This is a genomic window from Hymenobacter lucidus (genome assembly GCF_020447265.1).
GTDB lineage: Bacteria > Bacteroidota > Bacteroidia > Cytophagales > Hymenobacteraceae > Hymenobacter > Hymenobacter lucidus.
Genome location: NZ_JAJADR010000010.1, coordinates 1 through 106,088, shown reverse-complemented (window position 1 = coordinate 106,088; position 106,088 = coordinate 1). Strand labels below are relative to the sequence as shown.

The 106,088-nt window shown below is 58.1% G+C and carries 92 protein-coding genes and 2 pseudogenes; 48 read left to right on the top strand and 46 right to left on the bottom strand.

Annotation, left to right across the window (positions count from 1 at the left end; genetic code table 11):
• Window positions 1-889: 889 nt before the first annotated feature.
• Together LGH74_RS22390 and LGH74_RS22385 are read left to right on the top strand one after the other, a co-directional pair.
• Complete coding sequence (locus LGH74_RS22390) at window positions 890-1,870, top strand: tyrosine-type recombinase/integrase (protein ID WP_226179965.1); 981 nt, start codon at window positions 890-892, stop codon at window positions 1,868-1,870.
• A 139-nt stretch (window positions 1,871-2,009) separates the two neighbouring features.
• On the top strand, window positions 2,010-4,040 hold the full coding sequence (locus tag LGH74_RS22385) for a site-specific integrase (protein WP_226179963.1): 2,031 nt from the start codon (window positions 2,010-2,012) through the stop codon (window positions 4,038-4,040).
• 293 nt (window positions 4,041-4,333) lie between these two features.
• Here the strand turns inward: LGH74_RS22385 and LGH74_RS22380 are convergent, their stop codons facing one another.
• The gene (locus tag LGH74_RS22380; protein WP_226179962.1) at window positions 4,334-4,570 is read right to left on the bottom strand and encodes a helix-turn-helix domain-containing protein; all 237 of its coding nucleotides are present in this window, start codon (window positions 4,568-4,570) and stop codon (window positions 4,334-4,336) included.
• Window positions 4,571-4,713: 143 nt separating this feature from the next.
• Here LGH74_RS22380 and LGH74_RS22375 point away from each other — a divergent pair, with 143 nt between their 5' ends.
• From LGH74_RS22375 to LGH74_RS22345, 7 genes are all read left to right on the top strand, one after another.
• Window positions 4,714-5,154: a hypothetical protein gene (locus LGH74_RS22375; RefSeq protein ID WP_226179960.1), complete on the top strand. Its 441-nt coding sequence runs from the start codon at window positions 4,714-4,716 to the stop codon at window positions 5,152-5,154.
• 980 nt (window positions 5,155-6,134) lie between these two features.
• Window positions 6,135-8,999: a T9SS type A sorting domain-containing protein gene (locus LGH74_RS22370; RefSeq protein WP_226179958.1), complete on the top strand. Its 2,865-nt coding sequence runs from the start codon at window positions 6,135-6,137 to the stop codon at window positions 8,997-8,999.
• 168 nt (window positions 9,000-9,167) lie between these two features.
• Entirely contained in the window at window positions 9,168-10,091 is a 924-nt protein-coding gene (locus LGH74_RS22365) for a hypothetical protein (RefSeq protein ID WP_226179956.1), read from the top strand.
• A 109-nt stretch (window positions 10,092-10,200) separates the two neighbouring features.
• On the top strand, window positions 10,201-11,004 hold the full coding sequence (locus LGH74_RS22360; protein ID WP_226179954.1) for an ion transporter: 804 nt from the start codon (window positions 10,201-10,203) through the stop codon (window positions 11,002-11,004).
• 505 nt (window positions 11,005-11,509) lie between these two features.
• The gene (locus LGH74_RS22355; RefSeq protein ID WP_226179952.1) at window positions 11,510-13,321 is read left to right on the top strand and encodes a ThiF family adenylyltransferase; all 1,812 of its coding nucleotides are present in this window, start codon (window positions 11,510-11,512) and stop codon (window positions 13,319-13,321) included.
• Window positions 13,290-13,805 (top strand): Mov34/MPN/PAD-1 family protein, encoded by a 516-nt coding sequence (locus LGH74_RS25240; RefSeq protein ID WP_226179950.1) that lies wholly within the window; start codon window positions 13,290-13,292, stop codon window positions 13,803-13,805. Before LGH74_RS22355 ends, LGH74_RS25240 begins: the two co-directional genes overlap by 32 nt.
• 416 nt (window positions 13,806-14,221) lie before the next feature.
• Window positions 14,222-15,460 carry a Fic family protein gene (locus tag LGH74_RS22345; RefSeq protein WP_226179948.1) on the top strand — a complete coding sequence of 413 codons (1,239 nt, stop codon included), beginning with the start codon at window positions 14,222-14,224 and terminating at the stop codon, window positions 15,458-15,460.
• Window positions 15,461-15,719: 259 nt separating this feature from the next.
• On the opposite strand, the gene LGH74_RS22340 is transcribed toward LGH74_RS22345, so the two are convergent.
• Complete coding sequence (locus LGH74_RS22340) at window positions 15,720-16,727, bottom strand: DUF4417 domain-containing protein (RefSeq protein WP_226179946.1); 1,008 nt, start codon at window positions 16,725-16,727, stop codon at window positions 15,720-15,722.
• Between the two features lie 233 nt (window positions 16,728-16,960).
• On the bottom strand, window positions 16,961-17,323 hold the full coding sequence (locus tag LGH74_RS22335) for a hypothetical protein (RefSeq protein WP_226179944.1): 363 nt from the start codon (window positions 17,321-17,323) through the stop codon (window positions 16,961-16,963).
• A 289-nt stretch (window positions 17,324-17,612) separates the two neighbouring features.
• Here LGH74_RS22335 and LGH74_RS22330 point away from each other — a divergent pair, with 289 nt between their 5' ends.
• Window positions 17,613-17,837: a hypothetical protein gene (locus LGH74_RS22330; RefSeq protein WP_226179942.1), complete on the top strand. Its 225-nt coding sequence runs from the start codon at window positions 17,613-17,615 to the stop codon at window positions 17,835-17,837.
• Between the two features lie 49 nt (window positions 17,838-17,886).
• Here LGH74_RS22330 and LGH74_RS22325 read toward each other — a convergent pair whose 3' ends face one another.
• The 6 genes and pseudogenes from LGH74_RS22325 to LGH74_RS22300 all read right to left on the bottom strand — a co-directional run bounded on the left by LGH74_RS22325 (window position 17,887) and on the right by LGH74_RS22300 (window position 23,189).
• Window positions 17,887-18,573, bottom strand: a complete 687-nt coding sequence (locus LGH74_RS22325) for a recombinase family protein (RefSeq protein ID WP_226179940.1) — start codon at window positions 18,571-18,573, stop codon at window positions 17,887-17,889.
• Between the two features lie 272 nt (window positions 18,574-18,845).
• Window positions 18,846-18,933: pseudogene (locus LGH74_RS22320) on the bottom strand (IS5/IS1182 family transposase); the annotation flags it as partial.
• A 682-nt stretch (window positions 18,934-19,615) separates the two neighbouring features.
• A complete protein-coding gene (locus LGH74_RS22315; protein WP_226179938.1) occupies window positions 19,616-19,876 on the bottom strand; it encodes a hypothetical protein in 261 nt (86 codons plus the stop codon).
• Window positions 19,877-19,954: 78 nt separating this feature from the next.
• Window positions 19,955-21,484, bottom strand: coding sequence for an E2 ligase fold family C protein (locus LGH74_RS22310; RefSeq protein ID WP_226179936.1), 1,530 nt, complete (start codon window positions 21,482-21,484; stop codon window positions 19,955-19,957).
• Window positions 21,475-22,026: a Mov34/MPN/PAD-1 family protein gene (locus LGH74_RS22305; protein ID WP_226179934.1), complete on the bottom strand. Its 552-nt coding sequence runs from the start codon at window positions 22,024-22,026 to the stop codon at window positions 21,475-21,477. The genes LGH74_RS22310 and LGH74_RS22305 overlap by 10 nt, the downstream gene beginning before the upstream one ends.
• Window positions 22,023-23,189: a DUF7665 family protein gene (locus LGH74_RS22300; protein ID WP_226179932.1), complete on the bottom strand. Its 1,167-nt coding sequence runs from the start codon at window positions 23,187-23,189 to the stop codon at window positions 22,023-22,025. Before LGH74_RS22300 ends, LGH74_RS22305 begins: the two co-directional genes overlap by 4 nt.
• 391 nt (window positions 23,190-23,580) lie before the next feature.
• Between LGH74_RS22300 and LGH74_RS22295 the strand changes: the two genes are divergently transcribed.
• The 3 genes from LGH74_RS22295 to LGH74_RS22285 all read left to right on the top strand — a co-directional run bounded on the left by LGH74_RS22295 (window position 23,581) and on the right by LGH74_RS22285 (window position 27,174).
• On the top strand, window positions 23,581-24,633 hold the full coding sequence (locus LGH74_RS22295; protein ID WP_226179930.1) for a helix-turn-helix domain-containing protein: 1,053 nt from the start codon (window positions 23,581-23,583) through the stop codon (window positions 24,631-24,633).
• A gap of 11 nt (window positions 24,634-24,644) precedes the next feature.
• Complete coding sequence (locus tag LGH74_RS22290) at window positions 24,645-25,166, top strand: PIN domain-containing protein (RefSeq protein WP_226179928.1); 522 nt, start codon at window positions 24,645-24,647, stop codon at window positions 25,164-25,166.
• A 235-nt stretch (window positions 25,167-25,401) separates the two neighbouring features.
• Window positions 25,402-27,174: a hypothetical protein gene (locus tag LGH74_RS22285; protein ID WP_226179926.1), complete on the top strand. Its 1,773-nt coding sequence runs from the start codon at window positions 25,402-25,404 to the stop codon at window positions 27,172-27,174.
• Between the two features lie 182 nt (window positions 27,175-27,356).
• On the opposite strand, the gene LGH74_RS22280 is transcribed toward LGH74_RS22285, so the two are convergent.
• Together LGH74_RS22280 and LGH74_RS22275 are read right to left on the bottom strand one after the other, a co-directional pair.
• Window positions 27,357-27,602: a site-specific integrase gene (locus tag LGH74_RS22280; RefSeq protein ID WP_226179924.1), complete on the bottom strand. Its 246-nt coding sequence runs from the start codon at window positions 27,600-27,602 to the stop codon at window positions 27,357-27,359.
• Window positions 27,603-28,244: 642 nt separating this feature from the next.
• Window positions 28,245-29,822: a hypothetical protein gene (locus tag LGH74_RS22275; protein ID WP_226179922.1), complete on the bottom strand. Its 1,578-nt coding sequence runs from the start codon at window positions 29,820-29,822 to the stop codon at window positions 28,245-28,247.
• A 707-nt stretch (window positions 29,823-30,529) separates the two neighbouring features.
• Here LGH74_RS22275 and LGH74_RS25160 point away from each other — a divergent pair.
• The 3 genes from LGH74_RS25160 to LGH74_RS22260 are packed head-to-tail and all read left to right on the top strand — an operon-like array spanning window position 30,530 to window position 35,510.
• Window positions 30,530-32,053 (top strand): tellurite resistance TerB C-terminal domain-containing protein, encoded by a 1,524-nt coding sequence (locus LGH74_RS25160; RefSeq protein ID WP_226179920.1) that lies wholly within the window; start codon window positions 30,530-30,532, stop codon window positions 32,051-32,053.
• The gene (locus LGH74_RS22265; protein WP_226179918.1) at window positions 32,047-33,372 is read left to right on the top strand and encodes an ATP-binding protein; all 1,326 of its coding nucleotides are present in this window, start codon (window positions 32,047-32,049) and stop codon (window positions 33,370-33,372) included. The genes LGH74_RS25160 and LGH74_RS22265 overlap by 7 nt, the downstream gene beginning before the upstream one ends.
• Before the next feature lie 5 nt (window positions 33,373-33,377).
• Entirely contained in the window at window positions 33,378-35,510 is a 2,133-nt protein-coding gene (locus tag LGH74_RS22260) for a DEAD/DEAH box helicase (protein ID WP_226179916.1), read from the top strand.
• A gap of 13 nt (window positions 35,511-35,523) precedes the next feature.
• Here the strand turns inward: LGH74_RS22260 and LGH74_RS22255 are convergent, their stop codons facing one another.
• The 3 genes from LGH74_RS22255 to LGH74_RS22245 form a co-directional block, all read right to left on the bottom strand.
• Window positions 35,524-36,678 carry a DUF637 domain-containing protein gene (locus LGH74_RS22255; RefSeq protein WP_226179914.1) on the bottom strand — a complete coding sequence of 385 codons (1,155 nt, stop codon included), beginning with the start codon at window positions 36,676-36,678 and terminating at the stop codon, window positions 35,524-35,526.
• A gap of 65 nt (window positions 36,679-36,743) precedes the next feature.
• The gene (locus LGH74_RS22250) at window positions 36,744-37,394 is read right to left on the bottom strand and encodes a BRCT domain-containing protein (protein ID WP_226179912.1); all 651 of its coding nucleotides are present in this window, start codon (window positions 37,392-37,394) and stop codon (window positions 36,744-36,746) included.
• A gap of 108 nt (window positions 37,395-37,502) precedes the next feature.
• On the bottom strand, window positions 37,503-38,312 hold the full coding sequence (locus LGH74_RS22245) for a 3'-5' exonuclease (protein ID WP_226179910.1): 810 nt from the start codon (window positions 38,310-38,312) through the stop codon (window positions 37,503-37,505).
• Window positions 38,313-38,786: 474 nt separating this feature from the next.
• On the opposite strand from LGH74_RS22245, the gene LGH74_RS22240 reads away from it, so the two are divergent.
• From LGH74_RS22240 to LGH74_RS22220, 5 genes are all read left to right on the top strand, one after another.
• Window positions 38,787-39,359 carry a BLUF domain-containing protein gene (locus tag LGH74_RS22240; RefSeq protein ID WP_226179908.1) on the top strand — a complete coding sequence of 191 codons (573 nt, stop codon included), beginning with the start codon at window positions 38,787-38,789 and terminating at the stop codon, window positions 39,357-39,359.
• 389 nt (window positions 39,360-39,748) lie between these two features.
• A complete protein-coding gene (locus LGH74_RS22235; protein WP_226179906.1) occupies window positions 39,749-40,864 on the top strand; it encodes a sensor histidine kinase in 1,116 nt (371 codons plus the stop codon).
• Window positions 40,861-41,667 carry a LytR/AlgR family response regulator transcription factor gene (locus LGH74_RS22230; RefSeq protein ID WP_226179904.1) on the top strand — a complete coding sequence of 269 codons (807 nt, stop codon included), beginning with the start codon at window positions 40,861-40,863 and terminating at the stop codon, window positions 41,665-41,667. Before LGH74_RS22235 ends, LGH74_RS22230 begins: the two co-directional genes overlap by 4 nt.
• 126 nt (window positions 41,668-41,793) lie before the next feature.
• Entirely contained in the window at window positions 41,794-42,255 is a 462-nt protein-coding gene (gene copM, locus LGH74_RS22225; RefSeq protein ID WP_226179902.1) for a CopM family metallochaperone, read from the top strand.
• A gap of 12 nt (window positions 42,256-42,267) precedes the next feature.
• Window positions 42,268-43,674, top strand: coding sequence for a YncE family protein (locus LGH74_RS22220; protein WP_226179900.1), 1,407 nt, complete (start codon window positions 42,268-42,270; stop codon window positions 43,672-43,674).
• Between the two features lie 189 nt (window positions 43,675-43,863).
• Here the strand turns inward: LGH74_RS22220 and LGH74_RS22215 are convergent, their stop codons facing one another.
• Entirely contained in the window at window positions 43,864-44,094 is a 231-nt protein-coding gene (locus LGH74_RS22215; RefSeq protein ID WP_226179898.1) for a hypothetical protein, read from the bottom strand.
• Window positions 44,095-45,630: 1,536 nt separating this feature from the next.
• Here LGH74_RS22215 and lgt point away from each other — a divergent pair.
• The 8 genes from lgt to LGH74_RS22180 all read left to right on the top strand — a co-directional run bounded on the left by lgt (window position 45,631) and on the right by LGH74_RS22180 (window position 55,531).
• Window positions 45,631-46,479: a prolipoprotein diacylglyceryl transferase gene (gene lgt, locus LGH74_RS22210; protein WP_226179896.1), complete on the top strand. Its 849-nt coding sequence runs from the start codon at window positions 45,631-45,633 to the stop codon at window positions 46,477-46,479.
• Entirely contained in the window at window positions 46,476-47,153 is a 678-nt protein-coding gene (locus tag LGH74_RS22205) for a response regulator (RefSeq protein ID WP_226179894.1), read from the top strand. Before lgt ends, LGH74_RS22205 begins: the two co-directional genes overlap by 4 nt.
• A gap of 5 nt (window positions 47,154-47,158) precedes the next feature.
• A complete protein-coding gene (locus LGH74_RS22200) occupies window positions 47,159-48,526 on the top strand; it encodes a HAMP domain-containing sensor histidine kinase (protein ID WP_226179892.1) in 1,368 nt (455 codons plus the stop codon).
• A gap of 181 nt (window positions 48,527-48,707) precedes the next feature.
• Window positions 48,708-48,863 (top strand): hypothetical protein, encoded by a 156-nt coding sequence (locus LGH74_RS22195; RefSeq protein ID WP_226179890.1) that lies wholly within the window; start codon window positions 48,708-48,710, stop codon window positions 48,861-48,863.
• Window positions 48,864-49,184: 321 nt separating this feature from the next.
• Window positions 49,185-49,538, top strand: a complete 354-nt coding sequence (locus tag LGH74_RS25275) for a four-helix bundle copper-binding protein (RefSeq protein WP_489146039.1) — start codon at window positions 49,185-49,187, stop codon at window positions 49,536-49,538.
• Window positions 49,539-49,729: 191 nt separating this feature from the next.
• Window positions 49,730-50,830, top strand: a complete 1,101-nt coding sequence (locus tag LGH74_RS22190) for an efflux RND transporter periplasmic adaptor subunit (protein WP_226179888.1) — start codon at window positions 49,730-49,732, stop codon at window positions 50,828-50,830.
• A gap of 21 nt (window positions 50,831-50,851) precedes the next feature.
• Entirely contained in the window at window positions 50,852-54,046 is a 3,195-nt protein-coding gene (locus tag LGH74_RS22185; RefSeq protein WP_226179886.1) for an efflux RND transporter permease subunit, read from the top strand.
• Window positions 54,047-54,094: 48 nt separating this feature from the next.
• Window positions 54,095-55,531, top strand: coding sequence for an efflux transporter outer membrane subunit (locus tag LGH74_RS22180; RefSeq protein ID WP_226179884.1), 1,437 nt, complete (start codon window positions 54,095-54,097; stop codon window positions 55,529-55,531).
• Between the two features lie 9 nt (window positions 55,532-55,540).
• Here LGH74_RS22180 and LGH74_RS22175 read toward each other — a convergent pair whose 3' ends face one another.
• Window positions 55,541-56,806 (bottom strand): cation:proton antiporter, encoded by a 1,266-nt coding sequence (locus LGH74_RS22175; RefSeq protein ID WP_226179882.1) that lies wholly within the window; start codon window positions 56,804-56,806, stop codon window positions 55,541-55,543.
• 99 nt (window positions 56,807-56,905) lie between these two features.
• On the opposite strand from LGH74_RS22175, the gene LGH74_RS22170 reads away from it, so the two are divergent.
• The 6 genes from LGH74_RS22170 (at window position 56,906) to LGH74_RS22145 (ending at window position 61,160) form a co-directional block, all read left to right on the top strand.
• Window positions 56,906-57,184 (top strand): DUF202 domain-containing protein, encoded by a 279-nt coding sequence (locus tag LGH74_RS22170; protein ID WP_226179880.1) that lies wholly within the window; start codon window positions 56,906-56,908, stop codon window positions 57,182-57,184.
• 855 nt (window positions 57,185-58,039) lie between these two features.
• Window positions 58,040-58,474, top strand: coding sequence for a PepSY-like domain-containing protein (locus LGH74_RS22165; RefSeq protein ID WP_226179878.1), 435 nt, complete (start codon window positions 58,040-58,042; stop codon window positions 58,472-58,474).
• A gap of 155 nt (window positions 58,475-58,629) precedes the next feature.
• The gene (locus LGH74_RS22160) at window positions 58,630-59,169 is read left to right on the top strand and encodes a carboxypeptidase regulatory-like domain-containing protein (protein ID WP_226179876.1); all 540 of its coding nucleotides are present in this window, start codon (window positions 58,630-58,632) and stop codon (window positions 59,167-59,169) included.
• Complete coding sequence (locus LGH74_RS22155; protein ID WP_226179874.1) at window positions 59,153-59,422, top strand: hypothetical protein; 270 nt, start codon at window positions 59,153-59,155, stop codon at window positions 59,420-59,422. The genes LGH74_RS22160 and LGH74_RS22155 overlap by 17 nt, the downstream gene beginning before the upstream one ends.
• A 21-nt stretch (window positions 59,423-59,443) precedes the next feature.
• On the top strand, window positions 59,444-60,199 hold the full coding sequence (locus tag LGH74_RS22150; protein ID WP_226179872.1) for an outer membrane beta-barrel protein: 756 nt from the start codon (window positions 59,444-59,446) through the stop codon (window positions 60,197-60,199).
• A 376-nt stretch (window positions 60,200-60,575) separates the two neighbouring features.
• Window positions 60,576-61,160 (top strand): phosphatase PAP2 family protein, encoded by a 585-nt coding sequence (locus tag LGH74_RS22145; protein ID WP_226179870.1) that lies wholly within the window; start codon window positions 60,576-60,578, stop codon window positions 61,158-61,160.
• 83 nt (window positions 61,161-61,243) lie between these two features.
• Here the strand turns inward: LGH74_RS22145 and LGH74_RS22140 are convergent, their stop codons facing one another.
• Window positions 61,244-62,170 carry a phosphatase PAP2 family protein gene (locus LGH74_RS22140; RefSeq protein ID WP_226179868.1) on the bottom strand — a complete coding sequence of 309 codons (927 nt, stop codon included), beginning with the start codon at window positions 62,168-62,170 and terminating at the stop codon, window positions 61,244-61,246.
• 440 nt (window positions 62,171-62,610) lie between these two features.
• Between LGH74_RS22140 and LGH74_RS22135 the strand changes: the two genes are divergently transcribed.
• From LGH74_RS22135 to LGH74_RS22120, 4 genes are all read left to right on the top strand, one after another.
• Window positions 62,611-63,429: a phosphatase PAP2 family protein gene (locus LGH74_RS22135; RefSeq protein ID WP_226179866.1), complete on the top strand. Its 819-nt coding sequence runs from the start codon at window positions 62,611-62,613 to the stop codon at window positions 63,427-63,429.
• 12 nt (window positions 63,430-63,441) lie between these two features.
• Window positions 63,442-64,224 (top strand): COG4705 family protein, encoded by a 783-nt coding sequence (locus LGH74_RS22130; RefSeq protein ID WP_226179864.1) that lies wholly within the window; start codon window positions 63,442-63,444, stop codon window positions 64,222-64,224.
• Window positions 64,225-64,285: 61 nt separating this feature from the next.
• Entirely contained in the window at window positions 64,286-65,050 is a 765-nt protein-coding gene (locus LGH74_RS22125) for a phosphatase PAP2 family protein (RefSeq protein WP_226179862.1), read from the top strand.
• Window positions 65,051-65,103: 53 nt separating this feature from the next.
• Entirely contained in the window at window positions 65,104-65,328 is a 225-nt protein-coding gene (locus tag LGH74_RS22120) for a hypothetical protein (protein ID WP_226179860.1), read from the top strand.
• A gap of 92 nt (window positions 65,329-65,420) precedes the next feature.
• Here LGH74_RS22120 and LGH74_RS22115 read toward each other — a convergent pair whose 3' ends face one another.
• From LGH74_RS22115 to LGH74_RS22105, 3 genes are read right to left on the bottom strand one after another with little or no spacing between them, the layout of a single operon-like run.
• Window positions 65,421-68,510: an efflux RND transporter permease subunit gene (locus LGH74_RS22115; protein WP_226179858.1), complete on the bottom strand. Its 3,090-nt coding sequence runs from the start codon at window positions 68,508-68,510 to the stop codon at window positions 65,421-65,423.
• A 15-nt stretch (window positions 68,511-68,525) separates the two neighbouring features.
• Window positions 68,526-69,467 carry an efflux RND transporter periplasmic adaptor subunit gene (locus LGH74_RS22110; protein ID WP_226179856.1) on the bottom strand — a complete coding sequence of 314 codons (942 nt, stop codon included), beginning with the start codon at window positions 69,465-69,467 and terminating at the stop codon, window positions 68,526-68,528.
• Between the two features lie 7 nt (window positions 69,468-69,474).
• Window positions 69,475-70,833, bottom strand: coding sequence for a TolC family protein (locus tag LGH74_RS22105; protein WP_226179854.1), 1,359 nt, complete (start codon window positions 70,831-70,833; stop codon window positions 69,475-69,477).
• 156 nt (window positions 70,834-70,989) lie between these two features.
• On the opposite strand from LGH74_RS22105, the gene LGH74_RS22100 reads away from it, so the two are divergent.
• The 5 genes from LGH74_RS22100 (at window position 70,990) to LGH74_RS22080 (ending at window position 77,302) form a co-directional block, all read left to right on the top strand.
• Window positions 70,990-73,242, top strand: a complete 2,253-nt coding sequence (locus LGH74_RS22100; protein ID WP_348533004.1) for a TonB-dependent receptor — start codon at window positions 70,990-70,992, stop codon at window positions 73,240-73,242.
• A gap of 22 nt (window positions 73,243-73,264) precedes the next feature.
• A complete protein-coding gene (locus LGH74_RS22095) occupies window positions 73,265-73,948 on the top strand; it encodes a response regulator transcription factor (protein WP_226179850.1) in 684 nt (227 codons plus the stop codon).
• Window positions 73,945-75,192 carry a sensor histidine kinase gene (locus LGH74_RS22090; RefSeq protein WP_226179848.1) on the top strand — a complete coding sequence of 416 codons (1,248 nt, stop codon included), beginning with the start codon at window positions 73,945-73,947 and terminating at the stop codon, window positions 75,190-75,192. The genes LGH74_RS22095 and LGH74_RS22090 overlap by 4 nt, the downstream gene beginning before the upstream one ends.
• Before the next feature lie 132 nt (window positions 75,193-75,324).
• Complete coding sequence (locus LGH74_RS22085; RefSeq protein WP_226179846.1) at window positions 75,325-76,002, top strand: response regulator transcription factor; 678 nt, start codon at window positions 75,325-75,327, stop codon at window positions 76,000-76,002.
• Between the two features lie 25 nt (window positions 76,003-76,027).
• Entirely contained in the window at window positions 76,028-77,302 is a 1,275-nt protein-coding gene (locus LGH74_RS22080; RefSeq protein WP_226179844.1) for a sensor histidine kinase, read from the top strand.
• Between the two features lie 2,121 nt (window positions 77,303-79,423).
• Here the strand turns inward: LGH74_RS22080 and LGH74_RS24965 are convergent.
• Both LGH74_RS24965 and LGH74_RS22075 read right to left on the bottom strand, forming a co-directional pair.
• Window positions 79,424-79,558: a hypothetical protein gene (locus LGH74_RS24965; protein WP_262904741.1), complete on the bottom strand. Its 135-nt coding sequence runs from the start codon at window positions 79,556-79,558 to the stop codon at window positions 79,424-79,426.
• Between the two features lie 7 nt (window positions 79,559-79,565).
• Window positions 79,566-79,727: a hypothetical protein gene (locus LGH74_RS22075; protein ID WP_226179842.1), complete on the bottom strand. Its 162-nt coding sequence runs from the start codon at window positions 79,725-79,727 to the stop codon at window positions 79,566-79,568.
• Between LGH74_RS22075 and LGH74_RS22070 the strand changes: the two genes are divergently transcribed.
• A complete protein-coding gene (locus tag LGH74_RS22070) occupies window positions 79,728-80,003 on the top strand; it encodes a GNAT family N-acetyltransferase (RefSeq protein ID WP_226179839.1) in 276 nt (91 codons plus the stop codon). It abuts the gene before it with no gap.
• Between the two features lie 69 nt (window positions 80,004-80,072).
• Here LGH74_RS22070 and LGH74_RS22065 read toward each other — a convergent pair whose 3' ends face one another.
• Entirely contained in the window at window positions 80,073-80,321 is a 249-nt protein-coding gene (locus LGH74_RS22065) for a hypothetical protein (protein ID WP_226179837.1), read from the bottom strand.
• Between the two features lie 241 nt (window positions 80,322-80,562).
• Between LGH74_RS22065 and LGH74_RS22060 the strand changes: the two genes are divergently transcribed.
• Window positions 80,563-81,240 (top strand): AAA family ATPase, encoded by a 678-nt coding sequence (locus tag LGH74_RS22060; protein ID WP_226179835.1) that lies wholly within the window; start codon window positions 80,563-80,565, stop codon window positions 81,238-81,240.
• A gap of 51 nt (window positions 81,241-81,291) precedes the next feature.
• The gene (locus LGH74_RS22055; protein ID WP_226179833.1) at window positions 81,292-81,597 is read left to right on the top strand and encodes a hypothetical protein; all 306 of its coding nucleotides are present in this window, start codon (window positions 81,292-81,294) and stop codon (window positions 81,595-81,597) included.
• Between the two features lie 163 nt (window positions 81,598-81,760).
• Here the strand turns inward: LGH74_RS22055 and LGH74_RS22050 are convergent, their stop codons facing one another.
• From LGH74_RS22050 to LGH74_RS25230, 20 genes and pseudogenes are all read right to left on the bottom strand, one after another.
• Window positions 81,761-83,020 carry an MFS transporter gene (locus LGH74_RS22050; RefSeq protein ID WP_226179831.1) on the bottom strand — a complete coding sequence of 420 codons (1,260 nt, stop codon included), beginning with the start codon at window positions 83,018-83,020 and terminating at the stop codon, window positions 81,761-81,763.
• Window positions 83,021-83,033: 13 nt separating this feature from the next.
• Entirely contained in the window at window positions 83,034-84,140 is a 1,107-nt protein-coding gene (locus LGH74_RS22045; protein WP_226179829.1) for an MBL fold metallo-hydrolase, read from the bottom strand.
• Window positions 84,141-84,152: 12 nt separating this feature from the next.
• Entirely contained in the window at window positions 84,153-84,815 is a 663-nt protein-coding gene (locus LGH74_RS22040; RefSeq protein WP_226179827.1) for an ArsR/SmtB family transcription factor, read from the bottom strand.
• 129 nt (window positions 84,816-84,944) lie between these two features.
• Window positions 84,945-86,387: an OprD family porin gene (locus LGH74_RS22035; protein ID WP_226179825.1), complete on the bottom strand. Its 1,443-nt coding sequence runs from the start codon at window positions 86,385-86,387 to the stop codon at window positions 84,945-84,947.
• A 36-nt stretch (window positions 86,388-86,423) separates the two neighbouring features.
• Window positions 86,424-86,834 (bottom strand): DUF6691 family protein, encoded by a 411-nt coding sequence (locus tag LGH74_RS22030; protein WP_226179823.1) that lies wholly within the window; start codon window positions 86,832-86,834, stop codon window positions 86,424-86,426.
• Between the two features lie 12 nt (window positions 86,835-86,846).
• The gene (locus LGH74_RS22025; protein WP_226179821.1) at window positions 86,847-87,407 is read right to left on the bottom strand and encodes a YeeE/YedE family protein; all 561 of its coding nucleotides are present in this window, start codon (window positions 87,405-87,407) and stop codon (window positions 86,847-86,849) included.
• Window positions 87,408-87,450: 43 nt separating this feature from the next.
• Window positions 87,451-87,825: a rhodanese-like domain-containing protein gene (locus LGH74_RS22020; protein ID WP_226179819.1), complete on the bottom strand. Its 375-nt coding sequence runs from the start codon at window positions 87,823-87,825 to the stop codon at window positions 87,451-87,453.
• Between the two features lie 69 nt (window positions 87,826-87,894).
• A complete protein-coding gene (locus LGH74_RS22015; RefSeq protein WP_226179817.1) occupies window positions 87,895-89,250 on the bottom strand; it encodes an MBL fold metallo-hydrolase in 1,356 nt (451 codons plus the stop codon).
• Between the two features lie 69 nt (window positions 89,251-89,319).
• Window positions 89,320-90,135, bottom strand: coding sequence for a sulfite exporter TauE/SafE family protein (locus LGH74_RS22010; protein WP_226179815.1), 816 nt, complete (start codon window positions 90,133-90,135; stop codon window positions 89,320-89,322).
• A gap of 70 nt (window positions 90,136-90,205) precedes the next feature.
• Complete coding sequence (locus tag LGH74_RS22005) at window positions 90,206-90,526, bottom strand: ArsR/SmtB family transcription factor (RefSeq protein ID WP_226179813.1); 321 nt, start codon at window positions 90,524-90,526, stop codon at window positions 90,206-90,208.
• A gap of 278 nt (window positions 90,527-90,804) precedes the next feature.
• The gene (locus LGH74_RS22000; protein ID WP_226179811.1) at window positions 90,805-91,275 is read right to left on the bottom strand and encodes a ZIP family metal transporter; all 471 of its coding nucleotides are present in this window, start codon (window positions 91,273-91,275) and stop codon (window positions 90,805-90,807) included.
• 29 nt (window positions 91,276-91,304) lie between these two features.
• Window positions 91,305-93,494: a heavy metal translocating P-type ATPase gene (locus tag LGH74_RS21995; RefSeq protein WP_226179809.1), complete on the bottom strand. Its 2,190-nt coding sequence runs from the start codon at window positions 93,492-93,494 to the stop codon at window positions 91,305-91,307.
• A gap of 48 nt (window positions 93,495-93,542) precedes the next feature.
• Complete coding sequence (locus LGH74_RS21990; RefSeq protein WP_226179806.1) at window positions 93,543-94,157, bottom strand: hypothetical protein; 615 nt, start codon at window positions 94,155-94,157, stop codon at window positions 93,543-93,545.
• 30 nt (window positions 94,158-94,187) lie between these two features.
• Window positions 94,188-95,468, bottom strand: a complete 1,281-nt coding sequence (locus tag LGH74_RS21985) for an MFS transporter (RefSeq protein WP_226179804.1) — start codon at window positions 95,466-95,468, stop codon at window positions 94,188-94,190.
• 31 nt (window positions 95,469-95,499) lie between these two features.
• Window positions 95,500-95,832 (bottom strand): YnfA family protein, encoded by a 333-nt coding sequence (locus tag LGH74_RS21980; RefSeq protein WP_226179802.1) that lies wholly within the window; start codon window positions 95,830-95,832, stop codon window positions 95,500-95,502.
• Window positions 95,833-95,861: 29 nt separating this feature from the next.
• Window positions 95,862-97,046 (bottom strand): efflux RND transporter periplasmic adaptor subunit, encoded by a 1,185-nt coding sequence (locus tag LGH74_RS21975; RefSeq protein WP_226179800.1) that lies wholly within the window; start codon window positions 97,044-97,046, stop codon window positions 95,862-95,864.
• Window positions 97,047-97,070: 24 nt separating this feature from the next.
• Window positions 97,071-101,507 (bottom strand): CusA/CzcA family heavy metal efflux RND transporter, encoded by a 4,437-nt coding sequence (locus LGH74_RS21970; protein ID WP_226179969.1) that lies wholly within the window; start codon window positions 101,505-101,507, stop codon window positions 97,071-97,073.
• Window positions 101,508-101,570: 63 nt separating this feature from the next.
• Complete coding sequence (locus LGH74_RS25235; protein ID WP_226179967.1) at window positions 101,571-101,657, bottom strand: hypothetical protein; 87 nt, start codon at window positions 101,655-101,657, stop codon at window positions 101,571-101,573.
• A 42-nt stretch (window positions 101,658-101,699) separates the two neighbouring features.
• Complete coding sequence (locus LGH74_RS21960) at window positions 101,700-101,837, bottom strand: hypothetical protein (RefSeq protein WP_226179798.1); 138 nt, start codon at window positions 101,835-101,837, stop codon at window positions 101,700-101,702.
• A 9-nt stretch (window positions 101,838-101,846) separates the two neighbouring features.
• Window positions 101,847-102,029 (bottom strand): annotated as a pseudogene (locus LGH74_RS25230) (DUF6660 family protein); the annotation flags it as partial.
• Window positions 102,030-102,248: 219 nt separating this feature from the next.
• Between LGH74_RS25230 and LGH74_RS21955 the strand changes: the two are divergent.
• Complete coding sequence (locus LGH74_RS21955) at window positions 102,249-102,512, top strand: transposase (protein WP_226179796.1); 264 nt, start codon at window positions 102,249-102,251, stop codon at window positions 102,510-102,512.
• Window positions 102,513-103,553: 1,041 nt separating this feature from the next.
• Here the strand turns inward: LGH74_RS21955 and LGH74_RS21950 are convergent.
• From LGH74_RS21950 to LGH74_RS21940, 3 genes are read right to left on the bottom strand one after another with little or no spacing between them, the layout of a single operon-like run.
• The gene (locus tag LGH74_RS21950) at window positions 103,554-104,318 is read right to left on the bottom strand and encodes a Fic family protein (RefSeq protein WP_226179794.1); all 765 of its coding nucleotides are present in this window, start codon (window positions 104,316-104,318) and stop codon (window positions 103,554-103,556) included.
• The gene (locus LGH74_RS21945; protein ID WP_226179792.1) at window positions 104,315-104,575 is read right to left on the bottom strand and encodes a hypothetical protein; all 261 of its coding nucleotides are present in this window, start codon (window positions 104,573-104,575) and stop codon (window positions 104,315-104,317) included. Before LGH74_RS21945 ends, LGH74_RS21950 begins: the two co-directional genes overlap by 4 nt.
• 47 nt (window positions 104,576-104,622) lie before the next feature.
• Window positions 104,623-105,561, bottom strand: a complete 939-nt coding sequence (locus tag LGH74_RS21940) for a replication initiation protein (protein WP_226179790.1) — start codon at window positions 105,559-105,561, stop codon at window positions 104,623-104,625.
• Between the last annotated feature and the right edge of the window lie 527 nt (window positions 105,562-106,088).

Sequence of the window (106,088 nt, the reverse complement as noted above, 5' to 3'; positions counted from 1 at the left end):
TTTACTAGGATGGATTTGCAGCCTTCTAAAGAATTTGGAGTTTGGACTTTGGATGATTACGACGACCTTTTATCAGTCAACTAGGAAAGCCCTTACTCCAGCCACTGGGAGCACAATCAGGAGTGTGGAAGTCTTGCCTCACTGATAAAAGGTCGTTTTTCGTTGCCAACTAACAACAAAAGACTATTCTGACAGCTCATAAGTTGTGTGTATTCCAATAGTTAATACATAAGGCAGTTATGCGGATAGATGATAGCATCGACTAAAAGCAAAGAGCAGTTGCATTGGCCAGCTACAAGATGTTGATGAAGTTACTCTCTGTATGCAGGCTCTTACGGCATACAGAGAGTTTACTATATATAGACATCAGCAGCTGATTCATCCTGACACTACAAAATAAGATCCTCTGGAGTTGAAAGTAAAGCATGCTGAGTGGCATTTAGCAGCTAATACATGAAAACTTAAAGATGAAATATGTACAAAACGTCAGAAAAACTAGATACGAATGTATAGAGCAAATGCAGGGACTAGCATGGGGTTAGGGTTTATCAGTAGATATGCAACGAATATTTTAGATGAATTAGTTAAGTACAAATGGTGCGCAAATATAGCATAACTAAGCGCAAAATAAATAATGATTACTATCTTAAATTACAACTGTCTAGTAATAAGATATAATCATAAAAGGCTAGTTTATAGATGTTTAATATTCCACATAATATATAATAGAATGGAATATAAATGTGCAAAGGCTTCATACTGCTATTAAAATTAATAGCAGTATGAAATGTGATAATACCAATGTGAAATGAACTTTTATGTGAAAACGTCGCGATTAACTTTAATAGCAGTTTTTTAATTATGAATATAATCTCTACTTTTAATAATCATGTCACATTTAAATATAATCCAAATGGAATTTGCAAAAATTATCTCTCTCTTAGGAGATTACCCATCAGCTTCGAATTGGTTGATGACAAAATCAGCTTGTGGCTGTGCTGATAACACAGTAATGTCCTACACATATGTGCTGTTAGATTATTTTAAATATTGTGTTCAACACCAGATTGACCACCACTTAGCAACCTCAGAGGAGATATTAAATTACTTTGTTAGTCTTAAAGAACGATCATTACTTGACGCTAGTCGCAAGCACCGTTTGGCAGTACTACGGCTGTATTATAGCTTCCTAAAAGAGGAGAACATATGTGCCACTACTCCGATCAAGGCTAGTTTATCTTTTAGAGGTAAACTAACAAGAGCTTGGGTTCCCGACGCTGAGCAGTGGGATAAGGTCATCGATGTGCTATACGAAGAACCGTTACGAAACCGGTTAATGCTCTCGCTAGCTTATGATTGTGCCCTACGCAGAGGCGAATTGTGCGCACTACTAATCAGTGATGTCGGTATAGGCAGTGCTGGAGATATTGTTTCTATCCGCCACGAAACTACAAAGACTAGGAGAGCTCGACGGGTACGCTTCTCCGAGGGGACAAAAAGATTACTCATTCAGTATTTAGCCGCACGCTCAACACGACCAGTTAGACCGGATACTGCGCTTTTTGTATCAGAATCGAAGCGCAATCGGGGGCAACATATTTCTATCTGGACATGGACAAGTGTTATGAAGGACATTGCCAGTAGAACCAAACTGCCTAGACTTACGACCCACACAATTAGGCATTTAAGTATCACTAATAAAGCAGAAGATGGTTGGGCGCTACATGAAATTTCTCATTTCGCTGGTCATGCAAACCTTAGTAGCACGCTACGCTATATCCATCCACGCCGCGATGATGTGCGTGATAGTATAGGAAAAGCGTTAATCCGAATTGCCGCCGCCGATCATAGTTCACATGAAGGAGCCTGAGTGGGTAGAGATATACGGTGAGTTGAACCATGGGGTATGTCTAACACCCTTGGAGCAGTACTCGCTAGCTCATTGGATTCACCACCGACCTGTTGCCACTAGGCGGTTTCAACAAGACAGGGAACATGAATTAAAGCCTATGCAGCGGCTTATCGATCCCATTGAAGCTGTTTTTGCCTACTGCTGTTCTCCAGACGAAGGAGCCAAGATTTCCTATTCATGCTGTGTGCTGTTGCTCCGAGAGATACACGAAAGACAGTCAACTTTATGGGCATGGGACGAAGGCATATGGTTAGAAATTGTAGGCAAAAGCCAACAAGATTTTATTAATCGACATAAAGCTTTTCAGGAAGAACGTTTTTTGTCCCGTATAAACTTGCGGCACTATATCATCAGCTGTGCCTACTTATTAGGTAATATTGATATTCATCCTCTCATTACAGATTGTGTTGTTGCATCATCCGCGCGTAGTATTCTTGGGTATAGTGAAGTAGTAGAGGGCCTGCAAACAGTGCAAGCAGCTCTAGCACGAGTAGGTAAAGTAAAGTACTGGAATATAGTTGGCTTGTCGACCTGTGTAAGTCTAGCGTTGCTGCTTAATCGCAGCCCTTTTCTAGAAGACCTCACCATGACGGTGATAGAACAAACTTATGAACAAGCATCACTCTCAAAAGGTCTAAAACAAGGCTGTATTGCGCTTGCGCAAGCACTCTACAGTCTCAGTATACTGCCAGAGCCCTTTGAGCCTGAACTCCCTAAACCACCCCGGATCCCCCGTGCTATTGTCTGTAGCAACAAACCAAAAGATACATTGCCGACAGCATGGGTAGAATCGATTAGTCGTTGGAGTGCCCTTACGTGGGCAGGAAAACGGACTATAGCCGCGCAGCGCTCACGGATTGCTAAAGCAGGTCGTTGGGCCGCAGCCAAGTACCCTACAGCAGCCCATCCTGCACAATGGACGGCAGGTATGGCTAAAGAGTTCGTCGAAACCATCAGTGAAGCGGCAGTTGGTGATTGGAACCGTCAAAAGCGCAAACGGGCTGCTTGCCCAGGCGAAAAAATGCGTCCAGCAGTGCGCGCGCAAATCATTAACGCGGTACGGTGCTTCTTCACTGATTGCCAAGCAGCTGATGTGCTCCCTGTTGCCTTTAGTCCAGCTGTATATTTAAAAACTCCAGCAAAGCTTATCAAAGCGTGTGGTCCGAACCCACGACCGATTGAGTGGCAGGTATGGAAGAAATTGGAACACGCGTGCTTGTCTCTTACACATACAGATCTTCCCTCGGCAACGGATTCTTGGAAAGCCGATCAGAGGGAAGCTGCTTATCCGTTAGAGATGGTACGAGCGCTGGCTGCTGTGTGGATATTTGCCGGATTGCGCGGTGACGAGATCCGGCGCCTGATTGTTGGATGCACACATGGTTTATCACTACGTCGAAGGCCATTGTCCAACCAGCGAAGCATGGATGGGGGAATAATCGATTTGCATGTACCTAAGAATAAGTCTGGCGACGCATTTGAAAAGACTGTTGACGCTCGATTAAGGAAGCCTATAGAGGCCTGGGAAAAGCGCCGGCCTACCACTCCCAAGCAACGAGATGAAACGACCGGAGAACTGGTAAACCTCTTATTTACTTGGGACGGCTTTAGTATTAACAGAAGTTATATAAACCGAGTATTAATCCCTCTGCTGTGCCGTAAGGCTGGCATCAGTGAGTGCGATACGCTGGGCCAGATAACATGCCACCGTGGACGGGCTACCCTTGCTACGCAGTTGCATTGCGCAGACGTACCTACCGAACATATACAAGACTGGTTAGGACACTACACTACCCGCTCTACAGGATTTTATATTGCGGCTAATGGAGAAGCTGTTGCTGATTCCATTCGCTCTGCAATCCAAATAATCAAGTCTGAGCCTCCCGCGCTAGATCACATAGCGCTGCCAGATGACATACCAGATTCTATTGAGATAAAAGACACTAGTAAACCAATTGACTCGTTGGACCATTTGCGCATAAAACCGAGAAAGACCGATCAAGACTTAGCTTTGGCTGCACGACACAGCTTATCACAAGTGCAACAAAAATTGTTGCTATCAAGAGATCAGAGAGAGGTTTTTGCTTTTGCTATGTCTTTGTTAACAACAATTGCCGTTCACCCTTAGCAGAGCTGTATTGGCTTCGAATTGCATGTCTTCAATAATTCTGAGGGCCTTTGAGAAAAGCAATTAGAAAGAAAATAGGTTTCTCCAATAAACGGCTAATGGCACCTGATGCTCAGAGTTGAACTTTATTGCTGTGGTTCTAAGTACACATAGATGCCTTGCAGCAACGAAGCCTGTTAAATCAACAAGTCTTAACAGGATATTCTACGTTCAGACTGCACGATTCTGCTAGCACCAAATCATCGGTTTTGGCAAGGTGAAGAGGCACAAGTGAACGCAAGCGTCAGCTTTCTTCAAGGGAGGATAGAAAAATCGAACAACTCCCGCACATCAATCTCCAGGGTACGGGCCAGCACGAAAACGGTGCTTAGGCTGGTGTTGATAACACCGCGTTCGATACGACCGATTTGACTAAACTCCAACTCAGCGGCCGCCGCTAAGCTTTCTTGCGTGAAACCCTTGGCTTTCCGTAGCTGGCGCAGCCGAAGTCCAAACTGATAGAGACTCTCTTGGTCCCGAAGGTATTTCACCTCACAAAGGAGGATGGTAACAACAGGAATTGTTAGGGCAAATTTGCCCTATTTAAACAATGTGGTATCTTTCGTCAGAGTTTCTGATCCCCTCATCCGTACTCTCGCTTACTCACTGCATACACCTCGTTGCTTACATCTTCATGGCCTCTTCTCGAAAAATTAAAGTTGTCATTGAAGTAGAGCTGGTCGATGATGATAATGCTCCTGCCAACTACACCATCGTGAGCGACCTCTCAGCTGCTGAACTAGAAGTGAGTAAACAGCATGAGCAGGCCATGCTCGCAGCGCTTCGAGCGGACCCAGCCAGTTACGCTGAGTTCGTTAAAAACATTGTAATTGGCAGTATTGAAGCGTCTGGGGTGAACCGTGAGATCAGCGAGTTAGCCCGGGTAAGAGATTACTATACCGCCAGCGTAGCGGTACTGCAGAACCTAATCCCGAAACTGCCGGCAGAGGCTCAGCAGTATTATCAGCAAGCAACCCGAGAAGGCTGGCTAGCGGATGGAACAGATCTGGTTTTTGACACGATCAAAGCCACACCCTTGACATTGACGGTAGAATATCCTGTAGAGCAAGGATAAGATTCTGCCTCGTGAGAGAACTAAAGGCTATAGCCCTGCTTTCTGCTGGCCTTTACGCATTGGGCCGCTTCGTATATACAGGCTTGTATCAACAGCGTGTATGGACCACTGCAAATCAATTGCTGGCAATGACGTGAGGACATTCCTATAGCCCTTTATTACACTTGGTTTTACTCAACGTGGCAATTGCGCAAGGCTACTGGTCAAGCGCTGGTAAAAGAGTGTAAGATCCGGTAGAAAGTCAGTGTCATCCAGCACACGCTCCAACGCGCTTTCCTGTACCAGGCCTTCGCCCGTTGCCGCAGCTACTTGGCAGTGGTATAAGCGATAGCGATAGTGGCCGGTTCGTTCTACACGGGCTACAAAAATGAACGTGAGCGCAACACTTGGGTGGTGGCCTGGTATACCGCCCACTTTTACCCAGGTCGAGTCAGTTCCCCAGGTTTCCGGTAGATCAGTGGCCTGTTGCAAGGGAAAATGCTGCCCAAACCATTGTTCCAAGTGCATTCCCATCGCGTGCGCCGAATAGGTGCCCTTGGTCGTCTCGGGCAGTTTATTCGTGCCCGTGAACTCAACGGCTCCCGTGCGAACGTTTGACGGCCACGCACCAGAACCTGACTGGGCTCGGGCAGGCACCGTCAGAAGCAGCACCGCTAGTGCTGGAACCACTAGCCAAGCAGATTGCGCTCGACCTCGTGTCTGCAGGTTTGGTACAAAGCGCCTATTCCTCATCGGAATCACCGGATAGTAGTACAAGTGAATACGAAAGCTACAGAGGTTTCAAGAAATACATGCCTGGTATTGATGGTTATTTTACGGCTCTGCGCTTCCTGTTCTCCGGGCACTACAGGAAAGTAGAGTATCTTTCCAGACCTTCTGGCACGAGTATCCTATTGCAAAAAAGCGACTGTCTATCAAGTAGTTCGCCTTGCATGAAGGATGCCAATACCGTTGCACTGACTACTCTTTTCCTTTCTCCTATGCACCTATTTACCCGCTTCGTGAGCCATGGGCTCACCTTGGGCGCACTGCTGCTCTCAACCGGGGCACTCCACGCCCAAACGCCCACGCTACTGGACGATTTCAACCGGACCGATAGTCCCGCCGTGGGCAACGGCTGGAGTGAAACCGAAACGACCTCCACTACCGGGGCCACGATCACCGCGGGCCAGCTGCGCTTGAGTAGCGGCGTACTGGGCAAGGACTTCGTCAGCCGCGACATGAGCACCCGCTACAACCCGGTGCTCAGCGGCAACACGGGCCAGCTGACCTGGGCCTGGAACATGCAGCAGTCCCGGCTCAACCCCTCGGGCTTCCTTAACAACAACTACGGGGTGGCCTTTGTGCTGGCCGGCAGCTCGGCCGACCTGCTGACGGGCAACGGCTACGCCGTGGTCTACGGCAATACGGGGGCCAGCGACAGCCTGCGCCTAGTGCGCTACACCGGTGGCCTGATTGGCAACACAAACCTCAAGTCCCTGGTTTCGGTCGTCGTGGCACCGAATGCCACGACCGGTCCGGCCTCGACGGTGCGCGTGACCTATTCAGCGGAGGAGAATACCTGGACCCTGGAGCAGACGGCCAATACGACCAGCTTTGACGACCCGGCCACGGCCGTGTTCACGCGCGTAGGCAGCCGCTCGGACGACACCTACACGGGGGTAGCCTTGCCTTACCTGGGTTGCTTCTGGAACCACGCTACCACGGCCACGGAAACGGCCCTGTTCGATAATATCTACGCCACCGCGCCCTGTACCCAGGGGCCCGAGCCTACGCTGGCTCCGACCGCGGCCACGGCCAGCGCACTCACCAGCACTACCGCCACGCTGGGGTGGCAGCCCGGCAACGGCTCCGCCAGCTTAGTCGTCGTGCGTGCGCCCGGCGCCAGCACGGCCCTGCCAGTGGATGGGGTAACGTACCCGGCCGGGAGCTTTGGGAATGGGGCTACCCTGGGTAATGGCGCCTATGTCGTGTATGCGGGCCCCGCTGCCAGTGTGCCGGTGACGGGCCTGCAGCCCAACACCACCTATACCTACCAGGTCTATAGCTATACCGGTACGGGCTGCGAAACGAACTACCTGCAAACGGCGGCCGCCACGGGCTCGTTTACCACCCAGCCGTGTGTGTTGGCCACCGTCCCGACCAGCTCTACTACCGCGGCCACGGCCACGCTGACGGGTACGCGTTCGGCAACCTTCTCGTGGCAACCCGGCTCGGGCACGGGCCGCCTGGTGGTGCTGCGGGCCGGCCAAGCCCCGACGAGCTTGCCCACTGCGGGCACTACCTACACGGCCAATGCTTCCTTTGGCGCCGGTACGGCCCTGGCAGCAGGCGAATATGTCGTCTATAGTGGCAACGGCACGTCCGTGACCGTGAATGGTCTACCTACTGGCCAGACCCTGTATGCGGCCGTGTATGAGCTAGCGGGCACGGGTTGCGCCACGGTGTTCAAGACGACCGCTCCGGCGACCACGCAACTGGTAGTACCCGTACCGCCGGTGGGCACACCGAACTTCTACTTCGGCAACCTGCACGCGCATTCGGCCTATTCCGACGGTAATCAGGATGCAGGCGCCTCCGGAGCCAGCACGCCCCTACAGGACTTCCAGTTTGCCGATGCCTCCCTGCATTCGGACTTCCTGGGCATCTCCGACCACAACCACGCGCAAGCCGGCATGCAGTTGCCCAACTACGCCCGGGGTCTGCAGCAGGCGGATCAGGCGACCAACAATCAGTTCGTAGCTCTTTACGGCATGGAGTGGGGTGTGATCTCCGGCGGCGGCCACGTGCTCGTCTACGGCGTGGACCAGTTGCTAGGCTGGGAGACCGGCAACTACGACGTATATGTGGCGCGCAACGATTACGACGGGCTGTTCCGCCAGATCAACAAGCGGCCCAACGCGTTTGCCACGCTGGCTCACCCGCAGAGTGGGGACTACAACAACCTGGCCACCGGCAGCTTCCGGGCCACCGCCGACTCGGCCGTGGTAGGTACCGTGCTGCGTTCCGGCCCGGCCACCTCGACCAACACGACATACACGAACCCCTCCGGCAGTAGTTACGAAAGCACCTTCACGACCCTGTTGGCCAAAGGCTACCACGTGGGCATCAGCCTGGACCACGACAATCACAACACGACCTTTAACCGCACCACGCAAGGCCGCCTGGTCGTGGTTGCGCCCAGCCTGACGAAGGAAGCGCTGCTGACCGCACTGCGCCAGCGTGGCTTCTATGCCTCCGATGACTGGAACGCGGAAGTCACCTATACCCTGGGCGGACAGCCCATGGGTAGTATCTTCACCGCCCCGGCGGCCCCAGCAGTAGCGCTCTCGGTGAATGACGTGGACGGAGAAGCGATCCGCACCATCACCCTGATGAAGGGCACGCCCGGCACTGGGCAGCCGGCCCAGGCCGTTACCTCGGTTTCCGCCACCACGGCGCTGACTTTCACGGATGCGAGCTTGACCACCGGCAGTACGGCCTATTACTACGCCATCATCCTCGAGCAGGATGGGGACCGAATCGTCACGTCGCCAATTTGGTACACACGCAACGTGGTAACGGGCACATCGACGGCCCAGCCGCCGCTGGCGCTGCAGCTCTTCCCGAACCCAACGACGGGCAACAGCACGCTTTCCTACTATCTGAGTGCGGCCGAGCCCGTGACCATCGACGTGCTGGATGCGCTGGGCCGTACGGTTACCATCCTGCGTAACCAAGCCGATGAAGCCAGTGGCTCGCATACGCTTACGCTCCCTTCCCAGCAGTGGCAGAACGGGGTGTATCTCGTCCGCGTGCTGCAAGGTTCTCAGGTCACGTATCAGCGGTTGCTGGTGGCTCACTAAGGGTATCCACCGGGAATCAAGTTTCGATAAAGCCCCAACGCCTCGTGCGTTGGGGCTTTTTTACAACTACGTTGGTCGAGAGCGCACCCAATGCTGACTTCCTGCTTGGCAACGAACAGCCACTGGCTGCACTACTTTTTCTATCTTGGAGGTTCACATCTCTACTATATGAAAAAACAGCTACTGCTTTGCCTGCTCTGTCTTTTGCCGTACTTGGCCGCTGCCCAATTTCCGATCGGCAGTGCCGCTATTTTGCTGGTAAATGGGGCCCATGCCGGCTCGAAGGCCCTGAAAAATCGGGCCAACAAGCCCGGCGAATTTGTCACCTATTTCCGGGTCGGGCAGGATTCGGTGGCCAGCAAGCGTACACCGGAGAACAAGTTGCGCGGCGCCGCGGCTGCCGATATTCGGGCGCTGGAGCAGACCTTAGCTGCGGCGCACCTGCAGTACCGCCAAGCGGGTAAAGAGTTTAGCTTCGACAACGTTACATCCTCGCTCTACATCCAGCGCATTCACACGCAGCAACCCAAGTGGGAGGTAACCCCTTACGAGCAGGAGGCCCAGTTCTACAGTCAGGAAAGCCGTTCTCGCTCTACTGCTGCCCGTGAACGAGAACAACAGGCCCGACAGCTGGCCCAACAGAAGGCAGCGGCCCGGCAGGATAGCCTCGTGCAGATGGCTCGCCGGCGCCAGGCAACGGCCGATAGCCTGCGGGCTGTTATTCTCGCACGGGTTCACTATGTGCAGGATAGCTTGTCTGCGTTGGCCCAGCAACAGCTGGCCAACGAGGAAGCGGTCGTTGCCGTGGAAACGACCACGAGTAAACCTAAAGCGGCGGCCAACTCTTCCTCCGCTGCTAAACACTCTACGACCAGTACCAGCAGCACCAAGGGGAAGGTAAAGGCCAAGGTGGCCTCACGCCCCGCTGTATCCAGTGGTCCCAAAGTATATATCTGTGGCAATGGCCGCACCGAAGTCTACCATGCCAGTGAGGGCTGCTCGGCCATGAACCGGTGTACCTATCAAACCCTAATCATGCGGACTAAGGAAGCACAGGCGTCGGGGTTACGCGAATGTATGAAGTGCTTCTAAGAAGCCATTACAGGTAGGATGGCAAGCAGCAGATGCTATTATGCCGACAGGGTAGTCGTGTCTGCTGGGCTATATTTTTTTGAGTGTACTATTCAGGATTAAGAGTCTAATGCATAAAAGTCGGGCCTATATTCATCAACTCTTTGATCCACACGATGGAGGGCAAGGACTTGAGCGTGTGTTCGATGGCATCCTCTTGGGGCTGGTCCTGTTGAATGGGGCGGCTGTCGTGCTTGGTTCTGTGAAAAGCGTGTATGGCTCGTACAAACCCTACTTTGTTGCCATCGAGGTTGTTTCGGTTTATGTATTTACCCTCGAATATGCCCTACGGGTGTGGTCGTGTGTAGAAGACCGCCGGTTTCAACGCTCTATCAGAGGTCGGCTACGCTTTATGCGCACGCCCATGGCGATAGTTGATCTCTTGGCAATACTGCCCTTCTATCTATCCATTGCAGGCATTGATCTGCGCATTCTTCGGCTGCTACGCCTATTTCGGCTGTTGAAGGTGGCGCGTTACGTGCGGGCCCTGGAGGTAATTGGCCAGGTCGTTCGGCGTAAGCGCCCGGAATTGCTAGTGACTACCGGTGTAATTGGGCTGATGCTCGTGCTGGTCTCCAGCCTGATGTACGTGGTGGAAAGTGAAGCTCAGCCCGAGAAGTTTGGTAGCATACCCGAAACGATGTGGTGGGGAGTCGCCACGCTGACGACTGTGGGGTATGGCGATGTTTATCCAATTACAGTGGCCGGCAAACTCTTAAGCAGCGTGATTGCTGTACTTGGGCTGGGACTTTTTGCCTTACCCACCGGCATCCTCGCGGCTGGTTTCTCTGAGCAGCTTGCCCACCAGCGCGACACCAGGGAAGAGCATGCCTACTGCCCACATTGTGGGCATAAGCTCGGTGGCAGCAAATAGCAGGTGCTTGACATTACTTGATGGTGAGGTCTATCTTCTACCCGAAATTTTGGTCATTTCAACAGACAGAAGAAGCGAAACAGTCGTATTAAAATAGTTCTATAATAATGATATAGTATTATAGCGGTTATAAAAAGGTTAATTGCACTGTAAGAAGCTGATAGGACCCTAAATAGGCAGTAGTAGAGGCCAGCCGAAGGGCACCAAGCAAGCAGTGTTAAGTAAAGGGTGGAATTTTAGCAAAGTCCTAAACCTTTTATCAAAGCTCTGCCGTAAGATGATGCAACTTCACGTAATGGAGCCTACTTAATTCTTTATCTAATGGCACAGCCTGACAACCCCGGGAAAGGCCCCGGAACCCCCGGCCATCCCAATCCTCCCGGTAATCCGACTCCTCCTGGTAATCCGACCGGTCCGGGTAAACCTCCAGAAAAACCAGAGCCAGGCCCGCACAACCCGCCTAAGCCCCCCAAAGATCGCCCCGTAGGCTTACTATAAGAACCATATGCCGACGCCCCCATGGTTTGAAGCCGAACCAGATCGGCTTGAAAGGGAGCTTCAAGCCCTGACTGCGCATGACGTTACTCCCCTTGTGGATGAGTCAGCACGCAGTCAGGGTATTTTGAAGGTGTCTTTCACAATTGACCGTTCGAATACTGCGTTTGGTTTGACTGGGCTCAACGATTCCATTCAGTTGGAAGCTACGTATCCAGATAGCTACCCGTATTTTCGGCCGGAAGTGTTTGCCCTGAATGTAACGTTACCCAGGCACCAGAACCCTATTGGCAAAAACTTGTGCTTGCTCCCTCGATCAGCGGATCACTGGGAGCCCCGCTGGAAACTTGCCACCTACTTAGCTTCGCAACTGCCAAAGGTTTTGCATAAAGGGAGCATTCAAGACCCTGAGCTGCTGGCCGCAGACCGAGATGAGCAAGCTGAACCGTCCAGCGAGTACTTTACGAACTCCCATGCCCCAGTTCTCTTTGATGATACTGGGTTTGACTTACCCAGTCCACTGGATGCACCCATTATGGTGTTGGGCCGCATGCACGTGGGGCTACCCAAAAAGGCGGGGTTGTTAACACGTATGGCTGTTCTGGAAACGATCGACGAACAAGGCCAGGAGCACCACTTACCCGCAGTGCTAAAAGAGGTCTTTCCTAATTCTTTCTCCGGCCACTTGGTTCGCTTGAACCAAGCGCCCCCTTTCACCAACGCTGAAGATGGGTTACGCTGGTTACTTGAACTAGCAAAGACACATGGAATAGCCTCTACTTTTCAGAGTAGGCCTTTAGTATTGTCACAAGGTGCCGTACTTAAACGCGTTATTGGCCTACAGTTCCCCGAGGAAGTTGCTCCGGGACAAATAGGAATGGGATGGCTGTTTCTTGTTGAAGGTACTATCAAAGAGAAAGTGCCTGACCATAGAGGAAAACTCGTTGAGGTACCGCAACTGCATTACTTCTATGGGAAAGTTTCCAGGGTCAACCCAAAGGACTTTTTGCTGCGGGTTCCAGCAATACACGCACTCCATCAGCGCTCGGTTGCGGTGGTTGGCTTAGGTGCACTAGGCGCCCCCATGACACTGGAGTTGGCACGCAATCAAGTAGGCGAACTCAGAATATTGGATTACGATCGCGTTGAGCCTGGCCCAACTGTGCGCTGGCCTTTAGGAATTACGACTGCAGGTCAACTCAAAACAGAAGCGTTACAGGAGTTTATTGCTGCGCATTATCCAGCGACGCATGTCGTACCTATTTATCATAAAGTAGGGGGCCTGCGAGGTGAGGGCATGGCTTCTGAGCAAGAAGTAATGAATACATTGCTCAATAACGTATCCTTGCTGGTGGATGCCTCCGCAGACAAGGGCATCAGCCATTTCTTATCGGAAATGGCGAAGGCACGAGGCATCCCTTTTATATCCATATACGCCACGCCAGGTGCATGGGGAGGAATGATCATGCGGGTAGTGCCCGGCCAAACGTCAGGCTGTTGGATGTGCCTACAGTATCACATGGATGCAGGAAGTGTGATTCCTGTGCCCCTTGGTGACGAGACTTCTGGAAGCGTGCAAGCTCCAGGTTGTGGAGATATGACTTTTACCGGGGCCAGCTTTGACTTACAAAATGTGGTGTTGGCTGCTGTGCGCCTGGCAGTGTCTACCTTAAGCGGAGGTGCTGCCGGGGGATATGCCACTACTCCCTGGGATGTAGGGGTGGTTCAACTGATGGATAAAGACGGTAACTTGACTGCACCAGTGTGGCAAACTTTCCCACTTGACGTTCATGAATCGTGCCCATACTGTCACCGTGAATAAGACTGATCCATCTGTAACAATATGGCTACCGCAACTAGCCTACATTGCAATTCTGGAGGAAGCCATTACAAAGATGCCCTGTGAAACGGGTGGTATTCTGATCGGGTATTGGGGTTCTTCAACCGAGGTAGTCGTCACAGCCGTCGTAGGTCCCGGCCCCAAGGCTATTCATAAGAAGCGGTCTTTCCGACCCGATAACGCATATCACGAACAAGAAATAGCTCGGTTATACACGCAATCCGGCCGGACTGAAACCTATCTGGGTGATTGGCACACCCATCCTGCGGCGGCTGCCTATATGAGTTTTCGGGATGAACTCACACTGCGGAGTTTAGCAGAATATAAGCAAGCGCGGTTAACCCAGCCACTTATGCTGATTTTGGGAACGCAGCCCCTCGGCTTACAAGCATGGGCTCACACTTATAGGAAGGCTTTCTTCGCGACTAAATCTGTCTACGGTGCCTGCTCCATCATAATCTACTAAAGAAAGGTTGTTGCTTTTCCAATTTTTCCAGCGAAGGAACGAAGTGTCACTCCGTTGAAAGCCGTACCGCTATCCTAAACTTCATCGGACTTCAAAGCCCAACAATAATAAGCCTTATACGCTCTAGTCCAGAATAGAGAATAAGCGGAAACAAGCCGTGGCTACAAAATATGTTTCAACCCCAAACACTGACAATTAAGTCTATTTGTCTTATTTTATTCAAATAAATAATGAAATAAGATAAAATAGATGCAATGGCAAGGATTCGACTTAAGCAAAAAGGCCGTCTTATCCATAGCGTGAAGCCTTGTCGTACAGGGTGTCGTAACTTTTTAATACAACTTGTTTATACCCTTTTGATATAAAGATCATTAAGTGTCGTATGATGTGTCGTAGTTTTGACCAAAATTTGTCTTATGTCTCTCTACGACGGCTTGTATCGCGATCCCGGTGCTATCTCACCCATCAAACCACAATTGCCCTTGCCTGCGGAGTTACAGTCTCTGGCTTTACAGATTGTCGAAGCATCGGCGCGGTTGTCAGGAAGCCTTCATCCCGTAACGGCTACAGCTATTGCGGACTTTCTACGTCCAGCTAATAGCTATTACTCCAATTTGATCGAAGGGCATGACACGCACCCACTTGATATTGCTCGTGCTCTGCAGCAAGACTATTCAGCCGATCAGCGCAATCGCTCGTTGCAGCTAGAAGCAAAAGCCCATATTGAGGTTCATGCCCGTCTACCTGAATTACTGGCTAAAGCCGATGGAAACCCTTACCAAGCCACCTTCTGGCAGAACCTGCACCGGGCGTTCTACGAACATTTGCCCGAAGAATTTCTCTGGACAACGAGTGTGGAGGGTAACCGATTGGAGATACTACCTGGCGAACTACGGACAACGGAAGTACAGGTAGGCCGCCACATTGCACCCGCTGCTGACGCCCTTCCTTCTTTTATCAATGTGCTGGAAAGCCTGTATCTGCCTCGGTATGAGCATGACCGTTTGGCACGCGTAATCAATGTGGCGGCATCCCATCACAGGCTAGCGTGGTTGCACCCGTTTCTGGACGGTAACGGCAGGGTCATGCGTCTATTTAGCGACGCGGCGTTCCAAGCAGAGCAGTTGGACGCCGGTGGATTATGGTCGATGTCGCGGGGGCTTGCCCGGAGTGAGTCAGCCTACAAGCAGGCATTGGCGGCAGCGGATAGCCGGCGCGAGAGTGATACCGATGGGCGGGGTAATTTATCGCATCGTCAATTAGTAGCGTTTTGTAAGTTCTTCCTGGAAGTCGCACTGGATCAAATTCACTACATGACCCGTGTACTGGCTATTGATCAAATGCTTGACCGGTTGCGTGGCTTGACGCAGCTACTAACGCTACGGCACAAATGGCGACCAGAAAGCTATTACGTACTAGAAGCAGTGTTTCTGAAGGGCAGCATCCCGCGCCGTGAAGTGGAACGGTTGACGGGCTTGTCAGAAAGAACAGCTAAAGCGCTGGCGCAGCAACTCGTTGCTGCTGGTCTTCTTACGACCAACTTGGCTGAACATTTAACTCCGTACCGAGCAGCATACCCTATCGCCTATGCACCCGTGTTGTTCCCAGACTTATATCCCCCTGCAAAAGAGATAGATATGTTAAATGCAAGCTGAAGGTGCCGTTTACTCAGCCGGCTCGAAGACAAGCTTGAACTCAACCACCACATCGCTTACTGAAACACTGAAAGACACTTCTCTTCGCCCGGGTGCTGTGCGCCCAATCACTGCGAAACCTGCCGTCAAACAACGTTCCAATGGCATCTGGCTTAGTTAGACTACCTCGTTCAGACGAACCCTTTGTGAAGGGTTACGGTATAATAAATGAGAATGGAAGATGGCTTCATCTAACTGGAAGTGTAATGTACCCTATTGCTTAGGCAGCTTTGCTAGAAGCAAGCCTGGATGGTATGTCTTCTTCATGAAAACCAATGGGCAATAGATTGCGCCTTACTTGGTCGGCAATCTGAGTACCGGCGACTGCCTCAAAGAGCAATTCCTCTAGCAGGCGTAGATTGTGTACACTGAGCGACACAATACTCGACTCCACACACGAAGTCGATGCCAACCGACCATATGCGCTACGTTCGTAACGCTGCCCATGGCTTGCCTTCAGGATAGGATCTGACGTAATGATTGAACCTGTAAAGCCTGCCTCCGCTAATCGAAATAACGTGCTCGGTGCATGAGCAGGGCCTGCGCCGACCAGCAATACATGGAATGGCCGACCGACTGCCGACAGCAGCGTTAACAATCCATCGAGTTTCTCGGTAAACTCTCGTTGGCTGCGCGTGCGGGTAAAGTCACGCGATATGACGGAAATAGATGGATTTGCTTTCAGCCATGCTACCCACTCTTGCTGTCCGCGGTAATCCTCCCAGTACAAGTTCGGAATAGTCATCAAGCCCGCTTCTTGTAATTCCTGCAGTACGCGGTGGTGACGCAGTTGCATGACCACGTTATGCGCCCGTGGTAAGAGGGTACCAGCAGTGGTGAGGGTGCTGACAGAAAACGTCGGACCTGTAGCGGCCAAAAACGCGCACTGCTGGAGCTGGCGAAGGGCCTGGCGTCGGCCCATCGCCCAAAAACTCTCTAGAATTTTGTCTTGGGCATTGAACACGGCCAGTAGCTCACACGCCGCTCCCACATTCAAATGCTCCCGTGCTGTCAACGCATCGGTAAAAACGGGCCTGACGGTAGCGGGATCTTTTGGGCGCCAGTTGAGGAGTCCTTTGGCATCTACGGCCGCCCAGCGCAAGGGCAAACGGATATCGGTGCCCGCTAAGTCGGCCGTCTTGGTAGGGATAAGCAGCGGGAATGGTTGAGCCCCCTGCTGAGACAGCTGTAAGCGGTGCAACGGAAGACCAGCGGCGACGTGTTCCACAAACGTATCTAAGTGTCCTCCTTGCTGGTTCTCGTTCTGACGGTTCCGGCAAATAATATAGCACGTACTACACCGGTAGCGCCGTGCGGTGTCCGTTGGTTTCCAGGCACACCCACACGGCGCTGTCTTATATCCTCCTCCATTACAGACGTGATACGCCTCGCAATGAGAAGCGCAGTCGTCAAATAGGGAGCGTTGCTGACCAACTAGGGAAGGGGACAAAATCGCGGGAGTTACACGTGGAGACGAACGCGAACCATCGCCTTTAAAGGAGCCTCCGTCCGCTCAATTAACCGGCCTCGATATCGGCTTTGCGAGGCCAACTCTGCCGTGTAATGGCTAGGTACCGTTCCTAAGCGATTGCCGGCCAGGGAAGCCTCATAGTGTCCACCCACCTGGTGGAGGTCAACGAAATCTCCGATCTGTGCCGGAAGCAGAACAGCTTCCACCAGCTGAATCAGCAGAATATCCAATTCGTCCGCCAACTGGTTTTGTCCACCTCCACCAGTGGCAGCCCGCAGTGGTTCGCCGCTAACCAGTGCGGTTACTGGCATTGCCTTCTTCTTGGGCTTATGTTGTTTGGAGCCGTTTCCCATACCTGAACAGTAAATGTCTTGTATAGGTCAATTCTAATGTTATAGCAATAGTTCCATTATTGGTTAAAAAAGTTAGCAGCTATTTCTATTTGCTAAAAACAACAGTATTTGGTCGCTTAATAGGCCAGCGGGTCAACATAGTACATTAATGCTTTGTCTTGCAAATAGCCATTGCTGGGATACTTCTTTTCTCCAAACAACATCCAAAAGCGCAGGTTTTTAGTATTGTTTTCTTACTATTTCCGTATGGGCTTCTGTAGCTTTATGGACCACTTCATCTGGCAGTAGTATGGCTCAATACTTCAATTCGCTCAACACCCATCAGCAGGCATTAGCAGCAGAATATATGTGGCAGTATTTGCAAGCTCAGAATGCAGTACCTGTTGGCACAAGTCGTGATGCTATACTGCATGCTATGGTTGGCCTCAATACAGTAGTTCAGACTGAGGGTACATTTGTTGTCTTTAGTGCAGAGGATCAATGCCGGGTCCTTGCAGCACTACCAAAGAAATGAAAGCGGCTATCTAAGTCTAGGTGAACGCCTCAGCGGATCTATGGTATTACTATTCGGCAATTGGGACACCCGATCCGGACGAAAATCCGAGTAGTAGCCGGCGTACCCCGGCAGCGGTAAAGTGACAGCCGCGGCGAGTCTGATACCCCGAGGCCGTGAGCTGGGCCGCAATACGGCGGTAGTCCCACTGCAGACTACGATACAGCCGGGCGAGTTCGGCTGCCTGTCGGTTAGCCAAACTCGCTTGGGCGTTGAGTTGCCGTTGTTGCTGGCCCTTGACCCTCGCCTCGGCTGTCAGATTCGCGGGCGTACCAAGCTGAAATCCCCGCGCCTTCTTAGCGGCCAGTGCGTCTTTCGTGCGAGTCGAAATCGCCTTGGCTTCTTTCTCGGCGACAGCGCCGAGTACGTGAATGGTAAACTCATCGGCGGCCGGCATGTCGACAGCCTTAAACCGGACGCGGCTTTCCATCAGGGCCGTCAGGAAGGCCAGGTTGCGGGCCAGCCGGTCGAGCTTGGCCACGAGTAGCACGGCGCCGGCATCCTTGGCTGCCTGCATGGCGGCTACTAGTTGGGGCCGGGCATTCTTGCGCCCACTCTCAATTTCGATAAACTCGCCCAGGATCTGATCGCCCAGCGAGAGGAAGGTCCGCACGGCCGCCTGCTGGGCTTCGAGTCCTAAGCCGGACTGTCCCTGGCGGGCGGTACTCACGCGGTAGTAGGCAACGTAGTCGGGCACGGTACGCTATATATAATAGGAGTGACAAGAAGACAGCCCAAAACTACCTCGTTTTTCCTTGTGTATCATTACACAAACGTGCGTTTATGTAATGATACACAAGGTGTGATTATTAATATGACCTACTTATCCGAAGCTATGATGCCACATGGTACTAATAACTCAGGAGATCACTTCCACTAGCATTAAGCAAACGTGAGACACTGAATGTCTTCCAAGATTGTAATGAGCTATTCATAGTCCCGCGCTAATCGTCGGAAGCGCGCTGTCTAAGCTAAGGAGCGCTCCACCGCCCAGCGCTTGGGCAGCAGAACGAAGCCTTTTTGCCTGCGGTAGTTTGACTACATGCAAATTGATGCCGTACCTATTACAAGCTACTGGTTGCGACTACCAATGCCTCGCCGTTAGTTTGTAGGAACTCCCTGCTGGCGTTTATTAGGCTTATACTGGCCAAAGCTACCAGTCTCAATTTACTCACAGGTGCATAACACCGTCTAGGTCCTAGGTTGCGATGTTCTCGGTTTCTTAAGAGGTACCTGAAAGCCAAGAACCCTCGCTCCACGCTTTCAAGCTGGGGCGAGGGTTCTTGATTAATAGAGGGAAGAGGACAGCTGTCGAGATCCCTGCGATATGGCTTTAAATAGATTGCATAGGACCTATTAGTCGCCTCTCTTATGCTTGTGAGGCTTCAAATCGGGGTGCTTTGGTGCATTTTCCTTCGTAACCCGCCTTCTTTCGTCGGGTGTACCATCTTGTTTGTTGGGTTTTGGTCCAGGTTTGATAGCCATGACAACGAGTGGTTTTTGGGTTGAAAATTCTTTTTAAGCTTCTGTACGAAAGGATTTTATCCTGCTAAAAAGAGTAAGCGAAGATAGGGTTTTTGGTAAATAGACTAATAAGACTGGGCCAGCTACGAAAGCACTCTAAAACAGCCCTTTTGAGGCTTTTCATGCTCTCATTCATTACTAGCCCTCAAATATTCTTGCCTACTCTTAAGAAATTATCTGACGGAGGGTTGATGAAATTCATCACTCGGCAAACTTTACGAAAACGTATACTCTTTCCAAGGAATACGGCGGGGGTCGAGGTTGGCTAGAAAGTTGGCAATGTCTTGGCGACCATAATAAGTAAAACGCCCACCGCTGCCCTGACAAGCTAAAATCAGGGGGACACCGGGGAAGTAGCGACTGAACGCTTGCATGGCTTCTTGCCGGGTGTGTTGAGTGCTAGCGGCTTGGCTGGTGATGAGTACGAGAGCGAATGACTGCCCTTGTTCACGAATCTGCGCTCCTGTAAATTTCATGAGGTTAGGTGATTAGGGTACTTATCGAGAAAGAGCATTTTGTGTTGGGCCCCAGAGAGGTATCACTGAGAAATCCTGTTAGTTGGCTGAGTACTTGTCTCGGTAAGCCTGCTGATAGTGCTTGTCTAAGCAAATACAGCGACTACCTGGGCGTTTCTGAACCGGAATATTCAGGTGATTGCCCAGCGGGTGCAGCAGGTCAATGCGCGTCGTGGCTGGCAGTTCCCCAACGCGCAGGCCCAAATCTTCCACCACCAGCTCGGCCGCCAGCATAATGCCCGCAAGTGCGGATTGGAAAGCCATCGGCGTTTCGTTAAGGTGTCCGGCACTCGTGGTGAGCAATACCCCTCCACAGACGGTTTCCTGGTAAAACACTCGGAGGGGCTTGCCTACGAAAGGTCGCAGCAATTCCACCGGGGCCTGATTCGCCGCTGCAATTCGGTCGGCCAGGGGCAGGTCTACCACCGTGTGCCGGTAGAGCATATCGCGGACTTCGGCTTCGGGTAAGTTCAGCGACTCCGCCACCATCATCGATTCGGACTTGCGCTCCCCTTTGGGCATATACAAGCATGCCAGACAAGCAGTAGTCCTAAAATCAGGATGACGGGAAATACCCAGGTCGGCGCTTTGAGTCCACGCGTTGAACAGCCGCTGGGGCAAAGAGGCTTGAATGCTAATGCGGGCTTCGGCAGTATCTACTGCCACGGCAACCCGAGCCAGCTGCCAATCCGGTCGCTGGGCCAGGTACTCGCCCCAAGTCCCTTGGAACGGGAGAGGCGTCAGCCCGGTGCGGGTCAGCTGTTCCGCGGCCAAGTTCACCTTTGGAACGGACACGTCGGCTTGCGTGGCCAGGGCGTAGCGCTGCAGGTTGGACAAGTCCACGGGCTCGTGGTCTACAATCTCCAGCGTGCCCCGGGCCTGGGGCAACTTATTCAAGGCCCACAGGAGCCCGTTGCCGATGGCGCCAGCACCCACCAAGACTGTGTCCGAAAACGAGACCACCGCCGGCCAAGCCGGCTCGGTGGATGGTAGCGGTGCTGCGGTGTCGTACGTTACCAGCGAAAGCCGAATTTCAGCGTCCGTCGGCGCGTTGGGCAGCGCCCCGGCAAATACGGTGCGGAACACATTTGCGGCACCCAGGCAGGCGGCTGCGCCGGCTCCGAAGGGATTCCCTGAATTGCCCGAACCCACCGGGACCGTAGGGGAAAACAGAGCAATCCACTCGGAAGACCCAACGTAGAAGGTGGGCATGGCCCCGAACGCAGCATCAAGGGACGTACTGCCTACAACCAGGGCAACCCGGAGGGCTTGCTCCGCTAGTAAGTCAATCACCGGATTGATGGCTTGCAAGATGGCCTGCACGTAAAGAACATGCGCTTCTGCCGCCGGGTCCAGCGGGTGAACGACTACGCACGGGTATAACCGCCCCAGTAAGCGTGCGCTCAGGTCAATGGTGGCCCGTCCTTGCGGCGAGGCTACCGCGGCGCCGTCGAATGCCAGCAGTACCGGCGAGCTCTCCAGTTGTTGTTGAAAAGCAGCTCGGTCAAAGTTGCGCAGCACTTGCGAAGCGGCCAGTGCCGCTTTGTCGAAAAAATTAGCTAGCGCCATGGCCAATACCAGCGAAAGGGCCGACGAGGGGCTTCGTCGACGAGGTAAATCAATGATGTTTTCGCAAAAGAGCTTAAGTGGGCCCAGTCGCGACCTGGCTGCAGTCGATACACTTCCCAGGTAGTGAGGTTAACGCCCTTACGGCCGAAGTCGGGCACTACGACCGAAACGCCGCCCAACACGGTGACAATGGGATACGCGTCATCCGTTTCGGAATGATATGCTCGGCTCGGGTGGCTGTGAATCTGGGCCACGAGCATCAGGCCCGCCTCGTAGAGCTCTTGGTTGATGCGCCGGAGTTCGACCCCAGATACCACGTACAGCAGCCCCTGTTCGGTGCGCGTGGCGTCCTGCTCGGGAATGATGGTGCGCTGAATCCGGAACGTGTTCCCGTCGCGCTGGCCCGCCCACAGGGCAACACCTTCCAACCCGTCGCGCCCCGCGCGCTTCAAATGCGCCAGGGCGTCTTCCGCCAAGTTCCGAGGTAACTCAATGCGCGTAAGCCCCGATAGCCCGGCGGAAGAAGTACTAGTCGTGCTCACGAGGCAATACGCTGAAAGTCGGGCTGCAAGGCCATCTGCACTTGAAATTGGTAGTTTGTTAGCGGGTTGATGCCGTAGGTGTAGAGCACGTCGACCAGGTGGCCAAGAGTGCCCACCGTGGTGCCCCGGTACAGGTGCCAGGAGTCGCCGGTGTGGGCGGGGTGGTCGTGGTATTCCTGTGTACCGCGCACGCACAGAAACGGCGGCCCATCCGGCGCGTGGTGTTGCAGCAACGCCTGCAAGCTGATTTGGATGGCCCCATTGGCATCTGGTTGGGGTACCTCGCCGTTGCGCTTCAAGAACTGTGTGGGCATCTCCTCAAAACGCAGGGGCCGATCCGTGAACACGTCCACAAACTGCACGGAAGGCGGGCGCAGGTCGTACTCGGAAAAGTCAATGCGTACCCCAAACAGGAGTGGGATGGGACGGATTCTAGGGGCCGCGAAAGCCAGGACAACCACAGGAAACTCGGCTTTCAGCAACAAGATGCCCCGGGCCCGCTGGTCAGCTTCGCTGCTGCGGAACTTGGCTACTTCCTCGTTGAATTTAGCCCGGCTCACCTGCGGGTCTACCTGCGCGCTCACAGCCGGAGCCGATTGCGGCGCGGGTAGAGTCTGCACGTCAGTTGAACCGCCAGCGCCTACTCCTTTGGTCAGAAAGAGTTTCGTAAGCGGAGCGAAGTTATACTCCTCTACTTTACGGCGGAGGTCGAGTTCATCACCGTTGCTGTTCGTCAGTACCCACTCCGACAAAGGAAATTCAGCGTTGCCGCTGGCATCCAGGGCGTGCTGCGCCACGACGTGCAGTGGCTGATGCACGTTGGCTTCCACGCGGGTTTCGGAAGTGTTCACGATGACCAGCAAGTCCAGGCGCTGCTCCTGCTTGGGCCCTTTGTCCTCCGGTTTATCGTCCTTCGGGTTTTTGGGCAGCTCATCCTTGGAACCCAGAGGCGTGGGGTCATGGTCTTTGGGCTCTTTCACATTAGGAGTCTTATCGGGCCCCTTGGCAGAGCCATTGTCTGGCGAACCGCTGTGCTGGGCCTGATGCGTGACACTGCGGGCCGAAGCATTGGAAGCAGGTACGTTTGTTAGCGGTGCGCCACTGTTGTGCGCGGGGTCAGGGGCAGGCTGACCGTTATGCCCGTTGGAGGAAGTGTCTTTCATGCTAGGTGTGTGGGAGGATAAATAATGCGCCGGCTAAGGGCGTTGAAATGGGCCTAGAAGCCCTGAAAGGTGCCGGCCATTGGTATTGGATATGCTGTATAGCCACACTACCTTTGTAACCGGAACCCAAGTGCATGCTGATTTGGGTATGCCAGCCCACGTGTTCGTTGTTCGCGAATCATTTTTCAAACCCTCTCCTGCGTCAACAGGAAGAGGGTTTCTTTTTTCTAGCAAAGCCTGTTGTAAGATTTCTAGTTATGTTGATGACTCAAAGATAAGGAAACGTGTAGATGAAAAGTTCAGAAATTTGCTTTTCGTCAACCTAAAAACGTATCTTTGCAACATCAAAGCGCTGGTAATTAGATTTTTAATAAGTAAAATATTTCACCTAATGATAAATTTCCCCGAGCGTCTACGCTCAGCCCGCAAAGCCAAGGGCTGGTCGCTACAGGAGCTTGCCAGTCAAGTGGGAAACATCAGCAAGCAGGCTTTGGGCAAATACGAGCAGGGCCTCATGAAGCCGGAGAGCGATACCTTGTTCGCCCTGACCCAGGCCTTGGGTCTCAACCCAAGTTATTTTCTGAAGCCCGCCCGCGTTGATTTGGGGGCCATTAGCTTCCGCAAGAAGGCCAGCCTAAAAGTGAAGGAGCGCGCCGTGCTGGAAGAGCAAATCCGGGATTATTTAGACCGCTACCTCGAGATCGAGGAACTGCTGAACATCGAACACGAATTCACCAACCCGCTCGGCCGGGCAGCCAAGGTATCGAGCTACGAGGAGGTAGAGCAGGCCGCGACACTATTGCTGACCAAATGGAAGTTGGGCATTAATCCAATTCCCAACGTCATCGAAACCCTGGAAGACAACGGCATCTGCGTTTTCGTCCTGCCAGGCCCAGCCTCGTTTGATGGATTAGCCACGTGGGTCGGCAAGTTGCCGGTGGTGGTTTTAAACGCTAATAACACGGTAGACCGGCGCCGCTTCACTGCCTTGCACGAGCTGGCGCACATCCTGCTCACAATTACCGCCGCCGACGAGAAAGAGGAGGAGCGGTTTTGCCACCGGTTTGCCAATGCCGTGCTGCTGCCGCAGGAAGTGGCACTGCGTGAATTGGGGACCGTGCGGACTAGCATATCCTACGGGGAACTGCTCTCCGTGAAAAAACAGTACGGCATTTCGGTGCAGGCCATCATGCGTCGGGCCTACGACCTAGCCATCATCAAGGAGAGTTACTACCGGTACTTCTGCATTAAAATTAGCCCAAATCGAAAGGAAGAAGGTTTTGGTCGGTACACGTTTGAGGGGGAGACCCTGCAATCCTACCGGTTTGAACAGCTCTTATTTCGGCTGGTCGCGGAGAGTATCGTGACCGAGAGCAAGGCAGCAGCGTTGGGGGGCATGAGTGTTTCTGCTTTTCGGGAGAAAATAGACCCTGTCCTTTCGTAGCCTATCCTATTATGATTACTACGGCTACCACTATTCCAAGTGCTCATATCGCTATTCAGGATACCAGCGTGATGCTGGATTTGTCCCGGGCCGGGCTGGTGCAGGAAGCATTTCGCTTACCGGTGACCTACTTCACCGCAGAAGGGGTGTTTGCAGGGCTGAACATGACCCAGCAGGATGAGTTTGCGCCATTCCTGCAAACTACCCAGCTGCGGACTATCGCCTTGGATGCTTCAATGTTCGCCACCATTGAGAAATACCTGCCGCTGCACGATGAACTATCGGAAGACGACCTGTCGGTATTTCACTTAGCCTCGATCAACAACTGGCCCGTGATTGCGAGCTGCAACACGCTCCGGCGGTGCACCCGCCAACTGGGCGTTACCGTTCACAGTACCTATTGGGTGTTAGACCTGCTTGTTCAAACATCCTTGGTAACTGTCGTCCAAGCGGGCACCCTGCTGCGGCAAATGGCCACCGCTAATCCCCGTTTGGCTCCTGAAGATTACGAAGCCAGAAAAAAGCTCTGGTAGCCCCAGTCAAGCAAGGGCGTGGATGTATGCTAGGTAGATAGCGCTGTAACGTGCATCAGCGTCTGTTCCCAACCGATAAATCTTGCTTCCAGATCGGAGAGGAGGGAATGACTCACTATAGAGAGGGCAGTACTACGGTTTAACGCCCGCGTGCTATTCCCTGTTTTTCAAACCATGCAGTAGCATGTAGCAGTACCCGTCGCTATGCTCCATTTTACATGTACAGATTTCTTCCATGAAAATAGCAAGGTTAATAGAGTTTGAAGAGGTTTTTGATGAGCCTAAACAACACTGGCACAATTACCTGGCTGGCATTAGCAACGAGGTGGTTTTGTTGGCCGCCACACATTTTCTGGCCCGCCAGGAAACTGGCCCGCGGGATTACTACACCGATATGGAGCAACTATTTGGGTCGCATAATGAGGTTGCTACCAGAAGTGTGTTTCGGCAATTGGAAAAGCTGGAGCGACAAGAGAAAAGCAAGTTAAAGGTAACGCATCCCAAAAGCGCTCTACGTCTGTTTGAGTACGCATTTCAGCGAGATGAAGAACCACACACGCAATCCGAAGCGGAGGTAGAGTTGAGCTTATTCAAAGCTTTCGTCGCCCAAAACAATGAGTACTCGGACGAGCAGAATGCGGCTGTTGAAGCTTCTGCTGCGGAGCAGGGGTTGTCTAGGTTGGCCTCACTTTCGCTGGCTGGCTCGCATTCCGACTTCGAACTGGTCAACTTCAACACGGCTCAAGTTCTGCTGATGCAGTTGCTAAAATCTGTGCGGCTATTTCAGTTTTTGGAGTCCGATTCAACTTACCACCCGCTTCTCAATGCCTTCTTACAGTACTATGACTGTTCCAAGTGGCAAGACTACATGTGGCGACTCAGCGGAGTGGTAAAGGCAATCATTTACGCCGAAAAAGCGGGTCGGATAGAGATTCACGTGCCTCAGGACACAGAATTTGAAGCAAATTGTGCCTTCCTTGATAAAACCGCGCTGACAATTGGGGAAAGACTAGACGAACATGATTTTCTATCAACCCGTGGTCGACCAATCTACAAGCAGAGCAAGGGAGTGTATGCCGTAGTGTTTCCAGTATTTGTGGCTGAAATGCTGCATAAGGGCCTATTCTTTCAGCTTGATGCCCTTGTCAAGAAAACGAAACCAAAGCTGCTGAAAGGCGTGGACTGGCGGGGCGCTTACTGTCTAGCATTCTCCGAAGACTACTTACTAGCGAACCTACTCGATTCCATCTTTAAAAAGCGCGGCCTAGCTTGGAGTGGCAAGCGTATCAAGGGTGAAGAATGGTTAAAGGGCAAAGGTGACGCTGAGCCAGACTACTACTTCCGAACCGGCAAACGAGTAATTCTATTCGAATCCAAGGACGTCAATATCAGGAAGCAGGCGAAAGCAGGCCAAGACTTTGCTGGATTTCTGACGGAGCTACGAAAGAAGTTTTACCACGGCGTGAAGGAAGACGGGAGCCGTGATGAGGAACACGATGTTGGTGTACTCCAACTCATGCGCAACATTAAGCGACTACTAAGCCCGGCCAAGGAGTTGGCTTTTGACACTGCTTACAATCATACCAGCCTCATCGTCTATCCAGTACTGGTGGTTCACGACCGGCTCTACAACATGCCGGGGCTGAATGAATTAGTTAATGGTTGGTTTCAACAAGAACTAGCCCAGCTCGGAGAAGCTGCCCGGCAGGTGTGCCCGTTGGTTATTATCGACATTGACACCTTACTGGCATACCAAGACCATTTTGCTAGCAAGAGATTGGTCTTATGGGAAGTGATGGAGGCATATTACCGGTATATCAAGCCCGTAAAACGCAATGTGCGGTCTGAACAGGAGGCTGCTCAATTGATACTGCGCACGGTCGACCCCTTTATCACCTTCTTGGACGACCACGCAAGAAAGCAACATCTTGCGCCCGTTCCTTCCCGCCAGTATGCTCAGCTCATTGAGGCGATGAGCGCGATTACTGAACCTGAGAATGAAAATTAGATAATCTACATTCTCCTACAGGCCTAGGTTTGAGCTGCGTTATAGGAAACGACGTTGTTGAGTTGCGTGTAACGCTCAATCATGGCGTCCGTTTTCTACTTGGTTTGGTTCTTTATGGCCTTATGGGATTGGCCGTTGAGCACGGCTATGGTTACAAAGGATACGCGCAAGGAGTGGGCTGATTAGGCTGGCCCGAGGTGCTTTTGTACTATCTTGTTGATGGAAATATCCGAGAGTCGCTTCTCCAACGGAAGGGCCATCTGCCCCGCAGCTGCCCGCGGAATCTTGACGAACAGCGGCCCCGTAGTGCGACCCAGCAAATTGAGCCACGCCCGCAGGCACCGCACGGGGCAGAAGTCGGCGTTGGGCGCATAGAAAATGGCTTTGTCCTCGACGGCGCCGTACTGGTTGGTCTTGCTTTTGGCCAAGTGCACGAGCAAGGCCCGCTCGGTGTACTCGGGGCCCGCTCAGGAAACGGAGAATATCGCACGTTAAGAAATTCGGGAATCTGGCGAGCGTTTGGTATAAGTCTCAGTTCCCTAGTAGTCATGTTGCATTTAGTTTTCAGCCGACTGCCCGGCAGTAGGAGGCATGCTTTTCACTACGCCGCCAGTAGGAGGCAAAGTAAGAGACGCGCGGTATGCCCCTACATTGCAACTCTCAAACACCGCCACTCCGCTACCTTGACAGGCTCAACTATGCTTCTTTGTCAATGGTTACATGTTAAGAACGGTGGATTGAATGATGTAACACGTGAATTGCCTACACGAGCAGTGGAGGAGTGTAAACACTTCTCACCTAGTGTACTGTGCGTTGTTATTGTTCTGGCTTTCCGCGTCTATACTTAAGGTATTGTAGTACCAGCCCACCGACGGCACAAAAACTTTTTACCAAACCCGTTACCTGCTCAGGTGAAAGATTTAAAAGAAGTTGCTGGGCGTGGCCAGCAAATTGGGTTAGCTCTTGCATTCGTGAAATACAGCCAGGGATGTATGCCGGCTGTGTTGCCACAAAGAGCGGGTGCAAACGATGCGGAACCTTGCGGCCGCATAAATCCGCATTACTCCGCACTAATCTGCAGCGGGCAGCAGCTCCAGCGTTCGGTCGCGGAACTGCTCAGCCTCACTCCCACGCTTACCAACACCAACTTGTACCGCCCGCTCTCCTACTACGGCACCAAAGTGCTCACGGAAGGCGCGTTGGATAGCAGCCTTGTTGTTCCGCAGCCGTGGCGGCTTAGCATCAAGCAGACCGTGAATAACGCCTACCCACGCACCAGGTGTAGCTGCTGGCATGGCACGGCCATCTATCGCCACCAACCCCAATTTTTGCAATAATTCGCGGAGTTGGTCTACTGTATAGTTTAGCAACAGCGGTTCAAAAAGATGATATGATGCTAAGGGCGGCGCTAAGCCGACGCATGAAGACTTAGCACCAAATGAGTTTAGCAATTGCAGAACTTGCAAGCTGTCACGGTAACTTGCAATCTTATCCATCCAATACTCCGCTTCTCGTCCATTCTGGTATTCACTAGGATATGCATGGCTTGGATTCCCTTCCATCAAATCGACAGCTAACCTGACACCATTCATCTTTTCTTGCTCAGCATAGACTCGTAACTCCGACTTTTGATAAGGAGAAAGCTCCTCTACCAAGGAGGGGTGCTCCAATGCTTTTAGGTAAAGGCTATGCAAAGCGGCTGGGGTCAACAAAGGACTATCTACAGAGGATTCCTGCTGTTCTGTTCGTGATGATGACGATAGGGAGTTGAGTTCACTAGCATTTACTACGATGATGCCGGCAGCACCAGCGGCATCAAGTGCGGCCAGAATGCGATCAATGCGGGCTAAAGTATCCGTATGTTCTGTGATATTGATCACCCGTCCTTCCTGTTGTGCCAACTCGAGCCGCTCCTTCACGTCTTGCTGACGTCGTAGTATCCTTAGGCGCTCGTCCAGTCCCCAGAAAGGCCAGTTTTCGGGTTGGAGTTCGGCTATCCTCAGCTTGGCTCGAAATGAAGATAGTAAACCACCAGGGCGTTCCAGCATCTTTTGTACATCAGCGCTGAGGTGTTGACTGATATACGTGGGAAGCCTCTCCACAAAGGAAGCCCAGGCATAAAATCCTCTTGAGCGATATTGCTCAAAAGCATTGCGAAGTGTATAGGCTACGTCATGGGGTGGCAGCTTCGCGCAAACACTCAGTAATTCTGTGAAATAAGCGTGGCTGTGCGCTACATCGTCAGGCAAGAGTTCAATAGTTATAGGCGGGGCACCTAAAGCAGCAGGATATAACTTCTCCATTTCAGACTTGTATAGTTCGCAAAGCGATAAGTTCCAGAATTTTATTTCTAGACATTGTCCGACGTTTAGGCTCTGCATCTTGAAAGGATTCGCTAAATCATTAGCATACTGAGCAGCCTTTTTGATGTGGTTATCAAGTGCTTCCTTACAGTATTTCCTAAACCCATCTCTTGTATTCCCTTGGCGCTGTATTGCAATCTCTGCCCATATCCTTGGCAGTCCGCTTTGTATACGCGTAGGTATCGGGCAATGCTTGCACAGTTCAGATAGGGAGGAAATATTCTCCTTAGATGTACAATATCGATATAAATCAGCGTCTTCCGTGTCGGGCTTTACTGGTGTCATAGTATGCCAATTTTTAGATTGCTCCTCTGTATACGGGATGAACCTTACGGCTCAAAGCCTCAGCCGTGCTATTAACATAGCATTTGAAACTGTTCCAATTCCAGTGCCCACTGATCTTCATTACAAACTCCCGCCGCAGCCCGCGCGAGGGCCAATGTGGCGAAGACGATAACTGCTAGTTGGCCATTGGCTCGCTTTTAATCAACCTAGGTAAATGCTGCCGGAACGTTTGAGCCGTTGCTGGTGCAAGCTTTGGCTCGACTAGCACCACCGCCGCAGAAAATGCTACAACATTCCTATAGGTAAGTAGGTGACTCCTGCTTAGATTGTGGTTCGTTCTACATTACGCTGTAGCTATCATGAATTCCAGTAGCTGGATTGGTCTATTATTCTTTTCAGGTATTATCCTTCTCTGTGCCGTTCGCGCCAAACAACGAAACCGCTCTGTCCTGGGCTGGGCCTTATTCGCTTTCTTACTCTGGCCCGTTGCCTTAATAGCTACCTGGTTTGTAGGCTCTAAAAAGCGTAAAATTGCTCTTGCGACACCTTTGGCCCCGAATACGCCGGGTTTTACATTAGCCCAATCGTCACCAGCAACGCCAGCACCCACGGTGGCATTGCAAGCTGCCCCTGCTGCCAATCATTCAGCTCGACCCAGCAGCCCAAGACCACCGCAGGCCCAACCGGTGGCCATCCCAATCAAACCTGTGGACCCATCTCGCACAACCGATGAATCCATTGTTGATGTTACGAGTCTTCAAGTAGGCCTACGCATTGAGCATTCCACACCAACAACGCTGCCTCCACAGCATCCTGGTGAGACGTCGTCGTATACGTTGCCCGACTACGGATACGAATTGCCACGGCTGGGCAAGCAGTATCGCAAGAAGCTCCAGCTCAGCAAGCAAGAGGAAGATTGGCTCAACAAGTTCTGGAACCCAAGCAATGTCTTTTTGGCTATCGAAGGCTGCTGCATAGCCACCGCCCGACTGTATGTGCGGGTTCTTGCCCAGTTGGAGCAGGAGTTGCGCGCTCAGCAATCCTCCTTAGAACAGGTAGTCACTTGGTGCCAGGGCGAAAGCATTCGGCTCCGCAAAGCTGCGGTGCGGACTGCTGGCTATACGTGGAGCAAATACGACGAACAGTACCAACGTGAGCAAACCGAGGCCATCGTGTATTCCACCCTGTTTCGTCGGTGCGAAAACGCCGTACGCGAAGTATACGCCAACAAACGGAAGTTAGCCGCCGAGTTCTCGGGCCTAGAGGGGGCGCTTGGCCAACAGATAGAAGAGCAATTGGGGCAGCCTATGGCACGCATCCTCCCGACATTGGTCAGCTCGATTGAGGCAACGGATGAGGCAATGGACATTGCTCTAAACCTGCAAAACACCACGCGCTGGAAAGGGCAGTTCGAGTTGCTTGCCGCCAGCCTGTCGCCTATGTCCGCCTCCGCCTTTGTCCACGGCGTGTACGAGCTCGGTCGGCGCAACGCGCGCAACCCAGCCGTCGAAAATATCTATTACGAAGCATCCAAACACCTCGCGAAATACGACCGGGAAGAGGCTTTGCGACTCTACGTACACTATGTTTACCACGACCTGCACTCGGCCACGGTAAACAACAAGCAACTGGCCAAGACTATCCAAAAGAGCTTGTTTTCCCAACCGGAACACTTGCAGCGCTTTGAGGCGGTAATTCAGCAACTGGTCGCGACCAATAACCTGGAAGAAGCACTGGCACAGGTACCAGGCGTCTACGCGAAGCAGCGTAAGCGCATTGAGTTGGACCTGGGAGCTATTCAGCACGTGCAACACCAACACGCTGGCACCGTCGAACTGCTCAGCGAATACCTGCAGGACGAACCGGAGCCAATACTCAGCGACGGACCAGTTGCTGCGCAGGCCCCTTCGTCTCCCACTCCCGAATTGGAGGAAGTGCAGCTGGTGGTCAGCTCACCGTTGACTGCAGCGGCTGCGGGTGATTTTCCGGCTGAGTTGGGCTTGTCGGCTTCCCAGCAATTGCTGCTCACCTTGTTTGCCCAGCAGAATCTGACGGTGCCCCAGGCCGAGGTCGAAGCCTTCGCGCGCCAACACGGTGCCCTACGCAACCAACTCATCGACAGCATCAACGAACTGTGCTACGAGCGCTTAGACGACGTGCTGATCGAAGAGGACGGCGATGCCTACACCATTTACGATTCCTACTACCAGCAACTGACTGCTCCATGCTAGAGAACCTCAAGCCAAAAGAAGCCACGGCCATTGTCAACTCGCTGCTCGGCGGCGTGGTGCCCAAGCTGGGCGTGCAACACATCACCGTGGGCCGCTCCCCCGAGGTCGAGGCCTTCGTGCACGCGCTGGAGGACGTAAAAAATGGACACAGCCTAGTCAAGTTCTGGATCGGCGACTTTGGGGCAGGCAAGTCTTTCATGCTGCACCTGCTCAACACAGTGGCGCTCAAGCAGAAGTTTGTGGTGGCCAACGCCGACTTTACGCCCGACAACCGGCTCTACGCCAACGACGGCAAAGCTGTGGCCCTCTACGCGGCCATCATGGACAACATCGCCATCCAAACCAAACCGGAAGGCGGGGCGCTGGCCACGCTGCTGGAGAAGTGGATCGAGCAGGTCATCGCCAAAACCGCGCAAACCCACGGCATTTCACTGACCGATATCCGGCAGCCTACGCACCTGCCGCTCATCCAGACGGCCATCATGCAGACTATCCAGGAGTTGACGGACGTGGGCGGCTTTGACTTTGGGATGGTCGTCCTCAAGTACTACGAGGGCTACGTGACCGGCGACGAACAGCTGCGCCGCAACGCGCTCAAGTGGCTCAAGGGCGAGTACCGCACCAAGACGGAGGCCCGGCAGGATCTGGGGGTGCGCGAAATCATCCACGACCTGAACTACTACGACATGCTGAAGAACTTTTGCCGGTTGTTCGTGAGCATGGGCTACAGCGGGTTCATGATCAACCTCGATGAGGCCATCAACCTCTACAAAATCTCCACCGCCGCCATGCGGGAGAAAAACTACGAGAAGATTCTGACCATCTACAATGACTGCTTCCAGGGCAAAATCAACCACCTCTTCCTCAACTTCGCCGGTACCCGTGACGTGCTGGAAAATGAACGTCGCGGCCTATTCAGCTACCAGGCCCTGAAGTCGCGCCTGGAAACAAATAAGTTTGAAACCGCCGGCGTGCGCGACTTTGCCCAGCCCGTCATTCGGCTGCGGCCACTCACACACAACGAAGTGTTCGTGTTGCTGCAGAAGCTACGGGCCATCTTCGACTTCAACTACAAAACGCAGGTACCGGTCTCCGACACTGACATCCAAGCCTTCATGGAGGAGATGTTCAATAAGCCCGGCGCCAGCGAGTTTCTGACCCCGCGCGAAGTCATCCGCGACTTCCTTAACATCCTGAGCCTGCTGCGCCAGAACCCCGGCCTGGACAAGCAGCAACTTTTCGGCGACATCCAGATCCGCGACGAGCGCCCGAACGAGTCGGCCGTTGATGCGTTGGTGGACAGCATCGAAATCCTCTGATTCCGATGAGCTTTGAATTGCTGGCGGAGCCCGTCCGCCGCTTTGTTCGTGACCAGCGCTGGGAGTCGTTGCGCCCCATCCAGGCGGCAGCCATCCAGCACATTATGGCTACGGACGATCATTACATCCTAGCTTCGCGCACGGCCTCCGGTAAAACGGAGGCCGCCTTTTTGCCCATCCTCTCGAAGGTGAACTTCCGGCAGCCTGGTGTGCAGGTGCTCTACATCTCCCCGCTCATCGCCCTGATCAACGACCAGTTCCAGCGCGTCGAACAGCTGTGCCGGTACCTGGACGTCAAGGTCACCAAGTGGCATGGCGAAGCCAGCCGCACCGACAAGAAGCATCTGGTTCAGCAGCCCGAAGGCATCGTGCTCATTACGCCCGAGTCACTGGAAGCCATGTTCGTCAACGCGCCCTACCACGTCAAGGCGCTGTTTGCGGGTTTACACTACGTGGTCATTGACGAGATTCACTCCTTTCTGGGCACAGACCGGGGCATGCACCTGCAATCGTTGCTCGCCCGCCTGCGTGGGGTGAATACACGTTCATTTTCCATGGTGGGCTTATCGGCCACCATCGGCGACTATGCCGAAGCCAAGCGCTTTACCGGGGAACCGAGTCGCACAAAAGTGCTGCTGGACCGCGCCGGCAAGGAAATAGCGGCCCACTTCCGGTACTTCTCCGACGAAGAAACCGGAGGGGAGCTGCCGTTTGCTTTGCTTAAAGACCTTTACAAGCAAACCGCGGCCAGCAAAGTCCTGATCTTTCCCAACAGTCGCGGCCTGGCGGAAGTCATTGCCGTGAAGCTGCGCCAGATTGCTGACCGAGTCGGCGGGCATACCCACTATTTCTCGCACCATTCCTCCGTGGACAAGGAAGTGCGCGAGTACGTGGAGCACTTTGCCAAATACAACCAGCGGCAGCCATTTTGCATCGCCTGCACCTCTACACTGGAACTAGGCATTGACATCGGCTCAGTGGAGCAAGCCGTGCAGATCAACGCGGCCCATTCCATCGCTTCGTTAATCCAGCGCGTGGGCCGCAGCGGCCGCCGCAACGACGAGCAGAGCCAACTCGTGCTGTACGCCACGAACCCCTGGAGCCTGCTGCAGTCGCTGGCCTGCTGGCAGCTCTACCGGGAAGGGTTCGTGGAACCCTTGCGCACTGCCCGGTTGCCGTACGACTTGCTACTACACCAAGCCCTGTCCATCACCAAAGAACGCTCGGGCTGTTCCCGCGCAGTGTTGGTGCAGCTGCTGCAAGCTAACATGGCCTTTGCTGATATCCCAGTTGAACACACGGAGGCAATACTCGACGAACTGCTGCGCCGCGACTGGCTGGAAGCCCTGCCGGGGGAGTTGATCATCGGCGTGGAGGGCGAGTTCGTCGTGAACTCTCGCGACTTCTACAGCGTGTTCCGAACCGAGCCAGCGTTCAAGGTGGTGCACGCTGGGAAAACTGTGGGCGAGATTCCATTTTCGCCGCAGGTGCAGGAAGGCGAAAACATGCTGCTGGCGGCCCGCATTTGGAAGATCCTGTACGTGGACATGTCAGCGAAACGTATTGAGGTGGCCCCGGCTAACGACGGCAAACGGCCCAAATTCTTCGGTGGCGGCGGGGTAGTGCATGTCTGCATTCGCGAACGCATGTTGCAGCTGCTGGTCAGCAGTAGCCAGCACGCAGAAATGGACTCAACCAGCCAGGAAGCATTACGCACCTTGCGGCAGGAGTTCGCCTGCTTTGCCTTGCCGCCCGAACCTATACATGCCCGGCCAGTGCTCGTCAAAGACGCGACTGTCACGTTCTACACCTTCGCTGGCACCAAGGTCAACCGCACCTTGGAGTTCCTCCTGCAACGGTTGGAGGTGGGCTACACGGCCGACGAGGAGACCAGTAGCTTTGCGTTTACGCTCACGCCGGCGCTGCTGCGTGACTTGATAGAGCAGCTGCGCTTGTTTGCCGAGGACATCGACTTTCATATAGAGGATGAATTAACTACCAACCCGGCCTTGCTAGATTTTGCAAAGTGGGGCGCAGCCCTACCGCTCTTTTTGCAAGCTGCTGTTGTGAAAGAGAGGTACTTCGATGTGGAAGGCACCCTTGCTTTTCTTAACAAAACAGTCTTAGTGATGGCGTAAGAGGCGTTTCAGCTTAGTCCATCAGCATAGGCACCTTGCGCATGGCAATCTTGGGTTCTTTGATCGTTTTCATCTCTTCGATGGGCTCACTCTTCTTCACCGAATACGTCTCGTCCTTATATGTCTTGGTAACCACACAGGCTACGATGTTCACGTCCACGTTGATGGCGTCAATGGTGTTGTCGTTTTCGAGCTTCAGCGTTAGAGTACCTTGCTTCAAGGATGTCACTTGGCCAGACGCGGCAACGCTATTCCCCGCCACGGTGGTGAGTGCGTAGTTTTGCCCGTTGCGGCTAAACAAAACCGAGAACAGGCAGTTGTCCCCACTTGGCGGATTGCTAAACAGCGATACTCCCTCAATGGCTAAGATGGCTAGCGCGCCGGTTCCACCCGTCGCCAGCCCTGCGGCTACGCCTGCTTTTACGGCGCCTTTGACGGTAGCCTTCTTGTTAGCGTCTTTATACCAGGCTTTTCCGGAGTCCCCTACCCCAAGGCTGTAGGCCCAGGACACTACTTCTGTCGTACGGTACGGTAACAACTGGTTGGGCTCCGCCACGTTCACCGGCAAGCTAAAGTTGATCAACGAGTAGTTTGGGTGGTCGAGGTTCATCTGAGAGTGCACCCACTCAACCCGGTTTAAGACGGGCATTATCGTAGTATCAACCCGGGCTAATACCCGCCGGGTTTTCGGCACCTCGTACTCCCGGTAGCCGGTGATGACTTTCTTAGTGCACACGTTGTAGGTCGTATCGGCCTGCTCCACCCACCGCACGGAGGTATTGAAGTCAGGCCGGCTGCCAGGTGCCAGCTGTCGCTGGATGCGGATTTTGCACACCTTGCCCTTCAGCAGTGAGGCATTGACGAAATGGAATTTGTAGACACCTCGTTTGTAAACGGGGATGGTTTTGGCATGTACCTGGGTCACCTCGTAGTCCTCGTACTTCACGCTTCCCGAAGCCTCTTCCACAATAGAAATGGTTTTCAGTGGCTTACGATCAATTTCTTGAAAGCTATAGACAACTTGGTCACTGGCGTCAAACGAATAGTACAAGTCTTTCTCTTCGCCAGCTTTCAATCTGAGCGTCAGATCCGCGACGTCAAGCAATTGCTGCCCAAAACTCACTTGCATTGTGAAGCCGCATAAGAACGTAAGTAGAATTTTTTTCATATAGAAGAGTGGGGTAACTCAAGGGTTAGGCGTTCTATGCCGGTGGGTGCTCAGCTACAGCATTGCTATTTGACAAACTGGCGCCAGTGATCTTCGGAGAGAATACGAATGCCAGTGCCCTTGTCACGCAACTGCACAGCCTTTTCAATTTTGCGCCCGTGGCTGGTATTGATCCAATCGCGGCTGGCAAATACGCCGATAACCAGGTAATCGGTAGCGCGAGTGGGAGACGAATCGGTGGGCTGCCCGCCCAGCGCATCAATGGCTTCAAACACAGCCGTGCGTGCCCCGTAGGCAAATTTGCCGGTTACTACCACTTGCTTGTCGCTGAACACCAGCGGGTGGGGTTGCGGTACACACAGCGGCAAGGCAGTCGACAACGTCTCCGCCTGGGGAGTGGGCGCTTGCGTAAAGCCGCACAGCGTTTCCATCACTTCTTGCAGCTCCGCTCGCTCCTCAGCGTCACAGACACCGTCTTCGAAGATGCGCTCTACCCGGCTCAGTACAGCGGTCAGTGGCCAGACCGGTGTGTCGGCCGCGTGCTTGCGCACCCACTCGGCAAAGAAAATGGCTTCGCGCTCACTGACCTCGCCGTCGGCCAAGATGCCCGTGCAGATGCCCACAAGTTGGTCTACGGCTTTGGCCGTGTTATTAGCGCGGTTAAAGAGTTGCAGCGGCTGGCCGTGCAGGTCCAGCGGAGTGGGGTACGTACTCATCAGACAAAAGGAAAAAAGGATAGTGCAGAAATAAGTATACAGGAAGCACCTGTGCGGAGGCAGTGGCCCACTGAGGGGTAATCAAATGCGTAGCGCGCGAGTGTGCCGCTACACTAAGAGGCGGTCCAAGACTTTGCGCACCGTCAGCTTCGTGGTTTGGGCAAAGTCCTTGCCCATGATCCAAGTGATATAGCCCGGATCTGACTGAGTCACTGGCTGGCCGAAGTGTTTACCGAAGTTCCAGACGATGATGCCTTCTGCGTTGCGGATCATTTTGGCCGCCGGATCGATGTGGATGGCGCGCGAGCGGCCATGGTGTACCCCGTCACCGAAGTCGCTTAGGCCACTGGGGCAGAACAGCTCATCGGCGCACACTTGGTCACTAGTTTGTAAAAAATGGGCCAAGGGCCCATGGGCTAACGCTTCGAGTAGGTCAAATGTCGCCGCCGTATCTGCCTCGGCGGTATGAGCCTGCGTGTGTTCACGACCTAGATATTGCGTCACCGCAGCGGCAAGGGTACGCGGGTTTAGGATGCGGTAAATGTCAGAAACGTCAATGACGGATGTATCCCAGGAAGGAAAGTCTAATCCTACCAGCGCAAATTCTTCCGCAAGCAAAGGAACATCAAACCGCTTACCATTGAAGGTGCATAAGTCGCATCCAGACAAGTAAACCAGTAAGCCCTTCGCTATCTGCTTAAAGGTGGGCTCCGCAGCCACATCCGCGTCGCTGATGCCATGCACAGCCGTGGCCGCGGCCGGAATAGGACGCCCCGGGTTCAACCGTCGGGTTTTGGTTTCACGGGTACCGTCAGCAAATATCTTCAGGATAGATATTTCAACGATTCGATCATTGACGGTATCTGTTCCCGTAGTTTCTAAATCGAAGACAGCCAATGGCCGTACTAAGCGGAGCATAAAGTAGGGTTAACTGCTCACATCACTATGTAGGCATTCTACAATGCTATCAAATTTTGGGGTAAATCCATAGAGCTATGGTCAACCTATTTTTAGCGACTCGCATCTATCAAAAGCTCATGGGCCATGCCTTTAGTTTGGAGATACTAATAGGTCCTTTTCCTCATACAGCTGAGTTCAGGCTTCTCATCTTAAGAATACCCTTTCCTGTACTTTGATTGCTGAACAAGTTTACTGAACCGTTTCCGACCCGTTCAGCAACGTTTTTCCTCCCTACCGCCCCTTGTCCGAGTTGTACAGCAAAAGGAGGAAATATCTGAATCAAGCGCTACTCAACAGAAGGTTGGAGTACGGAAAAGCCCTAGCTGTGTGGGCACCGGGCTAGCGTGAATCCGTACTAACTGCTACTGAATCCGTACTTCTATCCTACCCAGAGCTACGTATAGTAGTTATAGTGAGCAACTGAGTCTGCTTATGCCATTATCCTCGGAGTATAATCAAGCCCAACGCCAGCGGGCCGTGGCCTGGGCAGTAGCTATGACGGCCAATACCCCACTAGCCCCGCGCCGCTACGAACGGTATTTATTAGCGCAATACCAGCAGGGCCTGTTGACGCTCGAACAGGTACTGCACCTACTCGATACGAGCATCTATCAACTGCTCTACCGCAGCCAAGCAACCGCTCTTATGGCAGAAGCGCAGTTACAGCAGTTGCTCGCCTGGAGTCAGGACTACAACGCGCAGCATCACATCACGGGGCTGCTGCTCTACAGTGAGGGCTATTTTGTGCAGGTCCTGGAAGGGCCCGAGCAGGCCGTGCGCGAACTCTACGCGCGTATTCAACAAGATAAACGGCATCACCAGATTGTGACGATTGGCGAAGGACCCGAGCCGGAGCGGCGCTTCGCCGACTGGACGATGGGCTTTGGGCAGGTCGCTTTTCCGGCCATTGAGCCGGTGGTAACCATCGAGCCGAGCCGGCCCGTGGCCCCAGATGTGAACGAGCGTCATATTCAGGCCTTGTTGCGCGCTTTTGGCGTGGACTAAAGCCCAATTAAAAGACTCTTCCTAGTGAGCCGGGCCTTTCGCTTGATGCACCAAGGGCGGCTTTTCATACCTATCAGGATAAGTCTAGGAAAAAATCAACTTAAATCTGGGTAGAAAGTCAGGAGAGCGCTGGAACATGTTTTTTGGAATTGCACGAAAGAAGATTGACTCTGCAACGAGGAAGGCAGCCGAGCCATCATTACCGTGAAGGCAGGCTTCTATTCAGCAAAACGGTCCGAAAGCTAAACAAGGGTGAGCGGTCCCGCTTACCAACCAAAAAGTGGAGTATAGCCTTTAGCCAGCGCCAATAAAGGCCAACTACGTCGCAGAAAAGGCCGATCCGCAGGTAGGCTTACTCTCGCGTCAGGACTTACCCTACCTTTGGCGCTATGCCTCCACAGCGGCCCAACGTAACTTCATCGACCCCAGGCCCACTCGTGCCCGGACCAGTTATTGCCCTGGCTTGGCTGCTCTTCAGCGGGTTTATGGTGCTGCTGATGTTTGCCCAGAACCTGTCGGCGGGCACGCCCACGCATTGGGGAGAAACTCTGGTCGGTCGGCTGCTGCACGGCCTGCTCTGGGGCTTGCTGACGCCGGTCGTCTTTGCCCTGGCCACCCGCTTCGATTTGACGGAGCGCCACCGCCGTCTGCCCAGCTTGCTCATGCACGCGGCCGCCAGCTACGGGCTGACGCTGGCGTACCGCCTGGCCTACGCCGGGATCATGACCGTTTTCGGGGTCTTACCAGGAAATTTCTCGCTGGCTACGGTGATCGTGAACGCCAATACCTGGGTGCCCATTTACTGGATGCTGCTCGGTATGGCCTACGCCGTACAGTACCGCGAGCGTTTCCGTCAGGGCCAGGTGCAGGCGGCCCAGCTGGAAACCCAGCTCGTGCAGGCCCAGCTACAAGCCCTGAAAATGCAGCTGCAGCCCCATTTTCTGTTTAACTCCCTCAATGCCGTGTCGGCCCTGATGGGGACCGACGTGAAGGCGGCCCGACGCATGCTGGCCCAGCTCAGCCAGTTCTTACGCCTCGTACTCGAGGGTAGCGACACCCAGGAAGTAACCCTGGCCCAGGAGCTGCACCTGACGCGGCTCTACCTCGAAATTGAGCAGACCCGCTTTCCTGACCGCCTAACCGTAGCCTACCACATTGCTCCCGGCACGGAGGCGGCCCTGCTGCCCGCCCTGCTGTTGCAGCCGGTGGTGGAAAACGCTGTGCGTCACGGTCTGGCTCCCCAAGCCGGGGTAGGCGAGTTAGCCATTAGCGCCCGCCAGCAGGCCAATCGGCTCATTGTGCAGGTGCAGGACAACGGCCGGGGCGCCACTGATACTGCCATACGGGGCATCGGGCTGCGCAACCTCGAAAGCCGCCTGGCTACCCGCTACGGCGCTGACTACACGCTGCACGTGGAAACAGCCCCTGAGCAGGGCTACTGCCTGCTCTTGTCGCTGCCTTTCCAAACAGCTACCCTCACTGACTCATCCCCCCTAACTGCATGAGTACAAGCATCCGCACCCTGCTGGTAGACGACGAGCCCCTGGCCCGGGGCCTGGTGCGGGAGCTTCTGGCGGACTTCCCGCAGATGACCATCACGGGCGAGTGTCAGAACGGCACGGAAGCCCTGGCGGCCCTGCAAACTGGGGCCTACGACGTAGTCTTTCTGGACGTGCAGATGCCCGATCTGGATGGGGTGCAGGTGCTGCAACGCTTGCGGGCCACGGGGCAGCCGCTACCGCTGGTGGTATTCGTGACGGCCTACGACCAATACGCCGTGGCGGCCTTTGCCCTGCACGCGGTAGACTACCTTCTCAAGCCAATCGACCCCGACCGGTTTGCGGAGTGTGTGCGCCGGGTGCAACAGCAACTCGCCCAGCAGCACAGCCACCCGGCACTAGCCGCCGACGTAGCCGCCTTGCTCCGCGCCTGGCCCCTGCCACCCAGCACTGCCCCTACCCCACCGGCCGAGTACCAGGACCGGTTTGTGGTAAAGCTACCCGAGCGGCAGTTCTTCGTGCCCGCAACCGACGTATTTTACCTCGAAGCTACGGGCAGTGGCATATTGCTGCACACGGCTCGCGCGGCCCACCCGGTACGGGCCGCGCTGGGACAGCTAGCCGAGCGCTTGGACCCGGCCCACTTTCTGCGCATCCACCGTTCGTACATCATTAATACCAACCACATTGTGGAGTTTAAGGCGTGGGCCCACGGCGAGTACCTGTTTCGCATGGCGAATGGGCAGCACGTTACCTCTTCGCGCAGCTACAACGCGGTTATCCAGCAGTTTCTGAAACGTTTCGCCTAGCTCCCGGCGGCCGAAAAAGCCAACTCAGGGCCGGATAAGGCCAGCTGGGCGGCAGGGACTGGCAGGGGTGTATCGCTCCTCGTATGTTTGATTGTCAACTAACAAGCCGTTGGCTGCCAGACAATCATGCGAAACAAACTCCTCCTTGCGGGCCTGCTGCTCGGGGCCACGCCGGCCGCTCAAGCTCAGCACCAGCACCAGCACCAGATGGCTGCCATGAGCCATGCCACGACGGCGGGCAAGTCAATGCAAGCCGTTGCGGCGCCGGGTAGCCCAGTGCTCGCTTTCCAGCGCGGCATGGACTCAGTAATGGTCGTAATGGACGAGGGCATGCGCCGCATGGATGGGGCCAGTCCCACCGACATCGATGCCAGCTTTGCGGCCATGATGGTGCCCCACCACCAGGGTGCGGTAGACATGGCCCGCCTCCAGCTGCTCTACGGCAAGGACCCCGCGTTGCGCCGCTTGGCGCAGAGCATCATCGCCGAGCAGCAGGTCGAAATTCAGCAGATGCAGGCCTGGCTGCGCGAGCACCCGGTGCCTACGACCAGCGCGGTGCCGGCCTCGCCGGCTCATTCGCACCACTAAACCCTTCTTGTGATGAAATACTTCCTTGCTGGGATACTGCTCAGCAGTGCCCTATCCAGCCACGCCCAAGCCGTAAGCCACCGCGACCGGGTGTATACCGCCGACCAGATTTCGAATACCGTTGCCGTCATCGACCCGGCCGATAACAAGCTGTTAGGCCAGGTGATTCTGGGCAAGCCCCAGCCCGATGTACTGTCAGCTCTCTACCGGGGGCAGGCCCTGGTGCACGGCCTAGGCGCCTCGCCTGACCACAAGCTGCTGGCCGTCGTATCGGTGGGCTCCAATAACGTCACCTTTCTGGAAACGGCTACGAATACGATCAAGGGCAGCGTGTACGTGGGCCGGGCCCCGCACGAGCCCACTTTCCGGCCCAACGGCAAACAGGTGTGGGTGACGGTGCGCGGCGAGGACTATGTATCGGTGATTGACGTGACTACCCTGCGCGAAATTCGCCGGATTCCGGTGGCCAACGGGCCTGGCCAGGTGGCCTTCAGTCCCGATGGCAAGCGCGCCTTTGTGTGCTCCAGCTTCTCGCCTGAACTGGCGGTGATTGATGTGGCTACCTATACAATCATCAAGCGCATTCCGGTGGCAAGCCCGTTCTCGCCTAACATCTTTCCGACCAAGAATGGGCAGCAAATCTGGTTTACGCATAAGGATGTGGGCAAGGTCTCCGTTCTCGACACCAAGACGCTCACCATCAGCGGGGTGCTTTCGACCGGGCCCATCACTAACCACGTCACGACGGTGGACTTGCCCACCGGTAAGGTTGCCTACGTAACCGTGGGCGGCGAAGACGTGGTAAAGGTGTATAGCCGCGAGCCAGGCTTTAAGCAGCTCGCAACCATCCCCGTGGGGGCCAACCCGCACGGCATCTGGCCTGCGGGCGATGGCAGCCGGGTGTACGTGGGCCTGGAAAACGGCGACTCGGCAGTAGCTGTGAGCACGACTACCAACCAGGTGCTGGGCAAAATAAAAGTTGGTCAGGCGCCCATGGCCTTGCTATACGTGCCCAATGCGGTGCCCTCGGGCGTGACCAGCACGGCCAACCTCAGTCAGCAATTGCTCGACACACCCACGCTGGTGCGAAACCTGAGGCCGCCCACGACCGGTCCTGCCGCAGGTACCATGAATGTGCGCTCGGAAGGCTTGGTGGATCTGGCCACGTTTACCCTGCGTGCGCTTTCTCCGAATACGGACTATGATATTTACCTGACCAGTTCAACCCAGGCACCCTACGCCCGCAGTTACGCCCTAACTACTGTGCATACCGATGCCAAAGGCAACGCCATGGGCCAGGCCTTGGGCCCGGTGCAGCGCGTTGCCTTTGGTGACCTGCACCCCTCCGGCCCGGCCTTTGACCGCGTCATCGTGGCCCCAAAAGCAGCCGTCAACCTGCCCGCGTTGGTGAGCGAATAGACCTGCTTTTCTTCTCCTGCTAACAAGAAACAAAAAGTTGCTCAACTGCCACAAGGATGGAGCATGTTCCAGCGCTGGCCACTACACCCTGCCTTGCCGGCGGGCCAGTGATCCTGAACGGGGACTATTTCTTGCCACCATTCTGCCAACTCACTTGGCATGAGCGGATAGAGCAAGTACTACCGCTATTCAATTCTTGTTAGCAGAACTGTCTTTTTCCCTAATCGGAATAAGTATAGCTAATTGCTCACTTGCAATCGGTAGTTGCTTTTGTTGATAGAAAGCTTGTCGGACTTGTTCGAATGCTTGCTGGGTAGCTATATAAGCGGCAATGGAGACGGCAAGCTGCTTGCGCCTCTCTTCCAAAGATGTAGGACGCGTCAAATGGGTCGATGAGGTAGTGGAAGTAGTCGCAGTCATGGGGTAACTAGGGTTGCTCTATCAGGCGGTGTGCCGCTAAGCGAAAAGAAGAAATTAAAAAGAACCGAAGCGCATCCGTTTTGCGAAAGGCCTTCGCTTTCTATTCTTAGATGCTGCGTAGCTAGCTTGCGTTCGAAGCAAAGTGATTAAGGGCCAAGCCGGACGGAGACAGCGATGGATAGTTCTACACTGCCGGGGCTCCGGCTTTTGGCTACCTGCTGCAGGTTTGCAGAGGGTACGGCCGAGCTTATGTATTGAATAGGGTCCTTTCCGAAGGTCAGGCCATGGCCTAGGGCTGTGAGAATGCTACATCGCCGGCTAGGTTGCCAGCGGGCTCCAACTCGTACCCTACCCACCAAGCAGGAGTGGATACGAATGTGAGCCGTCTCTTTAATGCTATTACCGTGGGCTGCTTCTGACTGTACAAGTACGTCCTCTCGGCCACCCGAGTAAGCTAAGTTAGTGCCGATGAATGAGGCTATTTTCTGTTCCGGAGAACTAAACAGAAAGTAGCGCGCCCCGGCTCCAACCTTCCAGCCACTTACATCATACCCCATCCCAACAGTAGTTTCCAACTGCTTCGTCAGGCTGTAGCCCAGGTCCAGCCCATACCCATAGGGAGACCCCAGGCCACCCGTTAGCGTCAGCACAATGGGCGGAGCCGTCGGTACTAAGGGCTGGGATAGGGTGGGCGTGTCATTCTGGCTGTACCCTGGCAGGCTCAGTACGCCAGCGCCCAGTAAGATCAGGCCACGACGGCTGGCTACCGCGATACCAGGAGCCGTGTGGCGTACTACCCGGGCCAGCTGTGTTATGGACTGTGGACCGCGCCGTGCAGGGGGACTTGACACAGTAGTCAACTCGCCCTGCAGCAGGAACAGAACGCGGGACCTGCCCTGGGTGCACGTTGGTTCAAAGGGCTGCTGTATTTCCCGAGCAGACATAATAATAGCTAATGGTGGTGACTCGTACGCAAGGCTGCTATGATCCCTTCCGGCTTGCTCGAGCATCTAAAGGTGAGGTAAGCTCAGGCTTCATCAAAAGCTTTTAATGTCTTTTAATGTGGCGTTCATGTTATCGTAATGTCCAAGCAGGTGCTTTGCTACCATGTTGTTGACGCCTTCATGGAAGTTCAGGTCCATTGTAGGTGTAGCAGCATCAGCCGTGGTCACACCCACGGTTCCCTAAAGGCGTTGCTCGGTGTGGCGATACAATTAGCACTGGGCAACGCTACCAGGTCCACGATCAGACCACTTACGGACTGCCCTGTAGGCACCAGGCGGATGCCCTTTCCCGCAACCCCTTTTTGGTTCGCGTATCTGCCTATTTATGAGGGTGATACTACGAGCAGAAGGGCTTTCTTTCCGGCTGGGTATGCTTTTTCAAAAGAGCCGTTTATAGGCTCTCCGTATTACGCCACGAGTAGAGCAGCACATGCTTTGGCAAGGAGTACTGGCGAATGGCGTTCCCTTTACCGGCTTTTTATTCCAGTTGCCACCACTTGTCCGTTCTTTTCCCATCTGCCCCCACCAAGCCATGCTTGCTTATCTGATCTGGGATGTCTCTCCCGTTATTGCTAAGCTAGGCCCGCTTACGCTACGCTGGTACGGACTTCTGTTTGCCAGCGGCTTTGCGTTGGGAGCCTGGCTGTTGCGGCACATCTTCCGAACGGAAAAGGTTGACGTAAACTGGGTAGACAGCTTAACGGGGTATATGGTCGTAGGTACAGTGCTTGGCGCCCGGTTGGGACATTGCCTTTTTTATGACCCTAGCTATTATCTGGCCCATCCGGTGGAGATCCTGCAGATATGGGAAGGAGGCTTGGCCAGTCACGGCGCGACCCTCGGAATTCTGCTGGCCGTCTGGGTATTCAGCCGCCGCAACCAGTTCGATTATCTCTGGCTATTGGACCGTATTGTCATTGTGGTGGCCATAGGAGGTATGTGTATCCGGCTGGGCAACCTGATGAACTCCGAAATTGTAGGCCACCCGACCCAGGTGCCCTGGGCTTTTCGCTTTGTGCGCGATCCACAGCTAGGCCAAGTGCCCCGGCATCCTACCCAGATTTATGAAGCCCTGTTTTGCTTGCTGCTGCTGGGGCTGCTGTATAGTCTGTGGCGGCACTACCGCCTGTATACGCCACGGGGCCTGCTGTTTGGCTTATTCGTGGTGCTATTGTTTAGTTTTCGCTTCGGAATCGAGTTTTTGAAGGAAAACCAATCAGCCTTTGAACAGGGCATGCCGTTGAATATGGGCCAGCTGCTGAGCCTTCCCCTGATCGCCGTCGGGTTGTGGGTCACCTTACGGGCCGGCCGCTGGCCCGCAAATCCGTATGGGTATGCACCGCGGGTGCTGGATCCGGCGGAAATAACGCGCGCCGCATGAAATTACTCTTGGTTGAAGACGAGCCCAAGCTGGCATCCTTTGTCAAAAAGGGCTTTGAGAATGAAGGCTATGAGCTCGAAGTTGCCTACGATGGCCGCATGGGACTGTCACTGGCCCAAAAGCAGGTCTATGACCTGGTTATCCTGGATGTCAACCTGCCCCACATCAATGGCTTTGAGCTGTGCCGCCTACTCAAACAACAGGCCCCCCACCAACCCGTGCTTCTACTCACGGCGCTGGATAGCTTAGATGACAAGGTGATGGGCTTTGAGGCGGGCACCGATGATTACCTGGCCAAACCCTTTGAGTTTAAAGAGCTCCTGATGCGGACCCGGGTGCTGACCCGGCGCTACGGAGAGTCCGCGGCCGGGCAGCGCGTACTGCGCCTGGCAGATCTGGAACTGGATCTGGACCGAAAAAGTGTGGTCCGGGCCGGGCAGCGCATTGATCTGACCACGAAGGAGTATTCGCTGCTGGAGTATTTGCTGCTGAACCGGGGCAAAATCATCACCCGGGTGGATATTGCCGAGCGGGTCTGGGAGCTGAATTTCGATACGAACACGAACGTGATTGACGTGTACGTGAGCCACTTGCGCAAAAAGCTGGACAAGGGCTATGACATCAAGCTGATTCACACGGTGGTCGGCATGGGCTACGTGCTGCGCGAAGGCTAGCGGCTATGCTGATTCGCAACAAGCTGATCCTGCGCTTTACCCTGTTGGTGCTCGTTATTCAGCTCTCCCTGTCCGGCTTTATCTATTATTTCTACGCCACCTCCCGCCAGCAGCGCTTTGCGGACCGCCTGGCCGGCAAAGCCGTGATGACGGCCCGGTTGGTGCTGCGGCAGTCTCCGACCCTGGAGAATGTGCGCCCGTTTCGGCGGCGTGACTTGGTAACCATTCCCGAGGAGCGCGTTAGTATCTATGGCCCCGGGGACCGGTTGCTGTATACCAGCGCCGATACGCTCAGCCAGAAGTCGAACTCCGCCCAGTTGGCCCGGGTGCAGACTGGAGGCCCCATCCGCTTTCGGGATGGGTCGCTGGAGGCCGTCGGCATCTACCAGGAATTTAAAGGGCAACCCTATCGCCTGTTTGCCGCGGGTCGGGATGACTATGGGTTTCAGCAGCTGCAAAAGCTGCGCTTGATCCTGCTGGTCGGCAATATCGGCGGCCTGGTACTGATTGTGCTGGCTGGGTGGTACTTCGCCGACCAATCATTGCGCCCCATTGCCCGGGTGGTCACGCAAGTAGAAAATATTACGGCCAGTCGGCTGGGCACCCGGGTCGACGAGGGCAACGGCACCGATGAAATTGCGCACTTAGCCATTACCTTCAATCAGATGCTGACGCGGGTGGAGCAGGCATTCGAAATGCAGAAAAGCTTTCTTTCCCATGCCTCCCATGAGCTACGCACCCCCCTGGCTACCCTGTTGGGTACGCTGGAAACGTCCCTGGCCTATGATCAGGACTTAGCCGAAGCCAAGCGCAGCCAAGCGTCGGCCGTGGAAGAACTTAAAAAGGTGATTGCGCTGACCAATGGCTTATTAGCTCTGGCCAAAACGGATGAGGCGGCCTTTTGCCGGGAGCCAGTGCGCCTGGATGAGTGCCTGGCACGGGCCATGCAGACGGTGGCGGCTACCTATCCAACCCAGAATCTGCACCTGGAGTATGGAGACATGCCGGAGGACATCGAAGACTTGTTTGTCGTAGCCGGTAATGCGCATCTGCTTTCCACAGCGCTGGTGAACCTACTGGATAATGCGTGTAAATACTCCGCCACATCGGTGCGGGTTGCATTGGGCTATCGGTCCGTTACGCATCTGCAGCTCACAGTAAAAGATGAAGGAATCGGCATTGCTACAGATGCTCTTTCACATGTGTTCGAGCCCTTGTATCGGGCCGCGAACGGGCGTGACCGCCCTGGGTATGGCATTGGCCTTGCCCTGACCCGCAAAATTGTACAGCTGCACGGCGGGACTATTACCCTGGACTCAACGGAGGGAATTGGCACGACGGCACTTGTACTTCTACCGGTAGGGCCGGCTTAATTATTAATAATCCTGCATTCATGCCGTTTTAATGTTGGCGGCGCTCTTTTGTGGGTACTTCACGCACCACGCCATGGAACGGGAAAACCGAAATCGCCTGCTGCTCGGCCTCTTGCTGGGCGCCCTGGTACTATCAATGCTGCTCAACTTCTTCTTTTTAAAGCAGCAGACGGATCAGTCTATGAATTACGAACTCGAAGCCGGGCTACCCGTCACCGTAACGGAGATGGAGCTAGCCCAGGTGCGCAGTGAGCTGGCCAAGTGCCAGCGGGGTTATGCGACGCGGCCTGACTCGCTGGCGCGTATTATGAACTCTGCTAGCTCCGACCAGCTTTAATGTTTTTTAATTCGGCGGTAATCTACTGCTAATGTCGGCTGCGATACTTCGTGCACAATCCGGACACTAAGCTGGCAAAGCGCTGGCGGTCCGCCAGCTGCTAATGGACAGGTGTGGCGCCGCTCATCCACTGCGAAAGGCCGTTGCAGCGGCAGGCAGTGGGTGGGTTGTCGCCACATAAAAGAAGGGGCTTACGGCTGCTTCCTTCCCTATGCCTTGGGATGGTCGCCGTGGCCTCACGTAATTTATTACGCAGTACGCTTTCCTCGTAGTGCTCTGTGCTCTTTCTGTCTACTACTCTCCCCACACCTCCTTACCTAAATGGCTATGCTGCCCCGCCAACAACATGTCTTAGATGCTCTTAATGCTTGTATTGCCGCGTGTGAGTGCCAGGCAGCCGCTGGAATGGTGCACGCAGAGTCGTTGCTGCAACTGCGCAGCGTACAGCTTAGCCGGGACTGCGCTGACCTGTGCCGCCTGGCAGCGGCCTTTGTCATGCGCCAAGCAGAGCACACGGCGCACATCCTGCGGGAATGTGCCGAACTCTGCCGGGTCTGCGCAGATGAGTGTTGCCAATTCAGTCACGAGCAGTGTCGCAGCTGCACGGAGGCTTGCCGTCGGGCCGAAGATGCCTGCCGTACCGCCTTTGTGCCATCGGCCTTACCCTTTAACTAGCATAGCTGCTCACGCAACAAACGCTCAGCGGCGTAGCGGATACATCCATTTAATGATTTTTAATTCCCCTGTAATGTGGTCCTAATGTCGGAAGACCACTTTTGGAGCTCACCGTGCGTCATCTACTTAGCGCCTTTTGCTCCATGCTACTACGCCATTTCGCCCGAAACTTTACTTTAGCTATTCCGCTGTTGGCCCTTGGGTTAGGCAGCTGTGGCACCCAGTCGCAGGCCGATACGGGGGGGGATGCTGAAACCATTCCCTCCCTCCCGGTAACCCGTCTGGCGGCCCGCGACACGGTACTCACCCACGACTACGTAGCCGACATTCAGGCTGTGCGCAACGTGGAAATCCGGGCCCGGGTGCCCGGCTTTCTGGAACAGATTTACGTGGATGAGGGACAGGCCGTGAAGAAGGGACAGGCCCTGTTTCGCATCAATGATGCCGAGTACAAGACCCGTCTGGCCCGCGCCCGCGCCATGCTTAGTAATGCCCAGGCCCAGGCCCGGGTAGCCAGCCTGGAGCTTGACCGGGTGCGCATGCTCACGGAGAAAAACATCATCACCAAAACCGAGCTGGACGTAGCCGAAGCCAAGCTCAGCGCCGCCCATTCCAGTATTGAGGAGGCCCGCTCGGCCGCTGCTAATGCCGCACTGCAGCTTTCCTACACGCTGATTCGGGCACCCTTTGACGGCATTGTTAACCGCGAGCCGCTCAAGGTAGGCAGTCTGATTGCGGATGGTACCCTGCTGACGACCGTCTCGGACACACGGGACTTGTTTGCCTACTTCAACGTGTCGGAGGCCGAGTACCTGGAGTATGTCAAAACCCGGGCCCAGGACGTAGTCGGGGCCAGTGCGGTGCGCCTGCTGCTGGCCGATGGTTCGCTCTACTCGCCGCCGGGTACGATTGAAAGCGTGGACGGGCAGTTCCAGGCCTCCACCGGCTCCATTGCCTTCCGGGCCCGTTTTGCCAACCCCCGACAGCTGCTCAAACATGGGGCTACCGGCAAAGTACGCTTGGGCAATGCCGTGTCTGATGCCCTGCTGGTACCGCAGAAGGCCGTGTTTGAGCAGCAGGACAAAAACTACGTGTACGTGGTCGATACGCAGGGCGTGGTACACCAGAAAAACTTCGAGCCCCAGGCCCGCCTGGATGCCTTTTACGTGGTCAAGTCGGGTCTCAAAGCCGGCGAGCAGGTGGTGTGCGAAGGCATTCAGGATTTGCGCGACGGGGCCCGCATCACGGCCCGGCCGGTTGCCCTGAGCAGCATGCTGGTCGCAGCCGAGTAGTCACTTCCATTCGCAAGCCCCATGTTCGAAATCTTCATCCGCCGGCCGGTGCTCTCGCTGGTCATCTCCCTCTTTATTACCCTACTGGGTGTGGGAGCCTTCTACACGCTGCCCGTTACCCAGTTCCCCGACATCGTGCCCCCCTCCGTGACGGTGCGCGCCAAGTATAATGGCGCCAATGCCGAGGTCTGCGCCAAGGCCGTGGCCACGCCCCTGGAGCGGGCCATTAACGGCGTACCGGGTATGACCTACATGAATACGGTGACCACCAACAACGGCACCACCCTCATTGAGGTGTTCTTCGAGGTAGGCACCGACCCGGACCTGGCCGCCGTGGCCGTGCAGAACCGCGTGACCACCGTCATCGACGAGCTGCCCGAAGAAGTCATCAAGGCCGGCGTGGCCACTGAAAAGGAGGTAAACAGCATGCTGCTCTACCTCAACGTCGTGAGCGATGACGCGGCCGTGGGCGAGAAGTTCATCTACAACTTCGCCGACATCAACATTCTGCAGGAGCTCAAGCGCATCAAGGGCGTGGGCCTGGCCGAAATCATGGGCAACCGCGAGTACGCCATGCGCGTGTGGCTCAAGCCCGACCGCCTGCTGGCCTACCGCGCCGGCGCCGACGAGGTAGTGGCCGCCATCCAGGCCCAGAGCGTAGAGGCAGCTCCCGGCCGCACCGGGGAAAGCTCGGGCCGTTCCCCCCAGGTGCTGCAGTACGTGCTGCGCTATACTGGCAAGCTCTTCGAGCCTGAGCAGTACCGCAACATCGTGGTGCGCGCCAACCCCGACGGCTCCGTGCTGCGCCTTAAGGATGTCGCGGACGTCGAATTTGGCGTGCAGACCTATCGGATGCTGTCCAAAACCAACGGCAAGCCGTCAGCTGCCATCATGCTCAAGCAGTTGCCGGGTTCCAACGCTTCCGATGTCATTGCGCAGGTAAAGCAGCGGATGGCGGAGTTGCAGAAAACCAGCTTTCCGCCCGGTATGCGCTACACCATCAGCTACGACGTCTCCCGCTTTCTGGACGCGAGTATCCACGAAGTAGTCCGCACGCTGTTCGAGGCGTTTCTACTGGTGTTCGTCGTGGTGTACCTGTTCCTGCAGGACTGGCGCTCCACCCTGATTCCGGCCCTGGCCGTGCCCGTGGCGCTGGTAGGCACCTTGTTTTTCATGCAGCTGCTAGGCTTCTCCATCAACCTGCTTACCCTGTTTGCCCTGGTGCTGGCCATTGGCATTGTGGTGGATAATGCCATTGTAGTCGTCGAAGCCGTGCACGCCAAAATGCACGAAGAACATCTCTCGGCCATGGATGCGACGCTGGCAGCCATGCGCGAAATCAGCGGGGCCATCGTGGCCATCACCCTGGTGATGTCGGCCGTATTTATCCCTGTTTCCTTCATGAGCGGGCCGGTGGGCGTGTTCTACCGGCAGTTTTCGCTGACCCTGGCTATTTCCATCGTCATTTCGGGGGTGAATGCCTTGACACTGACCCCGGCCCTGTGTGCGTTGCTGCTCAAGCCAACTCCCGCCATTGAGGGAGATACACACGAAGCTGACGAGCGGCCAACAGGACTTCTGGGTCGGTTTTTTGCCGGGTTCAACCGCCGCTACGAGACCTTTGCCGGCCGGTACCAAACCCTGGTGCGGGCCCTGGCCTCCCGCCGGCTGGTAACGGTCGGGCTGCTGCTGTTTTTCTTCGCGGCCACCTGGGGCGTGAATGCCATTCTACCCACGGGCTTTATTCCCAGCGAAGATCAGGGCATGGTGTACGTGAACGTCACCTCGCCCCCCGGCGCTACCGTCGAGCGCACCCAGCGCGTGCTGGACCAGGTGCAGCAGGTGGCGCAAACGCTCAAGCCGGTAGAATCCATTTCGACCCTGGCGGGCTACAGCCTGATGAACGACGTGGCCGGGGCTTCCTACGGCATGGGAATGATCAACCTTAAAGCCTGGGATAAGCGCCCGGAAACCGTGACGGAGCTCATGGACCAGCTTCGGGCTAAGACCAAGCATATCACGGGGGCGCAGATTCAGTTTTTTACCCCGCCCACCGTACCCGGCTTTGGGAACGCCGGCGGCTTCGATCTGCGGGTGCTCGACCGTACGGGCAGCGGCGATTTGCATCAGACCAACGCGGTGGCCAAGCGCTTCATTGCGGCCTTAAACAAGACCCCGGCCATTGAGAATACCTTCTCCGGCTTTGACCCCACGTTCCCGCAGTATCTGATTCACGTCGACCCCGATCTGGCGGCCAAAAAGGGCGTGACCGTGGCCCGGGCCATGCGCACGCTGCAAACCCTGATGGGCTCGAACTACGCGGCCAGCTTTATCCGCTTCGGGCAGATGTACAAGGTGATGGTGCAGGCCCTGCCGGGTTACCGCACCAAGCCCGAAGACATTCTGAGCCTGTATGTGAAAAACGACCGGGGCGAAATGGTGCCCTACTCTACCTTCGTGCGCCTGGAACGGGTATATGGACCCGAGCAGTTCACCCGCTACAACATGTACACCTCGGCTACGCTCAACGGGGATACCTCGCCGGGCTTCTCGTCCGGGGATGCGATTCGTACCATTGAGCAGGTAGCAGCCAAAGAGCTGCCCCGCGGCTACACCTTCGAATGGAGCGGCATGACCCGCGAGCAGATTATCTCGGGCAACCAGGCGCTGTACGTGTTCGGCATTGTGCTCGTATTCGTCTACCTGCTGCTGGCCGCCCAGTACGAGAGCTTCACGCTGCCGCTGCCGGTGCTGCTAAGTTTGCCTACCGGCATCTTCGGTGCTTTCCTGGCCCTGAAGCTGTTGGGCCTGGAGAACAACATTTACGCGCAGGTATCGCTGGTCATGCTCATTGGTCTGCTGGGCAAAAACGCCATCCTGATCATTGAGTTTGCCGTGCTGCGCCGCCAACAGGGACTCTCGGCATTGGAAGCCGCCGTGGAAGGGGCACGCTCGCGGCTGCGGCCGATTCTGATGACCTCCTTTGCCTTTGTAGCGGGCCTGATTCCGCTCTGCATCGCCACGGGCGCGGGCGCCATGGGCAACCGCTCCATCGGTACGGCTGCGGCGGGCGGCATGCTTATCGGCACCCTGTTCGGCGTGGTGCTCATTCCCGGCCTGTACGTGCTGTTCTCTCGGGACAAAAAGCAAGAGCGCAACACGCCACAGCCTTTGCCGGCCGCCGTAGCCGCGGAGCCTGTCCACGCCGCCGTCTAATTCTACTGTATGAAGTTCGTGAGTGCTTTTCGTTTGCCTGACTCCCTTTTGCCTCGGCTTCGGCGGACGCTGCCGGTGGTGGTTGGCTTGGCTTTGCTGCTCGGCGGCTGTAAGGTAGCAACCCCGGTAGTTGAACCCCGCAGCAATCCTATTCCCACCTCTTTCGGCACGGCTGCTACCGATACCGCCAGCAGTGCCACCCGCTCGTGGCGGCAGTTTTTTACCGACCCCAGCCTGGTCGCCCTGCTGGACACGGCCATCCGGGCCAACCCGGATTTACGTATCGCCGTGCAGCGGGTGGAAATATCCCGGGCCAGCGTGCAGGCCGCCCGCGGCGCGCTGCTGCCCAGTGTGAACGCCGTGGCAGCAGCCAGCTACGACCGGTTTGCTACCTTGAGTGGGACAGGCTACAATGCCACCAACGACGGGCAGGTGCTCCCATCCGTGGCACCCGACTACTTTTTGGGCGTGCGCAGCGCCTGGGAAATCGACCTGTGGGGGAAGTTACGCAGTCGGCGGCAGGCCGCTTTTGCCCGCTTGCTGGCCACCGAGCAGGGCCGCCGTTTGGTCGAAACAGCCTTGGTGGCCCAAGTGGCGCGGTTATACTATGAGCTACTGTCCCTGGACAACCAGCTGGAGGTATTGCGCAAGAACGAGCAGTTGCAGGAGCGGGCCCTGGAAATCGTGCGGGTGCAGAAGCTCGGTGGCCGGGCCACCGAGCTGGCCGTGCAACAGTTTCTGGCCCAACTGCTGCGGACCCGTAGCCTGGAAGCGGAAACCCAGCAAGAGGTAGTCGTGGCCGAAAACGAAATCAACCGCCTGCTGGGCCGCTATCCCCAGCCCATCCAGCGGGGCGCCCCCTTACGGGATCAAGCGCTGCCCGCCATCTCGGCCGGACTGCCGGCTTCCATGCTGCTGCGGCGCCCGGACGTGCAGCAGGCCGAGTTGGAGCTGGTGGCTTCCCGTGCCGATGTGGCTGCCGCCCGCGCGGCCTTTCTGCCCGCACTCACCCTGTCTCCTTACCTGGGAGTGAATGCGTACAAAGCCTCTCTGCTCTTTTCCACGCCGGGCTCTCTGGCCTTCGGGCTGCTGGCCGGGGTGTCGGCTCCACTGTTGAACCGCTCGCTGCTCCAGGCGAGCTACCGACAGTCCGCAGCGCAGCAGCAGGCTGCCTATGTGGGCTACCAGCGGGCGATACAGACTGGTTTTGCGGAAGTTACGACCAACCTGCGGGGTATTGAAAACTACCAGCGGGCCTACGAGCTGCGCCAACAGGAAGTACAAGCGTTGACGACAGCCGTCGCCATATCGAACGACCTGTATACGGCCAGCTATGCCAATTACTTAGAGGTCGTAACGGCCCAACGCACGGCGCTGGACGCGGAATTAAACCTGACCGGCATCCGGCGCGAGCAATTCCTGCTACTGATCGACCTGTATCGGGCCCTTGGTGGTGGGTGGAGCAGGGGACCCGAAGTTCAGTAAAGCAAGAACTCAGTCGGGCGGAGGGGTTACCTGCGTGGCATCCAGTGGACGGTACCGCCCAAAGCACCAGCCGTAGAATCCGAGCAGGCGACGTTTTTCAACCAGAAAGAACAAGACAGTGCACAACACAGTCGTAGCCATAATCACCGCGAAGGTGAGCGTTTGGATGGTAGACCCGCTGGGCATGCCGCGCTGGGCCGGCAGCGTGGCCAGCACAGCCGCGCCAAGCCCTTTGGGGATCATTACACTCATGAAAGCCATGTCAAACTGCGGCGTGTACTTATCGGCGGTAGCGAGGACCACCGGAATGCGGACTAGGAACAGCAGCACGGCTATGACCACGCCCAAAGCGATTAGGTAGCCGTTGTCGAGCACAAAGGACATACCCACGTACACGAAGAAAAACGTGCGCAGCAGAAAGACAATCTCAGCGAAGAAGTCCTTTTCCATAGCTGTCAGCTCTACGTGTCGGGCGGGCAGGTACTGCCGCAGACGGTTGGGGCGCAACAGGGCCACATTGCCCAGAGTAATGCTAAAAAATAGTACGGCAATCGGTCCGCTGAATTTGAGCATCTCTACCAATCCGTAGAGGATAAAGACGAAGGCGGGGGTAGAAAAACGGGTCATGAGCAGCGTGGGCACCCGATTCAGCAGCAAGGACCATAGGTAGCCGCTGCCGACCCCGGCCAGCACGGCCACGACCAGCGAGGAGGCTAGATGACTAACCAGACTGGTTACATTGAGCGAGGAGCCGGTGTAGAAGCTGATCAGGGCAATGGGAATGGCCAGGGTAAACACGTCGCTCAGCGCCGATTCCATAACCAGCGTCGTAGACGTTTGGGGCAGGATAGTCACTTTGCGAGCCAGCGTGGTGACGACCGCGGAGGACGTGCCACCCAGAATAGTACCCAAAATCAGCGCACTCAGAAAGTCCAGACCGGCGAACAGCTGTCCCAGGATTGCCACGAGCAGGCTGGTCACGATGAAGTTAAGCGTGGTAAGTCCCAAGGTACCGCGCAGCGCGGCTCGCAACTGCTCAAAGCGGACCTCCAGGCCGCTTTCAAACAAAATGAACACGAGCACCAGGTTGGAAAACACCCGCCCGGCCCGGCCAAATGTGGCCGGTTCTATCAAGTGAAAGACTGGTCCGATCAGGGCTCCCACGAGCATGAGGCCCACGACATCCGGAATTTTTGTTTTATCGAATAGCTGCGCCAGGTAGTGGCCTAAAAAAATCAGGAACCCAATCAGAATAATTAAAGTGGGGGTAGTCATGCCCTCAAATACGCTCAAATATGCTGAACCGATGAGGTTGCGTGGTAGACACTCCCGTAAAAAACTGCGTATGGCGTTGCATTCACCTGCGTATTTCCAATGCCTCCATCGATTGACTCTTCCCTGCCACTCGACTTACGCGACCGGCTGGCGCTGGAGCGTACCCGCTTAGCCAACGAGCGTACCCTGCTGGCCTACGTACGCTCGGCGCTGACGCTTATTCTTGCCGGTTTTTCGTTGATGCAGTTTTTTCGGGACCATGTCTACGTCTGGGTCGGTGCCCTACTCGTCCCGGTGGGGGTGGGGGTGGGCGTTGCGGGATGGCTGCGGTATCGCAGCAAAAGCGCCCGTATTCGAGAGCATATAGCCGCTTCTTGAGTAAGGGTGGGTGTTAGGCTGATGCGGACGAGCCTGACGAATGCGCCGGCGTTTAGCCCGTTCGCCCTAGCAAGCAGGATGTCGGGGATGAGCGGATGGCAGGGCTGCTGTACACGGATGCCATCTATCGGGGGTAGCACTAGAGTAGGAACAGAAATTCCCGCTAAGAGTATATAGTCTATCGAATACTCCGAAAGTGAGTTCCAGAAAGCAGGCGGTAGCGGGTCAAAAATCACCCGGCACGCGGGTCGAAAGAAGCGTTCGAAAAACCCTCCCCATAATCAACCGCTAAAACGCTTTTCTCAGTACCGGCAAGGTCGGTGCTAAAGACGTTCGAGAAACAGTCGTTTTGCGAATGCCCTTCTCCCATCAATTCATCCTTTTATGAGGACCGCGATTTACGCACGCGTCAGCACGAGGGGTAAAGAGCAGACCAACGAAACCCAGCTTCGGAAGCTACGCGACTTCGCCCAGTAGCTGGGCTACATTATTTATAAAGAGTACACCGACCAGGAAAGCGGCGGCACTGCCGAGCGGCCTCAATTTCAGCAGCTCTTCGCGGATGCCCATCAGTGAAGAGTTGAGGTGATACTGTTCTGGGCGCTGGACCGTTTTAGCCGCGAAGGCGTGACCGAAACGCTCAATCACCTGCAGCGGCTCACGATGGCCGGCGGGCAGTTCAAAGTTCTCCCACTCAGTTGGCGGTAACTCTTGGATATACTACATCCTGACATGTTGCCCGCTTCTGGTGTATACAACCCTGAAAAAGGCAGCTGCTAAAAAAGGTCATGCGCCAGAATGCCGACAGAATGGGTAGGTAGGTTTGCGGCATCCGTTCCCTTAATTCTTTAATCTATGAAAAAGTACCTGTTGCTGCTGGCCCTGCTGCCGCTGGCCGCCCTCTCCGTCCACGCCCAGAAGCTAGCTGAAAAGCAAGTGCCGGCCGCCGCCGTAGCCACCTTCAAGAAGGCCCATCCCACCGCCAAGGGCGTGAAGTGGGAAAAGGAAGACGCCAACTACGAAGCCGGCTACGAGCAGGGCGATAAGGAACTGTCGGTGGTAATTACGCCCACCGGCACACTGCTGGAAACAGAAACTGAACTGGCTGTTTCCCAACTGCCTGCTCCCGTGCGCACCGCCCTGACTACTCAGTACAAGGGCTACAAGGTGACCGAGGCGGCCAAAATCGTAACGGCCACCGGCACCACTATCTACGAGGCCGAAGTAAGCCGGGCGGGCAAGAAGCGCGACGTGCTCTTTAACGCCGACGGCACGGAAGTCAAGAAATAAACCTGTGTGCGGGGAGCTTCCCGAAGAAACAGGGTGTCCACCAGAGGGCAGGCCCCGTCCGGGCCTGCCCTCTGCCATTTACTTCTATGGATGTATTTACACGGGTACGTTCGCTGATCCTGCTGGTCTGACTACTAGCTGGCTGCCCTCTGCTATTGAAGGCCCAGACCGGCGCGGTGCGCGGCACACTGCTGGATGCGGTTACCGGCCAGCCGCTGCCCTATGCCAACATGGTGCTGCTGCGGGCCCAGGATTCGAGCTTCGTGGCTGGGGCGCAAACCTCTGAAACCGGGGCTTTTGCCCTGGAGCAACTAGCCTGGGGCAGCTATTCGCTGCGGGCCCCGGTGGTAGGCTACCGCACTGGCCGCCGGATCAGCCGCCTGAGTGCCGCCGCGCCTACCCTGGCCTTGGGCACCCTGCGCCTGCGGGCCACAACCGTCCAACTACAGGACGTGGTGGCAACGGCTGAGCGGCCGGTGCTCAGCGGCAACTTGGACAAGAAGGTGATTGACGTGAGCAAGTACTTGACCGTGACCGGCGGCACGGCCCTGGATGTGCTGCAGAACGTGCCCTCGGTCAGCGTGGACCAGAACGGGGCCGTGAGTTTGCGCGGTTCCAGCGGCGTAACGGTGTTCATCGACGACGCTCGACCAGCTACCGGCCAGCGCCATCCAGAACGTGGAGGTCATTACTAACCCTTCCTCCCGCTACGATGCCGCCGGGGCGGGCGGCATCCTCAACATCGTACTCAAAAAGGAAAAGCGCGACGGGCTCAACGGTCAGGCCAGCACCACGGCCGGCACCGGCGGCAAGTACAACACGTCGTTGGAGTTGAATTACCGTTACGGCAAATTCAACGCCTTCGGCTCCTACGACTTCTGGCGTGACCGGCGCCGCGTCACCGGGCTCCTCGACCAGACCACGACAACACTGGATACTATCCTGTAGCTGCGCCAGGACCGCGCCGGAGTGGCCACCCAAACCGCGCATGCCCTACGTCTGGGGTTGGACTATGCCCTCACGCCGGAGCAAACGCTGACGTTGGCCGTGCAGCCGCGCTTCAACCGGCAGGACAATCAGGAAAGCCTCGACTCGCGCCAGGTCAACGCCACGGCCTTCTACCGGCTCGAAACCAACACTGCCCAAGGCTTTCGCCGGGTGCTCACCGACCTGCTTACCGGCGACGTAGTGACTAGCACGACCCGCCAGAATCTGGGCCAGGAAACGTCCGTTGGCCTGGAATTGGTCGGGGCTACCCCGGTTACGTCCTTCTGGAAGCTCAACGGCACGGCATCTGCTTTTCGCCGCCTCATCCGGGGAGCCTCCCTCGACGGCACGCCCATCCACACGGCCAGTCAAGCCTACGCTACCCGGCTCAATAACACGTTTTCGCCCACCAGAAAGCTCGATCTGCAGCTGGCCCCGAAATACCGCTCGCCCATCAATACGTCGCAGGGGCAGCGCCGGCAGAACGTCAACGTGGATGTTGCTGCCAAGCACACTGTGCTCGGCAACCGGGGCTCCCTTACCCTGCGCGTGGCCGACGTATTCAACACATTGCGCTATGACTTTACCCTGACCGGGCCGGGGCTGCTGACCGACAGCCGGTTCAAGCGGGAATTGCGCATGGCCTTTCTGGGCTTTGCCTACCGCTTCGGCCAGAACCAGACGAGCCGCTCGCCGCGCAAAAGCGAGACCGATGAGGCAATTGGGGGCTTTGAGTAGGTGAATACATGTCGCGGCGCCGGCCGATGATCCAGATTTACGCCAGAATTGCCTTCTAGATTTGAATGTACTCTGGGCGTCACAAGGCATCCCGGATCTAGTACTTCACGCCCGCTGCCCACTTATGTCTTCTAGGATCACTTTTCGCACGGTAGTCACCGCTTTCGTTCTTCTTGGGGTCCCCGGGGGCCTGCAGGCACAGGCTGGCTACAAGGCACCATCGGCCCCGACCGATTCCTTGTTCAGACAGGAAAACATCCCCCAATCAGAGGAGGGCAAGGCACCGAAACCATTTTTCCAGCGCAAGCTGGTACGGGCCAGCATTGTGCCCGCGGTGCTGATTGGGTTTGGCGTTAGTACTATCCAGGGCAGTGGAATGTATAGCTCTTTTGAGGCGCGCGAAGAAATTGAGGAGCATCTGGGCGGCTGGCGGACTCAGGCGGACAACTTCCTGCAGTTTGCGCCCTACGCAGGCTTGGCCATCCTGTCGACGTTTAACATACAGCTGCATGATGACCGGGTAAACACGCTCCTGCTTATCGCCAAGTCGGAAGCGATAATGCTAGCCAGTGTTCATATAACGAAGCGGCTCACCAACATTGACCGGCCCAATGGCCAGGCGTACGCCTTTCCGTCGGGGCACACGGCGCAGGCGTTTCTGGCCGCCAGCATTGTCCATACTGAGCTGCGCGACAAAAGCCCGTGGTACGGCATCGGGGCCTACACCGTGGCAACGAGCGTAGGCGTGCTACGCATGATCAATAACAAGCATTGGGAAGCCGACGTATTGGCCGGTGCCGGTATTGGTATTTTCTCCGCTCACCTCACCTATCTTACCCATAGCTACCGTTGGGGCCGCAAGCCCCTACTGGTGGGCCTTAACGTAGCGCCGGCTTATTTCGGCGGCGGCACGCCTGGTCTGACGTTGAGTTGGCGCCCCGTTGCCGACCGCCACTACTAGCCCAAGGGGCAGCCGGTGCTAGCGGCTCATCCACTGGTTATGAGCAGTGATGGAGTGCTTTGTACGCACGCGTTGTCGTTGCGCTACAATTGCCAGGTGGCACTCAATCCTGTAAACGGCCCCTGGCTATAGGGAGAAAGGTGTGCCTGACGATACCAGGGCTGGGGCCTGGGCAAAGTGTGAAAGCCTGTACCTGCTGGTGCGCTCTGCTCTACGCGGGTGCGGCCGTTGCGCACCGCAATTTTAGCCATCGCGTAGCCCAAGGCAATGCCCACCGGGTAATCGGAGGCCCAATGCACACCGTTATTGAGCATAGCGTAGCCCAGCAGCCCCATCAGCCCGTAGCCCAGTGGTCGCACAAAATGCTTCTCCGGGTAATTATCGGCGATAACCGTAACCGTGACCATGGCCGTGGCCAGATGCCCGGTGGGAAACGCATCGTAGTTAGGCACCCGGCTTTGGTAGCGGGTGTACGAGGGAAACAAGTGCCACTCGCCACGGGCTTTCGTCGTCACGAAGGGGCTTTGGCGGCCGGTCAGACGCTTGAGGCTTTGCACCATCAGGCCCGTGCTTAAGATAGCCGTGCCCAGTTGCGAAGCCGTTTGGGCGGCCCGATTATCCCGCTTTACTAGGCCATATACCCAAAAACTGGTGGCCACACTCAAGTGCGTCCAGCCATCTCCGATGTAATAGAAGGTGCTGTTCAGGTTATCCGGCACATTAAATTCAAACGGCAGATTTACCGCTCCCAAGCTGAACGGAATATGCACCAAGGTTTTTTGCGTGCTTCGCGCGTTGAGCCCGAGCTGCCGGCCCACACCCTGTGCCCCATGCAGAATGGGCTCGTCAACCAGCCACAGCACGCCCGACCCCGCCAGAATACCAGCAATCGGCAGCTCGTTTTCGGAACGGAAAGCAAACCGGGGGAATTGCCCTAAATCCCGCGGAATATGCGTCAGCCAACGCAGCTGCCGGGGCCGCTCGTACTGATAGCTTACCCCGGGTGCCACCTGGTACAGGCTGATGCGGGGGCGTAGCGAATCGGCTGGATGTACCTGCCTAGGTTGTATTACATCCTTATGCATTGTAGCCGCAACACTCGGTACATGAAACCCGACAGCCAGGCTCAGCAGCAGTTGAAACGTTCTTTTCAGCTTGGCACGGCGAAGGACAGCACTCCTCATCATTTGAATCGCTAAAATAGGGATTTATGCCCTTGGGCAGTATGCTCAAAAACAGCTTCACGACCAGCAAACGCCACGTTGCGGCACTTATCCAGGCGAGCCGATGCAGGAGGCTGTTTGACCATCCAGGAGGTGCAAAGGTACTCGGCTTATGCAGCAACCCTACTCCTTTGCCAACGAACAGCGCGTAGCATTTTTATGGGCACCTGAATCCAGATTTCCGCCAGATTCCCCCGCTAGGTTTGGGAGAATCCAGCTCTCAACACATGAATTTCATGGCCTCTTGCCGCACCTTGGGTGCCGTTATTATTCTCGGACTCGCGTTACCTGCTCAAGCCCAAGTCCCCCAGAACCCGCCTTCAACCGCCGTTGATTCGCTGCATAAGTTCGAGAAGCCGGTAGCGGAAGTACTGCTACCCGCCAAGCCCTGGTACCAGGGCAAGTTGGTGAAAGCCAGCATCGTGCCGGCCCTGCTTATCGGCTATGGGGCCTACACTTTCAACGGTGGGGGCTTCTATACCAATCAGGAGGTTAATCGGGACTTACACAAGGTGTTTCCCACTTTCCGCACCCGGACCGATGACTTTCTCATCCTCGCCCCTTATTTGGAGTTGGGCGCTGTACTGGTTTCCGGCGTGGAGTCGCGCGACGACCGGCTTAACATCGGGCTGGTGGTGCTGAAAAGCGAGTTAATTATGCTCAGCACTACGTATGCGGTGAAGTTCCTGTCCAAGGAAACCCGGCCCGATGGCTCCGACAACCTTTCGTTTCCGTCGGGCCACACGGCGCAGGCCTTTCTGGCGGCCAGCATCGTGCACACCGAGTTCCGGGACAAAAGCCAGTGGTACGGCATCGGGGCCTACACCATTGCCACGAGCGTGGCCGCCTTGCGCATGATTAACAACAAGCACTGGCAGAGCGACGTGGTGGCCGGCGCGGGCTTCGGCATTCTATCGGCTCACCTGGGCTACCTTACCCACCGCAACCGCTGGGGCCGCAAGCCGACACTGATGGGCCTGAACGTGGCCCCCACTTACTTTGGAAGCGGCACCCCCGGCATGACGCTGAGCTGGCGCGCCCACTAACTGCTTGACCTGATGCAAACCATCCTAAAGAAGCTTCCTGAGGTTACCCTGCTGTTTTGGGTGATGAAAATCTGCGCCACTACGCTGGGGGAAACAGCCGGCGACTTGCTGGCACAGACCCTCAACGTGGGCTACGGCATGAGCTCAACTATTCTGCTCGGGCTGTTTCTGGCGGTGCTGCTGGGGCAGCTCTCGGCCAGGCGATACGTACCAGCTCTGTACTGGGCCGTTATACTGGCTACCAGCACAGCTGGCACTACCCTGTCGGACTACATGGACCGAACCCTGGGACTGGGCTACGCGACGGGGGCCGCGATTCTGGGGGCCCTGCTGCTGGCCGTACTTGGCCTATGGTGGGCGAGTGAAAAGTCCTTGTCCGTATCGGACATCCAGACCCGGCGGGGGGAATTGTTCTACTGGGCGGCTATTCTGGTTTCAAACACGCTGGGAACCGCCCTGGGCGATTTTCTGGCCGACGACTCAGGCCTGGGCTTCGGGGGCGGAGCGCTGCTCATTGGCTCGCTGCTGGCCGTGGTGATGCTGGCATACTACTTTACCGGCATCTCGCGGGTATTGTTGTTCTGGGTGGCCTTCGTGCTCACTCGGCCCTTCGGGGCCACGTTTGGCGACCTACTCACCAAGCCGGTCGAAAAAAACGGGTTAGGGTTTGGCACCCAGGGCTCCTCGCTCCTTTTACTAGTCCTGCTGGTAGGGCTCGTGGTGTACGCTTCGCTACGGCCTGACCGTCCGACATCGGTCAGGAGCAGCGAGCGGGCAGAGTACCCGGGCGCCTGACTCAGCACTGCTCCTTGCGCCGGGTAGGAGCGCAACTGCTTTCGTTCTGCTTTCGCACCGTATGAGATTGTATTCACTTTGGGGCGTTACCCGACTACTCTGGCAAGGCCACCGCAAGCTGTTGCTGAGCCTGCTGCTGGGGTTCATCGCGCCCTGGTTTGTCTTCATCAAGGTGGGGCAGGAGGTGTGGGAAGACAAGGGTTTCCCCGGGGACCAAGCTATTCTGCAGCTCCTTCACCGGTACGGCAGCCCCGGCCAGGACGCCGCAGCCGTGTGGATGGCCCGAGCCGGGGGAACTTTCTGGACGCCCCTGGTGGAAGCGGCTGTGCTCCTGGGCTTGCTACTGGCCCGGCAGCGGCGGGCGGCACTCTTTTTCCTATTGTCGGTGGGCGGAGCGGGCGCCCTTAACTTGTTTGCGAAGCTACTACTGGCCCGCGCTCGGCCGGCGCTTTGGGTATCCATTGCCCCGGAAACCACCTACAGCTTTCCCAGCGGCCACGCCATGGGCGCGGCGGCACTGGCCTTCACCCTGGCGTTGCTGCTGTGGCCTACCCGGGGCCGCTGGGCAGCCGCGACGCTGGGCGCGGCTTGGGCACTGCTCATGGGCTGGTCGCGCATGTATTTGGGCGTGCATTTTCCCTCCGACGTATTGGCCGGCTGGGTGGGCTCTGTAGGCTGGGTCGGTGGTATCCACTTTCTCTTTGACCGCTCTGCTCTGGACTTGCGCCGCCTGTGGAGCGATGCGCGCACCTACTGGCTGGCGCGGCCCCAGCAGCAAACCCGGGAGTCCGGGACAGGCGACAACGTCAGTAGTAAACAACGCTAAAGCAGCCGGCCGGCTCAACCAGGTCTTTAACGCTAGCAACCACGCAACGCAGAATGGCGCATACACCTCCTTTCTTTCAGCATACGGCCCACGTTACGGGGCTGATGGCGCCTGCTCCGGTACTGGAGCGTTATCCTTTCCACGACAACGATGAGTGCCCCATCGGCCAGGAAGTGAAAACCAGCGGGCAATGGCAGTACTATGAACCCACGCTGATAACCGAAACGCGGCCCCGCTGCCCCACCTGCGTTCAGCTGGGTCGTGCGAGTCGCACCTAGCCGTGGATCAAGCGTGTTTACTAAATGACTCCTAACGGCCGCCAATCAGGATAGTGCCGAGGTGCGCGGGGATGGGAGTCCCGGTCTGGTGATTAGGCGGTGGCCGCGAGGGGCACGGTGGCTACGGGCCCGCGGTACGCCAGGCGCAGGAGGCTGGGCAGCACGAGCAGCAGCAGAGGCAAAGCCAGCAGCAGCCCCCCAATTACGGCAATGGCCAGCGGCTGGTGCAGCTGCGCCCCCGCCCCAATGCCCAGGGCCAGCGGCAGCAGGGCCGCAATGGCGGCCAGGGCCGTCATCAGCTTGGGCCGCAGGCGGGCCGCAATGGCGTAGCCGATGGCCTGCTCGACGGCATTGCCTTCGGCGCGGTGCTCAAAAAACTGCTGCAGGGTGAAGATGGCATTTTCGCCAATGATGCCCACCACCATTATCAGGCCGGTGTAGGAGCCCACGTTGAGCGGGGTATGGGTCAGGTACAGGGCTAGGCTGCCTCCGGCCGGACCCAGCACGGCCACCAGCAGAATCAGGCCCGCCGCCCGCAGGTCTTTAAATAGAAACAGACCCACGGCAAACACCAGTAGGCAAGCCGTGCCCAGGATGGTAAGCAACTCCTGAAACGACTGCTGCTGCTCGGCGTAAGAGCCCCCGTATTGAATGAAATAGCCCGGCGGCAGCGGCACTTGCTGGTCAAGCTTCTGCCGGATTTCGCGCATAGCCCCGCCCAGGTCGCGGCCGTCGAGGCGGGCGGTGACGGCCGTCATGGCCTGCAGGTTTTCACGCTCCAGCTCGGCATCGCCGGCCGTCACGGTTACGCTGGCCAGCTCATCGAGGCGGTGACGCTGCCCGTTGGGCAAAAACACCGGCTGGGCCCGCATCTGCGCCAGCGACGTTTGCGCGGCATTAGGGTAACGCAGGCGGATGTTGAGCAGCTGTTCTCCCTCCAGCACATTGCCGCCCACTACGCCCGCCAGCTGGGTTTGCAGCTGGGTTTGAAAGTCGGTGCCCGTGAGCCCGAACTGGGCCAGCCGCCGGGCGTCGGGCCGCACGTCCACGGCCGGACCCATGCGCACGATTCCGTTGAAGACGTCGGCCGTGCCCGCGGTTTTCTCGACCACCGCCGCCACCTGGTCGGCCAGGGCGTAGCGGGTGGCCGCCTCGGGCCCGAATACCTTGATTTCAATGGGCTGCACGGTGCTCATCAAGTCGCCGAGCATGTCGCCAATTACCTGGCCGAAGTCGATGGTCAGGGCCGGCTGGGTGGCCTCGATGCGCTGGCGCAAGTCGGCAATGACGTCTTCGGTGGTGCGTTTTCGATTGGTTTTGAGGCGAATCAGGTAGTCGCCTCGGTTGGGCTCGGTGATAAAAAAGCCCATTTGCGTGCCGGTGCGGCGCGAATAGCTGGCCACTTCGGGTACGTTGACAATTAGCTTTTCGGCCTGGCGCAGCATGCGGTCCGTCTCTTCGATGCTCGTGCCGGGCGGGGAGTTGTAATCGAGCACGATGGCGCCTTCGTCCATCTCCGGCAAAAAGCCCGTGGCCAACCGGGGAATGATGAGCACCATGCTGCCAATCAGAACCAGAATGCCGACAATGCTGTAAGCCGGGTGGCGAATAACGGCCCGCACCCACGGAATTTCGTGGTGGGCGGAGTCCGTCGCCGCCGGCAACTCCTGGACTGCCGTAGCTGCCTGTGCCGCTGGTTGCGGTTTCTCCCCAGACAGTAGCAGATAGATTACCGGCAAGCCCAACCAGGCGACCAAGAACGAGCAGAGCAGCGCCACGACCATGGTGGTAGCCAGCACCTTAAAGTAGGCTCCCGCTACGCCGCCCAGTAGGGCGAAGGGCAGGAAAATGACGATGGTGCTCAGCGAAGAGCCCACCAGCGCCGGCAGCAGGTGCTGCACCGAGCGGCGCACCACCTCGCCCGGGCTGGCGGCCGGATGGTCTTCGCCCACGCGGTGCAGCTGCTCCACCATCACTACGGCGTCGTCTATCATCAGGCCAATGGCGGCGGCTATCGCCCCCAGGGTCATGATGTTCAGCGAGTAGCCTAGCCCGAAGTACAGCACCGCCACCGTCAGGGCCAGGGCGATGGGGATGGTAAGCAGAATGGTGAGCGTGGCCCGCCAGGAGCGCAGAAACAAGGCCGTGACGACCAGGGCCAGCGCCAGGCCAATCCAGAGCGAGTCCTGCACCGACTTGACCACTTCTGACACGAAGTCGGCCTGGTCGTAGTACGGCTGCAGGGTGATGCCCCGGGGCAGCCCGGCCTGCAGGGCCTTCACCTTGGCCAGCACGCCATCGGATACCTGCACCACGTTGGCGTCGGGCTGGCGCAGCACGGCAATCAGCACCGCGTCGTGGCCGTTAGCGTTGACTCGGGTGTATTCGGGCTGCTCGCCCACCACGACTGTGGCCACGTCGGCTAAGCGTACGATGCGGCGGCCGTCGTTGCGCAGCACCACGTTCTCCAGGTCGCTTTTGGTGGCAATGGTGGCGTCGGTCACCGTCAGGTAGAGGCGGCGGTAGTCGCTCAAGTAGCCGTTGCTTTGCACGAAGTTGGTCTGGCCCAGAATGGCCGATACGACGGCCGGCGAGAGGCCTAGGGCAGCCAGCTGGTCGGGCAGCAGCTCCACCTGAAACTCCTTGGTGCGCCCGCCCTGCACGGCCACGGCCGACACGCCGTCCACCTGCGAGAGAAACGGCTTCACGGTGTAGAGGGCCAGGCGCCGCAGCTCCAGGGCCGAGCGGCCCGGGCCTTCCAGCGTGTAGCCCATCACCGGCAGAATGGCCGGGTTCATGCGCTCGACGCTGATTTGCGTGCCGGCCGGTAGGTCGCCCCGAATCTGGTTGAGGCGCGACTCCACGATTTGCTGGCTTTGCACCACGTTGACGTCCCAGGTGGAAAAGGCTGAGATTTCGCAGGAGCCGCGGCTGGTCGTGGAGCGTAGCAGCTTCAGGCCCGGCACCTGCTTCATGGCGTTTTCCAGGGGCTTCGTCACGGTCACCATCATGCGGTCTACCGGCTGCAGGCCGTTGTCGGCAATGACTTTCACCTTGGGAAACGTCACCTCGGGAAACAGGGCCACGTTGATGCGGCGGTAGGCCAGGGAGCCCAGGGCCAGCACCAGGGCCAGCAGCACGGCAATGGGGGCTTTGTACTGCTGAAAAACCGAGTTTTGCATGGGGCAGGGGTAAGGCTATTTGCGAAGCTGCACGGCGGCCGTATCATCGAGGCCGTAATTGCCGGTGAGTAGAATCCGGTCCCGCGGCCCAAACCGCGGGCTTTTTATTTCTACCCGCTCGCCCTGCTCGGGACCGCGTTGCACGGGCACCTTCACGGCGGTGGAATCGTTGAGCAGGCGCATCACCCAGAACTGTGTTTGGGTTTCGTCGGTGAGCACGGCGGTGTGCGGCAGGGTGGGCACCGGGCGTGGGGCCGTGCGGTCCAGCTCCACCTGCACGGCCAGGTTTTCGGGCAAGTCGGGCACGGAGCCTGTCAGGCGCACGGTGTAGCGCTGGGTTTGCAGGGTGGCGTCGGCGGTGGGCAGCAGCTCGGCCACGCGGCCCGGCAGCATCCGCCCGTCGGGCAGTACCAGACGGCAGCGCTGGCCGGGGCGCACGTAGCGCAGCTGGGTGGCTGGCACGTCCAGCACGAAGCCAAAGCGGCTCTTGTCGTACACCACGCCCAGCTGCTCGCCGTCCTGCACGTAGTCGCCGGCCAGCTTGTCGACGCTGGCTAGCACCCCGGCTCGGCCCGCTCGCACAGCAATAATGCCGGAAAAGCGCAGGCGCGGGTCGCCGGTAAGTTTGTCCAGGTGCAGGGTGCGCGACTCCTTGGTTTGTAGTCGAAACACGGTTTGGCCCGCGCGCACAACTTGGCCGGGAACGGGCGTGGGGGCGAGCACGTAGCCCGTGGTGGTGGCCCGCAGTAGGTCTTTGGCCGGGTAGGCCGACAGCGCGTTCAGACGCAGCACGTCGGTGAGCGTGTCGGTGGCAACGTAGCCCACCGTGACCTGGGCCCGGGGGCTGGTGGCTACCTCCGCCGCAGGGTCGGCGGCATCAGGCCCACCCGAGTTACAGGCGGCCAGCAACAAGGGGCCGGCGGTAGCTAGCAAAGAATGCAAGAGGCGGTGGGTCATAGGGGGGCTAATACTCGGCTAGGTAGTCGAGGGCGTAAAGGCTGCGCAGGCGGTCGGTTTCGGCCTGGGACAGGCTGAACTGCAAGGTCCGATAGCTGGTCAGCACGTTCAGGTAATCGAGGATAACCACGTCCCCGGTGGCCAGCTGCTGGCGCGTAGCGGCCACCAACGCTTCGGCCACGCGCAGCTGCTCGCGGATGCGGGCCAGCAGCGCATCGGCCGCCCTGATTTGGCCTTCCAGCTGCTCGTACTGCTGGCGACGCTGCACGGTGAGGAAGTCTCGGTAGCCCTGCCGGCTCTGCTCGCTCAGCGCCAGGCGCTGGTACTGCAGCTGGCGCTGGTGGCCGTCAAAGAGGGGGACTGAGAGCAGTAGCCCGCCGCTCACGCCCAGGCTGCGGCTCAGGGCCCGCGGCCGGTACGAGGTGGATTGCAGGCCGGCGTCGGCCACGGCGCTCAAGCGGGGCCGGTACGCCACATCCACGGCCTGGCGGTCGAGCTGCAGGCGCAGGCTGTCGAGAGTGAACTGGCGCTGGGCCGGGGCCAGCAGCCCGGCCAAAGGGAGGCGGGGCGGCGATGCAGGGGTTTCCAGGGTCACCACGGCGGTATCCGCCACGCCGGCCAGCGTCCGCAGCGTGCCCAGCTCGCGGCGGTAAGCCAAGCGGTTTTGCTCGAGCACTACTTCCTGGGTGCGCACGGACAGATAAAAGCTCAGGTACTGGGTTTGCTTAAAGATGCCAGCTTCAACCAACTGGCGCAGCTGCCGGTCTTGCTGGCGCAATTGGGCGAGCAGGGTTTGGGCAAAGCTCATCTGCAGCTGCGCCGCGTAGGCGGTCAGAAACTGGTCGGTCACGCTGCGGCGCAAATCCAGGGCGGTGAGTTGTGCGGTGTTGCGCAGCACCTGGCCCTGGCTGCCCAGGATGCGGTAGTCGTTCTGCAGCAGGGCACGATTAAACAGGGGCTTGCTGGCTTGGGCCACGGCCGCGTAGTTGCCGCCGTTGGTGATGGCCGGGTCATAGCCGGCCACCGCTTCCCCGTTGCTGCGCGTGATGCTAGGGTAGACTACCGCCGCGCCCGTGCCGTTTACCTGTATGCCGTTCTGGGCTTTGCGGCGCAGGCTGTCGAGGCGGTTCTGCCCCACTTGGTTGCGCAACTCGCGCAGCTGGGGACTGTTAAGCCGGGCCACAGCCACGAAGTCGGCCAATCGGCGTGGGCTGGCTGGCAGCGCCGGAGCAACTATAGGCACAGCGTTCAAAGCCGGCGACCCGCCCCCGGCCACCTGGGCCCGGACTAAGGCCGGGGCCAGCAGGACAACCAGCAGCAGGTGAGCCGGCAAGCGGCGAATCAAGTAAAAGCGGGAATCGCCCATAGAAATACACAACGGGCCAAAGCAACTGCTCAATTCTGGAGAAATACTGGATGACAACCCCTTGGGGCTGACTTCAGATTTGCGTCAACATTGCTGGTAAAGTTTGCTGCCTGTCTCGCCCCTGATGGTTGGGCAGGACACTTCCAATTTCTGCTAATGCGTTTTTGCCACTTACTTTATCTACTCGCGGGCTGCTCACTGTCTGGCATTCATCCCGGTATGGCCCAGGTTCAAACTCCCACCCCTGAGTCACAGGCGCAAGCACGGTCAGCCCGGAGCACCCTGGCCGTGAGTGTGCTTGACAGCCTGACACAAGCGCCCGTCCCCGGGGCGAGCGTGGGCATACCAGGCACTTCACTCGGCACCCAGACTAACGCCATGGGAGTGGGCATGCTAGCGCCTGGGCCGCGCTCCGGAACGGTACTCGTCGTGTCGGCGATGGGCTACCGGATGCGGCGGGTTCGGGTTAGCGAAGGGGCCGGGCTGCGGGTTTACCTGGCGCCCACGACCGAGGAGCTGGAGGAAGTGGTGGTGACGGCCACGCGCACCAACTCGCGCATTGCAGACCTGCCCAGCAGAGTAGAAGTGCTGGGCACGGAAGAAATGGCCGAGGAAAGCGGCATTAAGCCCGGCAACATTGCCTCCCTGCTGGGGGATTTAGCCGGCACCCAGATTCAGCCCACTTCCCCCACCACCGGCAACGCCGACGTGCGGATTCAGGGCCTGCCGGGCCGGTACGCGCAGATTCTGCGCGACGGTCTGCCCCTGCTCGGCGCCTATGCCGGCGGCTTCGGCATCCTGCAGATTCCGCCCCTGGACTTACGCCAGATTGAGCTGGTGAAGGGCTCCTCCTCGACGCTCTACGGCGGCGGGGCTATTGCCGGGCTGGTGAACCTGGTCAGCAAAACCCCGGTGTACGGCGTGCCTGAATACAGTATTACGGCTAACCAGAGCACGCTGCGGGAAACGAACCTCAATGGTTTTGCCGCGGCCCGGGGCCAGCGCCTGGGCTATACCCTCTACCTGGGCGGCACCCGCCAGAGGGAAGTGGACGTGGACGGCGACGGCTTCGCCGACCTGCCTCGGCTGGGCAACGTGACGGTGCACCCGCGCTTGTTCTGTTATCCTTCCCCCACGACCCAGCTGGCCGTGGGCTACACCGGCACGGCCGAAAGCCGGCGCGGCGGCCATGTGGGCACCCTGCGCGACGAGGTGCCCGATGCTGACCGGGCTTACACCGTTACCAACCTGGTGCAGCGCCATACCGCCGACGTGGTGTACACCCTGGACAGCTTGGCGGAGGGCCGCCTAACCTTGAAAGGCACGGTGAGCGGCTACAGCCGGCGGGTGAGAACCCGCGTGAATGGCTTTGATGCCCGGCAGATAACTTATTTCGCCGAGGCCAGTTATTTGCACGCACTCGGAAAGCAGCATACCCTGGTCGGCGGCCTCAACTTAACCGGCGAAGCCCTGCGGCCTGACGCCGGCAGCCCCACACCCCTGCTCAACCGCTACACCTATGCCACTGTGGGGGCCTTCGTTCAGGATGACTGGCGGACGGCCCGGTTCCTGACGGTACAAACGGGCCTGCGTCTGGACCACCACAACCGCTATGGTAACTTCCTGCTGCCCCGGCTGGCGCTGCTTTTCACCGTGAGCCCCGCCGTATCTGCCCGCCTGAACGGAGGCTGGGGCTACCGCGTACCCTCGCCCTACGTCAACGAGCAGGACGAGCGGCAGTACGACCGGATTCTGCCCCTAGCCGGCGTGAGCGCCGAGCGTTCCACTGGGCTGAGCGGGGATGTCAACTACGCCCGCACCTTCCCCGGCGATGACGGCGAAAACATCATTCTTAGCATCAACCAGTCGTTTTATTACACCCAAATTGACCAACCGCTGGTGTTGGACCCCGAACCGGATGGACCACTGCAGCCCTTGCGCTGGCGCAACGAGAGCCGCCCCGTGGTCAGCCAGGGCCTGGAAACGTACGTGCGGCTGCGCGAAGACGAAAACGAGCTCTACCTGGGCTACAGCTTCACCGACTCCCGGCGCACGTATGACCCGCTCAACCCGCGGCTGGCCTTGTCGGCCCGCCACAAGTTCGCAGCGGTCGGGCTGCTGGAACTGGTCACGCACTGGGCAGTGGGGGTAGAGGCCTCGTACACTGGCCGCCAGTACCTCTCGGACGGCAGTCCCACGCCGGGCTACCCCATCGTGGCCGGGCTGGTGCGCTACCGCTCGGGCCCGTGGACGGTAGTGCTCAACGGCGAAAACCTGCTCGACTACCGGCAGACGCGCCGGGAACCGGTAGTGCACGGCGACCTCCGCAACCCAGATTTTCGGGAGCTGTGGGCGCCGGTGGAGGGCCGGGTGGTGAACCTGTCGGTGAACTGGCGCCTGGTGCGCTAAAGCCGTAGCTTAGGCCCCACCTATGAAAGTGCTTATAGTAGAAGATGAACCTGCCTTGCGCGCGGCCCTGGTCGAGTACCTCACGCAGGACGGCTTTCGCTGCGAGCAGGCCGCAGGCTATGCCGCCGCACACGAGAAAGTCAAGCTCTACGAGTACGACGCCGTGCTCCTGGACCTGACCCTGCCCGACGGCCGGGGCCTGGACCTGCTGCGCACCCTCAAGGCTGACCGCTCGGCGGCCGGGGTGCTCATCCTGACGGCGCGCGACGCGCTGGCCGACAAGCTGGCGGGCCTGGAGCTAGGAGCCGACGACTATTTAACCAAGCCCTTTCACCTGGCCGAAGTAAGCGCCCGGCTGCGGGCCGTGCTGCGCCGCCGGCACTTCGAGGGCCAGCCAAAGGTGGAGTTTGCGGGCATCGTGGTAGACCTGGCGACCACGGCCGTGACCGTGCACGGACAGCCCGTAATTCTCACCCGCAAGCAGTACGAACTGCTGCTGTACTTCCTGGCGCACCCCGGCCGGGTGCTCACCAAGGAGGCCCTGGCCGAGCACGCCTGGGGCGACGGCGTGGACGCGGTGGACTCATTTGACTTTATCTACACCCACCTCAAAAACCTGCGGCAGAAACTGCAGGAGGCTGGCGGCGGGCAGTACCTGCGTACGGTGTACGGGCTGGGCTACCAACTTCTCGACCCGGACGCGTGAAACTGCTCACCCAGCAAAACCGCTTTTACCTGGTCGGTACCCTACTGCTCTTCGCCCTAGGCAGCGTGGGGCTGTACGCCGTGCTGGGCTATGAATTTCGGCACGAAGTAGACCAAGACCTGCGCGCGGAGGCCCGCCTGCTCACGGCTCGGCTACGCGCCGGCCAGACCGTCGCCGACGCCGACGGCCTGCCCACCTCGCCGACGCTGAGTGCCCACCCCGGACTGTCGGGACTGCGCGACACGCTCCTTGTAAATCCCTACGACTCCGCCCACCCCCTGGCCCCGTACCGCGCCCTCACCGTGCGGGTCATCACGGCCGCAGGTCCGCGCTGGCTCACGGTGCGCCGCTCGCTGCTGGAGGCGGAAGACGCCCGGGAAATCACGCTGGGAGTCATGTTGCCGCTCATGGGCGGGTTGCTTGTAGCGCTGCTTGGGCTCAACCGCTGGCTGAGCCGCCGGGTGTGGCGTCCCCTAAATCAGACCGTGGCGCAGCTTCGCGACTACGACGGGCATCGGCCCCTGGCACTGGCCCCCACCGACATCGACGAGTTTGCCATCCTTCACCGCACGCTGGAGGAGATGAGCCAGCGGCTAGGCCATGAATACGAGGCGCTGCGCGAGTTCACCGAAAACGCCGCCCACGAAACCCGGACGCCCCTGGCCATTCTGCAAGCCCGGCTGGAGCAACTCGTGCAGGTGCCCGGTCTGCCCCTGCCGGCGCGGCCCTTGCTGGTGGACGCGCTGGGCGGCGTCAGCCGGCTTCTGCGCCTCTACCAGGGCCTGACGCTGCTGAGCAAAATCGAGAATGGGCAGTTTGCCGGGCAGCAGCTCGTCGACCTGGGGGCGCTGGTCGTCGCCCGGTTCACCCAGCTAGAAGAAGTTATTGCGGACAAGCAACTGCAGGTGAATGCCCCCTCGGCAGCGCTGTGGGTGAGCATGCACCCGGCTCTGGCTGAGTCGTTGGTGCACAACCTGCTCAACAACGCCGTGCGCCACGGCCTGCCCGGCGGGCAGGTAGCTGTAATGATTTCGGAGCGAAAATTAGTGGTGAGCAACACGGGCATGGTTCCCGAGGCCGCACCCGAGCTATTCTTTCAGCGCTTTCGCAAGAATGACGCCGCCTCTGCCTCACCCGGCCTGGGGCTGAGCATCGTGCAGCAGATTGCCCGGCTGTACGGCTTTGATGTTAGCTACATCTTTGAATCTGCTGCCAGCCTGCACGTGCTTACGGTAAAGGTATAGGCAGGCTTGCCGAAGATGGTTCGCTGTCACGGCGCACCTGCTTTGAAGTCTAGGAGTTTGAGGTAATTTGACAGAATGTCTCCAGAATTGGCTCCTTCCTTCGTACTACCTCCAGCTCACCCCAACTCCCCCATGAAACTGCTCCTGGTCGAAGACGAAGCCTCCCTGCGCCGCACCCTGGTCGACGCCCTGCGCCAAGGCGGCTACGTGGTGGAGGTGGCCGCCGATTTTGCGCAGGCCTATGAGAAAATCAAGCTCTACCAGTACGATGCCGTGCTGGTGGATTTGACCCTGCCCGATGGCGACGGCTTGGACTTGGTGCGGGCGCTAAAGTCCGACGGCTCCGCGGCTGGGGTGCTGGTGATTACCGCGCGCGACGGCCTCGACGACCGAGTCCAAGGGCTCGACTTGGGCGCTGACGATTACCTGGTTAAACCCTTCCACCTTTCTGAGCTCAATGCCCGCCTCCGGGCTCTGCTACGGCGGCGGCAGTTTGGGGGCCAGCACCACATTGTGTTTCGCGACCTGTTGGTGTGGCCCGAGCAAAAGGAGGTGCTGGTCAAGGGCGAACCGCTGATTCTTACCCGCAAGGAGTACGACCTGCTGCTTTACCTACTGGCCAACCCGGGCCGGGTGCTAACTAAAGAAGCGGTGGCCGAACACCTGTGTGGCGACCAGGTGGACGCGGCCGACTCGTTTGACTTCATCTACTCCCACATGAAGAACCTACGCAAGAAGTTGCAGGAAAAGGGTGCCGATGACTACATCCGTACCCTGTACGGCGTGGGTTACAAGCTCAGCACCGATTAAGCTTAGCCCGTTCTCGCTCCCATCCATGAAGCTGCTGGCCACCACTACCCGTTACTACTTGCTGCTCACCGCCGGGCTTTTCATGGTGGCCAGTGTGTTGCTGTACCTCGGCCTGGACTGGGCATTGCGCAGCGAAGTAGAGGAGCAACTCGTGAATCGCGAGCTGTACCTGCGTGCCCTCGTGGCGCGGGGGCGGCCCCTGCCGGCTACGCCCTTTGCCTACCAGCTCGACCGCCGCCCACGCCCGCGGGCACTCGGATTTAGCGACACGCTCCTGCTGGACCCTTTGGAACAGGAAATGGTGCCTTACCGCGAGCTGACCTTCCAGTTGCGGCCCGGAGACCCGGCTGGGGCCCTGGAATGGATAACATTGCGCAAGTCCCTGGTGGAAACGGAGGATGTGCTGGGCGTGGTATTGGGCGTCATGCTGGGTGTGCTGGCCCTGCTGCTGGCTGGCGTAGTGACGCTCAACCGCTGGCTGGCCCGTCGGGTCTGGAAGCCATTTCAGCACACGCTGGCGGCGCTGCGCGCGTACGACCTCCACCGGCATCAACCCCTGGGGCTGCCCACGCCCGCCATTGAGGAATTTGCCGAGCTGAACCAAGCCCTGAACCAACTCAGCCAGCGGCTGGTAGCCGACTATGAAAGTCTGCGCGAGTTCACGGAAAACGCGGCCCATGAAACCCAAACGCCGCTGGCCATTATTCAGGCCAAGCTGGAGCAGTTGCTACAGGCCCCGGTGCTGCAGGAGGACGAGCAACTGACTACCCTGCTCAGCGACGCATTGGGTGGTACCCAGCGCCTCTCACGCCTGCACCAGTCCCTGACCTTGCTCACCCGCCTCGAAAATCACCAGTTCGCTCCCACCCAGGCCGTGCCGGTTTACCTGGATCAGGTCTTACGCGACCGGGTGGCGCTGCTGGAGCCGCTGCTCGAAGCCCGCCAGCTGACACTCACCCTGCACGCAGACCTGCCGCTGCCGCCGCTCACCCTGCACCCGGGCCTGGCCGATTCGCTGCTGCAGAACCTGCTCCACAACGCCATCAAGCACAATCACCCCGGCGGCCGGGTAGACGTGCTGCTCAACCGCCGCATGTTGGAAATCAGCAATACGGGGCCAGCCTTATCGGTAGATCCGGCACAGTTTTTCGAGCGGTTCCGCAAGCACAATGCTGCCTCCGACTCACCGGGGCTGGGCTTGAGCATTGCCCAGCACATCTGCTCTTATTACGGCTTTGGCATCGAGTACGCCTACGCGCAAGCAGGCACCCGCCACACCCTACGCGTGCAGTTTTGCTGAGTATACGGTCGTAGATCAGCCACGTAGATTGTGTTTTCTGACGGTCAACTTTCTCCCTAGCAGCTACTGCCTGTATTCTTAGCGGGAATTTCTGTTCCTACTCTAGTGCTACCCCTATTGCTACGTCTGCCAGCCAGGCTTCCGTCAATTCATCTTCGCTACGCGCACCTAATCTTCAATGACCAATAACTTCACGCACTGAACGCTCAATTCGATAATGGTGACAACGCAGTGTAGCTCCGAACCGGGTAAAAACACGGGGCTTTTCTGCATACTGACCCACCTTCCCAACAAGAGCCTTCGCCGCAGGGATGCTGTTAATGTTTTTTAATGTGAGGTTCATTCTATGCTAATCCGGATTCTTTTCTTGTAGGAATCTGCTCGCGCAGACTAGTATATAGTCTTCTTTACGTTCCCGCCTATCCAGCAACCACACGTCTTGTCTTATGCTCCTGGCTGCATTTACTTTCCTGCCCAGTGCCATTCAGGCCCAGATAACAACGGTTCTCCATGCTGAACTCGTCCAGCACGGGATACCGATTAAAACCTGCTCGAAACAGGCCTGTGAAACGCTGCTTACCAGCATCAACCCGGTGATGACCTGGTCCTCCACTGAGAACAGTCTGATTTTATCTACCCCGGAGTGGGAGCGGCTCTTATTACTGGCACAACAGCGGCACTGCCTTACCTGTGCATCTCCCAATTAAAGTGGCCTTGTGCCACCGTGTATAGCAAGGAAAGAGTCTCAAGCTGTATTAAGCACGGATTGATCGGACACGTGACTTTTGTAAACTCCTGGTAGTATGACAGATTACCGTTCACCACTCGGGTACTTTCTACTGGGGCTTGCGCTCTGCGCAAGTGTGTTGCTGGGTAGTCGCTTATTCATAAATCCGGCGCCGGCTGGACTACGGACCTTTAATAGTTGCTATCTGTTAGTTGGCAGTAGCTTTTTGGGCTATGGTGGCGAGCAGGCTCCCTACCTCTCCTGTTTGTTGACTGTGCTCGTTCCCTTGGTCTTGATCAATGTAGTAGGCCGTCAACCTTGCTTTTTTTGGTATGGCCGGCCGACAGTGCACGCGCAACTACTTTTGTATAGGGGGAAGATGTTACCAGCCGCCTTAGATGCCTCCGGGCAGATGCAGGAATCTGTTCAGCACTATCTGGCCTCACACGGCTTCTCGGCTGCTACGGTACCTCAGCATTGGATTCTGGTCCGAGAAGCCCATGGTCGGCTACAGCTGCTGAGACGGTTCCCTGATAAGCGAGCAATCAATGATAGGCGCTCCTTTTGGTCCTTACATGCCAATTGAACCTGCCAGCCGGAGCAGTGGATAAGATCCGTTTACTGCTCCGCTCTCTCATGCGTGGGACGTCATCGAAAGACTCTTATCCCCTATCTTCGCACGGCCCATGAGGGTAGGGAAAGGAAACTTCAGGGTAAGCTCGTCGACACTTGTGCGACGAGCTTTTTCCGGTGGTCCTTCGGCATGCGATCCATTTCGGCAGGCTACCGGCAACCGTCTCCCGCAGCATAAGGTCTGAACCGTACGATCAGGAGGTAGTGACTCAGGATGTTACTCTACAGGCAAAGCGACAGTAGTCGTTGCTTACCTACAGGCTGGCTTTAGGACGGGAGAGCAAGGACCTTCCTTATCGGCTCGTTTTGGTCGACTATACTTGTTTGATTTAGGTATGACGTGGTTGGAATTATTGCTCAGCATGTTACTGCTACTGGCTAGTGGTATCGCTGTAGCTGGGCAGCGGCGCTATTTACTATTAAAACGCAAGCACAAAGCCTTGCAACGGCTCTATGAGCGGGCAGAGCAACAGCTCACTACGTTATGGACCAGTAAAAAACCATAAACACTCTCCGGAAGACAATCTCGAGTAAGCCCCCCGCCTCGAATGCTTGGCGGGTATGCTCCGGCTGCTCCGGGTGACGGCCCATTGAGTACCACCGCTGTCCCTTGCTGGCACAGCGCACGGGCGGCCGATGCCTGACTCGGATCGGGTCACCCAGCGAACGGGCCTGCCCCCCGCAGGGGCTTTCGCCGGACCGGGGATGCCGGTGTGGTCGGCTCCGTACCAGCCGTGCTGGCGGAGGGCAGCGGTTGAGTATCAAACATAGCGATAGACTTTAAACCACTGAAAGGCTTCGGCGATGGCTTTCTCTAATTCGGTTTGGGTCAGGCTCAACTCGGTACGAGCCTTATGCACGCTGAAATAATGACCATTGTTGGCCACGGCTTCCATAGCTGAATTAAGCTGCGTGGGCCAGCCAGTCAGGCGCGCGTACGCCCATCAGGCGGGCCATTAGAGCAAAGGCTTCCCGGTAGCTTAGATTCTGGTGGCCCAGCATGTAGGATTCACCGACTCGCCCCTGCGTCAGGGCATTGACCGTGGCCACGGCCACGTCGCGCATATGGACGTAATTTTTGCCGCCCGCCGGGTAGCCCGGCAGCTGGCCGCGCTAATTGCCGAGTCGGATGTTCAGGGCATGTGGACCCTGCAGGCAGGTATTTTCCTCGAAAACGAGGCCGCGGTGAAGCTGTACGAAGTAGCCGGCTTTCGCCTGGTAGGCCTCCGAGAAAAAATCGGGCAGCTCCAGAGCGTGTGGCCGACACAGTCCTGCTGGAACGCCGCAGCCAGAGTGTCGGCTACGCATAACCTGCCTCTGCCCGGCCGCCGGACAAGCTAGTAGTATTTTCGCAGGTATCAAACCTCACTAGCAGACCGTGACTGGTTGCTGTGATGCGTTTGTGCGTGCTTACCGTAAAGCACCCTGCACATAACGAAGCAGTTCCTCCAAGTCTTTAATTGGGCCCTGGTAATACACGTCGGGCGAGAATAAATCTCCAGTGGCCACTTCCACTAGGTCGGACGCATAAGGCAAATAGACGCGCACGGTTTTGCTACCGGTGAGCAGAACGTAGAGGTCGCCCTGTCCATAGTGGGTTCCTTGGGGCAGGTAATCAGCGTAAACAAAACCCGCGGCCTCCAACTCGTTTCGAGTCATTCGTGTATCGCTAGAGAGGATGAGCTGGTATGTAAGTAGATAGGACGGAATGCCGTCTCTTTACTTGTCTTCCCAGGCGCAAATGTAGGTTCCTGAACCTAATGAAAGTCGTTTTTCAGTAAATCTTAGAATTTCTGTCAATCCAGTAAGCACACTTTTTTGAGATCAACTTGCTTTGGCGTTGTAATACAACTTAGTTTACAACTAGTTTTGCAACTGTATTCGGTTCACTATTGACAACATGATCTACACAGTAGGCGGTATTAAGGGTGGTAGTGGAAAAACTACTGTCGCCACGAATCTAACAGTGTACCTGCTGCGGCAAGGGCGCGATGTGATCCTGATCGATGCCGATGACCAGGAGTCAGCAACGGACTTCACCTCCTTCCGCCACCAGACGCTCGATGGCGACTTAGGGTATACGGCGGTGAAGGTGACCGGCCGGGAGTTAAACGCCCAGGTGCAACGCCTGGCCACCAAGTGCGACGACATCGTCATTGACACGGGTGGACGTGATACGGTAAGCCAACGCTCGGCCTTGACGATATCCCACGTGTACCTGGTACCCTTTGCTCCCCGGTCACTGGATATCTGGACCCTGCGCAAAGTGGAAAATCTGATTGCGGAGGTAACGCCTTTCAACCCGGCGTTGCGTTGCCTGACTTTCATCAATAAGGCAGATGCCCGCGGTACCTATAAGGAGGAGGCTGCTGAGCTGCTTCGTAGTTCGGAGTACCTGCAGTTTCTGGAGACGGCTATGGGTAACCGGATTTCGTTTGGCAATGCCGCTGCCGCTGGTCTAGGCGTGTTGGAACTGAAGCCTGGTGACGAGAAAGCAATAGCAGAAGTCAATGACTTATGTAGTAGTGTAGAGCTGGCTGCAAAAGCAACTAATACGACAAGCAAATCAACAACCTGATTCACAACTAAAATCGCTTGTGCAATTAGAAGTCAATTAGCAACGTAAACCATGAAGAAACCAAAGCTCGGCCTCCCTCCTACTCCCCCTGTGTCACTTGTAAATCCAGCAATGCAGGAGATGATTAACAAGGGAGGATCTGTTCTAGAAGATTCTGCTGCCACCCTGGCCAAGTCAGAACCGGAAGAGGATAAGTTGAAGTCCTTTACCTTTAAGATTTATGAGAGTGAATTGGCGCAGATACGCGCTATTCAGGATAGCCTACCCAAGCGTGACCGCATCTCTATTCACGATTTCGTCGTGTCGGCAGTGAAGGAAAAGATTGAGAAAGAAGCGAAATACAACAACCAAAAGTAGTTGTTGTATTAGTTGTAAATTTAGTTGTTAATTTGCTGGTAAGACCCTTCTGCTGTTGAGTGCCAGTGGTAATATTAAGGTAGGAACCCAAATTCCCGCTAAGCGTCACGGAGCATTTCTTTAAAAGCATTAAAGCGGACTACGAGCAGCGGTTGGCAGCAAGCTATATCCCTATTTGGGATGGCGCGGCTTGGACTGGCTGCATAGTTGCGCAATGCATACGGTACTCAATGACTGCTGCCGAGGCCACGGTAAGCCCGCCAATGGCCCCCAGCGCCGCCGACAGCCCCAGCCAGTCGGCTAGCACCCCGGTGAGCAACGCACCCACAGCGTAGCCCGCGTCGCGCCAGAGCCGGAAGATGCCGATGATGTGCGCCCGCTGCGCCAGCGGTGCATATTCGGCCACGGCCGCCAGGAAGACAGGGTACACCAGGGCCGTGCCCACCCCCAGCAACCCCGCCAGTACTAAAAATGCCGGGTACGAGGAAGCGAACAGCATGGTCAGCAGCACCGCGCCCTGCAGCAGCATGCCCCCGAAGAGCAGAGTCTTTTTGCAGAACCGGTCGGCCAGCGGACCAGTCAGCAACTGGCCCAGGCCCCACACGGCCGGGTACATGGCCGCCACGGTGCCGATTTGCGTGAGTGAAAACCCTTTGCCAGCGAGCAGCAACGGCAGCAGCCCCCAGACCATGCCGTCGTTGAGATTATTGACCAGTCCGGCCTGCGTGACCGAGCCCAGGTTAGGGTGCCGCCAGCTCACGTCCCAGAACGTCAGCGGCGGACCACTCGGGCCGGCGGGTGCCTGCGCCGCCTCCAAGGCCACGTGGTGGCGGGTATCGCGCACGAACAATGAGCCCAGCAGCCCAGCTATGGCCAGCCCGATGCCCAGGTAGAAGGGATAAGGGCGCAGCCCGTATTCGGTGGCCAGCCAGCCCGAGGCGAACGCGGTGGCGGCCACCGCCAGATAGCCGGCCGACTCATTCAGGCCCATGGCCAGTCCCCGCTGTTTGGGTCCTACCAAATCAATCTTCATCACCACCGTACTCGACCAGGCCAGCCCCTGGTTCAGGCCCAGCAGCACGTTCGCGGCAATCACCCAACCCCAGGAGGGCGCCCAGAGCAGCAGCAGCGGCACGGGCAGGCCAAAGAGCCAACCGATGAGCAGCAGGTTTTTGCGGCCCACCCGATTCGCCCAGGCCCCGGCGTAGTAGTTGGCGGCCGCTTTGGTCAGTCCGAAGACGACGATAAAGGAAAGGATTGCTGAGCGCGCCACTAGGTGAAACTCCTGCTCGGCCAGCCGGGGCAGAATGCTGCGCTCCAGGCCGACCATACCGCCCACAAAGGCGTTGATGACAACCAGCAGGGTGAATTGGGGCCAGTTGGCCCGCAAGCCTAATTGGGGCGGAGAGTCAGAGGCAGGCATGGTAAGGCGCGAGTTAGTGAACGGCGCAGCGGTTGGCGCCGGCTTCCAGGTCCAGCGGGGAGTCCTCTGGCATTTCCCCGCTCAGGTTCAGGCGGGAAATGGTCAGGTAGTTCGGGGGCGGGGGCGGAATGCGGTCCAGCACCGTGGCCACCAAGGCCGCCTCGGGCAGCTGCGTCAGGGGCAGCGACTCGCGCAGGGCGCCGATGGTGGTGTGAAGGGGCTGCTGGTTGAAGGCCACCGGCTGGCTGGCGTGGCCCGGCAGCACCAGCGTGTCGGCGGGCAGCTGCAGCAGGCGGCGCACCGACTGATAGAGCTGGCCGGCGCGGGCCGCGGCTTCGGCCGTATTGGCCTTCAGGTCGGGCCGGCCCACGGCATCGGTAAAGAGGGTGTCGCCGGTGAACACCACCCGCTCGTTCAACATGTAGGTCACGCTTTCGGGCGTGTGGCCCGGCGTGGCCAGCACCCGCAGGCGCAAGGTGCCGAGCACCAGCACCGTATCTGCCGTGACGGGCGTGTACGCGAAGGCCAACTCAGGATGCGGGGGTAGCAACAATTCCGCTCCGGTGGCGACGGCCAAAGCCCGTGAGCGGGACAGGTGGTCGGCGTGCAGGTGCGTGTCGAGCACGTAGCGGATGCGCCAGCCCCGCTCGGCCGCCAGCTGCTGGTACACCGCCAGCTCCACCGAGGCATCAATGACGAGGGCTTCGTCCCCGGCGCCGGCCACATAGGAAAGGCAGCCTTTGCCCGTGCGTCGGACCTGCAGCAGCGTGCCGCCGGACAAGGTCGTGGGCACCAGCGCGGTATTCCAGGCCAGTCCCCAGGCTTTCATGCCGCCGGCGAGGGAATACGCGTCGAGGCCCCGGGCCCGCAGCTGCGCCGCGGCCCGTTGGCTCATCTGGCCAGCGGCGCACACGGTCACGACGGGTATGCCCGCCGGTAGCTCGGTGGTGGCCAGGGCATCGGGCACCTTGGCTTTCAGCTGCGCGTACACGTCGGCGTGCACGCTGCCGGGAATGGCCCATTCCTGCCGCTCGGCCAGAAGGCGCACGTCCAGCACGGTCACCGGTTGGCCGGCTTCGAGCCATGCCCGCAGTGTAGCTACTTCAAGGGAGTGATTCATCGGGCAACCCGGTTAGACGGTTTCAACCGGTAACTGGCGGTGCTGCCAGTCGGGAAAGCCCTCTTCCAGGCGCACGGCCGGATAGCCCCGCTGCCGAAGCTGCTGCACGGCCTCGTCGGCGAACACGCAGAAAGGTCCGCGGCAGTAGGCCACAATCAGGCCAGCGCGGGGCAGCTCGCCCAGCCGGTCCAGCAGCTCGTCCAGGGGCATGGACACGGCCCGGGGCAGATGCCCTTGGCGGTATTCTTCCGTCGGCCGCACGTCGAGCAGCACCACGCCTTCACCGTCCAGCTTCACCAGCAGCTCGTCGATGGTGAGCGTTTCGAGCACGTCGCGCTGGGTGCGGAAATCCTGCACCACCCGGGCGATGCTGGCTTGGCGGGTCAGGCCGTAGGTGCGCAGCAACTGCCAGGCGGCGTACACGTCGGGGTTGGCCAGGCGGTAGCGCAGGTAATGGCCGTCGCGGGTGGCGCTGACCAGTTGCACGCCCTTGAGCACCTGCAGGTGCTGGGAAGCGTTGGCGACCGATAGCCCCGTTTCCCGGGCAATGTCTTCGACGGCAAACTCCCCCTGGGCCAACAAATCCACAATTTCCAGTCGGCGGGGGTTGGCCAGGGCTTTGGTTACGTCTGCCAGTTGGCCGTAAACCGCGTCCTTGTATGCTCTTTTTTCCATAATCGATAAGGCTGGCAGCAAAGCTAGTAATCTCATTCAATTATTCAATAAAGTTATTGAATAAACGGGCACGCATTTCTATCGGATAGCGGAACCCTTGGCTTATTGGTGGCAAGCACGGAAAGGTGTTCAGAACCCGTAATCAACTGCTACGGTCAGGTGCTGCAGGTCCATTTTATTCACGGCCCGGTCGGGCCGATAGGCGGCGCGGTCAGCGCCCCACTTGGCCGCGAGCAATGTCCGCACCCGCAACCCGTCCGCCGCGCCGGTGAAGGCGTGAGTCACACTCAGGTTGAGCTGGTGGAAGTCGGGTAGGCTGTACTTGTTAAGCTGGGCCTCCCGTGACAGGTTGTAGTAGCCGTAGCCCGCTTCCAGCCGGGGGCCGTGCGGCTTTTGCCACGCCACGCTGGCGCCCAGTGCGTGCACGTCGCCGGCTCCTTCGATGCGCTCCCGGGGCAGGGTGGTGTAGAAGGGTTCGCGGCCCCATTCGCGGGGAAACAGGTAGCGCCCGTGCGCAGTGAGGCGAGTGTACTGGCTGGAACACTGCCAGGTCCGGTGCTGATACGCTAGGCGTATACTCAGGGCACGGGCTTGCTCATTCAGCTCCAGATACCGCTCGCTGGCCGGTTGGTCCCCGCTCCCAGCGAGGCTGCGCTGCCAGAGCAGCAGACTGCTGGCCGTCCAGGTGCCGGCTGGGCGGAGCAAGGCCACCGTTGTTTCCAGCAAGCTGGTGGCCAGCAGCTGGTCGGCAAAATACTGCCAACCCTGCACCGTGACGCAGTGGCCCCAGGTTCGGCGCACTCCCAGCACGGCCAACCCGTGGGTGGATACGTGGCCCAGGTACTCGGCGCGGCTGCTGTCGGAGGCCACGCCCATAGAGTAGCGGCCCACGGATTCGCCGAGTGAATACCAGCGGTCCGTAGAGCGCGGAGCCACGTGGGTAAGCCAGCCGCCCTGCACCGTGGTGGCGGGGCCGGACCTGGCGACCAGCCACAGGCCCTGCACGAAGTTGGGACTCAGGCGCGAGTCTTGCGCGTTAAGTAGGGGCGTGTCCAGCTGCTGGCGGCTGTAGGTGAGCTGCAAGCCAGGCCGGGGCTGCCAGCGCACCCAGAGCTCCTCCACCTGGTGCAAAATCTCGCGGTGGTGCGGGTGCTCCTGGTCGCAGAGGCTCAGCTCGTAGCGGCTCTCCGGGCGTCCCGGTTCAGCGGCCAGGGCGCTGGAAAACAGGTTTTTCAGGAAGAAGCCTTCCACGGCCACCCGCAGGCCGTGCCAGGCGCGGCTTTCGTAGCGCAGGCCGGCGCCCACGCCCTGGGCATAGTAGTCAGGCGCCGCGCCCCGGTTGCGGGTGGCCATGAAGAGGGTGCGGGCGTGGGCGTTGAATTCGCCCTGGCGCAGGGCCTCGCCCAGCGAGCGGGCCGCCGAATCGGCCTGCTGAGCCTCTTCGGCCCCGTCGGCTACTTCAGCAGTGCCCGGGACCGGGTGGAGGTGCAGGGTATCGGGGGCCACAGTTTGGGCTACACTGAGTTGGGCGCTGGCCAGCAGCGCGGCTCCCAGCAGAAACCAACGAATCATAGGAAACGGAAAGGGGAGCCGGCAGCTAGGCCGCGGCTACATGGGCAGCCGCTCGCGTAGGGCGCTGTAGGTCCAGGTGCCAGCCAGGGCGGCCAGAATGAGCACGGCCGCGCCGGCTACCCCGCTGCCCAGTTGGGCGAACATTGGGCCAGGGCACGCTCCGGTCAGGGCCCAGCCTAGCCCGAAGATGGTGCCTCCGATCCAGGTGCCGTGGGTGTACTTCTTGTCCGCCAGGGTGATTTCCTCGCCGTTCATGGTCTTAAGACGGTTGCGCTTGATGAGCTGAATGGAAATCAGGCCGACCACAATGGCCGAGCCGATGATGCCGTACAGGTGGAAGCTTTGGAAGCGGAACATCTCCTGGATGCGCCACCAGCTCACCACTTCGCTTTTGGTCAGGATGATGCCGAACAACACGCCCAGCACCAGGTATTTCAGGTTTTTCATGGAGCAGAAAGATTAAAACATCAACGGGTAAAACACCCAGGTCATGAGCAGGCCGCCCACGAAAAAGGCGATGACGGCCACCAGCGACACCCACTGCAAGTTGGAAAGGCCCGAGATGGCATGGCCCGAAGTGCAGCCGCCGGCGTAGCGCGTGCCGAAGCCGACAAGGAAGCCGCCGAGCACCAGAAACACCCAGCCTTTCCAGTTCGACAGGTTTTCGAGGGCAAACAGCTCTTTGGGCAGTAGCCCCGAGAAATCGGTCAGGCCCATCTGCGCCTTCAGGTCGCGCACAGTTTCCGGGGAAATGGCGATGGTGTCGGCGTGCCCCATGAGCTGGTAGCCGACGAAGCCACCGATGCCGATGCCGAGGACGAAAAACAGGTTCCAGAGCTCGGCGCGCCAGTTGTAGGTCAGGAAGGGAATGCCGGCGGGCACGCAGGCGGCACACACGTGGCGCAGCGAGGAGCTAATACCCAGGGCTTTGTTGCCGATGAGCAGCAACGCGGGTACGGTCAGCCCGATGAGCGGGCCGGCCACGTACCAGGGCCAGGGCTGGCGAAGTAAATCAAGCATGAAGGTAAGGACTGACGGGAGGTAGTAGGATTCGGAAGGGGGATTAGCGCACCAGCTTTTCCGGCCAATCGAGCACCCCGCCGAGCAGGTTGCTGACTTGGCCGAAGCCGGCCTTGGTGAGCTGGCTGGCCGCCGTGGCCGAGCGGGCTCCGCTGCGGCAGTACACGTAGGTGGACTTGGTCTTGTCCAGGGCAGCCACGCGCCGGGCGAAGTCGGGGCTGGTGACGTCAATGTTCACGGCCCCGGGCAGGTGGCCGGCGGCAAACTCGTCGGGGCGGCGCACGTCCAACAGCACCGCGCCGCGCTCGCGCACAGCGGAGGAAAACTGAGCGGGGGTAAGGTTTTTATACGCGGGCGCAGTGCCCTGAAACAGACCAAACATGGCAAAGAGGGAAAGCAGGAAGGTGGAAATAGACACGATGAAAGCAGGAAATGGACCGGAAGCGCCGCCTGTACAGGGTTGGCCGCGCTTCCGGTGCCGAGGAGTTTAGTGACTAGCCGAAGCCGACTGGAAGGACTTGACAGCCTCACTCAGGTCCAGCACGTCGGTGCCGGGCAGGGCGTCGGCCACGATGCTGGAACCCGCGGCCGAGCGGTAGCCGCCGGCGCAGTGCACCACGACCGGCTTATCGCTTGGGATTTCTCGGGCCCGCTCGCGCAACTCGGGCAGCGGAATGCTCAGCGCGTCGACGAAAATGGGCTCGTCGCGGTGCTCCGCGGCAGAGCGGATGTCCACGATGGTGTACTGCTCCGGGTGCTGGCGGAAAACAGCCACGTCCAGCACGGGCATCGTCGCCTCAGTAGCGGGCGTGCCGACCAGCGCGCCCTTGATGAGCGCTTCGTAGCCGATTTTGGCGGTTTTCTGAATCAGGTCCTCCCCGGTCGCCTCATCGGCAGCAATGAGGTAGAAGGACTCTTCCGGGCCCACGATGGAACCCAGCCAGGTTTCGAACTTGCCGCCCTGCTGGATGTTGATGGCCCCCTGTGCGTGGCCTTTTTTAAACTCGGCTTCGGGGCGGGTGTCGATGATGATGGCCCCGGCTTCCAGGGAGGTGCCGGGCGCCAGGCGCTTCACGTGCTGCACGCTGGGCGCATAAGCGGGGGCGCCGGCCTTGTTTAGGTCCACGTCGTAGCCGAAGTACTTGGGGATGAAGGGCTGGTCAGCCAGCAGCTCTTTGACGAACTCCTCTTCGCTTAGCTCGCGCAGCATGGGGTTGCCGAACTTTTCGTCGGCAATCGTGCTGCTGCTTCCCCCGGCCAGGGCCTTGCCGCAGAGCGAGCCCGCCCCGTGGGCCGGGTACACCAGAACCTTGTTGTCGAGCTTCATGAGCTTGTCGCGTAGCGAGTGGTACATCTGCTTGGCCAGTTCTTCGCGCTTGGCGGTCATATTGCCGGCACTCTCGCGCAGGTCGGGGCGACCCACGTCGCCGATGAAGAGCGTGTCGCCGGTGAACACGGCCTGGTCCTGGCCTTCGCGGCTGAGCACGATGCTCAGCGAGTCGGGCGAGTGGCCGGGCGTATTCAGGGCCCGGAAGGTGAGCTGGCCTACGGTGAACTCCTGGCCCTCGTCGAAGGCCTCGTGGGCATAATCGGCGCCCAGCAGCTTGCTCACCCGAATGACAGCGCCGGTGGCCTGGGCAATTTCCAGGTGGCTGCTCACGAAGTCGGCGTGGGGGTGGGTTTCGATGACGCTCACAATCTGGGCGTCGTGGGCCTTCGCGAAGGCGTAGTAGGGCTGCGGGTCGCGGGCCGGGTCGATGAGGACGATTTCGCGGGCCGACTCGCTGAGGATGGCGTAGGAGAAATGGGCCAGGCCCTTGTCTTCAAACTGTTCGATTTTCATGGGAAAAGCGTTTAGGAAGTGGGGAAAGTCAAGTGAGATGAGCGGATACGTGAAGGCCGGGGAATGAAATCAGGGCGTAAACACCAGCTCGCGCAGCAGGATGAATGTGCCCATGGCCAGAGTAAACCAGCCGAAGGCAGGCTTTAGCTTGGCGCCGGGAATGAAGCGGGCTAGGTAGGTGCCCAGCATGATGCCGCCGAGGGCAAAGGCTAGGAAGCCGGCCAGGAAGGTCCAAGCGATGGGCGTGCCGGCGCTCAAATCGCCGGAAAAGCCAATGAGCGAGTTCAGGGCAATGATGGCCAGCGAGGTGCCCACCGCCAGCTTCATGGGCAGGCGGGCGCCGAGCACCAGGGCCGGAATGATAAGAAAGCCGCCGCCGGCCCCCACAAAGCCCGTAAGCGTGCCCACCACCAGGCCGATGCCCAGAATCAGCGGGTAATTGAACGCGTGTGGATGGTGCAGCTCCTCGTCCAGCACTTCCTCCGCCTGCTTGCTGCGAATCATCGATACCGCCGCGACAACCATCAGCACGGCAAAGGCAACCAGCACGAGCAAATCCTTGGTGAAAACTACGTGGCCTAGGGTAAACAGCTGGTGGGGAATGGCGGGCATGAGCAGCTTGCGCACGGCAAACACGGCCAGCAGCGAAGGAATCAGAAACACCAGCGCCGTTTTCAGCGACACCAGCCCTTTGCGGAAGTAGCCCCAGGCACCCACTACCGAGGTGCTGCCTACCACGAACAGCGAGTAGGCCGTGCTCAGCACCGGGCTCACGCCCATCAGGTACACCAGCACGGGCACGGTGAGGATGGAGCCGCCCCCGCCCATAATGCCGAGGGAGAGACCGATGAAGATTGCCGCGAAGTAGCCGAAGGTGGAAAGCATGCGTGAATGGTTGAACGTATGAATTTATGATAGATTGTTCATGTGTTGAGCCAAAAAAAAGGCGCTATTCCTACAGGAACGTGCACGCGGCCAGGCACTGAATCACGTCAATGACTTCGCGCATTTTCAGGGCGTAGTAGATGTTCTTGCCTTCGCGGTGCGAGCTCAGGATGCCCTTGAGCTTCATGCCCGAGAGGTGGTGCGAGAGCAGGCTTTGCTCCACGTTCAGCTTGTCGCTGATGTCGGTCACCGACAGGCTGTCGTGGCCCGAGAGCAGCTGCACGATGGCGATGCGCGTGGGGTGCGCCGTCGTCTTGAGAATGAACGCCACCTTCTCCATCTTCTCGGTGGTCAGGTTCAGTTCAGCGTCGGGAGCAGCGGGGAGTGTCATAACTGGGTGTAAACTTATGAACAGTTGTTCATTTATACAAGTGTGAGGTTCCGGTTAGTTCCATTGCTTTTATGTTTCCTTTCCCAGGGCCTGGCAAAAACTGCTTTAATACTACCTGGCAGCGGTTGCGGGCTTGTTTTGTTCCGGGCTGCACGCCGCTGGCTGGTCGTGTAGCTGCTTGCGCAGCGCGGCCTCCAGGCTGGCCGCATCGGCGGCCTCGTTGGGCAGGCGCGGCATTTGGATGGTGCGCAGGTAGCGCAGTTCAATAGCGGCCTTGGTTAAAAGTTTGGTACAAAAGTTAAACGGGAGTTGGCGGCCATTATGCTCCGCTTGGCGCTGTGTTCAGTTCCTGTTACAGTGCGACCCGAGTAAGTCCAACCTTTCTTCTGCCGCACTGCCCAACTTCTAGCACTTGCAGTGCAGCCCGTCAGCGTCATGCGCCTTGTGTTAGGGACCCTCAGCGCCCGTAGGCCCAGCATGATAGCCACACCCAGAGCAAAGCCCACGCCTACCTCAATGGGCGCGTGCTGGCGCACGATGTCAGGCAGCAACTCGACGGCTACCACAGAGAAAACCACACCAGCCGCAAAGTGCAGAATGGCGCTGCGCAGCTTGGGCCCCGGCGGCTTAAGCACCGCTATGGCTGCCCCCGCAACCATAACGGCGGCGGGCAACAGCGAAAAGTGCAGTATCGTCGACCAGGCGGGCGAGCCGGCCGGCGCGACGGAGAAGAGCACAGGAGAGCGCATGGGCAGTTTCGTGTTGAGGAACCCGATTGCTAAACGGCACTTTGCGGCTTCGGAGCGGCTGGCGGGGCCAGGGGGGCAACCGTAGTGCCGGGGGTGGAATAGTCCATGCGCTGGATGCGCACGGCGTTGAGAATGGCCAACAGGGCCACCCCTACGTCGGCAAAAACGGCCTCCCACATGGTGGCCAGCCCGCCGGCCCCGAGGGCCAGTACGATGCCCTTGACGATAAAGGCCAACCAGATGTTCTGCCACACCACGCGGTGCGTGGCGCGGGCAATGCGGCGGGCGGTGGCAATTTTGCTCGGATGGTCGGTCTGAATCACCACGTCGGCCGTTTCGATGGTGGCGTCCGAGCCCAGTCCGCCCATGGCGATGCCCACGTCGGCTAGGGCCACCACGGGGGCGTCGTTCACCCCGTCGCCCACGAAGGCCAGCTTGCGGCCCGCGTCCTTGTACTGCTGCACGTAGCGCGCCTTGTCCTCGGGCAGCAGCCCGCCGTGGGCCTCATCGATGCCCAGTTCCTTGGCCACGCGCTGGGTGATGCTGTCCTTGTCGCCGGAGAGCATCACGATTTTGGTGATGCCGTCGGCGCGCAGCTCCTGCACGGTGCGAGCCGCATCTTCTTTGGGAGAATCGGCCACAGTGAGGTAGCCGGCGTACTTGCCATCTACCGCGGCCACCACGATGCTGTCCAGAATCTGGTCGACTTCGGCCGGGTAGGCCACACTGAACTTGGTTAGCAGCTTGGTGTTGCCGGCCAGCACGTCGCGGCCGTCGACCTGGCCCCGCAGCCCGTGCCCGCTGATTTCCTCCACGTAGTCGACCGTCACGCCGTTGACTGCGGCGCCCACGTGGAGCACCACAGCCTTGGCAATGGGGTGCGTGGACTTGGTTTCCAGCGCCCCCACCAGCCGCAGCAGCTGCGCGGCATCCAGCCCGCCGGCGGGCTGCACCTGCTGCACGGCGAATATACCCTGGGTCAGGGTGCCGGTTTTGTCCATCACCACCGTGTCGAGCTCGCGCATGACATCCAGAAAGTTGGAGCCCTTGAACAGAATGCCGGCCTTGGAAGCCGCGCCGATGCCGCCGAAATAGCCGAGCGGAATGCTGATGACCAGCGCGCAGGGGCAGGAAATTACCAGGAACACCAGCGCCCGGTAGAGCCAGGTGCGGAATACGTAGTCGTCGACCACGAAGTAGGGCACCAGCACCAGCAGCACGGCCAAAGCCACCACGATGGGCGTATACACCTTGGCAAATTTGGTGATGAACTGCTGGGTTTTGGCCTTGCGGCCCACCGCGTCCTGCACCATGGCCAGAATCTTCGCCAGCTTGGTGTCTTTGTAATTCGCCGTGACGCCCACCTGAATCAGGCTTTCCAGGTTGACCATGCCCGCCAGTACCACCTCACCGATCTGCTTGGTTTGGGGCACCGACTCCCCCGTGAGGGCGGCCGTGTTGAAGGTGGCCGGGCCCTTGGTCAGGGTGCCATCCAGGGCCACTTTCTCGCCGGGCTTCACCTCGATGACGTCGCCCACCTCCACTTCCTTGGGGTCCAGCACCAGCGGCTGCCCGTTGCGGATGACGGTGACTTCGGTGGCCTGAATCTCCAGCAGGGCCTTGATGCTGCGCTTGGCGCGGTTCACGGCCGCGTCCTGAAACAGCTCGCCCACGGTATAGAACAGCATCACGGTCACGCCTTCGGGGTACTCCCCGATGGCAAACGCCCCGAGCGTGGCAATGCTCATGAGCAGGAACTCGTTGAAGATGTTGCCCGAGGGAATGCTCTGCACGGCCGAGCGGATGACTTTCCAGCCTACCAGTAGAAACGCCACTCCGTACCACACCGGGCGCACATAGCCGGTGAAAAAGCCGACCTTGTAGTAATCCAGGGCAATGCCTAGCAGCAGCAGCGCGAAGCTGACACCGGGCCAGAGGTAGGGGTTGTCGCCGGCCGGGCCGTGGTCATGGTCGTCATCCGAGCCGTGGTCGTAGCCGGCATGCTCATCGGTCGTCGCTTTGCCGCCCAGGTCCACGACCTTTTTGCCCGCGGGGTGGTCGTGCTCGGCGTGGTCGTGGCCGGCTACGTCATGGCCCTCGGGCTCCGTGGCGGCTTCGGGGGTGAGCTGGTCGCGGCTGAGCGCGCCCACGTTTTCGAGCTTCACCTGCTTGGCGGTGTTGAGCTCTTCGTCGGTATTGGGGGAAGTTGGGTCAAGCATGGGAATAAGAATTGCAGCGATGAAAGAGGGAGGCAGCGGCTGGCGTGGTTACCAGTCCACGAAAAAGCCGGCCAGGCCCACCAGTACGAGGACGGCCCCGGTAAAGCGGCGCTCGTAGTGGGCGAGGCCCGCCAGGTTGAGGCGCCGGATGCCCGTGTAGGTCGCGGCCACCAGTGCGCTCATGGCACCCACCGACACGACCAGGTAAGTGGCCATGGTAAGGGCCAGCGTTGCCGTGCCGTGGGTGCCGGCGGCCAGGAAGAAGGTTTGAATCTCCAGGCAGGGGGCTAGGAACATGGTGGCGGCCAGGCCCAGCACCACCCGCGGGCGCGGGCCGCGCCGGCTCAGTGGCCGTGGGTCGGGGTGGGCGTGGCCGGGCCCGGAAAAAGCGTACAGCAGCCCGATGACCACGAGCAGGGCCGGGGCGGCCACCCCCGCAAACTGCGAAAAGCGGGCCGACAGGCGCCAGCCCAGCAGACCCAGCGCCAACCCCAGCAGCACCGTGCTCAGTACGTGGGCCAGGCCCGCCACCATCGTCACCCCCACCGCCCGCCGCAAGGGCCAGCGCTCCGCCCGCGCCACGGCCAGCACTGGCGCCCAGTGGTTGGGAATGGCGGCGTGCAGCAGGCTAAGCAGGAAAGCACCGGTGAGCAGGTTCAGCATAGAGACCTAAGTAGCGTTTATACGTCCTGGTTACTTGGATTTTAAAACGCCCGAGTCAACCGGCGCCTTGGCGGGAGTGGACTGGACGGTGCCCCGGCTCAGCAGCCAGGTGGCCGCCAGCAGCAGCAATGCCACCAAGCCACCGTACAGAAAGGAGCCAGTAACGTAGCGCGTGCCCAGAAAGCCCGCCAGCGGGTAGGCAAACGCCCACCACAGGTGGCTCCAGGCGAAGTGGGCGCCGTACACCCGGCCCTGAAATTCTTCCGGCGTTTGGCCGGCGATGATGGTCTGAGTGGTCAGGTTCACCCAGTTCTGCCCCGCCCCGGCCAGTAGCCACAGGGCCAGCAGCGGGTAGACTCCGGCGCGGTTGGCCGGCAGCACGGCCAGCGTGCTGAGCAGGGCCCCGACGAGCACGAAGGTGGGCCGGGCCAGGCGCTTGTCGAGCACTCCGGTGAGCAGAGCGGCCACCGTGGCACCCACCCCGAAAGCCGACATCGCCCAGCCGTAATGCGTGGTGTCGAGCCCCAGTTGGCCCTTGACATAGCCCACGGTGTTCACCAGAATCAGGGCCCCGCTGACGGCCGCTACCAGCTCCAGTAACAGGGCGTAGCGCATCAGCCCGTCGGTCCAAAGGCGACGGGTGCCTTCGAGCAGCGTTGTCAGGGTTACGCGCGGCACTTCGGCACCGGGTTTGTTTTGCGCCGCTTCGGCTTCCGCGCTTTGCAGGCGCCCGGGCAGGGTCAGCACCAGGGCCGCCGACACCAGGAACGTGGCCGCGTCGAGAAAAAAGATGTTGCGGGCGCCCATGAACGCGGCCACCGCCCCCGCGAGTCCCGGCCCGAGCACGCCCAGCAGTTCGTAGGTGGCACCTGAGAGGCTGATGGCCTGCGGGAATTCCTCGTCGGTGGTCACAGCCGGAATGACGGCCTGAAAGGTGGGCGTGAAAAAGGCCGTGAAGGCATTGACCACGAACATGAGCACGTACACCTGCCACACCTCCGTCACGAAGGGCAGCAGGGCGATGATGAGCATGCGCACAACGTCAGCCACCACCAGGATGGTCTTGCGGTTGAGCCGGTCAGCCAGCACGCCGGCCAGGGGCGAGAGCAGCACGAAGGCGGTCACCCGCAGCGTCAGGGCAAAGGCCAGAATCTGGGCCGAGTCCTCGCCGCCCAGCTCAAAGGCCAGCAGGGCCAAGCCCACCCAGGTCAGGGCGTCGCCGAGCAGGGAAGTCGTCTGGGCCGCGTAGAGGCGGGCGAAAACCGGGTTGTGCAGGCTTTGAAACGGAGCGAACAGCGCGGATACTGCCATAGGAGGAGTTGCTATTGAAGAAACGGCGGCGCTAGCCCCGGGGCCAGAACAGAATGATGGCGATGCCCGCGAAGCAGACCAGCCCGCCGATGACGTCGAACCGGTCGGGCCGGAAGCCATCGAAGTAGGCGGCCCACGCAATGGACATGACGATGAATACGGCCCCGTACACGGCGTAGGTTTTGCCGAACGAGGTGGGCTGCCAAGTGGCCACCCACCCGTATACCATGAGCAGCAGCGCTCCCACCAGGCCCGTCCAGGCCGGGCGGTCAGCCTTGAGCCACTGCCACATCAGGTAACCGCCCCCGATTTCACAGAGGCCCGCCAGGAAAAACACGGCCAGGGGTTTGAGGATGGACAGCATAGCGTTACGGTACAGTAGGGCAGAGAGGACTATTCCTCTTCCTCGGCGTTCTTCATCTTCGCCAGCAGCGAGTACGCGCCTTCGGTTACGAAGGTGGTCGTGGCTGGCAGGTCGGCGGGCAGGGTGACTTCGGTGAAGCCGTCTTCGCTACGGCCGGTGGGCAGCGCTACCATGCGGTAGCGGCCTGCCGCTTCCACCACGAAGCCGTAGCTCTGGCCCTCGAAGCGCACCAGCGCCGCGTTGGGCAGGGTCGTCACATCGGCGCGGCCGGTTTCGATGAGGGCCCGCACGTAGAGGCCCGGCAGCAACGCCCGGTCATTCTCTTTATCCAGGTGCCCGTGCACGCGCACCGTGCGGTCTTCGCCGATGGCCTGGGCGATGAGGTACACCTGGGCCGTGCGCTCGGGGCCGCCACTGGCCGAATCACTGGGTAGGGTGAAGCGGATGAGCTGGCCCTTCTGCAGCTTGCTTACGTCCTTTTCAAAGACTGTGAGCTCCACATGCAGGTGCTCGGGGTCCACGATTTCAAACAAGGTCTCGGTGGAAGTCACGCTCTGGCCCACGGTCACGTTCACCGTCTTGACGAAGCCGGCGCGCGGGGCACGTAGCGTGGCCGTGCTCACGATGCGGCCGCCCACGGGCAGGCCCGCCAGCCGCAGCCGGGCGGCTTGGGCGTTGGTTTGCACGCGCAGGGCATTGTAGTCGGCCAGGGCGCGCTGGTAGTTTTTCTGGGGAGCTACTTCCTGCTCATAGAGCTCCTTCTGGCGGGCCAGCTCGGTACGGGCGTATTCCAGGCGGGCGCGGGTTTCGAGGTAGTCCTGCTGGAGCTGCACGAAATCGGGGTTGCGAATAACGGCCAGCGTCTGGCCCTTGCTGACCCGGGTGCCCTGTAGCAGCGTGGTGTTTTCCACAAAGCCCCCCAGCGGAGCGGTGATGGCCACCGAGCTTTCCGGGGGCACGTCCAGCGTGCCGGTGACGGCCAGGCCCGTGCCCATGGGTTGGCTACGCACACGGCCGGTTTTAATTTCGCCGGCTTGCTGCTCGGCGGGCGAGAGCGTCACTATTTCCGGGTCGGCTTCGGCAGCTTCGCCCGTGAGCTCGGCGTTCGATTGACTGGTAGCTTCGGTGCCGTCTGCCGAAGTGGCTCCTTTGGGTTTGGAGTCACACCCGGCCAGAGTGAGCCCTAACAGCAGAAAAATGAAGGGAGTACGCATCAGAAATGTCAGAAGTGGAAACTACTACTGCGCGGCGGTGCCGAGCAGGTAGTCGAGTTCGATGATAGTTTGATTATGCGCCAGCAGGGCGTCGAGGTGGGCGGTGCGCAGTTGCAGGGCCCGGTCCAGGTTGAGCAGGTACTCGGAGTAGCCCATCTCGCCGGCTTTGAAAGCGCGAGTACTCAGGCGCACGATAACGGTGGCCTGGGGCAGGCCGGTCTGCTCGTAGAACTGTACCCGCTCCACCAGCTCCTGCCGGCGGGCCTGCAACTCGTCCACGCGAGCGGCTAATTCGGCCTGGTAGCGCTGGGCCTGGGTCTGGGCTATCTTTTCCTGCGAGTGGGCAGCCTGTACCCGGGCTTTTTGCGGCCCGCGCAGCAGCGGCAGGGCCACACCGGCCGTCACGCCCTGGAACCGGTCACCGCCGCTGTAGTAGCGCTCCGGCCCGCCCACCCCGCCCACGGTCTGGGGGCCAATCAGGCTTTGGTTGAAGTAGCCAAGCGTGAAGTTGGGCAGCCCCTGGGCCTGCACGGCGCGGGTGGTGGCCTGCTGCTCCAGCACCTGCTGCTGCAGTACCCGCGCCTGGGCGTTTTGGGCCAGCAGGGCGGTATCGGTACCGGCCACCGGGGCAGTAGCAATTGTCAGGGGGCGCAGCACACTGTCGGCCAGGTTAATGGCAGTAGGCTGCTGCAACAGAGCCTGCAGCTGGCGCTGGGCCACGGCGTAGTCGGTGCGGGCCTGCCGCAGCTGGGCCTGGGTCTCACCCTGCTGCACCAGCGCGGTGGCGGGTTCGAGGCGGGCCACTTCGCCAGTTTTAAAGCGCAGGTTGGCCGCCCGCAGAAACTCGGAGTAAATGCTGTCCTGCCCACGCAGCACCCGCAGGCGGTGGCGGGCGTGCAGGGCCTGCTCGTAGCTCAGGCGCACCTGCCGCCGCAGCTCCGCCTGCACCTGGGCCAATTCCAGTTCGCGGGTCGTCACCTGCGCATCGGCCAAACGGGCCTGGCTGCGGTACACGCCGGGCAGACTCAGGGGCTGGGTGATGCTGAGTTGATTGTCCTTGCGGTAGGAGTTAAACTGGCCGTAGGTGCCCTGGATGGTGGTGCGCCCGAGCACGTCGACAGCCCCGCGGCGTACGGCCTGCTGGGCTTCTAGCGCGCCGCGCGCGGCTGTCACGGTTCCGTTGGTCTGCAACGCCTGGGTGACGGCCTGCGTGGCTGAAATCGGAGCCTGTTGGGCTTGACTGGCTACGGGCAGCAGGCCGAGCAGCAGAGCTAGGCTGCCCAGGGTTTTGTGCAGCGTACGCGCGGTGCCCTTATCAGGTGCCTCGTCCGGAGCTTCTGGTATATCCGCCTTGCGTTCTGCCAGCGCGTAGAGCACAGGAAGCACCAGCAGCGTGAGCAGGGTGGCCGTAAGCAGGCCGCCAATCACCACCGTGGCCAGCGGCCGCTGCACTTCCGAGCCCGCAGAGGTACTCAGGGCCATGGGCAAAAAGCCCAGCGAGGCCACAGTGGCCGTCATCAGCACCGGGCGCAGGCGCACTTCGGCCCCGCGCCGGATGCGCTCGACCAGGTCGGTCACACCTTCGGTCTTGAGCTGGTTGAAGTAGCCGATGAGCACGATACCGTTGAGCACCGCTACCCCAAACAGGGCAATAAAGCCCACCCCGGCCGAGATGCTGAACGGCATGCCGCGCAGCCACAGGGCCAGCACCCCACCGATGGCGGAAAGCGGAATGGCCGTGAAGATGAGCACCGACTGCTTCAGGGAGCGGAAGGTGAAGAACAGCAGCACGAAAATCAGCCCCAGGGCCACGGGCACGGCCACCAGCAGGCGGTCAGTGGCTTGGCGCAGGTTTTCAAATTGGCCGCCGTAGGTGGCGTAGTAGCCGGGGGCCAGCTTCAGGTCGTGGTCTACGCGGGTTTGCAGGTCCTGCACCACGCTTTCCACGTCGCGGCCCCGCACGTTGAAGGCCACTGAAATGCGGCGCTTGGCGTCGTCGCGCTGAATCTGGTTGGGCCCATCGACCAGGGCCACGGTGGCAACCTGTTCCAGCGGTACCTGGGCGCCGCCGGGCGCGGCGATGAAGAGCTGCTTGACCGAGTTAATGTCCTGGCGCAGGTCGGCGCGCAGGCGTAGCACCACGTCAAAGCGGCGCTCCTGCTCGAACACCTGTCCCGCAGTCTGGCCGGCGAAGGCCGTTTGCACGGTGTGGTTCACGTCCTCCACGTTGAGCCCGAACTGGGCCAGGCGGTTGCGGTCCAGCGTCACTACAATTTGCGGCAGGCCAGTCACTTCCTCGGCGTAAATGTCCACCGCGCCGGGTACTTTGCGGGCCAGCGCCGCCGCCTGGCGGGCGTAGCGGCTGAGCTGCTGCAAATCCTCGCCGAATATTTTCATGACCACGTCCTGCTTAGCCCCGGTACTGAGCTCGTTAAAGCGCATTTGAATCGGCTGCTGGAAGCTGAAGGTGACGCCCGGAATGACGCTCACGGCTTCGGTCATCTTCTCGGCCAGCTCTTCCTGCGTTTTGGCCGACGTCCACTTACTCTGGTCTTTTTCCAGCACCACCATCAGGTCAGCCGCCTCCACCGGCATGGGGTCGGTGGGGATTTCCGCCGAACCGACCTTGGCTACTACTTCTTTGACTTCCGGGAACTGCTGGAGCAGGATGCGCTCGGCCTGCTGGGTTTTGTCGGCCGTGTAGCCCAGCGAGCTGCCCACCAGCGTGCGCATCTCGGCGGCAAAGTCGCCCTCGGCCAGCGTGGGAATGAACTCGCCGCCCAATGTACGGAACAAGAGCACCGCCCCCACCAGCAGGGCCACGGCCGTGCCCAGCACCAGCGCTTTCGCCCGCAAGGCCCACAGCAGCAGCGGCTCGTAGAGACGGGTGAAAAAGGCCATCATGCGGTCCGAGAAGTTCTCTTTGGGCTGGGTGTTGCGGCTCAGGGCCAGCGCCGACATCATCGGCACGTAGGTAAGGCTCAGGATAAAGGCGCCCAGGATGGCGAAGGCCACGGTCTGGGCCATGGGCCGGAACATCTTGCCCTCAGTGCCCACCAGCGCCAGCAGGGGCAGGTAGACGATGAGGATGATGATTTCGCCGAACGCGGCCGAGGAGCGTATTTTTGAGGCAGCCGTGTAGGTCTCCGCGTTCATCTGCTCCTGGTTGAGCCGGGCGGTAGCAGCCAGCTGCCCGCCGTGCAGGCGGTGCACGATGGCCTCGACGATAATGACGGCCCCGTCCACGACCAGGCCGAAGTCGATGGCCCCCAGCGAGAGCAGGTTGCCCGATACGCCGAACACGCGCATCAAGCTGATGGCAAACAGCATGGCCAGCGGAATAACCGAGGCCACCACGAGGCCGGCGCGCCAGTTGCCCAGAAAGAGGACCAGCACCAGAATGACGATGAGGGCTCCCTCGGCCAGGTTTTTGGTCACCGTGCCAATGGCGCGGCCCACCAGTTCGGAGCGGTCCAGGTATACGTCCACGATTACCCCCTTGGGCAGAGATTTCTGGACGGTGGCCATGCGCGTTTTCACGGCCTGGATTACCTCATTGGCGTTAGCGCCTTTGAGCATGAGCACCACGCCCCCGGTGACTTCGCCGGCACCGTTGCGGGTCATAGCCCCGTAGCGCACCGCCGACCCAAATTGGACTTGGGCCACGTCGCGCACCAGCACGGGCAGGCCAGCGTCAGTCCGGCGCACCACGATGTTGCCCAAATCGGCCGGAGTGGCGGCCAGGCCCTCAGTGCGGATAAAGTAGGACTGCGGGTTCACGTCCAGGTAGGCACCGCCGGTGTTCTGGTTGTTGCGCGACACAGCCTGGTACACTTCATCCACGGTCACGCCCAGGGAGCGGAGCCGAGCCGGGTCGAGGGCAATTTCGTACTGCTTGAGCAGGCCGCCGAAGGAGCTCACGTCGGCCACGCCGGGCGTGCCCAGCAGTTGCCGGCGTACTATCCAGTCCTGCATCGTGCGCAGTTCGCGGGCATCGTACTGCTTCTCGTAGCCGGGCGCGGGGCGTAGCACGTACTGGTAAATCTCGCCCAAGCCGGTGCTCACCGGGGCCAACGTGGGCCGCCCCACGCCCGGGGGAATCTGCTCCTGCGCCTCCTGCAGGCGCTCGGCAATCTGCTGGCGGCCCCAGTAAATATCGATGTTGTCCTTAAAGACGATAGTGACCACCGAGAGGCCAAAGCGCGAGAAGGAGCGCACCTCTTCCAGGTCGGGAATGGTGGCCACGCTCTGCTCGACGGGGAACGAGACGAGCCGCTCGATGTCGCTGGCGGCCAGCGACGGCGCCACGGTGTACACCACTACCTGGTTGGTGGTAATGTCGGGCACGGCATCGATGGGTAAGTGCTTGAGCGAGTAGCTGCCCCAGGCCACCAGGGCCAGGGTCAGCAGCCCGATGATGAGCTTGTTATGAATGGAAAAATGAATCAGCCGGTCGAACATCCGCTGTAAGGGGGTTAGGTCTAACACTTCCGAGAAAACCCTGCGGCCCAGCCGCTCCGGCTGCTACAGCAGGAAAGGAGACGCCACGACGCCCCCGAAGCCGACGCGATGCGGCAATGAGCCCGGCTGCCAGAACCAATGGTGATTCAGGCCGCCCGGCAGGGGGGTATCAGCAGGAAAAAGAGGGAAGGGTTAGGCCTGAGGCGGCTGCCACACGGTCCCGGCCACCCGCGTCGGGAAGGCCACCAGCAGCCGGCCGTGGCGTGTGGCATCGGCCCATTCCACCGGTTGGGAATACTCCGCGGAGGCTACGTGTACTGGCGAGAGCACAACCCCGCCGCAGCAATGGCACTGGCACAGTGGCGAGCACCAGTCGCCCAGGACGTCTGTGCCGCAGTCGGAATGCGACGCGGCGGCCACACTCGTTTGCGCCTGGTCTTTGCACACGGTCGCCTCGTCCGTGCAGCTCAGGCAGGAGAGGAACGCGAAGTAAAAGGCAAAAAACAAGGTTAGCAGGCGCATGGAACGGCAAAGGTAGCCAAATACGGCATCCAGTCGCTGCGTGTACCGCCAAAGGAGGGTAAAGGTTCCGACGCGTATGGCCGGGCGGGACTGCTTTCCGCTGGGGCATGCCCTAATGACTGACTGCGAGTAGGTGGGCCACTGAGTTTCTGCTCCGCTACATGGACGACTAGGAACTGCGCAAGCGCTTCGACGACCAGTTGGACAAGTGCGAGAGCCATGCACCAGTTCACCCGTGCCGTGTTCAATAGTCAAAACGGGCAGTTTCGCTTCGTCGGCAAGGAAGAACAACAAGTTGCCGATGCCTGCAAACGGCTGGTCCAAGATGTGATTGTGTGCTGGAACTGCTACTACCTGAACCAGCAGCTTTGCAAGCTCCACCTGCCGAGCGGCTGGCTGGCCGATGCCATCGCCCGGATGTCGCCTGTGAGCTGGCAGCACATCGATTTGCAAGGAGAATTTGATATCTCTGGCCTTGGTTAAAAGTTTAGTCCAAAAGTTAATTGGTGTTCTTGGTGCTCAACATCGACGTGGAGACCCTTTTTGCCTTCAACTGGGAGCCTCCAACCGGTCCGCTCGTTTAACCTTTTTATCAAACTTTTAGCCAAGGCCAATAATGGTCGCGGGTGTTGTTCGGGGCCACCTATTTAGCCGGCGGCGCCACGGTCACGGGCACCGTGAAAATAACCGGCACCGCCTGGCCGTCTTGCCGGCCTGGTGTGAAGCGGGGCTTCGGGCCGCCGCCGCCAGCACCGCCCGCCCGAAGCCCGGTGCCCGTTCGCTCAGCACACAGGCATCGCGCACCCGCCCATCAGCCCCAATTGTGAAGCACAGCAGCGCAATGTCGTCGGGCCCGAAGGCCGGGCTGCCCGCCGCTGGCTGGTCGTGCAGCTGCTTGCGCCGATGCGGCCTCCAGGCTGGCCGAATCGGCGGTCCCGTTGGGCAGGCGCGGCATTTGGGTGGGGCGCAGGTAGCACGGCTCAATAGCGAGCGCGGCCGGCCCCTTCCCCAGCACCGCGCAGGCCAGCAAAGTCCAGCAGCCTCCAAGCAGCAGCGTGCGCGAGATGAATGTTCTCATGCCGCAAGTTACGCCTGCACGTTGGCAGCCGCAGCAGCCCCGCCTGCTGCAGCTGCCAACGTGCCCCACTATTCCAGCAGCGCCGCCCGCTGGGCTAGGTCCACCCAACCGTAGTAGAATCCAGACCCACCGAAAGATGGCCGTGGCCAAGGCAACCGATAACTTTTGGACTAAAATTTTAACCAAAACCATCTCTTTGGCCGCTTGTGCATAGGGGCTGCGTGTAGGCCCAGCAGGTAGGGGTACATGCTATGTTATAGAGGTACATTAAGCAGCGCCCTCCACGCGCGTATAGAGACACATAAAGGCGTGCAGTATTTTGTTTTCAAATAGGTATTTAAAACACTTGTAATCATACATGTAGTCAAGAAATTTTACAACTGAATACGCAACTCTTTTAAGATGTTATATTAGTTGCTATTTTAGTTTTTAAACTACATGCACATTTACTTTCGCAATTGGTGCTCCAACGACTTTATATGCTGGGTCTGCATAAACGTATGGAATTGGGTAAGGTCTAACGTTTGCCGGCTTACTTCCAGCGCCGAGAAATAGGCAGCTTTATCCTCCCGGAAGACGACAGTTAACGGCTGGCCATAGTACTGCTGGATGTAGTTCATGAGCAGCCGGGAAGTGCGCCCATTACCATCGTTAAAGGGATGAATACTCACCAACTGCTGATGCGCATCGAAAGCAAGAGTGAGCTGTTCCTGCAGTGTTGCCGCCAGCTTCATTCGTTCTCGCAGTTGTTGGGCAAGCTGCTCAACAAGTGCCGGTACTTTCTGGGCGTTGGGGAAGGAGTTGGCCCCCAGGATCGAAACCTTATCTAACCGGAAGTCTCCACGGGCAGCATCGGTCGAGCCCAGAATGCTATTAGTTTGCAGCCCGGTAGTTCGCATGACGGCCCCGGCCAGCTCCTGCAGTAAGTGTACCGACGGAAGGCGCCGCTCATCGGCCCACTGCAGAGCTAAGTCCAATGCTTGGGCATGGTCTGCCAGCATGTCGTACCCATCCCAAGGTAGTCGAGGATCTACTTTGGCTTCATCACCCACCAGAAAGTCAAAGGCGGACTGTACTGTTACCTGGGAGCCCTCAATCATCGTCGAGTGAGCGGATACCAGCACGTGGTTGAGCTGTTGGCGCGACAAGCGCTCGGCGGGTTCTATCTGGTGCACTAGGGCCGTCAACCGCTCAATTTCACTCCAACTCATGCTGCCATGGCTTGGCGCAGGCTCTCCACGTCGACCATAGCCAGCGCTACGGGATATTCCAGGCCGGAGACATGAATGACCTGGTGGGCCCACGCCGCCAGGTCGTGGGCATAAATTATGGGCCGATCCTGCTCGTCGTGGTACACGGTCTTGCCCTGCATAAAAGCTTCTACACTGGCGCGTAGCAGCGCCGGCACATCCTGCAGGGCTTTGTCCCGGGGATCAGTCAGAAGATGCGTCAGATAGGCTCTGAGCACGCGATAGGCCTCTTGATCGTGTGGTGTCATGGTAGCAGAGGGCTGGATCAGCTGCTTTTAGCCGGGGTTTTGAGCCCCAGAACGGTTAACAGGAGCCCGGCGGGGTTCTTATCGGCTTTGATCTTATCCGTCTTTAGACGGTACATAAACTTGAATAGCTCGTTCACGAGCCCATCGTCATTGATGATTTGGCTGACCAGCTTAGGGTCTTTTATACCCAGCGACTCCAGATGCCGGCGGGCCATCAGGATCTTGGCTTGTTCGGGCGACTCGTCGAAGGGAATCGGCAGTTGCTTGGGCTCCTGCTTGGTAACGTAGAAGCGCACGGCGTGGAAGGAGCGGCCCTGCTTGAGCAGCGTGTATCCAATCTTGAGCTCAGTGTTCTCATTGATCTGACGCACGGCGATATCCAGCACTTTGGCTTTCAGGTCGCTGATGCGCTGAAACTGCTCCGGCTCTTTGCCCTTCGGGTCCTTGAGCTTCAGCATAAGCTTGAACTCGTCCAGGTCATAGGTCTTTGTCTCGCCGATGTCCTTCCACTGGCTGGCCAGTTGGTAGATGCGCTTGGCGTACTTACTGGATATCTTCAGCGCCGAGAAGAGCTGATAGGAGGTGAAGTTGTTCTTCAGCTCGAACAGATAGGGGCGGATATCCTCCGAAAGGCGAATCCGCAGATACCCTTGGCCTTTGACATACTCCACCTTTTGGAACATCCAGAGCTGCACGTACGACTTGTCGTTCTCGACCTCGAACATGCGGGAGCCCATGGACTCCGTCGCTTCCCGCAGTTGCTTGTAGTGCCATTCCCGACCCGTCATGGCTACCACCTCGTTCATGTGAATCTGGTACTCCTGGTTGGGCTTATCCTCCCGCCGCAGCTTGGAAAGCAGAAAGAAGAGCAGATCCAACTGACACGCCGTGTAGTCATAGCGAGCCGTCGTAATCGCGTTGTGTTGCCGAACTTCCAGTGCTTCCGATTGATCCATAGCGCGGTGGGATAGGGAACAAATATAGGAAAGTGACGAAAAACTACAATAGTTTTTGCAGGGCGTTTTTCACTGATAAAAAGTCGCAGTAGGTGTCTGAAGTGACTGATGAAAAGCCGTTTTTCACTGATAAAAAGTCGTAGTTGACTGATAAAAGGTAGTTTTAAACTGATAAAAGGTAGTTTGATAATGGTATAAAAAACAGAAAATCAAGTAGTTGTGAGCTCTGCAAATAGACAAATCCTTAAAAGTACACAAGTTGTTGAATCGCGCGCAAGCTCAAAAACTAAGCTTTTAGTGAGTAGTATATAAGAGGAAAATGCACCCGAAAAGCAGCAAAAAAACAAAGCACAAAAAGGTCCAAAAAGGGCCGCAGCGATTGCACTATTTTAATACTAAATTGTACTTTTCACTCCTTTTTAAGCCCGTTATGTCTTACAGTCCTTGTCTTTTACTAGGATGGATTTGCAGCCTTCTAAAGAATTTGGAGTTTGGACTTTGGATGATTACGACGACCTTTTATCAGT

Bases quoted from the DNA above. Each gene is read 5' to 3' on its own strand.
- LGH74_RS22215 (WP_226179898.1), bottom strand. From the start codon at position 44,094: ATGACTGCGACTACTTCCACTACCTCATCGACCCATTTGACGCGTCCT.
- LGH74_RS22230 (WP_226179904.1), top strand. From the start codon at position 40,861: ATGAGTACAAGCATCCGCACCCTGCTGGTAGACGACGAGCCCCTGGCC.
- LGH74_RS22205 (WP_226179894.1), top strand. From the start codon at position 46,476: ATGAAATTACTCTTGGTTGAAGACGAGCCCAAGCTGGCATCCTTTGTC.
- LGH74_RS22275 (WP_226179922.1), bottom strand. From the start codon at position 29,822: ATGACACCAGTAAAGCCCGACACGGAAGACGCTGATTTATATCGATAT.
- LGH74_RS22080 (WP_226179844.1), top strand. From the start codon at position 76,028: ATGAAGCTGCTGGCCACCACTACCCGTTACTACTTGCTGCTCACCGCC.
- LGH74_RS22040 (WP_226179827.1), bottom strand. From the start codon at position 84,815: ATGGAAAAAAGAGCATACAAGGACGCGGTTTACGGCCAACTGGCAGAC.
- LGH74_RS22330 (WP_226179942.1), top strand. From the start codon at position 17,613: ATGGCTCAATACTTCAATTCGCTCAACACCCATCAGCAGGCATTAGCA.
- LGH74_RS22345 (WP_226179948.1), top strand. From the start codon at position 14,222: ATGTCTCTCTACGACGGCTTGTATCGCGATCCCGGTGCTATCTCACCC.
- LGH74_RS22095 (WP_226179850.1), top strand. From the start codon at position 73,265: ATGAAAGTGCTTATAGTAGAAGATGAACCTGCCTTGCGCGCGGCCCTG.
- LGH74_RS22255 (WP_226179914.1), bottom strand. From the start codon at position 36,678: ATGAAAAAAATTCTACTTACGTTCTTATGCGGCTTCACAATGCAAGTG.
- LGH74_RS21970 (WP_226179969.1), bottom strand. From the start codon at position 101,507: ATGTTCGACCGGCTGATTCATTTTTCCATTCATAACAAGCTCATCATC.
- LGH74_RS22355 (WP_226179952.1), top strand. From the start codon at position 11,510: ATGCCGACGCCCCCATGGTTTGAAGCCGAACCAGATCGGCTTGAAAGG.
- LGH74_RS22085 (WP_226179846.1), top strand. From the start codon at position 75,325: ATGAAACTGCTCCTGGTCGAAGACGAAGCCTCCCTGCGCCGCACCCTG.
- LGH74_RS22370 (WP_226179958.1), top strand. From the start codon at position 6,135: ATGCACCTATTTACCCGCTTCGTGAGCCATGGGCTCACCTTGGGCGCA.
- LGH74_RS22175 (WP_226179882.1), bottom strand. From the start codon at position 56,806: ATGACTACCCCCACTTTAATTATTCTGATTGGGTTCCTGATTTTTTTA.
- LGH74_RS22245 (WP_226179910.1), bottom strand. From the start codon at position 38,312: ATGCTCCGCTTAGTACGGCCATTGGCTGTCTTCGATTTAGAAACTACG.
- LGH74_RS22065 (WP_226179837.1), bottom strand. From the start codon at position 80,321: ATGACTCGAAACGAGTTGGAGGCCGCGGGTTTTGTTTACGCTGATTAC.
- LGH74_RS22185 (WP_226179886.1), top strand. From the start codon at position 50,852: ATGTTCGAAATCTTCATCCGCCGGCCGGTGCTCTCGCTGGTCATCTCC.
- LGH74_RS22170 (WP_226179880.1), top strand. From the start codon at position 56,906: ATGCCTCCATCGATTGACTCTTCCCTGCCACTCGACTTACGCGACCGG.
- LGH74_RS22335 (WP_226179944.1), bottom strand. From the start codon at position 17,323: ATGGGAAACGGCTCCAAACAACATAAGCCCAAGAAGAAGGCAATGCCA.
- LGH74_RS22045 (WP_226179829.1), bottom strand. From the start codon at position 84,140: ATGAATCACTCCCTTGAAGTAGCTACACTGCGGGCATGGCTCGAAGCC.
- LGH74_RS21940 (WP_226179790.1), bottom strand. From the start codon at position 105,561: ATGGATCAATCGGAAGCACTGGAAGTTCGGCAACACAACGCGATTACG.
- LGH74_RS21985 (WP_226179804.1), bottom strand. From the start codon at position 95,468: ATGGCAGTATCCGCGCTGTTCGCTCCGTTTCAAAGCCTGCACAACCCG.
- LGH74_RS22060 (WP_226179835.1), top strand. From the start codon at position 80,563: ATGATCTACACAGTAGGCGGTATTAAGGGTGGTAGTGGAAAAACTACT.
- LGH74_RS21955 (WP_226179796.1), top strand. From the start codon at position 102,249: ATGCACCAGTTCACCCGTGCCGTGTTCAATAGTCAAAACGGGCAGTTT.
- LGH74_RS22220 (WP_226179900.1), top strand. From the start codon at position 42,268: ATGAAATACTTCCTTGCTGGGATACTGCTCAGCAGTGCCCTATCCAGC.
- LGH74_RS22005 (WP_226179813.1), bottom strand. From the start codon at position 90,526: ATGACACTCCCCGCTGCTCCCGACGCTGAACTGAACCTGACCACCGAG.
- LGH74_RS22050 (WP_226179831.1), bottom strand. From the start codon at position 83,020: ATGCCTGCCTCTGACTCTCCGCCCCAATTAGGCTTGCGGGCCAACTGG.
- LGH74_RS22285 (WP_226179926.1), top strand. From the start codon at position 25,402: ATGAAAATAGCAAGGTTAATAGAGTTTGAAGAGGTTTTTGATGAGCCT.
- LGH74_RS22135 (WP_226179866.1), top strand. From the start codon at position 62,611: ATGAATTTCATGGCCTCTTGCCGCACCTTGGGTGCCGTTATTATTCTC.
- LGH74_RS21990 (WP_226179806.1), bottom strand. From the start codon at position 94,157: ATGCTGAACCTGCTCACCGGTGCTTTCCTGCTTAGCCTGCTGCACGCC.
- LGH74_RS22010 (WP_226179815.1), bottom strand. From the start codon at position 90,135: ATGCTTTCCACCTTCGGCTACTTCGCGGCAATCTTCATCGGTCTCTCC.
- LGH74_RS25275 (WP_489146039.1), top strand. From the start codon at position 49,185: ATGGCTATGCTGCCCCGCCAACAACATGTCTTAGATGCTCTTAATGCT.
- LGH74_RS22100 (WP_348533004.1), top strand. From the start codon at position 70,990: ATGCGTTTTTGCCACTTACTTTATCTACTCGCGGGCTGCTCACTGTCT.
- LGH74_RS22000 (WP_226179811.1), bottom strand. From the start codon at position 91,275: ATGCGCTCTCCTGTGCTCTTCTCCGTCGCGCCGGCCGGCTCGCCCGCC.
- LGH74_RS22110 (WP_226179856.1), bottom strand. From the start codon at position 69,467: ATGACCCACCGCCTCTTGCATTCTTTGCTAGCTACCGCCGGCCCCTTG.
- LGH74_RS22250 (WP_226179912.1), bottom strand. From the start codon at position 37,394: ATGAGTACGTACCCCACTCCGCTGGACCTGCACGGCCAGCCGCTGCAA.
- LGH74_RS22290 (WP_226179928.1), top strand. From the start codon at position 24,645: ATGATTACTACGGCTACCACTATTCCAAGTGCTCATATCGCTATTCAG.
- LGH74_RS21975 (WP_226179800.1), bottom strand. From the start codon at position 97,046: ATGCGTACTCCCTTCATTTTTCTGCTGTTAGGGCTCACTCTGGCCGGG.
- LGH74_RS22030 (WP_226179823.1), bottom strand. From the start codon at position 86,834: ATGAAAAACCTGAAATACCTGGTGCTGGGCGTGTTGTTCGGCATCATC.
- LGH74_RS22235 (WP_226179906.1), top strand. From the start codon at position 39,749: ATGCCTCCACAGCGGCCCAACGTAACTTCATCGACCCCAGGCCCACTC.
- LGH74_RS22195 (WP_226179890.1), top strand. From the start codon at position 48,708: ATGAATTACGAACTCGAAGCCGGGCTACCCGTCACCGTAACGGAGATG.
- LGH74_RS22055 (WP_226179833.1), top strand. From the start codon at position 81,292: ATGAAGAAACCAAAGCTCGGCCTCCCTCCTACTCCCCCTGTGTCACTT.
- LGH74_RS21980 (WP_226179802.1), bottom strand. From the start codon at position 95,832: ATGCTGTCCATCCTCAAACCCCTGGCCGTGTTTTTCCTGGCGGGCCTC.
- LGH74_RS22300 (WP_226179932.1), bottom strand. From the start codon at position 23,189: ATGAAAGACACTTCCTCCAACGGGCATAACGGTCAGCCTGCCCCTGAC.
- LGH74_RS22130 (WP_226179864.1), top strand. From the start codon at position 63,442: ATGCAAACCATCCTAAAGAAGCTTCCTGAGGTTACCCTGCTGTTTTGG.
- LGH74_RS22295 (WP_226179930.1), top strand. From the start codon at position 23,581: ATGATAAATTTCCCCGAGCGTCTACGCTCAGCCCGCAAAGCCAAGGGC.
- LGH74_RS22105 (WP_226179854.1), bottom strand. From the start codon at position 70,833: ATGGGCGATTCCCGCTTTTACTTGATTCGCCGCTTGCCGGCTCACCTG.
- LGH74_RS22365 (WP_226179956.1), top strand. From the start codon at position 9,168: ATGAAAAAACAGCTACTGCTTTGCCTGCTCTGTCTTTTGCCGTACTTG.
- LGH74_RS21950 (WP_226179794.1), bottom strand. From the start codon at position 104,318: ATGAGTTGGAGTGAAATTGAGCGGTTGACGGCCCTAGTGCACCAGATA.
- LGH74_RS22265 (WP_226179918.1), top strand. From the start codon at position 32,047: ATGCTAGAGAACCTCAAGCCAAAAGAAGCCACGGCCATTGTCAACTCG.
- LGH74_RS22025 (WP_226179821.1), bottom strand. From the start codon at position 87,407: ATGCTTGATTTACTTCGCCAGCCCTGGCCCTGGTACGTGGCCGGCCCG.
- LGH74_RS22115 (WP_226179858.1), bottom strand. From the start codon at position 68,510: ATGCAAAACTCGGTTTTTCAGCAGTACAAAGCCCCCATTGCCGTGCTG.
- LGH74_RS21995 (WP_226179809.1), bottom strand. From the start codon at position 93,494: ATGCTTGACCCAACTTCCCCCAATACCGACGAAGAGCTCAACACCGCC.
- LGH74_RS22385 (WP_226179963.1), top strand. From the start codon at position 2,010: ATGCAGCGGCTTATCGATCCCATTGAAGCTGTTTTTGCCTACTGCTGT.
- LGH74_RS22075 (WP_226179842.1), bottom strand. From the start codon at position 79,727: ATGCGCGACGTGGCCGTGGCCACGGTCAATGCCCTGACGCAGGGGCGA.
- LGH74_RS24965 (WP_262904741.1), bottom strand. From the start codon at position 79,558: ATGGAAGCCGTGGCCAACAATGGTCATTATTTCAGCGTGCATAAGGCT.
- LGH74_RS22260 (WP_226179916.1), top strand. From the start codon at position 33,378: ATGAGCTTTGAATTGCTGGCGGAGCCCGTCCGCCGCTTTGTTCGTGAC.
- LGH74_RS22315 (WP_226179938.1), bottom strand. From the start codon at position 19,876: ATGAAATTTACAGGAGCGCAGATTCGTGAACAAGGGCAGTCATTCGCT.
- LGH74_RS25240 (WP_226179950.1), top strand. From the start codon at position 13,290: ATGAATCGTGCCCATACTGTCACCGTGAATAAGACTGATCCATCTGTA.
- LGH74_RS22015 (WP_226179817.1), bottom strand. From the start codon at position 89,250: ATGAAAATCGAACAGTTTGAAGACAAGGGCCTGGCCCATTTCTCCTAC.
- LGH74_RS22070 (WP_226179839.1), top strand. From the start codon at position 79,728: ATGGACGTAATTTTTGCCGCCCGCCGGGTAGCCCGGCAGCTGGCCGCG.
- copM (WP_226179902.1), top strand. From the start codon at position 41,794: ATGCGAAACAAACTCCTCCTTGCGGGCCTGCTGCTCGGGGCCACGCCG.
- LGH74_RS22145 (WP_226179870.1), top strand. From the start codon at position 60,576: ATGTATAGCTCTTTTGAGGCGCGCGAAGAAATTGAGGAGCATCTGGGC.
- LGH74_RS22165 (WP_226179878.1), top strand. From the start codon at position 58,040: ATGAAAAAGTACCTGTTGCTGCTGGCCCTGCTGCCGCTGGCCGCCCTC.
- LGH74_RS22035 (WP_226179825.1), bottom strand. From the start codon at position 86,387: ATGATTCGTTGGTTTCTGCTGGGAGCCGCGCTGCTGGCCAGCGCCCAA.
- LGH74_RS22120 (WP_226179860.1), top strand. From the start codon at position 65,104: ATGGCGCATACACCTCCTTTCTTTCAGCATACGGCCCACGTTACGGGG.
- LGH74_RS22125 (WP_226179862.1), top strand. From the start codon at position 64,286: ATGAGATTGTATTCACTTTGGGGCGTTACCCGACTACTCTGGCAAGGC.
- LGH74_RS22200 (WP_226179892.1), top strand. From the start codon at position 47,159: ATGCTGATTCGCAACAAGCTGATCCTGCGCTTTACCCTGTTGGTGCTC.
- LGH74_RS22360 (WP_226179954.1), top strand. From the start codon at position 10,201: ATGCATAAAAGTCGGGCCTATATTCATCAACTCTTTGATCCACACGAT.
- LGH74_RS22390 (WP_226179965.1), top strand. From the start codon at position 890: ATGTCACATTTAAATATAATCCAAATGGAATTTGCAAAAATTATCTCT.
- LGH74_RS22375 (WP_226179960.1), top strand. From the start codon at position 4,714: ATGGCCTCTTCTCGAAAAATTAAAGTTGTCATTGAAGTAGAGCTGGTC.
- LGH74_RS22310 (WP_226179936.1), bottom strand. From the start codon at position 21,484: ATGGCGCTAGCTAATTTTTTCGACAAAGCGGCACTGGCCGCTTCGCAA.
- lgt (WP_226179896.1), top strand. From the start codon at position 45,631: ATGCTTGCTTATCTGATCTGGGATGTCTCTCCCGTTATTGCTAAGCTA.
- LGH74_RS22240 (WP_226179908.1), top strand. From the start codon at position 38,787: ATGCCATTATCCTCGGAGTATAATCAAGCCCAACGCCAGCGGGCCGTG.